The sequence below is a fragment of the Bowmanella sp. JS7-9 genome (genome assembly GCF_004329715.1).
Classification (GTDB): domain Bacteria; phylum Pseudomonadota; class Gammaproteobacteria; order Enterobacterales; family Alteromonadaceae; genus Pseudobowmanella; species Pseudobowmanella zhangzhouensis.
In genome coordinates, this window is the sequence record NZ_JXSY01000018.1 from 57,672 (window position 1) to 173,014 (window position 115,343).

Below are 115,343 nucleotides of genomic sequence, written 5' to 3' on the forward strand. Positions count from 1 at the left end.
TTCAGAAAAACGTTTGCCGCAGGATGGTCGCACTCAAGTCACTGTCAAAGGGCATACTGTCGACGTGCGTTTGTCGACCATGCCGATTCAGGGTGGCGAGTCGGTTGTTATGCGTCTGTTGGATCAGTCCGCCGGATTATTAACTCTCGAGCAAACCGGTATGCCACAGCATATGGTGGATCGTTACCGGATTCTGTTGCAGCGCCCGCACGGCATGATCCTGGTGACCGGGCCGACTGGCTCAGGTAAATCGACCACCTTGTATGCGTCCTTAGCCGAAATGAACAAGGCTAATGTGAAGATTATTACCGTGGAAGATCCGGTTGAGTACCGTCTGCCACGTATCAATCAGGTGCAGATTAACGACAAAATTGGTCTGCGCTTCTCTAATGTATTGCGCACCGCGCTGCGTCAGGATCCGGATGTGATCATGGTGGGTGAGATGCGGGATACAGAAACGGTCGAAATCGGCATGCGTGGTGCACTCACCGGTCATCTGGTTTTATCCACCTTGCACACCAACGATGCTATCAGCAGTGCGGTACGTTTATTGGATATGGGCGCACCGGGTTATCTGGTGGCCAGCTCATTGCGGGCAATTATCGCTCAGCGTCTGATTCGGCGTAACTGTGAGCAGTGTGCGACGGATTATCAGCCGTTACCGGAAGAGCGCTTCTGGCTGAGTAATATTGATCCTATGGCGGCGCAAATGCAGTTTAAACAGGGCCAGGGCTGTGATGCCTGTAACCTGACTGGTTACCGTGGTCGTGTTGGGGTATTTGAGTTACTGGAGATGACAGAGTCGATGATGGAGGCTTTGAAAAACAGTGACAACAACCGCTTTACCAACGAGGCCGAAAAAGCCCCTAACTACCGGCCATTAGCGCATATGGCGTTGGAATATGCCGCCCAGGGCATCACCAGTGTAGGCGAGGTTTTGCGACTCGTAGAAACGGTTGCCGATGTGCAATCGGTGAAATCGGCGCCAGCGATTCAGGCACCCGCGGAGGCGGCTTTGCATGCCCCGGCACCAGAAACATCGTCTAATCCTGAGGGACAAGCGTCTCAAAGTGGGCCGAACTGGGGGCTGGAATAAACTATGGCGGTCTTTACTTACAGTGCGCGCAGCCAAAGTGGTGAATTGACCACCGGGCAGCTGGATGCCACGGATAAGCAAAGTGCCGCCGAACAGTTGCGCCGGCGTTCGCTAATTCCAATTCGTATCGATGAGTCATTAGCGGTTCAGTCTGTAGGTTTAAATCCGTCATTGTTATTGGGGTTACGTCGGGTTTCACTTGATGAGCTGGCTATGTTTTCGCGCCAGATGTATTCGCTTATCCGCTCTGGCATTCCTATTTTGCGCGCCATCAGCGGCTTGGCCGATTCCACTCACAGCCGAAAGTTACGTGAAGTACTGCTGGATTTATCCGATCAACTGGAGCGTGGCCGAACCTTGTCCACCGCCATGAACCAGCATAGTGATGTGTTTAGCTCATTGTTTGTCAGTATCGTACACGTGGGCGAGAACACCGGCCGTTTGGATGCAGTGTTTTTACAACTGTCGGAATATCTGGAGCGCGAGCAGGAAACGCGCCGACAAATCAAAGCGGCGACCCGTTACCCCGTGATAGTAATCGGCTTTATCGTGGTTGCTATGTTTATTCTGAATATTTTCGTCGTGCCGCAGTTTAGTAATATGTTTGCTAAGTTCGGTGCGGAATTGCCGCTGATGACAAGGATCCTGATAGGTACCTCTAATTTTTTCGTCAATTATTGGTATGTACTGATTTTGGGCATAGGTTTAGCGATTTATTTGTTTTTACGACGGATTAATAGTGAGTCTGGGCGGGTCATCTGGGACAAACGCAAACTAAAATTCCCGATTATGGGCACCATCATTGAGCGCGCTACGCTGGCCCGTTTCGCCCGCAGTTTTGGCATGATGCTCAATGCCGGCGTACCCATGACCATCGCACTTAATCTGGTCGCCGAGGCCGTCGGTAACAAATACATTGCACAGCAATTGGTAGCCATGCGTCGTAACATAGAAAAAGGCGATAGTTTGCTGCGCGCATCCAATAATAGCGGTCTGTTTACTCCGTTAATCCTGCAAATGGTTGCGGTAGGGGAAGAAACTGGTCAGGTAGATACCCTGCTTACCGAAGTCGCGCAGTTTTATGAGCGCGAAGTAGATTATGATGTGAAAAATGTGACAGCCAAGATTGAACCGATTTTACTCGTGGTCGTGGCCGGTATGGTGTTAGTGCTGGCGTTGGGGATATTTACCCCAATGTGGGATATGGCTACAGCCATTAAAGGGTAATGGATGAGAAGTAGCGAAGCCTCTGAATTTAAATTACGCAACCAACTGATGAATCTGTTGGTGGTAGTGCTGGTTTTTGGTCTGATGGCCAGCGGCATTTGGTATTTTTATGATAATGAGCCGGATTATCAGCGCCAAACACTGCGCTTATATGCTTCTACCTATGCCAATAATGTCCAGCAGGCAAATGCGCTGTGGCAGGTAGAAGGTAAACCACCTCGTGTATTATTGGTGCAGTATGATAAAGACATGCGTGTTACTGACCGATTTCCGGTGGCGATGAATCATTTAGGCTGGCCATCCGCGGACGAGAGCAATGAAGGCTGTGAAAAGTTATGGCGAGGCCTGGTTGGTGAGCCGGCGCAGGTCGACTCATTCAGAGTTAAAGCCACCTATGTAGATGGATTGCAATCTGACAATGATAAACGACTGTCTGCATGTCGTTATCGATTATCCACTGGCCCGTATTTCGAATATTTTCCATTTACGGGTCGGTTAAAGACTGACAAATTATAAAACTGATAGATCCTCAGAGGGGAAATTATGAAGTCGCACAATCAACAGGGATTTACGCTGATCGAGATGGTTATTGTGGTCGCGCTATTAGGCATTTTGGCCGCAGTTGCGTTGCCGCGCATGTTGAATGTTACCGAACAGGCTGAGGATGCCACGGTAGAAGGCGTTATGGGTGGATTCGCTACCGGCGTTGGCTTGGTGCGTGCGCAATGGGAAGTGGATGGCCGCCCGGCACAGAATGTTGCCGCCGGGATTACAATGATCGAAATTGATGGGGTACAGGTCGGAGTCGACCAAAACACCGGCTATCCCACCGGGATTGCTCAGGGCAGTACTGAAGATACCGCGATGGATGCTGCAGATTGTCAGGCGATTTTCAGTCTGATTATGCAAAGTGCACCGACTATTTCTGCTAGTTGGGCAGACAAACCGTTTAATGATTATCGATATTTTACCCGGGTTAATCAGGGCGCCGCGTCCGGCGGTAATGATCTTTGTTATTACTATTTAACCCGCACCGTGAAAAATAATACCCAAGAGCCAGTAGACAATAGTGCAGGAAATGGTTTTTACTATGACCCAAGAATTGGTCAGGTATTTTTCTTTAGCAATAATTAATTAAAATCAACAAGATAGACTGATCAACAAATTTAAAAATCCAAGAGGTGGGAAAATGCAACAACAAAAAGGTTTTACCTTAATTGAATTAATTGTGGTAATCGTGATTTTAGGCATTCTTGCGGTTACTGCGGCACCGCGTTTTATTGATGTCCAATCAGATGCGCGCGCGTCTACTGTGCAGGCCTTAAAAGGTGCGATTCAAAGTGCGGGTCAGATGGTTTATGCCAAAGCTGCGCTGGCTAACCAGCAAAACGAAGCGCCAGGTAGCGTTACTATCAATGGTGCCTCGGTTTCAACTACCTATGGGTATTTGTCAGGTAATCAGGCTGCTTCAGCACTTGCTCCGGTTTTAGATGTGGCGGACTGGCAAGTGATTAACAACGGCGATGATAGCAATGTGACAACCAGTCAGATTGGTTTTGCACCGTTGAACACAACACCAGACTTTACAATCACTGCTGCAGATGGCGCTAGCTGCCATGTGCTCTACGCTGCTGCAGCAAATAGCAATTCGTCACCGACCTTTACAGTTGTGACTGGCGGCTGCTAAGGCCAAAGCATGAAAAAGAGCCCGTTTCATACGGGCTTTTTTGATTCAGACCTATGCAAAATGCACCTCATCATTCATTACGAAGCGCAGGGTTTACCCTGCTAGAGCTCGTGGTGGTGATGCTGATTGTGGGGATCTTAGCCATCGGCGCTGCCGCACGCTTTCAGGATAAAGATGGCTTTAGCGAAGTCGCGCTGCAAAAACGCATGCTGTCGGCATTGCGTGCCGTTCAGCAGCAGGCGATGCAAAATACCCTGAATAACCCCTGCTATTTGTTTGTGTTTGACAATACAAATGGTCAGTTCGGGCCGGCCAATCCTAATACCTGCAGTACTTCTGTAGACTTTACTCAGCCCGCTTATTTGCGTACTGAAGCCGGCGAATTGCAGGCCGAAGGGATTAGCCTGAGTGTCATCGACAATGGCAGTGGCAGCATTACCGCCGTGCGTTTCAATCAATTAGGTCAGCCGGTGCAGGCCGATGGCAATGCGCGAATTTGCAGCGCTTTTTGTACGGTTAATTTAACCGGTGAGTCTACCCAGCAGGTTTGTATCGAATCCGAGGGATTTGTGCATACGGGAGTGTGTGGTGGATAAGCAAGGCGGGATCTCACTGATTGAACTGATTATCGGCATGGTAGTGTTTGCTATCGCTATGGTGATCATTGTAAGTTTTCTCGCCCCGCAGGCACCGCGTAGTCTCGAACCCATTTATCAGATCCGTGCCACTGAACTGGCCAAATCTATGCTGAACGAAATTACCGCTAAGGCGTTTGACGAGCACTCCGACCGTATTGGCGGTAAAACCCGCTGTAGTCAGGGCGCCGGCCCGTCATGCTCTGCGCCCGCTGAGCTAGGACCCGATGCGGGAGAGTCGCGCGATCGTTTCGATGATGTGGATGATTATCATGGCCTGAGTGAATTGGCTGACTCACGGGATAATTCTTTGTCGGCCCTGTATCAGGGCTATGTTATTCAGGTTGCCGTGGTTTATGACGCGGATCTGGATGGCGTGGCGGACGCTGTTATCGGTGATAAAAAATTGATTGTGGTGAATGTGCAAACCCCCGGTGGCGATAACATCGAATTTGCCAGTTACCGGAGTAACTACTGATGCGTGGTCGCGGCTTTACCCTGATTGAGCTGATTGTGGTAATTGTGCTTCTTGGCATCGTGGGGCTGGCGTCGACCAGTTTGATTCGTTTCGGGGCGCTGATTTTCACCGACATCGCCAATCGCGATGAGATTTTATCCTCCAGCCGTTTTGTGATTGAGCGATTAAACCGGGAATTGCGTGAAGCGCTGCCCAATAGTGTGCGGGAAACCAATACCGGTGCTATTCAGTGTCTGGAATATATTCCTGTGGTAGCGAGCAGTTATTATTCAGCAATCCCGGAAACGGGGCGAAGTGGCAGCCAGGTGAAAGCGATTCCACCCGATGGGTATAGTTTCACCAATGGGCAATCGCTGGTGGTGTATCCATCGGTGAAAAATGCACAACTGGATGTTTATCAGGATAATGCCAATAAACGCCATCTGATTGACAGTTTTAGCCAAGGAGCTACAGGTGAACTGGCTACGTTTACACTAACCAGCAATACCACGTACGCCCAGTCATCACCGGCGCGTCGCTTGTATATCGTGAACCAGCCAGTTAGCTATTGTGTAATTGGTGGTAAATTATATCGTTACAGTCAGTACGGTTATTACGCGACACAGCAAACGATAGGTATGGGCGCCGGGGTGTTAATGGCTGACATTTTGACCAATGATCTCTCAGTAGCGCTGGAACAACCTTTCAGTGTGACCCAGGCAACATTGACGCGTAATGCCTATGTCACGCTGTATTTAAAATTTGGCATTAACGATGGTGAGTTGGTATTTAACAATGAGGTTCACGTCGCCAATGCGCCCTGATTTACCTACTCAACAAACGCAAGCAGGGAATATGCTGGTGATGGCCGTGTTTGTCATTCTGGTGATGACGATGTTGAGCCTCGCGATCGTGAATATTTTGTCGTCCGCATCACAAAGTGTTATCTATGAAGTGCTTGGTCTGCGAGCCCAACACGTTGCACGCAGTAGCCTGGAGACGCATCTGGCGCAGGTATTCAGAGCGGATGGTACATTGGATATTGCTGCCTGTGACGCACCGCTAAATCTGGACTTTTCTGCTTCCACGATAGTTAGTGTGCAAGGATGTGTTGCACAGTCCAGTTGTCGCTCTCAGGTCTATACCTCTGGTGATGGGGTAGTGACACATCTAATGTTTAATAGCGACGGGCAATGTACAAGTGGTAATACCGTTGCCAGTCGCAGTATTGCAGTTGATGCGGTGGAAAGGTGATGATGCGTTATTTCAGCCTGATTGTTGTGTTTTTTCTGGTGATGCCAGTCTGGGCGGCCACGCCGGTCACCTATTATCAGTTTGAACACAGTAACGCGATCGGCACCAATGAAGTGATTGATTCGTCATCGTTTAATTATCCCGGCAATGGATTAGGCCGGATTGGTACCGCCACAGACGAAAGTGGTGTGGCGTGTCGCGCGCTTGTCATTCCTGACAATAGCAGTAGTAGCGTTTCCACGGCGGCAGTCGATACTAAGCGCACGCCCAGTCAGTTGGGAACACGCGGGACTATTTCATTTTGGTACAAGGCGGATGATGCGTGGTACAGCACGAGTCCGCGCACGCTTTTTGATGCCAGCACTATTACCGGTGGTAATAGCAGAAACAAATATCGTGGCTTCTTCATGACGTTGACCTATGGGCAATTGGTGTTTTATGTCGATGACCATCAAGGGCGTTATTTATATGAAGTCAGTAATCAATATAATTTTACTGATCAGTGGGTATACATCACCGCGCAGTGGGATTTACCGAATAAAGATCTGAAAATTTATATTAATGGCGTCAACGTGAGTACCGTCCAGAACAGGGATACGGGTTATGAATCGCTGTTGGATACTTACCTGAATACCTTATATGTGGGTGACACAAGGGCAACCGCCTATGGTGGTAATATCCAGTCTCAACGTTCTGCCGCCGGGCGGTTTGATGAGTTTCGTGTCTATAACAAGCTGTTAAGCAGCACCGAAATCCAAACTGATTACGCTGCAAGACCAAGTTGCAGCAGCCCCGCTATTGACAAAATTTGGCATGATTTTGAACAAGAATCTTTGTCTGGCGCGGGGTCCATTCTGGACATCCTTGCACCAGCGCAGAATGCCGATCCACTCGGTACGACCCGTACAGTATTTCCTACTAATCAGGTGTCATGTCTGGCACTAGAAGTCCCCTATAACGACAATACTGCGGTATTAAGTGGCGCTGATTTGGCTGTGGGGCCGGGGGATATTGGTGGCCAAGGGACACTATCATTCTGGTATCGCAATAACGAGGTTTGGGCTAACGGCAAACAAACCATGTTGGTAGATGCCAGTACGTCGTCTGTTTATTTTCTGGTGTGGGTAGACGGCGACGGCAGGTTGCAATTGTATTACAAAGACGCATCCGGCCGCGTTATGCACCGACAAACCGTCGAGCAATATATTGTGACGGTAGGCACATGGGTGCATGTCGCGATCAGCTGGGATCTGATCGGGCTGACTTTCGATGTTACATTGCAGGGGGTTACCCGCAGCACCAGCAGTGTCACCACAAATTCGGCGTTAAGTACTGCAATGGACAGCACCGCCACGTTTCGTTTGGGTGATGAGCGTATCGGTTTAGTCTACAGCGGGCAGGGGTTTACTTCGGCAGACGGTTATTTTGACGAGGTGCGTGTCTATCCTTACATCCAGTCAAATAGTGCGATAAACACGGATATGCAGGCGGTCAATACCTGTCAGCGCACGACGCAATTTTTTGAATTCGAGCAAACCAGTTGGGTCGGTTCTGATGATGTACTGGACTCATCAGGCAACGACCTGCATGGTGATAATGTTTCCTCGCTGGTGTATCCAGCCTTCCCCGATGTACAAAAATCATGTCGTGCGATGACGGTGACCAATAACAATACCTTTGCGTCCAAGGCGGCCATAGATACGCAGGTAGATATGAACCTGGTAGGGGATAACGGCACGATATCGTTCTGGTACAGAGCGAATCAGAATTGGACCAGCGGGGTGGCACGCACGCTATTTGATGCCTCAACTTACAACTCCTCGGATGTACTTTATAACCGCTTTTTCTTTCTTGCCATCAACACCAATGGTGGGTTGCAAATGGCGATGGAAGATGCGGATGACTGGGATTTAATGGAGACGACGGTTCAGCAGAATTTTGCTGCCGGCGAATGGGTACACATCGCCGTTACCTGGGATGTGGATGCTCAGGATATCGATTTCTTTATTAATGGCATCGAAGTGGCGACCACCCGCTATGTTCAGGCGGATTTCGGTCCTAGCTTGGGCGATATGAATACTTTATATGTGGGTGATAGCCGCAGTGAGTACATACTTGCAGATAGTGCCCACAGTCATCAGTCCGCCGATGGCCAGATAGATAATCTGCGTATATATAGCTACGTGCAACAGGCGACCGACATCAATACAGATATGGCGGATAATGAACTATGCTCGGGCATAGCTGCATTCTACCAGTTTGAGCAGGACGCCTGGGCTGGCAATCTGACGGTATTGGATTCAGGGCCAGACAACCGCCACGGTGACCAGGTTGGCTCAATTTCACCTGAATACACGTCGCCGCAGAAGTCTTGTAAGGCCATGTATGTTCCAGCAAATACCGCTTCGCGCGATCGATATTTGTTAGATACTAACGTGTTGGGCAGTGCGATCGGGTCTCAAGGCTCGGTCACCTTCTGGTACAAGAGTAATGAAGCCTGGTTAGCCACAGGCAGAGACAAGACGCTGGTGGACGCTGCGGTTTATAACACCAATGACAGGTTCTTGTTGCAACTGACACAGTTAGGCCAGTTGCGTTTATCCATTTCGGATTCCAATCACAACACCCGTGTTTTGACGACAGTCAATGCCAATCCGCTGGTTGAGAACTCCTGGTCGCATATTGGCATGACATGGGATATGACCAACGGTGCATTCCAAATCGTGCAGGATGGCGTAGCCTTGGCTTTGACCGACAATGGCGTCGTGCTGGGGAATGCCTTACCTCAGTTAGGTGTGTTGGCGATTGGCGATAACTTCAACTCGTTCAGTTATGCCCCTAACTCCGCCGACGGTTACTTTGATGATGTGCGAATCTATTATTACGCCCAGACCGCGGCGCAGATGCAAAGTGATATGGATGACACCTCCCCGTGTGATTATGTTGACCACTATGAACTGGCATTTGCTTCCAGCGCATTAACCTGTGCTGCTCAGCCGATTAATCTTAAAGCCTGTATGGATCAGGACTGTAATGCTTTGTTTGATGGCAGTACTACCGTTGCGTTGAATAACAGTGCAGGCAGCTTATCTGCCACGACTGTTACCTTTTCCCAATCTGCTGACATCAATCTTCGCTCTACTCAAACAGGCGTGGTTACGCTGGGTAAGACGTCGGCCAGTCCCGAGGCTCCATTACAATGCAAGGTAGATGGAACGCTCGCAGCATGTGAGCTTACTTTCGCGGATGGTGGATTGACTGTTTCCTGGTTAAGCGCCACACCGACCGCGATTCCGGATCAGTTGTCACAGCAAAATATCGGTCAGAATATAGTGGTCAGCGCGCCAGTGGGCTGCGCGGCGGACTTATCCGGCCAGACGCTGGAACTGGCATTCGATTGTGCCAATCCCGCCAGTTGTAATGCCGACATGGGGTTGCTCAATGGTACGGTGCTAAGTGATCCATCCGCCTATGTGGCAACGCCGTGGACGTTCGATAATACCGGCCAGGTGATTATTCCCGCTGATGCGCTGCGTTATGATGACGCCGGACTTATTGCGCTTAACGTACGCAGTGCCGACCAAAGTGCGCAGGGCAGCAGTAATCAATTTGTGGCAATCCCACAACTAACCCTGATCGCGAGTCAGCCGGCATTGCCAACAGCCGGTGTTGACTATCCGTTAACGATTCAGGCGGTTGGCCAGTTAGGCAATATCACCCCCAACTACCAACCGGGTAGCTTACAGATGTTACTCACGAAGCAAGTGCCCGGCGATGGCGCGGGGCAAAATGGTTTGTTGGTGTTTACTAATCAATCAAGTGCTGTGACTACAGGGTTTACCACCCAAAACTCCGTAGCTACCAGCCCGGTTTCATTCAATACCGCTTTAGCGGACTTTAATGCCGGTGTCAGTCAGAATCTGGTGGCGGGCTACTCAGAGGTGGGCAACATCGCGCTTGCATTCAGTGATGCCAATTATTTTGGTGCAGAGGTGGCAGCGCGCGAAACCACGTTGCTGGGGCGCTATATTCCGGCCTATTTTTCCATCACGGACAATGATCCACAGTTAGCCCATGCCAGTGGAACATTTAGCTATATTGGCCAGCCACTTAGCTTTAGTGATGATCCCTTACTCACTTTCATTCCCCGCAATGCGCTGGGCGTTGAGACCCAAAATTACATTGGCAACCTGATGCGCTTAGCAACACCGGGTAGTTTGGCTGAGTCCGATATCCAATTCAGTGATAGCTCAGGTTACAGTGGCTTGACCAGTGTGGATGAAGGGGTGTGGCAACTAAGTAGCAGTGGTGATACCGCGATGCAGTTACAAGGGAGCTCCGTAACCTTCGTTAAGTCTGTCAGTGCTACGGCACCGTTTGATGCCAATATTAACCTGCTGTTTGCTGCCAGCATTCTCACTGATCAGGATGGCGTGTGTTATCAGATCAGCTATCCACAAGCCTGCCAGCCATATAGCATCAATAACATTGGTGGAACCCAGCTGTATTACGGTCAGTTGGTGTTGGAAAACGCTTACGGCCCGGAAAACGAAGACTTACCCATGTTGTTGCAAACCCGCTATCTGGATACAAACGGAAACTGGGTGCTCAATACGCTGGATAGTTACACCTATTACTCTGCCTCTAATCTGTCAGTGACGTACTCAGAGTTTGCCCCCAATCCTGGCTATGCTGGCAATGGTATTGTCAGTGGTGGCGAAGTAACGGATAACGCGCAGGCGATTATCTTCAGTGCACCGGGGGTAGGCGTCACCGGGCGGATGGAAGTGAAGATGTCGCAACCGGATTACCTGTTTATCGACCTCAATGGTGATGGACAAATTGACGCGCTGGATGCACCGGTGGCGTCGATTAACTTCGGTTTGTTCCGTGGCAACGATCGCATTATCCACTGGCGTGAAAACAACGGTAATTAAGTTGGTATTCGGTAACTATGGGCAAAAGCAGGGTTTTTTTCATTTGTCAGCCTTGCTTGCTTGCCCCACACAAGGGCGATTGGTAAAGTTAACCAGTTAAAATTTCCACCATCCAAAAACTGAGTCATTCATGCTATTCAAAAAGTTACGCGGAATGTTCTCCAACGATCTGTCGATCGACCTGGGAACCGCCAATACACTGATTTACGTAAAGGGACAGGGCATTGTTCTTAATGAGCCTTCTGTAGTTGCCATTCGCCAGGAACGCGCTGGTGGACCTAAGAGTGTGGCGGCTGTCGGTCATGCAGCTAAGCAGATGCTGGGACGTACACCGGGTAATATCAAAGCGATTCGTCCGATGAAGGATGGTGTGATTGCTGACTTTTACGTTACTGAAAAAATGCTGCAGCACTTTATTAAACAAGTGCATGACAATAATTTCCTGCGTCCGAGCCCTCGCGTGCTGGTCTGTGTGCCTTGTGGCTCTACTCAGGTAGAACGCCGTGCAATCCGTGAATCAGCATTGGGGGCGGGTGCCCGCGAAGTATACCTGATTGACGAACCTATGGCGGCTGCGATTGGTTCAGGCCTGCCAGTATCCGAAGCGACCGGTTCCATGGTGGTGGATATCGGTGGCGGTACCACCGAAGTGGCGATTATCTCGTTAAATGGTGTGGTGTATTCATCATCAGTACGTATCGGTGGTGACAAGTTTGATGAAGCCATCATTAACTACATCCGCCGTAACTTTGGCTCGCTGATTGGTGAAGCGACTGCAGAGCGCATTAAGCATGAAATTGGTGCAGCTTATCCGGGCGAGGAAGTGAAAGAAATCGAAGTGCGTGGCCGTAATCTGGCCGAGGGTGTACCACGCAGCTTTAAACTTAACAGCAATGAAATCCTTGAAGCATTGCAAGAGCCGTTAACGGGGATCGTTTCTGCCGTGATGGTGGCGTTGGAGCAATCACCACCAGAGCTGGCTTCCGATATTTCTGAACGCGGCATGGTGTTAACCGGTGGTGGCGCGTTACTGAAAGATCTGGATCGCTTACTGATGGAAGAAACCGGGATCCCGGTTGTTATCGCCGATGACCCGCTTACCTGTGTGGCGCGCGGAGGTGGTAAAGCACTTGAAATGATCGATATGCACGGTGGCGACTTGTTCAGCTACGAATAATCCTGAGCCGTAACGGGACACGCTGTGGATACCATTTTTACCCGAGGCCCCTCTTTGCAAAACCGCCTGCTACTGGCGGTTTCGCTGTCTCTGGCGCTGATGTTTTTTGACCATAAACTAGACAGTTTTAGCAGTGTGCGTACCTTGCTGGCGTCACTGGTTAGCCCGATTCAGTATATGGCCAATGTGCCGGGTCAGGTGTTGAGCTGGACCGCAGAGCGGATCACCCGACAGGACCAACTATTGGAAGAAAATGCGCGTTTGCGACGCCAGCATGTCCTGCTCAGTGAAGCGGTGCAGCGGGTGGAGATGCTGCAACAAGAAAACAATCAATTGCGCGCGTTACTGCAGTCACCGGTGCAAATCCCGGTGCGTAAGATGGTCGCTGAGCTGATGGCAGTGGATAACGATCCGTATAGTCACCAGATTGTGATTAACAAAGGCAGTATCGACGGTGTGTATGAGGGTCAGCCGGTGCTGGATGAAAGCGGCGTGGTCGGTCAAATCCTGCATGTGGGCACCACCAACAGCCGCGTATTGTTGATTGCGGATCTTACTCATGCGATTCCGGTACGGGTTGTACGTAATAACATTCGCTTAATTGTCAGTGGCAGTGGTCAGCTCAATACGCTTACCCTCAACCACGTCCCCCATTCGTCCGACATTCGCGTCGGTGATTTACTGGTCACTTCGGGGCTGGGTAATGTTTTCCCGCCAGGCTATCCGGTTGCTAAGGTTGCGGCCATCGGTCATGACGAAAGTCGCCCCTTTGCCAGTATCAGTGCTGAGCCGGTGGCAAAGCTCGACAGACTGAAGTACTTGCTGCTGGTTTGGCCGCAAAACAAGGATGAAGAGCAATGATGCGCGGCCGTCAGGTTATCTTTATCACGTTGCTTGTCGCGCTCATTCTGGAAATGATGCCAATGTCCAGCACGGTCAGTAGCTTTCGTCCCGATTGGGTATTACTGGTATTGTGTTACTGGACGTTGGCATTACCCACCCGCGTGAACGTGGGGATTGCGTGTTTATGTGGTGTGATTCTCGACGTGTTGTTAGGAACGGTAATGGGGGTACACGGTCTCGCGATGAGTCTGGTTGTCTTCGTTATGGCGTCCAACTATCAGCGTTTTCGCAATTATTCGGTATGGCAACAGGCGTTTATTGTCGGCGTGGTAAGTGCGCTGTATCAGTTAGTTGTGTTCTGGACGCAACATCTGTTGACCGATATTTATTTCCTCTACAGCTACCTGTGGCCGGTTGTGTTTAATATGGTGTTCTGGATTTGGGTGTTCCCTCTGATGCGCCGGATTCGCCGCCACTATCGGGTAAAATAGTATGCAGCAGCAAATTATTCTCGCCTCACAGTCTCCGCGTCGTGCTGAGATCCTCAACTGGCTGGGTATCGATTTTTTGCAGTATCCGGCGGATATTGATGAAACCCGTTTGGATGGTGAATCCGCTCAGGCCTATGTAACCCGTCTGGCCGAGCAAAAAGCCCAGGCTTGTGCATTGATGCATCCACAGTTGTGCGACAGCCGCGTGGTATTGGGCTCAGACACGACCGTTGCGGTCGATGAGCACATCTTCGAAAAGCCTGAAGATGAGGCCGATATGTGCCGCATGCTGAGCTTATTGAGTGGGCGCGTGCACCAGGTGTACAGCGGCATTGCGCTATACAACGCAGGCAAGATAGTCAGTGCCTGTGTCGCGACTGATGTACGTTTTCGGGTGATTAGCGACGCTGAAATGCATCATTATTGGCAAAGCGGTGAACCCTTGGGTAAAGCGGGTGGCTATGCCATTCAAGGCTTAGGGGGGCAATTTGTTGAGCATATCAGCGGCAGTTATACAGCTGTGATGGGCCTGCCATTGTTCGAAACTGCAGCCATGCTGCGTGGTGCCGGTATATTACTCCGTGGGGCAGACAAATGAGTGCTGAATTACTGATCAATGTCACACCATCCGAGTCGCGGGTGGCGTTGATTGAAAATGGTATCTTGCAGGAACTTCATATTGAACGTCACACCAAACGCGGTTTGGTTGGCAATATTTATGTGGGTAAGGTCAGCCGGGTGTTACCGGGTATGCAAGCCGCGTTTGTGGATATTGGTTTGGACCGTGCAGCGTTTCTGCATGCCTCAGATATCGTCCCGCACCATGAGGTGCAGGAAGAAGTGCCGGTTAGCCAGTTACCCAAGCAAGATATTAAAACGCTGGTCAGAGACGGACAGGAAGTGATCGTGCAGGTGGTCAAAGATCCCATCGGCACCAAAGGGGCGCGACTGACCACAGATATCACGATTCCCAGCCGTTATCTGGTGTTTATGCCATCCGTCAGTCATGTTGGTGTATCCCAACGTATTGAGGATGAACAGGAACGCGAGCGACTCAAAGCGCTGGTAGAACAGCTGGATCCTGGCGAGGGTGGCTTTATTTTACGCACGGCGGCAGAGGGTGTCGGCGAAGCGGAGCTGCATCAGGATGCGGAGTTTTTGCGTCGCCTGTGGAATAAGATTCAGTCACGTATTAAGAAGAAAAAGTCCCGCGTTTTATACGAAGATCTGACCCTCGCTCGCCGCGTGTTGCGTGACTTTGTCGGCACTAAACTGGATAGAATCCGGGTGGATGCCAAATTGGCCCTGTCTGAATTAAGACAATTCACCAGTGATTATGTGCCGGAACTGAATCCATTGCTTGAGCATTATCAGGGCGATCGACCCATCTTTGATTTGTATGATGTGGAAAATGAGGCCCAGCGCGCACTGGAACGGCGGGTAGATTTAAAGTCTGGCGGCTACCTGATCATTGATCAAACCGAAGCCATGACCACCATCGATATCAATACCGGCGCGTTTGTCGGCCACCGTAATCTGGAAGAAACCATCTTTAACACGAATTCCGAGGCTACCCAGGCGATCGCCAGACAGCTGAGGTTACGCAACCTGGGCGGCATCATCATCATCGATTTCATCGATATGCAGGATGAAAACCACAAGCGTCGCGTGCTGCACAGTCTCGAGCAGGCACTGCAAAAAGATCGCGCCAAAACCAGTATTCATGGCTTTACGTCGTTGGGTCTGGTGGAAGTGACCCGCAAAAGAACACGCGAAAGTTTGGAACATATCCTGTGTGGCGAGTGTCCAGTATGTAAGGGGCGGGGGTCTATCAAAACGGTGGAGACCGTCTGTTTCGAGATTATGCGTGAAATTGTGCGGGTTAACCGTGCCTATGATGCAGATAAATTTGTAGTTTATGCAGCACCCAATGTGGCTGATGCCCTGATTGGCGAAGAAAGCCATATGCTGGCTGAGCTGGAGGTTTTTGTGGGTAAGCAAATAAAAATCCAGCCAGAAGCAATGTACAGTCAGGATAAATTTGACGTGGTGATGATGTGAATAAGGCCGGGCGCATTTTTGCGTACCTGTTAAGAAAGCTATGGGTATTCAGCGCAGTTGTACTGGTGCTGTTCGCTTTGTTCATGTCTTTCTTACGTTATGGACTGCCCTACGCGGATAGCCAGCGGAGCCATATCGAGAATTGGTTATCTGCTCAGGTGGGTACCGATGTGCATATTGGCGGCATTGATGCTGGCTGGCAGGCAAATGGTCCTGCGTTAATCATTCGTAATCTGTCGCTGGCCACGCAACAACAGGGACCGGTAAAAGTCACCGTCGGGCGTACTTATATTGATATGGATTTTTGGGCTAGCTTGCGCAGTGCCCGATTCGTTTCAACACGCTTTAGTCTGCATGACATGCAGGTAGAATTGCTGACTGACAGACCATCCAGTGATGACAGCGAATTGAGCTATCCCAGTGCGTTACAGGATTTGTTTCTACAGCAACTGAAGAATTTTTCTGTTGTTAATGGTCAGGTTCAGCTGATTGGCAACAACCATTCCCGCACGATTTCTATCGGACAATTGAGCTGGCTGAATCAGGGGGAACGCCACCAGGGCGTGGGGCAGTTTAGTCTTGACCAGCTTTCTGACAGCAGCGCCAGTTTTATTTTGGATCTTCACGGACAGCCCGCCGATCTGAGCGGTACGTTGTTTGTCGATGGGCGCAATATAAACGTGGCTCCCTGGCTACAACAACTGGCACCCGATACTGTTGAGTTGGCCCAGTCAGATGTGAATCTGCAAGTGTGGGCAGAAGTACAACAGTCAAAAGTGCAAGACGTGCTGGTTAAATGGTTGCCGGGTGAAATCAGCTGGCAGGGACAAATGCAAAGCACCCTGGCAGTTGAAACTGGTGAATTTATCGCGAAGCGATTCGATACTGGTTGGTTGCTCAACTTAAGCAATCTGCAATATCACAGTGACAATTATGGGGCTGGTGTCATCCAGGCTACCGGGCGTATCGACACTCAGGGACGCGTCACACTGCATGCTAATGATATTGCGATTAAACCACTGATCCCCTTGTTAGGCCTGGCCGGTGCCAACGGAGAATTACTGACCCAACTGGACCCGAACGGCAACATTACCGAAATATCGCTGCAATTCGATGCTGAAGGTCCTGCCTTGTTCGCCAGTGTGGCCGATTTACAGGTTAACGAGTGGCATCCCATTCCCGGCGGCGAACAATTAACTGCGCAGATAGCCTGGCAACATGGCCTCGGTCATATCATTATCGAGGGTCAGCAGGGCCAGTTAAAGACACAACAATTATTCGGGCATGACCTCACCTATGAGCAGGTCTTGGCTGACCTTTGGTTGCAAAGGCAGGCCGATGGCTTGCGGATTCTTCCCTCGCAGCTTTCGGTTGATTCCTCACTGTTGCAACTGCATGCGCAGGCTTCGTGGCAACCCGATGGTTTACTGCAGATAAGTGCCGATCTACAGCCACACAATGTGCTCAATGCCCGTCAATTATTCCCCGGGCAATTGATGGGGCAGCATACGGTCGATTATCTGAACCGGGCGTTGGTGAGTGGCGACATCACCAGTAGCAAGTTGCTTTGGTTCGGACGCCCGTCAGACTATCCGTTTGCTCAGGGACAAGGCATTTTTCAGTCGTCGGTAGCGGTTAAAGACAGTGAGTTTTTGTTTGATGCTGATTGGCCAGCGTTAACTCAACTGGACATGAATTTACTGTTTGAAAATGCCGCTCTGCTGATGCGTGCCAATAAGGGCAATCTGATGCAGGTGGCGATGACCAGTCTGCAGGCTGACATTCCTGATTTAAGCAGTGATGGGGTGTTAACCATCGAAGCGGATACCCGTACCGATGCACGTAATGTAACCAGCTTGATGCAGGCTTCGCCGTTGGCGGACAGTGTTGGGGCGACGCTGACCCAGATTCAGCTGAGTGGCGATGTATCAACACGTTTGCACCTTACCATTCCCTTTGCCGACGACAGTGAGGTAGTGGCCAGTGGTGAAGTGAGTCTGGATAACACCCCTATTGGCCTGCAGCCACTGTCAGTAACCTTAACAGAGGCCGTGGGTTCTATTCGTTTTCGCAATGATGTGGTGCAAGCTACTGATCTGAAAGCGAATTTATTTGGTGAGCCGATTGTCATTGATTTAAAGACCTTCAGCGCAGCCGATGGCTATCATGCTGACGCATCAATTGACGCCAATTGGGACCTGACCCGCTTACTCACAAACCGTTATCCGGGTCTGGCAAGCCAACTTGGTGGCTCGGCCAGCGGTAAGGCCACCTTTAATCTGCTGATCCCTGATGAGGGGTTCAGCTACCAATTTTCATTGCTAGCAGATTTATCCTCGGCGACGTCAGCGATGCCGGCACCGTTTGATTTGGCAGATGCCAGCGCACAAAAGCTGGTTGCACGAGTAAACGGCGATCAACAGGCGTCACAACTCACACTGCAACTTGGTGAAGATGTCCATTTTGAAGGGGTATTACCTCATGCTGAGGCACGTTTATCCCGCGCGCATTTATCGATTGGTCGCAGCGATGTTGTCACGCTGGGTGCCGGATTCAGCATTTCTGCCAATTTGGCCAGTATGGATGTACAGGCCTGGTTTAACAGCTTATACCCGCTTATCGATCAGGCACCGCAAAGTGAAGGTGAGTCGTTTATTGGCGTACCCCAGCGAATATTTGTGAATGTCAGTGAATTGCAATTTGCGGGTCAGCGTCTGCATGACGTTGCTTCCACGGTAAAATGGCAGGAGCAGGCCTGGAACGTGGATGTTCGCGCTCGTGAAGCCATTGCTAATGTGCAGTTGTTCCACAACTGGCTGGAGCAGGGCTTAAAAATTAATGCCGACTATCTGAATCTGTCAGCGTGGGAAGGTGGCGAGCAGACACCCAGTAAAATTGATATCAGCAAAGTTCCGCCGATGCAGATTGTTTGTGAGCGCTGCATCTATGCGGACAATGATCTTGGCCAGATTCAACTGACACTGTCCCGCGCTGAGCAGGGAATGCGTATTGAGAAGCTGGATGTTCAACAGGCTAAAGCGCGACTGACAGCCAGTGGACGTTGGTTTTTGCGCGACGGAGAAGAGCAGACCGAGCTGGAAGGTCACTTTTATTCTAAAGATTTTGGTGCTTTCCTCGCTCAATATGAGGTCAACTCTGGTATTCGCGACTCGGATGCCAACATGAATTTTGCGTTGAACTGGCAGCAGGCGCCCCATGAGTTTAATTTTGCCAGTCTCAATGGCAGTGTGGATTGGAAACTGGGTGATGGCTATCTGGCAGAAGTAAGCGATCGTGGTGCCCGACTGTTTTCAATTCTGAGCCTGGAATCGCTGGTGCGCAAACTCAAGCTGGATTTCCGCGACGTATTTGCCAAGGGTTTCTTCTACGAAAAAATGACCGGTACCTTCCTGGCAAACAATGGTACCGTCTCCACGGACAATACGCGGGTGGATGGCGGCGCGGGTGAAATTAGTTTAACTGGCTATACCGATCTCAATGATCAGGCACTGAATTACCGTATTTCATTTCGACCAAAGGTGACGTCGAGCTTGCCTGTGATTGTGGCCTGGATGGTTAACCCGGCCACAGCAGTTGCCGCGCTGGCGATTAATCAGATGATTGACTCAGCCGAAGTTATCTCGTCCATAGACTACAGCCTGACAGGTAGTATTTCTGAGCCGGTGCTGACTGAGTTGAAGCGTGACAGCAAAAACATTCAAATCCCTGCTAAAGCGCAGCCCAAGCCGACGCAGCCTATTCCTGCCACTGACAGCGGAGTGAATCAGGATGGCTAACCTGATGGTATTGCAGATGACATCCTGCCCGGATGTGGAAAGCAATCTGGCCTTTGTAGAAAGCCAGTTGGCGGGATTGACAGTAACCGAGCCAACCATGGTGGTGTTGCCGGAATGCTTTGCCTGCTTTGGTGGTGGAGATAATGCCCAGGCCAATATCGCCGAAACGATTGGCAACGGCCCGGTTCAGCAGCGACTGGCGCAATTGGCCAAAACCTTTGGCGTCTGGATTGTGGCGGGCTCATTTCCAACCCGCAATTCCTTTGACCATCGCTTTAGCGCCAGCTGTCTGGTGTTTAATGATCAGGGTGAGCTGATCGCCGACTACCAAAAAATTCATTTATTTGATGTGCAGGTAGCCGACAATACTGGCCGCTATGCCGAGTCAGCCAGCACCCAGCCAGGCAATAAGATCGTCTGTTTTGATTCACCGTTTGGTCGGGTCGGTGTGGCCATTTGCTATGACCTGCGCTTTGCTGGTCTGTTTCAGGCGATGGGCGAGATTGATGTGCTGGTGTTACCCGCCGCATTTACTGCGGTGACCGGCCAGGCACATTGGCTGCCATTGCTTCGCGCCCGCGCCATTGAACTACAGTGTTATGTGGCAGCTGCCAACCAGACGGGTATTCATGCCAATGGCCGGCAAACCTATGGTCATTCCAGTGTTATTTCCCCATGGGGAGAGGTGTTGGTGGAATTGCCAGCGGCAACAGGTCTGGTCGGGACTAAAATAGATTACGCCTTGCTGGCAGATATCCGCCAACGGATGCCGGTTGGGCAACACAATTGTTTCAGGAGTACTTTCGTTGAACCACGTTGAACAGGCATTACTTGATGCCGCCGATATTAATCAACAACATCTGAGCGACGCACTGGGATTGATTTATCAGCATCAGACGGACTTCGCTGATTTGTATTTCCAGGCCAGTCAGCACGAAAGCTGGGTACTGGAAGACGGTATTATCAAAGAAGGTAGCTTTAACATTGAAAAAGGCGTCGGCGTGCGCGCAATAAGCGGTGAAAAGACCGGTTTTGCCTATTCTGACTCCCTTTCTGCCAGCGCACTGTTCGATGCCGCGAAAGCGGCACGTAATATTGCTGCCCTGGGGCAGCAGGGGCAGGTGCAGGTATTTGACCGTAAACCGCAGCCTAAAGCTCTATATGCCAGTGATAATCCGCTGCTTGGTCTGGGCGATGAAGCGAAGGTCGCGTTGCTGCGTTCGGTGGATAGCTATGTGCGTAGTCAGGCGCCGGAGGCTTCGCAGGTTATTGTGAGCTTATCAGGGGTATTTGAAGAGGTGCTGGTGTGCGCCACAGATGGTACATATGCTACCGATATTCGTCCTCTGGTTCGCCTTAACTGTACCCTGTTACTGGAGCAAAATGGTCGTCGCGAGCGGGGCAACTCTGGCATGGGTGGTCGCTATGCGTATAGCGAGTTTTATGAACTGGAAGATGGTGTGCCGCGCTTTCAGAAACTGGCTGACGAGGCGATTCATATGGCGCGGATTAACATGCAGGCAGTGGATGCCCCAGCAGGTGTTATGCCTGTCGTATTGGGGGCAGGCTGGCCTGGTGTGTTATTGCATGAAGCGGTGGGCCATGGCCTGGAGGGCGATTTCAATCGTAAAGGTGCGTCAAACTTCAGTGGTAAAATAGGCCAGCAGGTGGCCGCCAAAGGCGTCACCGTGGTTGATGACGGGACACTGGTAAATCGCCGCGGATCATTGAGTATCGATGATGAAGGCACCACGACTCAATACAATGTGCTGATAGAAGATGGCATCCTGAAAAACTATATGCAGGATAAACTCAATGCCCGTCTGATGGGGGTGAATCCTACCGGCAATGGCCGTCGTGAATCATTTGCCCATTTGCCTATGCCGCGTATGACCAACACCTATATGCTGGCCGGTAACTATGCGTCTGACGAGATAATCGCCAGTGTCAAAAAAGGCATTTATGCACCGAATTTCGGTGGTGGTCAGGTAGATATTACCTCTGGCAAGTTTGTCTTTAGCACGTCAGAAGCCTACCTGATCGAAAACGGTAAAATTACCACACCTGTTAAAGGTGCCACGTTAATTGGTAACGGTCCGCAGGTCATGAAGGGTATCTCCATGATCGGCAACGATTTGGCACTGGATCGCGGTGTGGGGGTGTGTGGCAAGGACGGACAGAGTGTGCCGGTGGGTGTGGGTCAACCGACCCTGAAAGTAGATGAACTGACCGTAGGGGGCACGGCGTAATTCCATGCATTCTCATGATATGCGCCGTTGGCAGCAGTCCCACGACTTTTTAAACGACAACCGCCAGGGTGAAACCCGCACCAAATGGGTTCTGTGGTTAACCCTGATCACTATGGTTGCCGAGATTATCGCCGGTACGGTGTATGGCTCCATGGCATTGCTGGCCGATGGTTGGCATATGGGTACCCATGTGGCGGCATTTATGATTACCTTGTACGCCTATCGGTTTGCCCGGCAACACAAAGATAATCCACATTATTCCTTTGGTACCGGCAAGGTGAATGTGCTGGCCGGTTTCGCCAGTGCGGTTGCCCTTGGAGTGGTGGCATTGGTGATGCTGGTGGAGTCGGTGATGCGCTTTTTCGATAGCCAACCGATTGGTTTTGATCAGGCGTTGCTTGTGGCGGTGATTGGGCTGCTGATTAATCTGGCCAGTGCCTTGATCCTCAAAGATCATCATCACCATCATGACCACGACCACGACCACGACCACGACCACGACCACGACCACGACCACGACCATTCGCATGCACATCATCACACTGGGGTGAAAGATCATAATTTGCATGCCGCCTACATGCATGTCCTCGCGGATGCGTTGACGTCGCTGCTGGCGATTGGCGCTTTGCTGGCGGGTAAATTCTATGGCCTCAACTGGCTGGATCCAGCCATGGGGATTGTGGGCGCGCTGATAATTGCCAAATGGGCGTTTGGACTGGTGAAAAATACCGCGCCCACGCTGCTGGATGCCAGCATTGATCAATCCACTTTAGCGCGCATTCGCGCGCAGATTGAAAATGACAGTGACAACCAGATTGCGGATTTGCATATCTGGCGGGTCAGCAGTGAACACTTTGCAGGTGTTGTGTCTATCGTGACCCACGAGCCTAAGCCGGTAGAACACTACCGGGCGTTGTTAGCCGAGGTACGGGAATTAGATCACATCACCATCGAAATTAACCGTTGTCATGACCATGCCTGCCGCACTTAAACGGCAGGCAATTCCAACGTCTGAATAGAGCGGGTGGTTTCGCCCTGTTGCAGGTTACGCAGCAAGATCCCTTTGTTGGCATCCAGCTCAAAAGGTAACGCCAGTTTAACGGTATGGCCGGAACCTGGCGCGACATCAATACTCTCACCTTGCAGATTATGCAGGTTTTCCAGCGTAAAATGATGATTGCCGTTGGGCGTCATCAGCTCAAGTGAATGGCCGATAGCAAAGCGATTCTTAACCTCAATGGTGAGCCACTGACCATCCTGTGCAATGACTTCTCCAACCAGTTGTTGCAACTCAGACACAGACGCGCCCTGATCATAGTTTTGGTACATATCATGGGTATGGCGGCGCAGGAAACCTTCTGTGTAACCGCGGTTGGCCAGCTTATCCAATTCAACCAGACAATCAGGATCAAATGCCCTGCCAGCCAAAGCGTCCTCAATGGCGCGGCGATAGACCTGCGCGGTGCGTGCGCAGTAATAGAAAGACTTAGTGCGACCCTCGATTTTTAACGAGTCCACGCCGATCTCAGCCAATTTCTGTACATGCTGAATGGCACGTAGATCCCGGCTATTCATAATATAGGTACCATGCTCGTCTTCGAAAGCGGACATAGGCTCGTCAGGTCGCATAGGGTCGATTAACTCAAACACCTCATCGGTGGGCTGACCGATTCCCAGTGTCGGTTGTTTATCGCAACAACTCACAATATTGCCGGTGGCAGCATCTTCGGAGGCGGGATTTACCCCATATTGCCAGCGACAGGCATTGGTACAGGCACCCTGATTAGGATCGCGTTTATTGATATAGCCGGACAACAAGCATCGCCCGGAATAGGCCATGCATAGTGCGCCATGGACAAACACTTCCAATTCCGTGTCCGGACATCGCTGGCGAATTTCCGCAATTTCATCCAGCCCCAATTCACGGGACAGAATCACGCGTTTAATTCCCTGACGGGCCCAAAATAGTACCGCCGCATAGTTAACCGCATTGGCTTGTACCGACAGGTGAACCGTCTGCTCGGGAAAACGCTCCCGCACCAGCATAATTAAGCCGGGATCAGACATGATCAGGGCGTCTGGCTTCATGCTGATAACCGGCTCAATATCACGTAAATAGGTGTTAATTTTGCTGTTATGCGGTGAGATATTGGAAACCACATAGAGCTTTTTATTGAGGGCATGAGCTTGCGCGATGCCCTCACCCAGACGCGCCAAATTAAACTCGTTGTTGCGTACCCGCAGTGAGTAGCGTGGTTGTCCGGCATAAACGGCATCGGCGCCATAGGCGAACGCGTAATGCATGTTTTTCAAGCTGCCTGCCGGCGAGAGTAATTCAGGTTTTTTCATAACGGCACCCGGGTCAAAAAAAGACGCGCGAGTATACAAAAGCGCTATGCAGGCAATCTTTGCGCTGGCGCAAAAAAGGGGCGATTACGCCCCTTTGTGATTTATTCCTGCGGAAAAAGCTCGCGCAGATACTGGAATAATTCCCGTGATGCTGTGGGTGGCTGATTCAGCTCCGCTTGTTTCTGTGCGTTACGCACATATTTGCGCAGGCGCTGACGATCAGCTTCGGGTTGCTCTGCTATCAGGGCATTAATGGCTACATCCTGATCACGCAAAATGCGCTCACGCCATTTCTCTAACTGATGGAAATGCCGATTGGCAATCTGGTGTTTATTTTCAATCTTGTTGATGGCTTCTTCGATAGGTGCCACGTCACGGTTACGCAACAACTTGCCAATATACTGAATCTGGCGACGATAGCTGTCTTTTTTACGATTAATGCGGCGCGCCAGTTCGATGGCTTCCAGCAATGCATCATCCAGCGGGATCTTGTCGCTATGCGCGCCCATGTTGACGATTTTCTCGCCTAGCGCCTGCAGTGCGAGGAATTCGCGCTTAATCTGCGATTTACTTTTTACATCATCATCAAAGTCGTCAAACGACTCGAAATCTTCTTGCATGATACCTGCCTCAATATTAACTGGCATATTGTAAGGCATATTCCTCGCCGTGTGTGTTTCATGTGCTAGATTTTCCTTTAAATAGTAAAGGAGAACAGCATGGCTCACCCTTATCTGCGTCGTCAGTTTGGCCGAATTCACCGTAGTCGCTTCGATGCATTACGTGAACTCAGGGCACCTCAGCCCTGTGATATCGAGCCAGACTGGAACGAAGACAACCGGCAATCTCTGGCGCAGTTTATCGGAGCGGTGAATAAGGGACAGCATGCCAGTTTGTGTCTGGTCTGCCAGGCTGAGCAGGCGTTATCTTTTACCTTGTCGGAAATTGCGGTGCATACCGAAAAAACCCTGATGCGGGTCTATACACCGCTGTGGTTGCGCCAATACCATAAACAACCCGATTCCAACCTGCAGCGATTATTGGCCGATGCGGAAGCCGGCCAGCAAATTCTGTATTTTGATGAGGCTGATGCGCTGTTTCAGGTCGATGGCAGTCTGCAGTGGCCGCGGGATTTTGCCAAAGCACGCTGTGGGTTAGTTTTTCGCTGCCAGTGGTTACCAAATCAGGCGTCGCAATTTGACGGCCTGATTCAGTGATCAGAATGAAGGTAAGCGTTTACTTACTTTGTGTTCGTAAACTAATGCTGTTTCCACATGCACGACATCGTCCAGCGCGGTGATGCCATTGAATACAAAGTCTCGTAGGTGCATGGTATCGCTCACTGTGACGTGGATCTGAAAGTCATTGGCGCCACCCATATGAAAGATCGCCAGTACTTCAGGTTGTTCTAACATGGCGTCCTGAAAGCGATCGAACACATCCCGGGATTGTTTTGCCATACGTACCGCAATCATCGCCTGAATATGTCCACCCAGGGCGGTGTAATCCACATGCAAACTGCACCCTTGCACAATATTATCCTGTTGCAGGCGACGCACACGCTCCAGACATGAAGATGGCGACAAGCCTACTTGCTCAGCTAATGCCTTGTTGGTCAGGCGAGCATCCGCATATAAGGCAGCCAGAATGGCGATGTCGGTGGGATCCAGTGAGCGATGACGGGGATCAGTGGGCATAAGTCAGTGTTCCAAGAATAGCTGGGCGTGATGCCCCGGTAACAGCCGGCAAATTGCCGGGGATCTGATTGACAAAGGCATAGGCCAACCAGGCAAAAGCGCATGCCTCGACGGCATTTGCCGGAATATTCAGCACATCAGTGCTATCGATATGCACCGCAGGCATTAATTCCCGCAGGGTATTGATAAGATGCGTATTGTAGGCACCACCCCCACAGACGAACAGATCATCCAGCGCCAACGATTGGCATGCGTCAGCGATGGAGCGGGCAGTGAAATGCAGTAATGTTGCCTGCACATCTGCAGCTGCATATTCATCTGATTTACCCAGATGTTGCTGCAACCAGTGGAGACTAAAATGGTCGATACCGGTACTTTTCGGTGCGCATTCTTGCAAAAAAGGGTGCTGCAGTAATGCGTTCAGCAGTGCCGGGATAACCCGCCCGCTGGCCGCCCATTCGCCGTTCTTGTCGTAGGCATGCCCAAGATGGAGTGCAATCCACTGATCCATCAGGGTATTACCCGGCCCTGTATCAAAACCTAATGTGTCTTGGTCGGTGAGTAGGGTGATATTGGCGATACCACCGATATTAAGAATGCCACGGCGTTTACCCGACCGGGCAAACACACTGGCATGAAAGGCAGGCACCAATGGCGCACCCTGGCCACCCAGTGCAATATCTTTATTGCGAAAATCACTGACGACATTAATACCTGTGGTAACCGCCAGTGTATTCGCATCACCCAGTTGCAGGCTGTATCCGAGCGGACCGCTTGGGGCATGGCGTATGGTTTGACCATGGGAGCCGATGGCATGAATCTGGTAATCAGGATGGCGTTGTATCAATTGGTTTGCCGCATCAGCGAACGCCAACGCGACCTCACGGCTGGCAGTAGCCATCTCATGCACTTCATTATTCATTGGAAAATTGAGTGCAAGCAGGGTGCGTTTCAGTGTGTCACTGTAGGGCACACATAAAAAATCACGCATAACAGGTTGGCTTGGTTGACTAAAATCGACCAGCGCGGCATCGATGCCATCCATACTGGTACCGGACATCAAGCCGATAAAGTAGCTCATTTAGTTCATGGCCAGCATGATGCGTTTACTGTTGTTCAACTGTTGCAGGTAGTCCTGTGCCAGTTGTTCAAATTTCGCCCGTTCAGCTTTGGCGATCGGATTTGCTTTTGGCAATTGGACGGTACGTGGGTTGCGGTGAACGCCGTCGACCAGAAATTCGTAGTGCAGATGCACACCCGCTGCCAGACCGGTTTTACCCACATAGCCTATCACTTGACCCTGTTTGACGGTTTCGCCGGTTCGTACTTTAGGACGCTTATTAAAGTGCAGATATTTGGTGGTATAGCGCTCACCGTGCTGAATAAACACAAAGTTACCATTATAGCGGTCATAGCCCGCCTTGATGACTTTACCATCACCGGCCGACATAACCGGCGTGCCTAAATCGGCGGCGTAATCGACACCGTTATGAGGTTTTACGCGTTTTTGTACCGGGTGAAAGCGATTTGGATTGAAGTTCGAACTGATATAGCGGAAGTTGACCGGCGCTCGCAGGAAGCTCTTGCGCATACTGCGACCTTCCGCTGTGTAGTAATTGCCATCCTCATAGCGAATGGCAGTGAAGGTTTCACCCTGGTTGGAGAACTCCGCAGCGAGAATGTCACCATAGCCGCTGAATTCACCATCAATATAATGGGTTTCATACATCACGCTGAAACTGTCGCCGCGGCGAATCTCCAGCGCAAAGTCGATATCCCAGCCAAAAATACTGGCCAGACTCATTATTTGATTGTCATTGAGTCCGGCTTTGCTGGCGGCGTGCCAGAAGCTGCTGTCAATTTCACCGGAAGCAAATTCAATGCGGGTTTCAACGTCGCGCTGGTCGATATTGGTCTTAAACTGCCCCTGTTCGTCGGGAATAATTTGCAAGGTTTCCAACGGCGAGTAAGCATATTGTAATCCGGCAAACTGGCCTTGCTCATTGATCTGCAGAGCAACTTCATCACCCGGCATCATACGCAACAGTTTTTCGGCCTGTTTACCACTTTGGGTGACGGCGTATACATCCTGCGGAGTCAGGCCGAAACGGTCAAATATTTTGGCCAGATTATCACCACGCTTGACCGTAACAGTTTGCCATTGTGGCTCTAGTTGTTCTAACTCCAGCGACTCTGACGGCAGGCGTGAAAAGTCTATTTCCAGTGGATAAAGGGTACCAATGGCAAGATCGCTGATGTGTTCATGACGACTGGCTTCCACCGAAGATGAGGGTAACAGCGTCACCAGCCCGAGTGTTGCGATAACGCTCAGGAGAGAAATTTTGTGCGCCTTTGGCAGGGGAGTGTAGAGCCTCTTTAACATCGTCGAACTTCCGACCTTAATACAACAGTCTGAGCGCAGAATATAACGAAAATTAAGCAGTTACCAGTGTTCACAAGGGGTAAACAGGTATGCGCGGACAAAATTGGTTATAAATGTCTGGTTAAAAATTGTACAGCCTGATACGCGTCTGTATATGGCGAAACGGTGTTTTTAAACAAGGCTTTACGTTAGAATGCCGCGGCAGTATTTGGAGACTAACGAAACATGACTGATTGGCAAACAGCGCTGGCAGAAATTAAGCGTGGCGCAGAAGATATCCTGCTGGAAGACGAGCTGGCAGAAAAACTGAAAAGTGGCAAACCGCTTAAAATCAAAGCCGGTTTTGATCCAACCGCGCCGGACCTGCATTTAGGGCATACGGTGCTTATCAATAAAATGCGCACGTTTCAGCAACTTGGCCATGAAGTGATTTTCCTGATCGGTGATTTCACCGGCATGATTGGCGATCCGACCGGTAAAAACGTTACCCGCAAGCCATTAACCCGCGAAGACGTATTGGCTAACGCCGAGACCTATAAAGAACAGGTATTTAAGATCCTCGATCCGGCGAAAACCACGATTCGTTTCAACTCTGAGTGGATGGAACAATTAGGGGCTGCAGGCATGATCAAGCTCGCAGCACGTCAGACTGTAGCGCGTATGCTGGAACGGGATGATTTCAAAAAGCGTTATAACGGCGGTCAGCCCATTGCGATTCATGAATTTTTATACCCTCTGGTGCAGGGCTGGGATTCCGTTGCGTTGGAAGCTGACGTTGAGTTAGGCGGTACCGATCAGCGTTTTAACCTGCTGATGGGTCGGGAACTGCAAAAAGAAGAAGGTCAGCGTCCTCAAACCGTGCTGATGATGCCGCTGCTCGAGGGCCTCGACGGTGTGCAGAAGATGTCTAAGTCACTCGGTAACTATATCGGCATCACCGACGCCCCTAATGAAATGTTCGGCAAAGTCATGTCGATTTCTGATGAACTGATGTGGCGCTATTTTGATTTATTGTCGTTCCGTCCGGTGGACGATATCGCCGTATTAAAGGCGGACGTAGCGGCGGGTAAAAACCCACGCGATGTGAAGATTGAACTGGCCAAAGAATTAATCGCCCGTTTCCATGACGAGAGCGCGGCTGAGGCTGCCCATCAGGACTTTATTCAGCGCTTTCAGAAAAACGCCATTCCGGATGATATGCCGGAGGTTACCCTAAGTGTTGGAGAAGGTTTGATGATTGCGAATCTGCTCAAAGAAGCCGATTTAGTCGCGACAACCTCTGAAGCCATGCGGATGATCAAGCAGGGCGCGGTAAAAATTGACGGCGAAAAAGTCGATGATGCCAAACTGATGCTCGACAGCGCAGGCACTGCGGTATTCCAGGTGGGCAAACGTAAATTTGCCAGAGTGACACTGGCCTAAAACTGAAAAGCCCGCTGTATGCGGGCTTTTTAATATCTCCAGGTGGCTTAAAGCCAGCGATCCTGAAAGCGCCCCCACTGATAGTATCCCCACAAACCCATTCGTTTAAACGGACTCAATGGGAAGCGTTTGAGTGTTGATTGGTAAAATGGCAGTGACGGTAGCGGCTCTTCACACACAGCCTGTGCCAGACGCCGGCCAGCCAGCTGGCTGAATGACACGCCAGAACCACAATATCCCATGGCGTAACCTACCCCTTGGGTGTGATCGAACCAGACTCGCGGGTAGTCGTCCAGCGATACGCTGATCCAACCGCTCCAGTAATCGGCAACTCGCACGTCCTGTAGCCCACAGAATTGATCTTTTAAGGCCTGCAATAATCGTTGTTTGAACACCCCGGAGGTCGCTCCCCGCCCGGTAATCGCGCCACGGCCACCAAATAAAATCCGATTATCCGGCAGCAAGCGGTAATAGTATTTCAGCGCGCGGGTGTCCATCGCCAGAAGGCCCGACTTAAAGCGGCACGCGGCTAATTGTGTCTCACTGAGTGGTTCGGTCACGATAACAGAAGACAGCACTGGAAAATGCCGCTGTTCTACCAAGGCATGGTTGTGTGTGCCGGTGTAAGCATTGGTCGCCAGAATGACTTTGTCGGCAGTAACACTCCCTGTGGGAGTATGCAGCTTATGTTGCTGACCTAGTTGTTGCCAGGCTTGTACCGGGCTGTGCGCATACAGAGCGGCACCACTTTGTTGTGCCGCATTGGCCAGCCCCATGCTCAATTTCAGCGGATTTAATCCAAAGCTGTATGGGAAATACAGCCCACCGGCGGATTTTTGTGTAGCCAGATAGTGAGTTTGCACGTCGTCGGGGGACAACAGTTCAGCGGGATCACTAAAACGACTATTCAGCAGGCGTGCCTGAGCTTCAAGGCTTTTTAACATAGATGGCTTGTGGGCGATCTTCAGGTAACCCCCACGTTGAAGGTCACACTCAATACCATACCGGGTAATGTGCTGTTCTGTGATCTCAATGCCAGCCTTGAACTCGGCATAAATCGCCTGAGCCTGGTCTTCCCCCCACTTAGCGATCATTTGTGCCAGCGATAGACGTCCTGTGCCTGGGAGCACGAAACCCGCATTGCGGCCACTGCACCCCCACGCAGGATTGACCGCGTCAAGTACACAAACATTGATGCCACGCTGGCGCAGCGCCAGTGCGCAGCTGAGGCCTGTCAGGCCGGCACCGATAATGGCAACGTCAGTATGGATATCCTGAGTGACTACCGGAAGCTGGGGTACTTGTAATTGACGCGTCCAATAACTTTGCACATAACCACTATCGGGGGACGGATGGCGCTGGCGCAGCGGATCGTAGAAGTCAGTCTGCTGCAAACGGGATCACCATCTCAGCCGCCACACAGTCACATCCGGATTCGCAAATAGGGCAGACATAGCCATCTTCGATAACATTTACCAGCCATCGACCCGGGTGGCGGGCTACCAATTCACCGCCACAAGCGCGGAAATATCCTACTGCGTTATTGCCGGGGCTTTCTTCCCATACATGGGCTAAGCCGGCTTTGGCACCCTGCTGTTTCGCTTGTTCAATAGAGCGTTTGAGTAATTCACCACCGACACCTGAACCCTGATATTCAGGATCGACCGCAATGACTTTGAAATAGCACATGTCATCGGCTGCAACCGGCCATTTATCGACACTACACCACTTGTCGAAAGGCCATTGCCCTGCGGCGAAGGTCAGGCGAAAGCCCACCATGCGTTCCTCATCCAGTGCGACAATACTGGCATTGATATGGTTTTTAACCGAGCGCTGTGCGTAGGTTTCGAGGGTGGCTAAATCAATGTAATTATCACCGTGGACACGGTTTGCAAGTTCCACGAAGCGAGCAAAATGCTCAGGCTGTAAAAATTCGTAATGGATTGTCATATTATTTTTTAGGGTACAGATTATATTTTTGCAGGTGGACATCGAGGGCATGCACCGATATGCGGCTCTCCCATACTGACATCCACAGGGAGTAGAGCAGAAACACCAGACTTAAGGCAAAGATCCAGCTACCCGCTACCTGGTATTCCAGATATATCGCCAGCATCGCCAATACGCATAAAAAGAAACTGGCCGCACCGGCTTCCTGCATGCGTTTGATCAATTGGATCCGCTTGCGCAGGTTACTGATTTGCAAGCTCACCGAGTCATCCGATTGGGTTGGATCAAAATTGCGAATGATACCTGCGAGAGTCAGAAACCGGTTGGTATAAGCCAGTAATAATAACGAGATGGCCGGAAACAGCATGGCAGGGGTAGTCAGAGTAATGCTCATTCCAGGGTATCCAAATATTCGCGCGCGAAGCGTTTAGCAGTGTCCGCATCGTCGAATAATACCTTATCGAAATCCCGTTCAATACCAGCTAATTGCATCATTTGGCGAATTTGTGCCTTGCCCAAAGCGGACCGCATACAATAGACGCTCAGCTTGCAATTACGTATCTGACATTGTCGGTATACATCGATCAGAATCTGCTGGCTGGTTTGGGTGGTAGCGTCAAAACTTTCGGCCAGACACACATAAGCCCAGGGGGCAGATTTCAGATCTTCAGCCAGCGCGGCCATATCATCGGCATATTTTTGTGCCAACGTGTCGTTTAACACACCACGAAAGGCCGCAACAATAATATCGTCCTCGAGGGTGAGTTGATATTGACCGAACTTATTACGTCCTTTTAAAACTCTCTGTGACACTAACTTACTTCTCGATAGGGAGTTTCGCTTCCTGCCAGCCTAACATATCACCATCCAGATGATAGAGTTGTTCAAAACCTTGTTCTTCTAGCCACTGCACTGCAACGGCAGCCCGGCGACCCGAGCGGCAATATACGACGAGGTTGTTGTCTTTGAAACCGTCCAGTGTTTGTTTAAAACTGGCTAACTGGTCGTAGGGCATATTCACCGCGCCGGGCACGTGTCCCTCGGCGAATTCTTCTGGCGTGCGAACGTCAAGCACCACTTTATTTGGTAAGTCGCTGAATTGTTGCTGACTGATATCAGTAGCTTGAGCAGTCACAAATGCACTGAATAACAGACCTGCAATGAGTGAAAGGGCACGCATGTTTCTCTCCAAAAAGGTAAAAAGCCAGCAAAAATGCCGGCTTTTTGTACGTTCAATATTGTGACACGAATTGTCGCTTTAAAAAACCCGGCTGAAAATACGACCACCGCGACGTTCGCTGCGGCGTTTGCGCATGCGGGTGTGCATTTCCATTCGTTTGCTGGCTAACCAGTCTTCGGTGCTGATTTCTACACCGCGGCGTGCCATTTCCTTTTCACGGAACTCACAAAATTCTTTATACGCCTCGATATTGGCACTTAAATCCTGCACCACCAGTTCGATCATAATGGCATCATCCAGATAGCCTAGTACCGGGATGTGGTCCGGTACCAGATCTTCTGGCTCACTGAAATAGGCCAATGAGGTCAGTACTTCCTGACGTTCTTCTTCTGGTAGTTTCCAGGTGTCGTCATCCAGCATTACCAGCAATGCTTCCAGACTGGCAACCCGACTGGTAACAAATTCCGGTACCCCATCGCTGCTCATTTCAGCAATGGCCTGTGCAGCCTTCTGTTTGATGGTCGCTTCCGGTAATTTAGCGGCATTGGCGATGGCGGTGGTCATTAAATGACGGAAATGTTCCAAATCGGCGTCGCTTAATTGGAAGGTGACTTCAATGCTCATTCGAGATTTTCCTTGCATTGTGGTTTAGCGTAAAGCACTAGCATAGCAGAGAAAAAGCGAACAAAAAAACCGCTTTATCGCGGCTTTTTAAACAAAAAATATTAAAGATCAACTGGTTAATAGCGGTATTGATCGTCTTTGAATGGACCCGCCTGCGCAACACCAATATAGCTGGCCTGCTGCTGGGTAAGATGGGTGATAACGCCGCCAAACCCACGTACCATATGGCGAGCCACCTCTTCATCCAAATGACGTGGCAATACTTCAACCCGTAAATGCGCAGGTTTATGGTCATCGGGTAGGTCGGCAAAGCGTTGCTGGTAAAGGTGGATCTGTGCCAATACCTGATTGGCAAAAGACCCATCCATAATGCGTGACGGGTGCCCTGTTGCGTTGCCCAGATTTACCAGACGCCCTTCTGATAACAACAGCAGGTGATCGGCTAAATCGTCACTGCGGTACACTTTGTGCACCTGATCCTTAATTTTTTCCCAGCGCCATTGTTTGCGCATGTAGGCGGTATCAATTTCATTATCGAAGTGGCCAATATTACATACCACAGCGCAGGCTTTGAGGTTTCGCAACATCGCCGCGTCACAGACATTGATATTACCGGTGGTGGTGACGACTAAATCTGTGTTGTGGAGTAATGCTAAGTTGAGATCGGCATCCTGACCTGAGTTATGGCCATGCAGATAGGGAGAGACCACTTCGAAACCGTCCATACAGGCCTGCATTGCGCAAATAGGATCGATTTCGCTGATACGCACAATCATACCTTCCTGACGTAACGATTGAGCCGAGCCTTTGCCTACATCGCCATAGCCAATAACCAGCGCCTTTTTACCTGCCAGCAAATGATCGGTAGCGCGTTTGATCGCATCGTTGAGACTGTGACGGCAGCCGTATTTATTGTCGTTTTTGGATTTGGTGACAGAGTCGTTGACGTTGATAGCGGGAACTTTGAGTTGGCCATTTTTGAGCATGTCTTCCAGACGGTGCACGCCGGTGGTGGTTTCTTCAGTGATACCGTGAACGTTGGCCAGAACCTGCGGATACTTATCATGCAGCATGGTGGTCAAATCACCCCCATCATCCAGTACCATATTGGCATCCCAGGGCGAACCGTCCTTCAGTATGGTTTGCTCCAGACACCAGTCATATTCCTGTTCGGTTTCCCCTTTCCAGGCATAAACCGGAACACCTGCCGCAGCCATGGCGGCTGCAGCATGATCCTGGGTAGAGAAGATATTACAAGACGACCAGCGTACCTCAGCCCCCAATGCAATCAGGGTCTCAATCAGCACACCGGTCTGAATGGTCATATGGATACAGCCAAGAATTTTGGCACCCTGCAATGGTTGACTAGCCCGATATTGCTCGCGAATTGCCATTAAAGCAGGCATTTCGCTTTCGGCGATGGTGAGTTCTTTGCGTCCCCATTCCGCCAGACCGATATCCGCTACTTTGTAATCACCACTTTGGGTTGTATCCAACATGCTACCATCCTCTTACTGGGCCTCCCCGAGCACTTCAGCGAGAATGGTTTGCTGAACATCAGCCGCCAGGCGAGGACCGAATTGTGAAACACATTCGGCAGCACTGCGGCTTGCCAGACGACCTGCAGTCGCCATATCCAGACCATTGGTGATGCCGTATAAGAACGCACCTGCGAATGTATCGCCGGCGCCGGTACTATCTACTGCTTTTACCGGATAAGGTGGGATATCGATCACTGATTCCCTGGTGATAATTTGTGCACCTTTACTGCCACGAGTCAAGACAAGGGTTGGACAAATTTTCAGCAAGTCTTCAATGCCTGCGTCAACGTCATCGTTTCCTGCCCAGTCAGCCACTTCATCCTGATTGCAGAACAGCAGGTCGACACCGTCTTCGCCAATGACATCAGCCAGATGGTCGCGGGCATATTTCACCACAGCAGGGTCAGAGAAGGTCATGGCTACTTTGATGCCAGCTTCGCGGGCAATTTTTTTGGCGACCAGGATGGCATCGACGGCTTCACGCTGGTAGACCAGATGACCTTCGATATACAGAATTTGAGCATTACGAATGACGTCTTCATGTAATTCATTTACCGAGAAGTCAATGGTGATGCCCAAGTAGGTACACATGGTGCGCTCAGCATCCTGTGACACCATAACAACACAGCGGCCGGTGGCACCTGGGGTATTTTGCTGATCGAGACGATGCATAACACCCGCGTCGGTTAAGTCTTTTAAGTAAAACTCACCTAACGCATCATCGCCTACTTTACAGCAATAGAATACCTTGCCGCCGAACTGAGCAGTGGTCACCATTGAGTTGGCTGCGGAGCCACCGCCTGCGCGCTTTTTCAGGCCAAACTGGTTATTCAGGCTGTCCAGCAGACGCTGCTGAACATCACATTCAAGAAGCGTCATCACGCCTTTCTCCACGCCCTGGGCGGCGAGAAATTCGTCTGTCACTTCGTATTCTTTATCAACTAGGGCATTGCCAAGGGCAATAACGTCGTACTTGCTCATATCCAGCAAATCTGATTACTACACACAAAGGCGCGGATTCTAGCAGAAAGTGCGCTAAAGTGCGGATTTTTTCTGTTTAATTGAACAAAAATAATCAGTTTTTTCTTAGGTCGCTACATAAAGCTTGCAGCCCGTCCAACAGGCGCGGCGTGAAGCGATGTAGTTTGTTTGCGTCCGCGGTGACTATAGAATGAGCGGATTGTGGGATAAGTGTTTGCCAGCGTTGCCAAAATTGCTGCGTCTGACTTTGGGTAGCGCCATCAGCGGCAATGATCTTTTGCGGCTGGCGCTGAATAATCGTCTCCACAGTCACAGAAGGATAATCGTTCAGGCTGTCAGCAAAAATGCTATCGGCATTGCAAATATTTAACAATTGTACCGGCCAGGCGTTATTGCTGGCGGTAATCAGCGGTTGTGACGACAGATAATAAAATACCTTTATTCTGGGTTTGCTGGCGTAATCGCGACGTAGCTCGGCAAGCCGTGCTTCCAATGCCAAAGCCAGTTGTTCCGCATCCGGCGCCTGCAGCAATGCGCCCAGTTGACGCAAATCTGTAGCAATCGCCTCGGGTGTGTCTGGAACGGATAAATAAAGGGTAAATCCAAGCTGTTGCAGACGTGCCAAATCCTGAGGTTTATTTCCACCCTGCCAACCGATGATCAGGTCGGGTTGTAACGCCGTTATCGCCTCAAAGTTTACCCCTTGGTAACTGGCCACTCGAGGTAAACCTTTCGCCGCTTCGGGATAATCGCTGTAGTCACTGACAGCTATCAGGTGGTCACCGGCACCAAGGGTATACACTAACTCGGTGGTATGAGGCGCCAAACTAATGATTCGGGTAGGTTGCGCGGTGGCGCTAAATGCAATCAGTAAAACCATAAGCCAGCGAATCATGATGTCATTCCTTTGATGAACAGCATGCCGACCAACGCACACAGCACCAGTAGAAGCAATGTGCTCAAACGCACAAATAACAGGCTTCGAGAAATATCGCCGGGATTAGGCAGTCGCCGACCGAAACGCGTCATGCGTACTTTCTGCTGCTGATAGATAACAGGGCCACCGAGCTGAACCCTCAACATTAGAGCGGCACTTTGCAGAAGATGATTACGATTAGTCAGTTGCAGGCCCTTTAACCAAATCCAGATGCCTTTAAACGGACTGCCAATCAGGGCAAAGATCCCGGTGGTCAGACGCAATGGCAGAAAAATCAGCACAGCGATGAGGCGCTCCAGCGGTCGGCCAAAATGCTGATACTGACGGACTTTGGGATTCCATTGATAATGGCACTCCAATACCCATCGATAAGCAAATGCTGAGACGCCGCCGAAAAACATAAATAGCAGTAGCGGTGTAATGTGCTGTTGCACGAGACGCAGTATCTGGCCCTCGATACAGGCTTTGCTCATGCCGGTTTCGCTCAGGCTATCCACATCACGCAATACAATGTTTTTGAGATACTGTCGTGCCAGTGATTTTTTGTTTTGCTGCAATGCTAACTGACAGCGTTTCGCGCTGCGCTCTACATCGCCGTAGGCCAGCGCGACAAATAGCAGTAGCAGATCAAAAAACAGTGGAAACTCTGACAGTGAGCGCACAATCGCGATGATAATCAGCCAAGGAATAATCATCACTGCAGGCGCCAGTAGTCCGGCAATTCGTTGTTGTGCGGCGGGATTATTGGCACGGCAAACTTTATCCGCCATTTTCCGCGCCAGAATTTGCATGAAAGAAAGCGGATGGGCCTTTCGCGGTATAGCGAGAACCCGCTCTAGCAGGATGACCAGACTGGCAATAAATAAATTGGTAAGCCAGGGTGAATCAAGTAAAGCGGGTGGGGTCATATCATCCTTTCGGGGCCAGTGCGGCAATCATGCCCATGACCAATTCTGCGGAATGTTTCGCTGCAATATCAATATATTGTGAGAATGACATACTCGAGGTTTTGCCGGCAATATCTGACAGAGAGCGGATTACCACAAAGGGTGTTTCCAGCATATGACAGGTTTGTGCAATGGCCGCACCTTCCATTTCCACCGCGCGCATCTCAGGGAACAGATCACGCAGGCGTGCCACGACATCATCGCTACCGATGAACGCATCCCCAGTGCAAATTAGACCACGTTTACTTTGAATATGTACCACATCGCGAGCGGCTTGCTCGGCGGCCTCGATCAAACGTTGATCACAGGCGAATTTGGCGGGCATACCGTATGTTTGGCCACGTTCATAGCCGAAATGGGTTAAATCTACATCGTGATGCTGAACGAAATCCGCTACGACTAAATCGCCGATGTTCAGGTCTTTATCAAAGCCACCGGCAGAACCGGTGTTAACTACGAAGTCCGGGGCATAGCGATCAATCAGGATAGTTGTCGCTACAGCCGCAGCAACTTTGCCGATACCGCACTTCACGACGACCACTTCAACGCCATGCAAGGTGCCGGCGTAAAATGTAAGGTGCGCATATTCGCTAACAGTTACATCCTGTAATGAGGCTTTAAGGAGCGCAACTTCCTGATCCATCGCTCCGAGAATACCAATTTTCATGTACAACTTATCTGAAAAAAATGTGCGCGAAGTTTACATTATTTTTCCTGATTTCGCGGACAAATCTGGGTAGGAATAAAACAGCCACCCGCAGGTGGCTAAAGATGGTGTAGGAAAACTAGGCGGCGACGGGGCGGCGTAATGGCGCTTTGTCGTTATTCAGGGTACCGCGTACCAAGGGTTCCTGCGGTTGTTGGAATCTCAGAGGAGCCAGTTTGGCATGAATACAGTCGCGAATTTCCTGCGGCTTGTAACTGGCTTTAGCTTTAATCCGAATGTGTGGGATACGAGCCGCGTCCAACGCGCCGCTGACATACCAGTCACGTTGCGCCTTATAACTGCGTTCCGCTTCGACGCTGACCAAATCGACGGCGACCACGGGGCTCATGGTGTCTTTTTGACACAATACAAAATCCAGTTGTTTAGTGGCGGCCTGCGCCATGGCACTGCGACTGACTTTTACTGAGGTATTCGGGCGAATACTGACGATGTCACTAAGTCGCACCCGGCAAATAATCCGATATTGATCGCCCACGGCCATATCCAGCATTTGCAGAAATTTTCGTTCTGCGGGCGTATACAAATTGGTTTTTTTACTAAATGGGAAGGTTAAACCCACATCGCTGAGTTTAATTGCCGCCGCCGCGACGACAATTAACAGAATCATCAGAATGATCGCCAGTTCCATACGCACCTCACGCAAGTCATAAAATTGACACCGAGTGTCATCTGACTAAGTGAAATGCAGGGGGCGTGCCATTTCTTTCAGAGGAAATGGCTATTTAATCAGAATGTCGACCTGGCTGCCGGCGGCATCGGCTGAAATCACCACCACTTTCTGCGCAAACTGCAGGACGGTGCGACCTTTTTGCAAAGATTCCTGCTCAGGCTCACCTAATGCGGATTTATAAAAGGTCACGGTATCAGCAGGGGACAGTGGCGCATGATAGCTCATACTGGCTGGTGTATCTGAATTGAAACTGTGGCAAACACTTGCCCGTTCATGCAAAGGGACGGCATGAAATTCGCCGGGGCATTGCTGGGCGTTGACTGCCACGCTAGCCATACCGGCAGTTAATGCGAAAATGATTGATTTGCTCATATCAATATTAATCCTGGGACTCTGGATCAAACTATAAGTAGCTGGCGTGCGCTTGGCAAATCCTGTATTGCCACTACGGGTATAGGAACAGGGCAATAGGTATATTGGCGCGACAAAAAAGCCGTGCAGTGCACGGCTGTTCTTGCTCAGTTCACACGCCGATGTAATCCAGGATACCCTCTGCAGCCTTGCGTCCTTCGAATACGGCGGTTACCACCAGATCCGAACCACGTACCATATCGCCGCCTGCGAATATTTTCGGGTTACTGGTCTGAAATGCGAACTTTCCGTGTTGCGGCGCACGTACACGGCCTTTTTCATCCAGAATGATGCCGAAATCTGCGAACCAACTGGCCGGACTGGGCTGAAAACCGAACGCGATGATGACAGCATCGGCTTCCAACACGTGTTCGGAGTCTGGTACGGCCTGAGGTGATCTGCGTCCGGCGGCGTCCGGTGCGCCCAGCTCAGTTTTTACGAATTGCACGCCGCATACCTTGCCATCTGCATCTACGGCAATATCCAGCGGCTGTAGGTTAAACATAAATTCGACACCTTCTTCGCGGGCATTTTGCACTTCGCGCCGAGAGCCGGGCATGTTCTCTTCATCGCGACGATAGGCACAAATCACCGATTCAGCGCCTTGTCGCACCGAGGTACGTACGCAATCCATTGCCGTATCCCCGCCTCCGAGCACAATAACCTTCTTACCCTGCATACTAATGTAATCAGCAGGATCTTTTTCCAGCGCCATCAAACGGTTGGTGTTGGCAATCAGGAATGGCAGTGCCTCGTAGACCCCGGGCGCGGACTCATTGGCAAAGCCACCTTGCATATATTTGTAGGTACCCATACCAAGGAATACCGCATCGTATTCATTCAGCAGTTCTGCGAATGCGATATCTTTACCAATCTCAGTGCCCAGAACAAATTCGATCCCCATGTCGGTGAAGATCTCACGGCGTAACTTGATAACCTCTTTTTCCAGCTTGAATGCCGGGATGCCAAAGGTAAGCAGTCCACCAATCTCTTCGTATTTATCAAACACCACGGGTTTAACGCCGTTACGCACCAGAATATCTGCGCAAGCCAGACCGGCGGGTCCCGCGCCAACGATGGCCACGCGCTTATCGGTCTTTACTACATTGCTCAGGTCTGGTCGCCAGCCTTGCGCAAAAGCCGTGTCGGTAATGAATTTTTCAATACTGCCTATGGTGACGGCCCCAAAGTCTTCATTCAGGGTGCAAGCGCCTTCACAGAGTCTGTCCTGTGGACAAACACGTCCGCAGACCTCGGGTAAGCTATTGGTTTTACTGGACAATTCTGCCGCTTCAAATAAGCGGCCTTCGTTGACCAGTTTCAACCACTGAGGAATATAGTTGTGCACCGGGCACTTCCACTCGCAGTAAGGATTGCCGCAGTCAAGACAGCGATCCGCCTGGCCCTGTGCCTGTGATTCACTCATTGCCTGATAAATTTCCGCGAATTGTTCTTTACGCACGTAAAGAGGTTTCTTCGGCGGGTCGATGCGTTCTACATCGACGAATTGATACACATTTTTCGCCATATCCGCTCCTACTGTGCCTGCACGCGCAACTCATCGGTTGAGCGACTAATGTGACCCAGCAGATTCTTAACATCACTGGTCTTCGGTTTGATTAAGCGGAACTTGCCTAAGTATGCGTTGAAATCTGTAAGTATCGCCAAGGCACGCTCGCTGCCTGTTTCTTCGTAATGCTGATTAATCAGTCCACGCAGATGCTCGGCCAGAATCGCTTTGTCGGTGAGTCCGGAGTACTCCACCAATTCAGGATTGATGCGACACTCCAGATCGTCATGTTCATCTAACAAATAAGCGAAGCCTCCTGTCATCCCGGCTGCAAAGTTGACCCCAATACTGCCGAGAATCGCAACGATCCCGCCGGTCATATATTCACAGGCGTTATCACCGGCACCTTCGATGACGGCAATGGCACCGGAATTGCGCACAGCAAAACGTTCACCGGCGCGACCAGCCGCAAACAGTTTTCCACCGGTTGCCCCGTATAAACAGGTGTTACCAATGATGGCGCTTTGATGAGCGATGTAACTGACATCGGCAGGCGGATGGATGACCAGCTTGCCGCCCGCCATACCTTTACCTACGTAATCGTTGGCATCTCCTTCAAGGCGCATCTCCAGCCCACCGGCATTCCACACACCGAAACTTTGTCCTGCCGTGCCGCTGAAACTCAGTTTTATGGGATGGTCTTCCATGCCCTTGTTACCATGTAACGACGCAATCAGTCCGGACAAACCTGCACCGACGGAACGATCAATGTTAGTGATCGGATAGCTGCCTGAAGCACCCTGTAAGTTCTCAACCGCAGTTTTGAAATCTGCCACCAGTTGCAGATTTAGCTCACCGGTGTCGTCAGGTGCGTTTGATGTTGTGCTGCAGAACAGGCGAGTGTGATCACCTTCGGTGGCCTTGGCCAGAATCGGACTGAGTTCCAGCTTTTGCTGTCGCACTGATACACCGTCCAGCACGCTGAGCAATTCTGTGCGACCGATCAGTTCTTCCAGTTTTCTGACCCCCAAACTGGCCATGATTTCGCGTACTTCTTCTGCAATAAAGCGGAAGTAGTTCATCACCATCTCTGGTAATCCGATAAAGTAGTTATCGCGTAAATTTTTATCCTGGGTTGCGACGCCGGTTGCACAATTGTTGAGATGACAGATACGTAAGTACTTACAACCTAATGCCACCATCGGACCGGTGCCAAAGCCAAAACTTTCTGCGCCGAGTATCGCCGCTTTGATTACATCAAGGCCGGTTTTTAGCCCACCATCGGTCTGCACGCGGACTTTGTGTCTGAGTCCATTGGCTACCAGTGCCTGTTGAGTTTCGGCCAGACCGAGTTCAAATGGACTGCCGGCGTACTTCACCGAGGTAATCGGGCTGGCACCCGTGCCGCCATCGTAACCAGAGATGGTAATCAGGTCGGCATAAGCTTTGGCAACGCCGCAGGCGATGGTGCCGACACCCGGTTCAGAAACCAGTTTGACGGAAATTAATGCTTTGGGATTGACCTGCTTGAGGTCAAATATCAGCTGTGCCAAGTCCTCGATAGAATAAATATCGTGATGGGGAGGGGGCGAAATCAGGGTAACGCCTGGCACTGAATATCTCAGTTCAGCGATATATTTATTGACCTTATCGCCGGGTAATTGACCTCCCTCGCCGGGCTTCGCTCCCTGTGCGACTTTGATCTGAATAACGCTGGCATTGATCAGATAGTGCGGCGTGACACCAAAACGACCGGATGCCACTTGCTTGATTTTGGAATTACGTTCAGTGTTAAACCGTGCCGGATCTTCGCCACCTTCGCCTGAGTTAGACTGGCCACCCAATCGATTCATAGCGATGGCCAGTGCCTCATGGGCTTCCGGGCTCAAAGCACCGATTGACATAGCGGCGGTATCGAAGCGCGGATAAAGCGCCTCGGCTGGCTCCACTTTGCTGATATCGATCGCAGCCTGCTGCGGTTTTAATGCTAGCAGGTCACGCAATGTGGCGACGCCACGCTGATTGACCAGGTCAGCAAAGACTTTGTAATCCTGATAATCGCCACTCATTACCGCTTTTTGCAACGATTGCACCACGTCTGGGTTATAGGCGTGATACTCGCCATCGTGCACGTACTTAAGTAAGCCACCATGGGAAATCGCTTTGCGTTTTAACCAGGCCACGCGGTTTAAATTGATTTGGTCTTGTTCAAAATCGTCAAAGTCGGCGCCCTGAATGCGACTGGGCACGCCCTCAAAACACACGTCCATCACATTACGATTGATACCAATGGCTTCAAACAGCTTGGAACACCGATAGCTGGCGACTGTGCTGATGCCCATCTTTGACATAATTTTATATAAGCCTTTGTTGATCCCCTTGCGGTAGTTGATCATGGCTTGTAGTGGTGAATTGTTTAATTGTCCACGTTCGACCATCTGTTCGATGGCCTCATAGGCGAGGAAAGGATAAACCGCCGTCGCGCCCAGACCAATCAGTACCGCGAAGTGATGAGGATCTCGCGCAGAAGCGGTTTCAATCACGATATTGGCATCACAGCGTAACGAGGTCTCGACTAAACGCTTCTGTACCGCCCCGACCGCCATTGCCGCTGGAATGGGCAATGTATCAGGACGAATATTGCGGTCTGACAGTACCACGAACACCGCTTTTTTATGGCGGACCACATGTTCTACTTCATTACAGACTCGCTTGAGCGCAGCTTTGAGCCCTTCACTGGCCGGGTAATTAATCGAGATGACTTCTGAATAGTAATGTTCGGGATCGAAATTACGCAGTTGTTTCAAGTCGGTATACATCAGAATAGGTGAGTCAAACCGTACTCTATCAGCATAGCCAGACGTTTCACTCAATACGTCTTTCTCGCGACCAATGCAGGTGGCGAGCGACATAACATGATTTTCCCTTAATGGATCGATTGGCGGGTTTGTCACCTGGGCAAATTGTTGGCGGAAATAATCATACAAGGTGCGGGGTTTACTGGATAACACTGCCATGGGTGTGTCGTCACCCATAGATCCCACCGCTTCCTGGCCATCATTCGCCAACACGCGGATGATTTGATCTAATTCTTCATAGCTGTAGTTAAACTGCTTGAAGTAGGTATTCATCATGTCGTCATCGAACAGACGTTTACCAATAGCAGGCGTTTCCATTTGTTCGACTGGAGTGAGGCGACGGATGTGTTTACCCAGCCATTCGCGGTACGGGTGGCGATTTTTTAATTCTTCATCGATTTCATAACTACGCCAGATTTTTCCGGACTCAATATCCACCGCGAGCATTTCACCCGGGCCGACACGTCCTTTTTCCAGGACATCCTGATGTCGATAGTCCCAAATGCCCACTTCAGAGGCCAGCGTAATCAGATTATCTTTGGTAATAACATAACGGGCAGGGCGTAAGCCATTGCGATCCAGATTACACGCGACATGTTGACCATTCGTCAGGACAATTCCCGCAGGCCCATCCCAAGGCTCCATATGCATGGAGTTAAACTCATAAAATGCCTTAAGATCGTCATCCATGGTTGGATTGTTTTGATACGCAGGCGGCACCAGTAATCGCATCGCGCGGAATAAATCCATGCCGCCAGCCAGGAACAGCTCAAGCATATTATCCAGTGAAGACGAGTCCGAACCATGCAGATTAACAAACGGTGCAGCGTCATACAGGTCTGGGATTAGTGGAGTGCGGTATTTATAGGTCCGCGCCTGAGCCCATTCACGGTTACCACGGATGGTGTTGATTTCACCGTTGTGCGCCAGGAATCTGAAGGGTTGTGCCAAGGGCCATTTCGGTAATGTATTGGTCGAAAAGCGCTGGTGGAAGATACAAATCGCCGATTGCATGCGCTCATCGGCAAGATCCAGATAGAACTTGGGCAGATCACCGGCAAGAACCAATCCTTTATATACGCTGACCAATGACGACAGCGCTGCAATATAAAAATCGTCATCTTCACTCAGCACCTTCTCAGCACGGCGACGAGCCATGAACAGCCTGCGTTCCATATCATGGGGGCGCCAGCCAGGTGGAGAGTTGACAAATACCTGTTCAATTTGCGGTTTGCAACTGGCGGCAAGTTCACCTAGCAGGGAATCATCTGTCGGAACCTGTCGCCAGCCGAGCACATCCAGCGTTTCTTTTTGTAATTCCTGTTCCAGCGCATGGCGGGCGGCCGCGGCTTTGTCTTTGTTCTGACTGAGGAATACCATACCAACAGCATAGTTTTGTGCCAGCTTCCAGTTTTGCTCGGCAGCAATGGCACGGAAAAAGCTGTCCGGCTTTTGCATTAACAGACCGCAACCGTCACCTGTTTTTCCATCCGCAGCGATGCCGCCGCGGTGTTGCATACGGTCTAGCCCGGTGATAGCAGTCTTTACCAAGTGGTGACTCGCTTCACCCTTTATATGCGCAATTAACCCAAATCCGCAGTTATCCCGAGAATCGTTTGGATGAAATAGAGTCATGTTGAAACACTCCTTCAACTAAGTGATGGGCGGAGCATCATCGAATGTTAGTTCCACTGTTGTTTAAATAGGTCTCACGACAAAATATTTGAATTGTTATGCACTCGACGTTGTGAGCCTTAGGAACATACAGAGGAACAAAATCAAAATCAATTATCCCAAAAGTGGATTTTTTGGCCTTTGTTCTTTTTTGCTTTGTTTTTTTATTTAAGTGATTGATTTAATTGTTTATATTAATGTTGTTAATGGTGTGTTAAATCATTTTTGTCTTGTCGCAAAACGAAATATTTATCCTAATTGCTATTGATTTCCGGCCAAGTTACGTTTACGTAAAGGTGCATAAATATGTTGGATTGCACGGTTGCAGTGGCGGGCTGTAAGTGTGTCAGGAAAATTTACAAATAGTTGAGGTTTATCAATTTCAGAGAATTAGGTTGATATACTGTAATACTTTTAACTTATTGTATTATAATGATTTTTGTTATTTTCTTTTTGGGTATTTACATGTTGGCATAGGGAATGCATTGTATTCTGCGAGGCGTACAAGAAGAGTTTAGTGGTGTATATCAGGTGACTGATGGTGCACGCTGTGGTTTATTCTACTGGAGTATTTTCCATGAAAAATTGGTTCATGGGCGCCGCCCTTTCTATGTTGTTATCTTCGACCGCAAATGCCGGTCTGGTTTATTTCGATATCTTTGCTGACCTTACCGATACCGATGCAGGTTGGAATTCTTCTGTTGTTGATCAAAACCAATTGGTATGTGGCAACTACACAGGCAGCTTAGATGGGTATATTGGTTGTTTCGGTGCAGATTTTGATGCGGAAACGCCAGCCTCGTTTGAAGCGGGTGACTCCAGCTATAACATTCAGGATATGACATCGTTCTTCCTCAGCCTGTTCTTAAATGATAACTACCTGTACTTCTCGGCAGGTGAACAAGGGATCATTACGTTAGACAGTAACTTCAATCTGATTTCTTTTAGCTTCAGTGCATTTACCCAATCTCAGGGCGATAGACTTAACATCACCTATGATGATGTTTCAGAGTTGCGTTTGGAGACCGTAAATGAAGAGCAAGGTGCTGGCGGTAATGTGACTATTACTCAGCGAGTTGATGCTGTACCAGAGCCGCAATCATTATTCATTTTAGCGCTTGGCTTACTGAGCGTATTCGGTTTACGCCGCAAGGCGTAAGGGGTGGGCGAAATAAAAAAGGTGCCTTCGGGCACCTTTTTTATTATCTGCGAGGGAGATATCAGGCCTGATAGCCGCCTTCGATACCTTTCACTGCAATCGCAACCGCGTCGTGTGCATGGAGAGACTCCAGATGGTTGACCCGCACATAAAAGTCCGCATAGCTAGCTTGAGCGGCAAGTGCGTTTTTAAGTTTACGCGCTGCGTCTTCACAGAACATCAGATTCTGGCCATTTAAACGAGCAAATTCCTGCTCATCTTCACGTTTTACTGCGGCTTGTACCGGTGTCTTTAAGGCATTTTCGATTACATCTACCAGAGCCTGTACCGGTAACTCTGTGACGGAATCATCCAATTTTACTTTTACATCGGCAATTGAACGCTGACTGTGTGGTGTGGCGACTATACCTTGTGTAGTGCCCAGCCAGGCATGAACCTGATCAAAATTAACCTGTTCCTGCTGACTAAAAGATTGCTCGAAACTTTGCTGGATCAATTGTCTGGCTAAGGCTGCAGAGCATGGACAGGTTGAGCTATAGGGCACATCGATTTGCATCTCGACCTGCATTTTTCCTTTGCTTAATACGCCATTGAGGACGATTGGGTAAGCTTTCCAGCCTTGCTTGCCACTTATCAGGGATTTGCGACGCATGTGGTAGTCGAAAGCAACGATTAACTGCGCACTGTCACTGAGGTCTTCGTGGCTGCTTACGAAATCATTGAGTAATTGCTGCAATGTCGCCAGAGTCAATTCACTGTGATTGGAGAGTTCATCCAGCAGCAAATATAGACGAGACATATGAATGCCTTTAGCTTCAGGCTTAATCAGGTTAACGAAAGCGCTAACTCGCGCGCTGACGGGCCGGCCGTTGCTTTCATCAGTGGCGAGCATTAACGGGATTTCAATATTGCTCATACCAACGCGATCCAGGGTGCTGGCAGTTAGTGCTGCACTTTGGTTGGCAACATCAGGCATGATTAAGGACATTATTTCTCCATTGGTAAACAACAATGACGAAGCAGAAACTCAGCTGTCACGCTGGCCGCAACTGTAAAACGGCGCTCGTTATAGCATAAATTGTGCTGCCCTGTCCGGTGAAAAAAACGAATATGACGTTCGCTTCGACCGACTTGCGTGAATAGTTGAGTATTTTACTTGGTTTTTAAATTCATACAAGCTTAGGTGCCGTCCATGCTAGGATGCGGGCATCGTTGTTGTGTAATGGAGTGAACCAATGTCTCCACATCAGCCCATGGACTCCTGGGCAATTCGATTTGCAAATTTTATTAACCGTATGGGTACGCTGAAAGTCAGCGTAATGTTCGTATTGTTGGCGTTGAGTTTCACTTTGCTAGGGTCTTACGTGCTGCGTTTGACGCTGACGGGTGAAGTTGAATTGATGGACTTTTTCAGTGCCATCGTTCTGACATTATTAAGCGCGCCGTTTGTGCTGTTTTTCTTCAGTGAACTGGTTAAGCAATTGGAACGTCAACGGGTCAATTTAGAAGAGTTGGTGGCACAACTGGAGCGTTTACGTGATGAAGACGTGCTGCTAAACCAGGAATTGCACAGCAATATTACCCAGCTCAATTACGAAATAGAACAACGTAAGCAGGTGCAAATCGAGCGGGAAACTCTGTACCAGGAGTTGGAGCAGGAAATCAAAGAACGCCGGGAAAAAGAGCAACAGGCACAACGTTTATCATCCTTGCTGCGTTCGATAATCGACTCCTCGCCAGATTTAATTTATTACCGCAACGAACAGGGCCAATTTGCTGGTTGTAACCGGGTTGCAGAGCAAATGACCGGTAAAACCGAAGCTGAATTACTTGGGCTAACTCCGGAAGAGGTGTACGACGAGGACGTCGCGATCCGCGTGGTGGCCAGTGATAACGAGGTATTAAAGAGTAATACCAGCATCACTGAAGAGTTGTGGCTTAAATTTGCCGATGGCAGTTTACGTTACTATGAGATGCGCAAAGTGCCGTTTTATGACAGTGAAGGTAACCGCCTTGGTTTGCTCGCGTTCGGGCGTGATATGACCAAACGTAAGGAAGCGGAAGACGCATTAGAACGTGCCAGTCGCGATAAAACCGCTTTTATCGCCACGATCAGCCATGAGTTACGTACACCGCTGAATGGGATTGTTGGCCTTAGCCGGATGTTGCGTGGCACTAAGCTCGATAGTGAGCAACAAAACTGGGTCAATACGATTTATACCAGTGCGGTAACGCTGGGTAATATATTCAACGACATCATCGATCTGGATAAGATCGGTCGCACACGTCTGGAGTTGGTGCAGGAAAGTATTGATATCCGGTTGTTCTTTAATGAACTCAGCAGCCTGGTCGGCTTATTGGCCGGTGATAAGAGCCTGACGTTTAATGCCAGTATTGATAAATCACTCCCAACCTATATCGAGACTGACCATACCCGCTTACGCCAAATACTGTGGAATCTGTTATACAACGCAGTGAAATTTACTGAGCGTGGCGGCGTCACCTTCCAGTTAACCGTCCAGGACGACAGTGCCGAACCTATGATGAAATTTGTCATCACTGACTCGGGGATTGGTATCCCTGAAGCAGAGTTAGATAACATTTTCGCTATGTATTATCAGGTCAAAGAAGATAAGAAGCGCTTTGCCACGGGTACCGGGATTGGTTTGGCGATTACCAAAAAAATGGTCGACCTGATGGGCGGTTCTATCCAGGTTAACAGTAAGCCGGGTAAGGGCAGTACATTTACTGTGTTGCTGCCGCTTAAGGCCATGGATGCGCCGAAGCCTCAGACTCTGGTCAAAGCGACCGGCTTGCATATTCTGCTGGTAGAAGACATCGAATTAAATGTGATGGTTGCCCGCGCATTGTTGGAGAAGCTGGGTCAGGTTGTCAGTGTGGCTATGACCGGGGGGGAAGCCATCGACATGGCACGTCAGCAGCATTTCGACCTGATTCTGTTGGATATTCAATTACCCGATATGACCGGCTTCGATGTGGCCAATACCTTGCTGCAAGAAGATCTGGTAATGGGAACGCCCATGGTGGCGCTCACCGCTAATGTAATTAAAACCCGTCAGGAATATCTGGATAATGGCATGGACGATGTTATCGCCAAGCCGATCAAAAAGAGCCGTGTGATTGAAATTATCAATCAGTATTGCAGCGCACCGGAAATACAGGATGTAGAAGATGAGAGTCAGCCGCAGGGCAATAGTATTGCCGGCGCACTGGACACGGAAAATCTGAGTCAATTGGTTGATACCATCGGGGCGCAGTTGTTATTAGATTCGGTCGAGGTATTTAAATCTAAAATGCCGCAGTATTTGCAGGTTTTACAGACCAGCCTGATGGCAAAAGACAAAAACCATGTGTGCGAAGAAGCGCATAAAATAAAGGGGGCCGCTGCATCTGTGGGCTTATTACATGTGCGTAAATATGCCAATCTGATTCAGCAAGGCGAACACCCCGCATGGTGGGAAAACGTGTATGACTGGGTCGATGAGTTGCAGGCCTCTTTGCAACACGATTTACCCCTATTGGAGAATTGGTTGCACACTCAGCTTGATGGGGAAGATTGAGTTCTTCTCCAGTGCCAAAGTGCGAGCACGGGAAGAAACAATAGCGGCAGGGTGCTGAGAAGCACCCAGTTCCATCCGAACCAACCAATCACAATACCGGCTGACAGTGAAGCCAGCGCCTGTAATGAGAAGATGGTCAGGTCATTGACGCCCTGTACCCGAAATTTTTCATTTTCCTGATAACTTTGCGGTAACCAGGTGGTACCCGCTACGTACATAAAATTCCAGCCAATCCCAAGTAACACCAAGGCACTCCAGTAATGGACATAGTCCTGATTAATCAGACCGATCACCACACAGGTTAGCAGGGCTGCAACGCCTGCCAGCATCAGTTTGCGGATCCCTAACTTGCGGATCAGCAGCGCGGTGAACAGGGAGGGCAGATACATGGCAATAATATGACTTTGAATCACCCACTTAGTGTCCTGCATCGAAAAATGATGATGCACATGCATGCTGATTGGCGTGGCGGTCATAATAAAACTCATCACCGCAAAGCTGATAGCTGCGCTGCTTAGTGCCAACAAAAATATAGGTTGCGTGACCAGCTGCGTGAGGGGACGTGGCGCTGAGTCCTGATGCAGGGATGGTGCGCCGACAGGCTGCAGACGACTAATCACGACCAATGCCACAAGCATATTAATAGCTAAAAAGACGAACGCGCCGCTGAATGACTCATTCAGGACCGACTTACCCCATACACCCAATTCTGGCCCAACGAATGCCGCGACCAATCCCGCCATGAGTAATACCGAGACGGCCTGACCACTTTGTTCAGGCGCGACAGACTCAATTGCCGCAAAGCGAAATTGTTGATTGGCCGCCAATGGAATGCCAAACAGCAAAATACTGAAACACAGCAGCCAGAATGATTGCTGCTCAATACTAAATGCCGCAAACAAACTACAAAGCAGGCCACACAGGGTAGTTAACAAGATGCCACGTTTGCGCCCAATTCTGCTCATTAGTTTCACCACGGGCAGGGTAAATAACGCCACACCGACAATCATGCAACTGATCGGCAATGTTGCGAGTGCCGGGGTGGGAGCGAGCGCAATACCAATAAAACCGCCGACAAACACGATCAGTGGGCCACTGGAACCAATCAACGCCTGCGCAATTAACAGAATAAATACATTGGGGTGAAGTAAACGCATTTAAGGCATCAGAAACAGCGTAGCAGTGCCGAGGAATGCAAAGATTCCCACGACATCGGTAATGGTGGTCAGAATAACAGAGCCAGCCAGTGCCGGGTCGATTTTCATACGTTTCATCATCAACGGCAGGAAAGCACCGGACAGGCCAGCGGCAATCATATTGATCATCATGGCGAAGGCAATAATTAAGCCGAGAGTGAAGTCTTGTTTCCATAAGGCTACTACCGAGGCAATCAATACTGCCCATAGCAACCCGTTCAAAAACCCGATAGCCAACTCCTTGAGTAGCAGGGCGCGCCCATTTGAGTCGTTTACGTGGCCCAATGCCATACCGCGAATAACCAGAGTCAGGGTCTGGTTGCCCGCAACGCCACCCATGCTTGGCACGATGGTATTTAAGATTGCCAGTACCGCCAGTGCGCTCAGGGTTTCTTCAAACAAATCACTGACTGCCGCCGCCATAAGTGCAGTGATAAGGTTCACGCCCAGCCAGATGGAACGACGTCGGGTCGATTTCATTACCGGGGCGAAGGTATCCTCTTCGTCATCCAAACCGGCCATGCTCATCATTGAGTGTTCGGCGTCTTCACGAATAATATCGACCACATCATCGATGGTGATCCGGCCTAACAAATGATTTTCTGCATCCACCACCGGCGCGGACAGCCAGTTATAACGTTCAAATAATTTTGCAACCTCGGTTTCCGGCATATCCACCGGAATGGCTTCGGCATTTTCATTCATTAACTCTTCCACTGTCATATCAGACGTGGCAGTTAACAGGCGGGTCACCGGTACGGAGCCAATCAGTTTGTCAAAACGGTTCACTACGTAGAAGGTATCGGTATCTTCCGGTACATCGCCTTTGAGGCGCAGATAACGCAGAATGACATCGACGGTGACTTCCGGCCGCAGGGTAATCGTATCGGTATTCATGACGAAACCGGCGGTTTCCTCGCCATAAGCCAGAGCACTTTCCGCACGAATCCGGTCCTGCTCATCCATGGATTTGAGCACTTCCTGCACCACGGCATCAGGCAGGCTGTGCAGCAGCTCTGCCAAATCGTCGGTATCCATGTCTTCGACGGCATCGGCCAGCTTCTCTGGCATCATGCGGCGAATGATGCCGTTACGCACATCTTCAGACAGTTCTTCAAGAACGTCGCCGTGGAATTCCGGATCGATCAGTTGCCACAACACCATCCGACTCTTGGACGGGGTCGACTCCAGCAGTAATGCAACATCACACGCAGGCATATGGTGCAGCATTTTACGCACATGCACATACATCCCACTGCTTAACGCGTTATTAATCGCTTGCAGTTGTTCAGGGCTGTATTGTTTTTCCAGAGTATCTGGCATGCGGAAGACGGCCAATGAGTGACAATTAAAAGAATAACAATAGTTTAGAGTAACTACGCACAGAGTTCAGCAGATATTTGTGCGTGCTATTTGCTTGCTCGATGTGGCGGATTAGTCGTTGATGTCGAGATCGGCGGACAAGGGGGAGTCAAGCAGATACGCCTGACCAAGCACTTTTTGTAGGGTACCGTCTTCACGATACTCGCGGATGGTGGCACTGAGTGTATTCAATGCCTTGGTGTGTTTTGCATGACAGGTGATTGCATCGTGAATAATCAAGGGTGAAAAACCTTTGGCATACGCAAAGTGTTGTGCAAGGCCAAGTCTCTCGTAGGCAAATAATACATCCGGATAAAACACAAACAGGTGATTGACCCGGTGATTTTGCAACATGGCGATGTTCTCTAATTCGCTCTGTACCTGATACATCCGGCCGGCCCTGTCTGCTAATTGACGCATCTCAGTACTCATGGGCGTACCGCGCACGATACTAATCGTATCCTCAGCACTGATATCTGCCAGAGACGTTACCAGCGGTAAATCGCGATCAGACAGCACGCGCACCAGCGCAATATTCAGCGGTGCAGACGTCAGCGTATTAGTCAGTTTCTGTCTTTCATCTGGTTGATCAAAGGTGTCGATGCCGGGCGCGTAACAGGCAAATTGTTTATTGATAAAGCCAACTTTCGCTCTTTTCATGGGCAGTATGACGAGCTCGTATTCCTTCTCCAGACCAGTTTCGTTAAGAGCCTGTTGAATAAGCGTTGCATAGGCTCCGTAGGGGCGGCCATGCAAGTCTTTCTCAAACAATCCACTGAGTTCCGCTGCAGCAATGATTTGTTTTTGAGAATCTGCGGCGCTGGCGCTAAATGCGAGTGTCGTTATCATGATTAGTTTCGCCAGAAACCTACCTGTCCGAATAACTTTGAGCATCATCGTGTTCACAAAATGGAATACATTGTTAATCAGTGTACTGCAATTTTTTATTCTGCAGAAAAGCACAGCATACAAACCCACAACAATTTGCTGCCTTGCTGAATGCTATGGTTGTTGACCTTGTGCTGTTTTCATAATGTTCAACATGGCATTGACCTGGCGTTGTGAGGCAAACAATACTTCACTGGGCTTTTCCCGTATGCCCATATTGTGTTGCAGATAGATGCTTCCCCAGGCAATCGACAGGGTTGGCATCCCAAAAGCCTGACGGAAATTGTCTCGTAAAGTGGGAAGTTCAGCCTCTGGAATCAGTATCCAAACCAAATCCAATTGGTCATCCTGAAAAACCAGTTCTATCAGACGCTTTTGGCCGGCGTATTCAAAACCCATGCAATTAATTTGCTGTTGGGAGTGCCTGGCCAGTGGTGCGGTGATGGGGTTGATATTTTGCACGGTCAGATAATCGCACTGATTAGTCAAATCACTCTGTATATCGGCTAATGGTGCCCCAAAGCGAAATACTTCAGGTTTATCAATATCCGATGCAAAGGACAACAATGAAACTATCGTCAGTAACATCGCCGTGATGGGTTTCCACATAAAATATCCATAATTTCGTTAACTCAACGCACCAAAGTGTATGGTGTTGGGTAGCCGAAATCTGTTAAAAAATGTGGAAAACTGTTCGCTTGTGTTATGCGTTGAGGAGTTATTCTACTTCGTTAAAACGCTTGGCAACTAACTCTTCAATCGCATCTAAGGCCTGCATTGCATCTGGCCCTTCGCCAATCACCTGAATTTCTTTGCCCATATGGCTTTCTAACATCATCAGGCCTAATACAGAATTAGCCGATGCATGGCGTTCACCATTGACGATGGTCACTTGTGCATCGAACTGGTTGGCTAATTTTGCCAATTGCGTGGCCGCGCGTGCATGCAGCCCCAGCTTGTTGCGGATTAATAAGGTTCTTTCAATTGTCATCCGACGGATGCCTTGAGTTTGGCCAACTCGCGGTGGCGAATTTGCAAGTCAGGGTGGACGGGGCGAATATTTGCCGCCAGCATTTCAGCCACATATACGGAACGATGCTGCCCGCCAGTACAACCGATGGCAACGGTCACATAGCTGCGATTATTGCGCTCCAGGTGCGGCAGCCAGGTAGTAATCAGGTTCTGAATCTGCCAGACAAATTTGGTCACCAGTGGCTGTGATCCAAGAAAGGACTGCACAGGCTCATCCAGTCCGGTTAATGGCTTTAGTTCAGGCTCCCAGTGGGGATTTGGCAGGAAGCGCGCATCAAACACATAATCGGCATCTTTGGGGATGCCATGTTTGAAGCCAAAACTTTCAAATACCATCACCAGGCGGGAGGATTTTTTACCCAGAATACGTTCGCGCACTAACTCTGCCAGCTGGTGGACAGACAGATCTGCCGTATCAATGTACAGATCGCAGCGCTCCGCAATGGGGGCAAGTAAATTAGATTCCGTAGCAATCGCTTCAATCAGTGAAATATTGTACTTAGATAACGGATGTAAACGGCGTGTCTCACTAAAGCGCCTTACCAGAATATCATCAGCGGCATCCAGATAAACGATGGTAACTTTCCAGTGGGTCGGCAAGTAGTTGAGGATTTCGTTCAATTCATCCGGATCTTTCGGCAGGTTACGTACATCGATACTGACCGCAACCTGATCGTACTCGTCGACCACGGCGTGGGTCAGGGTCGGCAGCAAATTAACCGGTAGGTTATCGACACAATAGTGGCCCAGGTCTTCCAATACCCGCAGTGCGATAGACTTCCCTGAGCCAGAACGACCACTAATAATGGTTAATTTCACAAAATCGCCTCGTACAGTTCCTGATTGGTTTGCGCGTTACGTATTTGTTTAATGGTGTTCTTTTCTGCCAGTTTCTGCGCCACCGTTGCGAGGGTTTGTAAATGCCCCTCTGTTTGTTCTGCGGGCACTAATATGGCAAAAAACACGTCAACCGGCTGATTATCGATAGCATCAAAGTTGATGCCGGGTTTGCAGGTCACTAAAACGGCGGTGATTTTTTGCAAGCCATCGATTCTGCCGTGAGGTATTGCAATACCCTGACCTATGCCCGTGCTTCCCATTCGTTCGCGGCCTAAAAGCGCGTCGAGGATCTGCGTTTCCGGAAAATTTTGGTTATGGAGATGAGCCAGTTGGCTGATGGATTCCAGTATTCTTTTTTTACTGGATCCCGGAGCTGCACATAAGGTGCAGTCCGGGCTTAATATGTCAGTTATTTGCATTCACGCACGACGTCAGTGACGGTTTAACTTTTCCTTATGTTTTATCACCTGACGGTCTAGTTTGTCTATCAAACTATCAATGGCGGCGTACATATCGCTGTGTTCTGAGGTTGCAAAGATTTCTCCACCGTTGACATGTAAGGTGGCTTCGGCTTTCTGGTTTAGTTTTTCGACGTTAAGAATGACGTAAACATTGTTGATATGGTCGAAGTGTCGCTCCAATTTTTCAAATTTCGTGTCGACGTAATTGCGAAGAGAGTCTGTGATTTCCACATGGTGACCAGAGAGGTTGATTTGCATATCGCCTATTCCTCATATTACTGAGCCTATAACAGGCTCTTACGTTGGTTGGATGGCGGAATCATTAAAGATTCGCGGTATTTGGCAATTGTACGCCGGGCGACCATGATCCCCTGATCGGCGAGCAATTGCGCAATCTTGCTATCGCTCAGCGGTTTGCTGGGCTTTTCTGCAGCTACCAGCTTCTTAATTAAAGCACGGATAGCTGTCGACGAGCATTCACCACCATTCTCCGTAGACACATGACTGGAGAAGAAATACTTCAACTCAAAAATCCCACGTGGTGTATGCATATACTTTTGCGTGGTGACCCGGGATATGGTGGATTCATGCATGTCTACCATTTCTGCGACATCATTTAACACCATTGGTTTCATTGCTTCCGGGCCATATTCAAAAAAACCTTGTTGTTGCTGCACGATACAGTTTGCCACTTTGAGCAGTGTTTCGTTGCGGCTTTGCAGGCTTTTAATAAACCATTTCGCTTCTTGCATGTGCGAGCGAATAAACTGGCTATCGCTGGCATTTTTGACGCTGCGTGACATTGCCGCGTACTGCTGATTGATATTCAGCTTGGGCAGGCTGTCTGGATTTAACTCCACCACCCAGCGGCCATTCTTTTTATTCACCGATACATCAGGAATAACGTATTCGGGTTCGGCAGTAATAATGCTGCTGCCTGGACGAGGGTTCAGGGTCTGAATCAAGCGCATGGCTTCGCGTAACTGATCTTCATTCAGCCGCGTTTTCCGCATTAGGGTGCGATAGTCTTTACTGGCCAGCAAGTCCATGTGCTCGGTGATTAACATCTTGGCCTCTGCCAGCCAGGGCGTCTCAGGGTCAAACTGACGTAATTGCACCATCAGGCACTCTGTTACATCACGGGCCGCAACACCGACCGGGTCAAACATTTGAATGCGTTTAAGCACGCACTCTACTTCGTCCAATTCAATTTCTTCTTCTTCCATGGCGAGACTGGCAAGAATATCTTCCGCACTGCACGTCAGGTAACCCGAGTCGTCAACGGAGTCAATAATCGCCACGGCGATGGCGGCATCCGTTTCACTGAAATGGGTCAACCGCATCTGCCACAATAAGTGATCCTGAATGGAATCGGTGGTTTCGCCCTGAAATACCTGTTCATCATCACTGGCTACTGCTGGTGCAGGCGCGGACGAGGCGCTGTAATACTCATCCCACGTTGAGTCGATAGGGAGCTCGTCCGGTAATTCGTTTTTTTCCAGTGCTTCACCGGTATCTAATTGGTCGCTACTGGTGAATTCTTCGTGTTCGTTGTTGCTTGCAACCTCACCGCCTTCTTCCATTTCGAGCAGGGGATTACTATCAAGCGCTTCCTGAATTTCTTGCTGTAAATCCAGTGTAGACAGTTGCAACAGGCGAATGGCCTGCTGAAGCTGTGGCGTCATGGTTAGCTGTTGACTGAATTTAAGCTGTAAAGAGGGCTTCATGTACTTCTTTTTATGTCCTGAAAATCATTGCGCTTTGCTGTTTGCCGAACCGGCATTCCTTATGTGATTACTATAGCCTGAATTGTTCGCCCAGGTATACATCACGCACTTGCTGATTACTCAATACTTCGTCGGGACTGCCCTGTGCAATGAGCTCCCCATGACTAACGATATAGGCGGTTTCACAAACATCAAGGGTTTCCCTGACGTTATGGTCGGTAATCAATACGCCAATACCGCGGTCGCGCAAGTGGTGAATAATCTTCTTAATATCACCTACCGAAATCGGGTCGACACCGGCAAATGGCTCGTCCAGCAAAATAAATTTAGGGTTTGCGGCCAGGGCACGGGCAATCTCAACACGGCGTCGCTCGCCACCTGACAAGCTCATCCCCATACTGTGACGAATGTGATTGATATTAAATTCATCCAGCAGGGCGTCGGCTTCTTCCTCTCGCTGCGCCTTGGTTAAATCTTTGCGGGTTTGCAAAATAGCCATCAAATTGTCCCACACACTGAGCTTGCGGAAAATCGATGACTCTTGCGGTAAATAACCAATGCCCAAGCGAGCACGATTATGCATCGGCGCGAGGGTTAAATCCTGCTCATCAATACTGATGTTGCCTTTGTCCAATGGCACTAATCCAACAATCATATAGAAAGTGGTGGTTTTTCCAGCGCCATTGGGGCCGAGTAATCCTACTATCTGTCCGGTAGACACAGACAGGCTGACGTCCCGCACAACCTGGCGGGATTTATAAGACTTGGCTAAGTGTTCCGCTTTAAGGGTTGCCATCGTTATTCTCTTGTTCTTTTGGCGTTGGTGCGGCTGGTTGGAAAATGGTGATGACACGTCCATCCTGATCGTCAGAACCGGCAGCATTCACCTGTTCACGTAACATATCAAAGGTAATTGAACTGCCCTTTACCATGCTGGAGTTTTGCTTTAGCTCAGCCTCGCCTTCCATGCTCAGTGTGCGGTTGACCACCATGTATCGAATCTCATTGGCTTGCGCTTTGACAATAGTGCCATCTTCCTTGGTTTGCTGATAAACCGCAGGCTTACCGCGGGCGATAAAGACTTCTTTGCCTGAACCTTCTTTTGCCTGTACTTCGACCTCATCGGCCTCGATCAGCAGTGAGCCCTGTGCGATACGCACATTACCCCAATACAGCAAAGATTTCTCGATGCCATCACCGCTGGTGAACTGAGAGCGCACTTTAATCGGCTGATTAAAATCGTGCTCTATGGCAATGGCAGATCCTGCAAACAGGTTGCTCAAACACAGACTAGTTGCGAATAGCAGGTTGGAAGGTCGTTTCAACATGTTGGCCTATCTCAAAGGTATTTTTTTCTAAATTTGCGCGGATGCCCTGACTCTCGATGATGTAATTGGCACCACTGATGACAACGGCTTGTTGTGAGACTATTTCCTTACTGTCCAGGTTCACTTCCATTGAACTCGTTTGAATTGTTTGCACCAGCCCCTTGTCGTCAGTGCTTTGGATCATTACGCCCTGATTCAGTGAGAGGCTGTCTTCACCATTTAAGATGCCTTCCAGAGCACTGATCTGCCAAGGATTTTTTCGACTGCTGGTATATACCACGTAGCGTGGTTGACTGAATTGGGTTTCTCGCTGATGGTCGAAATGTGCCATTTTCTGTGCGTAAACTTCGTGGCTAATGCTGCCGTCTTTACCAAATAACACACTGTGCATGGCAAATGCGTGATAATTAGGCTCATTTTCTGATGCCTGGCCTTGCTCGGTCTCTTCGTTTTGGGTATCGCCAAAGAAAATCTGACCACCCAGCCAAGCCAGCAGCGCAAATAAAAATAATATGCTTAATGTGATTCTGCTCATACGCTGGCGCTGTGGGTTTGTTGCAACACATTATGGACCATTAACAGCAGGTCGCATGCTTCACGAACGGCACCGAATCCACCTTGCGCCGACGTAACGTAATCGGCGTGGTTTTTTACCACTGGATGGCCATTGGGTACGCTTATGGATATGGCCGAAAGTGTGAACATACCCAGATCAGGCATGTCGTCTCCCATGCTGGCGGTTTGCGCCACAGAAACGCCGAGTGTTGCTTGCAGCGCAGACAAAGCGGTGCTCTTATCTTCACGGCCCTGCAGTATATGTTTGACGCCCAGCGCTTGCATGCGCTGCTCGACGATATTGGATTGACGGCCAGTAATAACAGCGACCTCAACACCCTGTTTCATGATGGCTTTAATGCCGTACCCATCTAACGTATGGAATGCTTTGAGTTCTTCACCGGCATTACCCATATAAATCCGGCCGTCGGAAAAAACACCGTCCACATCAAAAGCGATGAGTCGGATATTCTGTAATTTCTGCAGCAAAGCCGGCGCGATATTTGACAGATACGCCATCAGGCAATCCCCGCCTGCAGTAAATCGTGCATATTGAGCGCTCCGACTGGGGTATTAGATTCATCGACCACAATTAACCCACTGATTTTAAAGGTCTCCATCAGATTTAGTGCCTCTGCCGCCAGCATATCTGGGTGGGCAGTTTTACACTTACGAGTCATCACCTCACCAATAGGTGTCTGATACACGTCCACCCGGGCATCCAGCACCCGGCGCAAATCACCGTCGGTGAATATGCCGGCCAGTTTTCCTTGCTGATCAACAATCGCGGTCATGCCCAGTCCTTTGCTGGAGATCTCCATCAGAGCATCGATAATGGTTTTTTCGGCTGTAACACAGGGTAAGCGTTCACCCTTGTGCATGAGTTCTTCCAGACGTAAAAGTAATTTTTTACCCAGAGAGCCTCCGGGATGGGACAGCGCAAAGTCATCCTCACTAAATCCTCTGGCATCCAACAGAGCAACAGCCAGAGCGTCGCCCATAACAACCGTGGCAGTCGTGCTGGATGTCGGTGCCAGGCCCAATGAGCAGGCTTCTTGTTCCACCTTGATACATAGGTGCACGTCGGCATAGCGTGCTAACGATGATTCCGGGTTGCCCGACATCGCAATTAAAGGAATGCCTAAACGCTTGATTACCGGCAGTAAGGCCAGAAGTTCATTGGTTTCGCCGGAATTAGAAATGGCCAGCAGGATATCCTGTTTGCTGAGCATGCCCAAATCGCCATGACTGGCTTCACCCGGGTGCATAAAAAATGATGGGGTACCAGTACTGGCCAGCGTCGCTGCTATTTTGTTACCGATATGACCTGACTTGCCCATGCCGCACACGACAACCTTGCCCTCGCAGGCAAGAATGCGTTCACAAGCGATAGCAAAATTGTCATCGATATGTGTCACAAGATTGGCAATAGCTTGTTGTTCAATGTGCAACACGCGCAACGCTGAACTGATAAACGACGAAGTCATTGTCGGTGATATTCCTTTTCAACTGGCGGGTGAGTGCGATTTGGCCTGCATTGCGCCAGCCTGGTCCGTTCTCACCCTGAGCTTTGGCAAGAATAATACCAGTATTATCAGCTTTGCCATAACCCTTGCGTTAGTGAATTGTTTTTCACAGTAAAAATATCTTTTGGATGGATGTGAACTTACCGAGGTTGGTAAGCGTAGTTCTTCCTGCTCATGCATTGCACACAAATTAATTGTCACAGCAATGAACAATTTCTCACAACTTGTAACTAATAAGTTTTTCGTTTTTGACTTGAAAACTCATACAATGGCCTTAATTTAGCGGGCTTGGAATTAATCCGCGAGCGGCAAGGACTCTATCTGAACATGCAAAATCTGGTTGAAGTAGACAACCTGACGTTTCGTCGTGGCGAACGCATCATTTACGAAAACATCTCGATGCGGTTTGAACAGGGTAAAACGACGGCCATTATGGGCCCCAGTGGTATCGGTAAAACGACCTTGCTGAGATTGATTGGTGGTCAGTTAAAACCCGACAGTGGCGATATTCGTTTTCAGGATAAGTCGATCGTTAGCATGAATCGTTCGCAGCTTTATAAAGCGCGCCGTGATATGGGCATGCTGTTCCAAAGCGGCGCGTTGTTTACTGACATCAATGTATTCGACAACGTTGCTTATCCTTTGCGCGAACACACTAAGTTACCAGAGCATTTAATACGGCTTGTGGTGTTAGTGAAATTGCAGGCGGTGGGCCTAAGAGGCGCTGCCGGGCTAATGCCATCTGAACTGTCTGGCGGTATGGCACGTCGTGCGGCACTGGCCAGAGCGATTGCGCTGGATCCCAAGCTAATTATGTATGATGAGCCGTTTGCGGGGCAGGATCCCATCTCCATGGGGGTCTTGGTTAAATTGATTCGCGAACTGAATAACGCATTGAATCTGACTAGTATCGTGGTAACACACGATGTCGATGAAGTGATGCAAATTGCTGATTACGCTTACATTATTGCGGATAAAAAGGTTATCGGCGAGGGCACGCCCGAACAAATTCGCGCCAGCGACTCACCGCTGGTGCAACAGTTTTTGAATGGTGCCGCAGATGGTCCTGTGCCTTTCCACTATGCTGCGAAACCGCTGCAGGACGAATTATTACAGGGGTGTAAATGATGCAAAGCCTGGTTCATTTGGGGCGTAACGCGATAGACCGCATCAGTACGCTTGGGCGCGCAGCGCAATTAATATGGGGCGCCATTATCGCGGTTCCTCAACCGGTTAAAAACACCCCACTACTAATCCGTCAGATGTACGTAGTGGGTGTGCAGTCATTTTTGATTGTAGCGGTATCTGGCTTATTTATTGGCATGGTAATGGCGTTACAAAGCTATACGGTGCTGATTGATTATGGCGCGGAAGACAGCCTCGGCCCAATGGTCGCGCTTTCTCTGCTCCGTGAGTTGGGCCCGGTCGTGACCGCACTTTTGTTTGCCGGTCGCGCAGGCTCAGCGTTAACCGCTGAAATTGGCCTGATGAAGGCTACCGAGCAGCTTAGCAGCCTGGAGATGATGGCCATTGATCCACTCCGCCGTATCATTGCCCCGCGTTTTTGGGCTGGCGTGTTAACCATGCCGATGCTGGCGCTGATTTTTAGTGCAATTGGTATCCTTGGCGGCAAGTTTGTCGGTGTTGACTGGTTAGGTGTGGATCAGGGCAGTTACTGGTCAGTTATGCAGGCCTCAGTAGAATTTCATCAGGATGTGGTGAATGGTTTTATTAAAAGTTTGGTCTTTGCAGCGGTGGTGACCTGGATTGCGGTATTTAACGGTTATGACTGTGAGCCAACTTCAGAGGGTATCAGTGCCGCCACCACCAAAACGGTAGTGCACTCATCCTTGGCAGTATTGGGACTGGATTTTATTTTAACCGCACTTATGTTCGGACTTTAAGGGAGCGAATCGCAGATGTTATCGCGCAAAATTGAATTATTGGTGGGCCTGTTCGTGGCGGTGGCTATCGCAGCGGGTCTGATGTTGTCCTTGTATGTAGCTAATCAGGGCATTAGCGGTGATCAGGAAACCTATCAGCTGAAAGCGAAATTCGACAATATTGGCGGATTAAAAGTGCGTTCGGCAGTGAAAGTGGGCGGAGTAGTGATTGGCCGGGTGGCAGATATCAGTCTCGACAAAAAGAATTTTACGCCGGTTGTGACGCTGGATATTTCGACCAAGTATCAGGACTTCCCGGAAACCAGTTCCGTGGCGATTTTGACCTCGGGTTTGTTGGGTGAACAATATATTGGTTTGCAGCCAGGGTTTTCATTCGACGGTATTGGCACCCTTAAAGACGGTGATTTTGTCGAAGACACCAAGTCGGCACTGGTGCTGGAAGATTTGATCGGGCAGTTCTTGTTCAGCAAAAATAAAGATTAAGTGTGAGATAACGACACACAGGAATTAATACAGTTAAGGTAAATGTATGTTTAAAAAAGTAATTGGTGTTGTGTTACTGGTTGGTAGCGCGTTGTCGTTCAACGCCGCCGCGGTTGATCGCAGCAACCCCTACGATATGGTCAAAGAAGCGGGTGAGCGTACCTTTGCCCGTTTACATGATGAGCAGGCGTTGATCCAAAAGGATCCGAATCATCTGCGCGTGATCATGAACGAAGAACTGCTGCCTTATATCGATTACAAGTACGCTGCATTAAAAGTGCTGGGCCGTTATTTTGGTCAAACGCCACGAGAAAAAATTCCTGAGTACATGCAGGAATTCCGCGATTACCTGATTAACACCTATGCCACGGTATTGGCGCAATACGACAATCAAAAAGTCGTATTCCAGCCCGCGCAGGATGTAGAAGATGACTCCAATGTAACCGTACGGGCATTGATTCAGGAGCCGGGACGACCAGATATTAAAATTGCGTTTAAAGTGCGCAAAAACGACAAAACAGAAGAATGGGCAGCCTATGATATGGTTGCTGAAGGTACCAGTCTGTTGTCGGCAAAGCGCAGTGAACTGGAAGGGATTTTGGGTAAAGACGGCATTGATGCTGTGATTAAAATGTTGAAAGAGAAAAACGCAGAATCCATTACCCTGCCTGAGAAAAAACTTTAATGTCGTTAACGATCAATCTGAATAACAACCGCGCCGAATTAGTCGGCGCGCTGACCCACCAACAAGTGGCCAATGCCTGGCCTGATTTTGCTACCGTTGCCCAGCGCAGTAAAGACGCGCTGACTCTGGATTTATCCGGGGTCGACAATATTGATACCGCTGGCCTGGCCTGGCTGATTCATCTGGTCGGGGTTGCCCGTGCCAGCAATGTGGCACTGTACTTTAGCGCCATTCCGGAAAGACTCACCAGTCTGGCAAAAATCAGCAACGTTGAAGACCTTTTACAGGTACAATAATCAGCTGTTATTTTCAGCCATTACTTCCTTATGCAAATTGAAACAATAAAAACGCTGCTGAACGAAGCGCTTCCACTGGATGAACTCATTGTGACCGGCGACGGTTCACATTTTCAGGTTATTGCGGTTGGTGAATGTTTTGACGGTGTGAGCCGTGTGAAAAAACAGCAAATGGTTTACCAGCCTTTGAATAGTGTGATTGCAGATGGTAGTTTGCATGCACTTTCAATTAAAACCTTCACGCCGGATCAATGGCGTCGAGAGCGTTTGTTCAATCAGCCCGGGAGTTAATGGGTGGAAAAATTAGTTATTCAGGGTGGTACCTGCCTAAACGGTGATGTGCGTATTTCCGGTGCGAAAAATGCGGCATTGCCGTTGTTATTTGCCAGTTTATTGAGTCCGGAACCCTGCATTTTCCGCAATGTCCCGCGACTGCGCGATATTATAACTACCTCACGTCTGCTAAGTGAGTTAGGCGCAGAAGTTATTCAACTGGACCCTGAGAGTATTCAGATCCACGCAGGCACGCTTAGCAGTCGCACGGCGTCATACGAGTTGGTCAAAACCATGCGTGCGTCGATTCTGGTATTGGGGCCACTGTTGGCACGCTTCGGTGAGGCCGAGGTATCTCTGCCGGGTGGTTGTGCGATTGGCGCACGGCCGGTTGACTTACATATCAATGGTCTGCAGCAAATGGGCGCAGTCATCGATGTGGAAAATGGATATATCAAAGCGCGTTGCGATGGGCGTTTGCAAGGCACCCGGATCTTTATGGATACTGTGAGCGTCGGCGCAACAGAAAACCTGATGATGGCCGCAGCGTTAGCGGAGGGCGTCACTGAACTGGAAAATGCCGCCCGCGAACCCGAAATCGTTGATTTAGCTAACTGTCTGAATCAAATGGGCGCAGATATCCGCCATGCCGGCAGCGATAAAATCATTATCCATGGTGTTGAAAAGCTAAGTGGCTGTGATTATGCGGTGCTACCGGATCGCATCGAAACTGGCACCTTCCTGGTTGCGGCTGCCATGACAGGTGGCAAGGTACGTTGCACCAATGCCGCACCCGATACCATGGATGCGGTGTTGAGCAAATTACGTGAAGCCGGTGCTGAGGTAACTTGCGGTGATGACTGGATCGAACTGAACATGCAGGGCCGGGCATTACACAGCGTGAATATTAAAACTGCGCCACATCCGGGTTTTCCTACCGATATGCAGGCTCAGTTTGTTGCACTAAATTGCGTTGCCGAAGGCACAGGTGTTGTCACTGAGAACATCTTTGAAAATCGCTTCATGCATGTACCTGAGTTACAGCGCATGGGTGCAAAAATTGATCTGGAAAATAACAGTGCTGTGTGTCGCGGCTCGTCAAAGCTCAGTGGCGCTCAGGTGATGGCCACGGATCTACGCGCCTCTGCCAGCTTGGTGATAGCAGGTCTGGTGGCCAAAGGGGATACGGTGGTTGACCGCATTTATCACCTGGACCGTGGCTATGAGCAGATTGAAAATAAACTTAATGCGCTCGGAGCGTCAATTACCCGCGTTAACGGATAATCAAAAAAGCCAGCGTTTAGCTGGCTTTCATTTCTCCAAGAGTCACTGCCACACTCAGTGTTCGGTTAGCTCTTAATATCTGAAAAGTGATGACAGTGCCAGGCGCAGATTCCGCCACGATATCTAACACTTGGTAGATATTGGCGATGGGCTGATTATTAACCCGGGTTAATACATCCTGTGCCTGAATACCGGCTTGTGCCGCCGGGCCAAGTGGATCGACGTCAGTGACATAAATCCCTTCGATTTGAATTTTGCCTTCCTGATCCCGTGGCTCAACACCCGTGATACCAAGGAATCCGCGGATAACCCGGCCGTTGGCAATCAGTGAATCCATTACCTTTTTGGCCAGCTCGTAAGGAACCGCGAAATAAACGCCAGCGACGCTGCTGATCCTTCCCTGATTATCGCGGGTCTTAAACACTGCGTTATTGATGCCTACCAATATGCCGTTTGAGTCAATCAATGCACCGCCGGAATTGCCTTCATTCAACACCGCATCCATACGGATGTAGTCCACGTAGCGTGAACCAACCACGTTACTCATTCCGGCACGGCCACTGGCACTGACGATGCCTTGTGTGACGTTTTGCCCAAGATTTAACGGGTTACCAATAGCTAACACGACATCGCCAACCTGAATATCCGGATTGTCCGTTTGCGCAACAACCGGCAAATTTCCCTCTTCAACTTTTAATACCGCTAAATCAGTCGGCCGGTCGGCACCAACAACCTGAGCTTCCAGAACCCGTCCGTCATACAGACGTACCAAAATCCGCTCAGCGTCCTGAATAACGTGATAGCAGGTCACAATGTAGCCATCCTCGCGCATGATCACGCCAGAACCCAGTGAGTTACGGATTTCAGCTGCACCATAGCTAACAGGAGAGCTTTGAATACTTTTACTGAAAATATCGACCACAGCGGGGGCGGCGGACCGCACCGCATGATGAAAGCTGACCCGATCTGAGGCCGATTGACCAGTGCTGAACATACTCCATTGCTGACCATTACTCTGGCGTAACTGGGGTACCAAAAACAGCAACACACCTGACAGAATCAGGCCCATAAGAATGGATTTCAGCAGGAAGGAGACAAAGGTATTGGCTTTCACATCAGAGATTTATAAACAACAATGGGGCACAGAATAGCACCCCATATGTTCAGATGATAGCGCGGTTTACCCGACGGAAGTCGCGCTTAACGAATTACCAGGAAGACGGAACGCTCACCACGTTTGACGTTCAGGGTAAATACCCGATCTTCACTGCCGATTTGAGCGCGCATCTCGGCCAGGTTTTCCACCCGCTTGCGATTTACGCCAACAATCACATCGTCTTTTTCCAGGCCATACATCGCAGCTGGCGAGCGAGGTTCAACCTCACCGACGATCACACCTTTTTGCCCTTTGGGGGTTTCGCCATTACTTAGTGTCGCCCCCTGCAGTGCCGGGTGCATCTCAGTGGCCGCTACATTGGCTTGCACATAATCGCCCAAGGTTGCGGTTACGTGCATTTCTTTGCCTTCGCGCACCACGGTCAAATCTACTTTAGAACCTGCGCCGGCAGTAGCGACTTTGGCGCTGAGCTCATTGAAGGTGCTGATGCGTTTACCGTTAATGCCTACAATCACATCTCCGGCCACGATACCGGCTTTGTCTGCGGCTGAATCTGGCGTGACCTCGTTCACGAAGGCGCCTTGATTAATATCCACGTTCATCGCCTGAGCCAAATCACCCGTCAGGTTGCCGCCGCGAATACCCAGCAGGCCACGGCGTACCTCACCAAATTCAATAATCTGATCAACCAGTGACTTCATCATATTGGCGGGAATGGCGAAGCCGATGCCAATATTGCCCGGGCCTAAAATCGCGGTGTTGATCCCAACCAATTGGCCTTTCAGGTCCACCAGAGCACCACCTGAGTTACCGCGGTTAATCGCCGCGTCAGTTTGAATAAAATCTTCAAAACCTTCGATGTTCAAACCGCTGCGACCCAGCGCCGAAACAATCCCGGACGTGACGGTTTGCCCCAGACCAAATGGATTACCAATGGCAATGACAAAATCGCCGACGCGCAATTTGTCCGAGTTGGCGATTTTTAACGCCACCAGATTCTCTGCACTGATTTGCAACAGGGCAATATCACTTTTCTCGTCGGCGCCAAGCTTTTTCGCTTCGAACTCGCGGCCGTCAGTCAATTTTACGAGGATCTCGCTAGCGTTATCGACTACGTGGTTATTGGTGACCACATAGCCCTTCTCTGCATCAATGATGACGCCAGAGCCAAGCCCGCGGAAAGGTTTTTCCTGTACCTGCTCTTCCGGCATGTTTGGGCCAAAGAAATACTTGAACATCTCAGGTATACGCTGACGCTGCACTTGGGTGCCCTGCACAGAGATGCTGACAACGGCAGGTGAGGTCTTCTCCAGCATAGGTGCCAGAGTCGGGACCTTTTCGTCATCATTGCCGAAAAATGGGATGGCCGCGGTTGCGGACAGACTAATAGTAGAAATCAGTGCCACGCTGGACACGAAGGAAATTAATCGACTTTTCATTCCTGATCATTCTCCGCTTTGGTTTGTGCTATGCCCCTGAATATAGGGGCATTTTTAAAGTTTCAAACAGACAGGCTAATGACCAGAGTGAAGTTCTGAAAGTTCCCGCAGATTTACTCTGCTGCGTTTGATTGCTGTTTTTTTGAGCCGGTAAACAAACCTGAGCCTTGTCCGGAGTAATCCAATGGCTGGTCATCGCGAACGGCTTTCGTCCGTACATCCTTTTGTTGCTGAGAACGCAAATATGCGCTGGCCTGATCGCCAAAAAACGCCAGTTTCGGCTCATTGTCATCCTGTGCGGGTTCCGCCACACTGGACTCAAATGCATCTAACTGGTCGCGCAGGGCTTCACACTGATTTTGCACCGCTTCCAGCAGCAGACGGGACTCGCGCAGATGCTGCGCTGAGGCTAGCTGGAATTGCTCGCGAACACCGGCCTCATTGTCCGACGTCGCCGCGCCTTGGGCATAAAAATGTCGTGCCGCAAAAAAGCCAATAATGCCACCACCAATTAACAACAGTAGGCCAACGATGAAATCCATGAATTAATACCTCTTGTTCACTGTGCTTCTGCGCTAAATGTTACACGAAATTAGCGTCAGTCCTTTAGAAAATGTTTCGTCCCATAGTATCATTTTGCCAGAGGGCGAAGTGGACTGACGTGCACGTCGCATTTTTCAGATTATTCAACAGCATAATACGGCGCTATGACATCACATCTGTCCCCCTGGCAAAAATATCAGCAAGACCTTCAGCAGGATGGGTTTTCCCATGACCCAGCGCAGGAAAATGCAGTGATTCAACTGCAACGCTTGTATGAAGATCTGTTGGCGCAGCCGAAAGAGATCGGGGCAATGGCCAAACTGACCCGCTGGATATTACGTAATGATGCGCAACAGGAAGTAAAGGGCCTGTATTTTTGGGGCGGCGTCGGCCGGGGTAAGACCTATCTGGTCGATACTTTTTTTGCCAGTTTGCCCATCGAACATAAAATGCGCGTGCACTTTCACCGCTTTATGCACCGTGTGCATGCGGAGTTAAAAACCCTGGCGGGTCAGCAGGATCCGCTTAAAGTGGTGGCAAAGCGATTACAGCGCGAAGCCAGAATCATCTGTTTTGATGAGTTTTTTGTCAGTGATATCACCGATGCCATGATTCTGGGTACCTTATTTGAAGAACTGTTTAAAAATGGCATCGTGTTGGTTGCCACATCAAACATTGTGCCGGATGAGCTCTACCGTAATGGGTTGCAGCGTGCGCGATTCTTACCTGCTATCGATTTGATTAAACAACATTGTGAAGTGGTCAATGTGGACAGTGGCATCGACTATCGTTTGCGAACTCTCAAGCAGGCGGAGATATACCATAGCCCGCTGGATAAGGTCGCCAATGACAATTTGCATCGCTACTTTGAGCAACTGGCTCCGGAACCCGGAGAGCAGGGGCGCTTGATTCAGATAAACCAACGTGGCATTCCGACTATCCGTGATGCCGATGGGGTATTGATGCTGACATTTAAATCCCTGTGCGACAGTCCGCGCTCTCAGGCTGATTACATGGAGTTAAGCCGCATTTATCACAGCGTCCTGCTGGCCGATGTGCCACAAATGGGTGCCAATAATGATGATGCAACACGTCGCTTTATTGCCATGGTGGATGAATTTTACGAGCGCCGGGTAAAATTAATCATTTCTGCCGCCGTACCTATGACCGAGCTATATACCAAAGGACAGTTGTCGTTTGAATTCAAGCGCTGTCTGTCACGCCTGCAGGAAATGCAGTCCCACGATTATCTCGCCAGTCAGCATTTGCCGTAAATTTCACCAGGTAACACTTCAAATAGCCGCGAAACTCTGTATAATGCCGCCCCTGCCCAGTTACTGCTACAAAGGAAGGTAGCATAGTCAGCGGGTTCGAAGGGGCCAACATTGCTGGCTTGGTGTGGTTTGCTCTGGCAAATCAAATGTAAAGATTACTTATTATTTTGGGTAACGATAGATGAAAACTTTTGTTGCTAAACCAGAAACGGTACAACGTGACTGGTATGTGGTAGATGCCACTGATAAAACTCTGGGTCGTCTGGCGACTGAAATCGCTCGTCGTCTGCGCGGTAAACATAAAGCTGAGTACACTCCTCACGTTGACACCGGTGATTACATCGTTGTTATCAACGCTGAGAAAGTAACGGTTACCGGCAACAAGTCGAAAGACAAGATGTACTACCGTCACACTGGCTATCCTGGTGGTTTACGCGAAACTAACTTCGAAAAACTGCAGGCTCACAAGCCAGAGATGATCATTGAAAAAGCAGTTAAAGGCATGCTGCCTAAAGGCCCTCTGGGTCGCGCAATGTTCCGTAAGATGAAAGTCTACGCGGGTGCAGAGCACAAGCACGCTGCGCAACAACCACAAGTTTTGGACATTTAAGGGAGCATTGAGTAATGGCTGATAATCAATACTACGGTACCGGTCGTCGTAAAAGCTCGACTGCTCGTGTGTTCCTGCGTCCAGGCACTGGTAACATCGTAATTAACAAGCGTTCAATCGAAGAGTTCTTTGGTCGCGAAACTGCCCGCATGGTAGTTCGTCAACCGCTGGAACTGGTTGAAATGACTGAGAAGTTTGACCTGTACATCACCGTAGCCGGTGGTGGTATCAGTGGTCAGGCTGGCGCAATCCGTCACGGTATCACTCGTGCACTGATGGAGTTCGATGAAACTCTGCGTCCAGCTCTGCGTAAAGCAGGCTTTGTTACTCGCGATGCGCGTAAAGTTGAACGTAAGAAAGTGGGCTTGCACAAAGCACGTCGCCGTCCACAGTTCTCAAAACGTTAATTCGTTTACAGACGATGTCAAAAACCGGCTTTTACAGCCGGTTTTTTTTCGCGCTAATTCCTTGTTTATCGAATGATTTCCTTGTTTTTAGCAGGGCTTTTCTTTTATCATTTTCGGGTTTTATAAAAACCACAATAATCTAAACTTATTGTTTATTTTTAGCGCTACTCGCTAAAAAACGTTCCAAACCCTGGAGAAAAGTGGATGAGCAATACGCCCGTAGATAATGGTCGGCGTCGCTTTCTAACAGTCACGACCTCTGTCGTTGGTGCTGTGGGAGTCGTCGGTGCGGCTGTGCCTTTCGTTGCTTCCTGGAATCCCAGTATGCGTGCTAAAGCAGCTGGTGCAGATGTACAGGTAGATATCAGTAAAATTGAACCCGGTCAGCAGTTGACGGTGAAATGGCGCAGTAAGCCGGTGTGGATCGTCCGCCGTACCGCCGATATGTTAGCTGAATTAGGCAATCACGATGATCGCCTGCGCGATCCAAACTCTGACGAGCCGCAACAGCCTGAGTTTGCTAAAAATGCTTATCGCTCTTTGAAAGAAGAATATCTGGTACTGGTTGGTATCTGTACCCACCTGGGGTGTTCTCCTAAATTCCTGGCGGATGGTGAATTTGCCAAACAAGCGGAAGTGGTTGGCGTTAATAACGGCTTCTTCTGTCCGTGTCACGGGTCTAAGTTTGACCTGGCTGGTCGCGTGTTTAGCGGTGTGCCTGCACCATTAAACTTGCAGGTACCGCCATATCAATTCCTGGATGACAATACCATCCTGATTGGTTCAGCAGAGGAGAAAGCCTAATGTGGAAGAATCTGCTCGATTGGATTGAATATCGCATCCCGATGATGCGTGTGGCGAACATGCACGCCATTCAATATCCTGCGCCAAAAAATATGAACTTCTGGTACGTGTTTGGTTTCCTGGCCACCATCGTGCTGGTAAACCAAATCCTGACCGGTGTTTGGCTGACTATGAACTTTGTACCTACCGCTGAAGGCGCATTTGCCTCGGTAGAGTACATCATGCGTGAAGTGGAATACGGTAACGTGATTCGTTACATGCACAGTACCGGTGCGTCGGCGTTCTTTATCGTCGTATATATGCACATGTTCCGCGGCATGATTTATGGCTCTTATCAGAAACCACGTGAACTGCTGTGGTTGTTTGGTATGTTTATTTATCTGGCATTAATGGCTGAAGCCTTTATGGGTTACGTATTGCCATGGGGTCAGATGTCATACTGGGGTGCACAGGTAATCGTATCATTGTTCGGTGCGATCCCGGTGATCGGTGAAGACCTGACAGTGTGGATCCAGGGTGACTACGTTATCTCTGGCGCAACGCTGAACCGCTTCTTTGCATTGCATGTTATTGCGCTGCCACTGGTTATCGTGATTCTGGTATTCCTGCACATCGTTGCATTGCACGAAGTTGGCTCAAATAACCCGGATGGCGTTGAAGTTAAGCGTCCGAAAGGCAGCCTGAAAGAAGAAGAGAAAACCAAGTTCGAGATGCACGAGTACTACACCAAAAAGTACGACATCATCGACGACGTGGTGCCTTTCTTCCCGCACATCGTGCTGAAAGACCTAGTTGCATTCAGCGTATTCCTGTTTGGTTTCTGCTACATCATGTTCTTTGCACCAGAAATGGGTGGTAAGTTCCTGGAGCATCCAAACTTTGAAATCGCTAACCCGTTCAAAACCCCTGAGCATATTTTCCCTGTATGGTACTTCACGCCGTTCTACGCGATTTTGAAAGCCGTACCAGATAAGTTGCTTGGTGTAATCATGATGTTCTTCTCGATTATCCTGTTGTTCCTGTTGCCATGGATCGATCGTGGTAAGGTGAAATCATGGCGCTACCGTTGTGGTTTCCACAAAGTCAACCTGCTGGTCTTCGCTGGTGTGTTCATCTTCCTGGGTTACTTGGGTGGTACACCACAAGCGGAATGGAAAATTATCGCGTCACAGATTCTGACCGTGATGTACGTGATGTTCTTCGTATTGCTGTTCATCTACAGCAAGAATGAAAAGACCAAACCAGTACCAGCGAGGATTACAAAATGAAGAAGTTTTTAGCGGCTTTATTTGTTCTGGTACCTGGGCTGGCATTGTCAGCAGGTGGAGACGTGCATCTGGATAAGGCGCACTACGACCTGACTGACAAAGCGTCACTGCAAAACGGTGCCAAATTGTTTATGAACTACTGTCTGGGTTGTCACCAGCAGCAGTATCAGCGTTATCAGTCTACCTTCGAAGATCTGGGAATCCCGTTGGAACTGGGTCAGGAAAATCTGCAATTTACTGGTGACAAGGTGAGTTCATACATCACCAATAATATGAAACCGGCGAATGCAGAAAAGTGGTTCGGCGCGGCGATCCCAGATTTGACACTGGTAGCCCGTGTACGTGGTGCTGATTGGTTATATACCTATCTGCGCAGCTTCTATGCGGATCCTAAGCGTCCGATGGGCGTGAACAACCTGGTATTCAAAGACGTAGGTATGCCGCATGTGTTGCAGGAATTGCAGGGTCGTCCAGTTTTAGCGCACGAAGAAGCCATGGTTGATGGTGAGAAAGTTGAGCGTTATGCAGGTATTAAAGCCGAAGGCGGTTTGATGACTGCTGAGCAGTATGATGCAGCGGTATTGGATCTGGTTAACTATCTGGTTTACGTGGGTGAGCCGGGTCGTCTGGATTTGGAACACAAAGGTAAATTTGTATTGGGCTTTATCATCGTACTGTTTATCTTCGTGTACCTGCTGAAGAAAGAATACTGGCGCGAAGTACATTAATTCAGCACGAAAGTATGTATAATGCGAAAGGGGCAGTCATGCCCCTTTTTGTCGTTCATGTCGATACGATAAATTATTGAGATTGCTGTGATTTGCACTGTGCAAAGCAGAGTTCTACTGGAGGAAAGTAAATGGCTGTTGCCGCGAATAAACGTTCAATCATGACGTTGTTTTCAGACACGATTGATATCTATAGTCATCAGGCAAGAATCGTGCTGGCAGAGAAAGGTGTAGGTGTCGAGATCGTATTTGCTGATCCTAACAACCTGCCGGAAGATCTGTTGGATCTGAATCCCTACGGTACAGTGCCTACTCTGGTAGATCGCGAATTGGTGCTTTATGAATCACGCATCATTATGGAGTATCTGGACGAACGCTTCCCGCATCCACCGTTAATGCCGGTTTACCCGGTTAGCCGTGGTCAGAGCCGTCTGATGATGCACCGTATTGAGCAGGACTGGTATAGCCTGGCTCACCGCATCCTCAAAGGCGAGGGAGACGTTGAAGCTGCCCGTAATGAATTACGTGAAGCTATTCTGAGTCTTGCGCCATTGTTTGCCGATACCCCTTTCTTTATGAGTGAAGAATTCAGTCTGGTTGATTGCTACTTAGCACCATTGCTGTGGCGTTTACCGCAGTACGGTATTCAGTTAACTGGCGCAGGCAGCAAAGAAGTGACTGCCTACATGAAGCGTATCTTTGCGCGTAATTCATTTATTGCGTCGCTGACCGATCAGGAACGCGAAATTCATAATCCGCTGTGAATATGACGCCCAATCGCCCGTACCTGTTGCGGGCGTTTTATCAATGGATTGTGGACAATGAATTGACGCCCTATATCGTGGTTGATGCCACGCAGGATGGGGTTGAGGTGCCACAAGAACACGTGCGTGATGGTCAGATTGTGCTGAATATCGCACCGGGTGCCTGCAACAATCTGAGCCTGGATAATCATTATGTGTCGTTTGAGGCGCGCTTTGGTGGCGTCGCACGCCGACTCATGATGCCAGTTAATGCCATCATGGCGATATACGCCCGTGAAAATGGTGCAGGTACGATCTTCGCTGATGAGGAAGAGCCGGATGAGACTCCACCTCCGTCGCCCAAGCCTAAAGGCAAACCCAGCCTGAAGATTGTGAAATAAAAAAGCCGACTGTTGTCGGTTTTTTTATTTCTTGGAAAATGCCATCACCACTCGATTCGTTCTGCCCCTTACACTGGGATCCCACATTGGGATTGTCATTGGATCATCCAGATTTTGTAAGAAATCCCCTTCCTTGACTAACACAAAGCCCCACTGCTGCATGCGGTCTTTAATTAGCTGAGGATCGATTCGATGCAGTTCCTGCCCGCTGGTGTCAGGTGTGCCAGGTAACGCCGCATGGTCGGTTATGGCGATAATGCCATCATCTTTTAATGCACGACGTAAGGTTTGCATAAATCTGGCATCGTCGATTTTTTGCCAACCATTTTTGGCGTCTACGTGGTACAAGTCATGAAAACTGAGAAAAAACCAGATTCGGTCGTAATAGTCAGCAGGTAGATCCAGCGCATCAGTTTCCTGAGTAAGGACCCTGGCATTGGGCAGACGATTATCGGCAAAACGCTGATGAATCTTTTCCGGGCCGACATAATTAATGTATGCCTGATTATTCAGCGCATCGACCTTTCCCGCGTTACCCACAACATAAGCAGTCAGCTCGGTGTAATAGCCGCCACCGGCAAACATATCCAGCACTTTCATGCCCGGCTGCAAATCAAAAAAGCGTAATACCTGATCCGGCCGGCGCTTGGCATCCTGCTCAATATCTGCGGATGGTCTGGCCGCATGTTCCAGCGCAGCGCTTATTGGGTCGCTGGCCAGCGCGTTGGCACAGCAGATGAAGGTGGATAAAACTAGAGTAATCAGACGCATAGGTGCTCCTGTTGAGTTCATCCTAGTGTTGGCGTGATTAGCGTGCAGTACAAGTAAACAGGGACGAATGCGCTTAGGGATGCGACTAGCGTAATTGTTTACGCGGATTAATCTCTGGCTGTAATTGCCAGCTAAAGCGTTTTTGATAGCGCACACCAACCGGAGTTGATACCGACTCAAACAGATGAAATTGGTCAAACAGACAGCGAATATTCGGCTCAACTAACGGCGGCGCAGGTGGTTGCTTGCATTTACGCGCCAGCGTCAAATGCGGGGTATAACCATCGCGTGGTACATTAATGCGTGCTATCCCTCCGGCTTTTTGACTCAGCGCGACTAACTGCTGATGAGTGGGGCAATAATCATCGATACCTAACCAGAACACTTTGGGACGGGCAAAATAACCCACATGATTCAGATTCAGTGCAAATGGCGCGGGCAGTGATTGATTATTCAGGAAGCTCACCATGTCATCCACCTGACTGTGACTGGCTTCGCCTAAAAATGCCAGCGTAATATGGTAATTGCCCGCAGGCACAGCTGCGTCTAATGGCGGCAGATATTTTTGTCGCCATTGCTCGATAGCAAAGCGCGAGGCGGGACTGGGTTCCAAAGCGAAAAAGCAGCGCATAGTCATTCCTGAATATCTTCCGATTCTGCATTAAGTGCGTCTGATAAACGCGTGCAAAACTATAAATAAACCCCGGCTATGGGTAAGATCAGCCCAGTTTAACCAAAAAGTACCGTGCGCGTGTTACCAGTCGCAGAAATTTATCCTCAGTTACAACAGGCGTTGCAATCTGGCAATGTGATCCTTGCTGCGCCGCCGGGGGCGGGCAAGTCCACTTACCTGCCGTTGATGTTATTGCAAAATAACGTGTTCGCTGGCCAAAAGATACTGATGCTGCAGCCTCGCAGGCTGGCCGCTCGTAGTATCGCAGGTTACTTGGCCAGTCAGTTAGGCGAGTCACTAGGCAAGCGAATCGGCTATCGGGTTCGTGGTGAAACCAAAGTGAGCAAGGATACGCAACTGGAAATTGTGACCGAAGGGATCCTGACCCGCATGTTACAAAGTGATCCGGAACTAAGCGGCGTTGGCCTGGTAATTTTTGATGAGTTTCACGAGCGCAGTCTGCATGCGGATTTAGGCCTGGCCTTTACTTTAGAGGTGCAACAGGGCTTGCGCGATGACCTGAGAATTCTGGTGATGTCTGCCACCCTGGACGCACAGCAATTGCACAAGTTAATGCCCGACGCGGAAGTATTAAGCAGTGAGGGACGCAGTTATCCGGTCTATGAGTTGTATGTGAACGATAACTCGCAGCGGCCTGTTGCTGCCAAGATAGCTGATGTGGTTAATCGTGCATTGCAGGAACAAAGCGGCAATGTGCTGGCCTTTTTACCCGGTAGCGGTGAAATTCGTCAATGTGCCCAATTGCTGCAAGAGTGCGTGAGTGCGGATATTCAGATTATGCCATTGTATGCCGATCTGGACCGGGCCAGTCAGGACGGGGCCATTGCCCCGCCTGCGCCGGGTATGCGTAAGGTGGTGCTGGCCACCAATATCGCTGAGACCAGTTTGACCATTGATGGGATTCGGGTGGTGGTCGATAGTGGTTTGGAAAAGCAGGCCGCGTTTGATCCTGTCCGGCAAATGACGCGATTGTCTACGGTCAGAATCAGTCAGGCATCGGCCACGCAGCGAGCAGGCCGGGCCGGGCGTTTGTGTGAGGGGGTCTGTTATCGCATGTGGCCGCAAGAGCAGCAAAGTCGGCTGGTCAGTCACCATTTGCCGCAAATTGCCAGCAGTGATCTGGTTCAACCTGTGATGGAAGCGTTGGCGTGGGGGACACCGCTGATGCAATTGCCCTTGTTGGACAAGCCGCCCAAGCCATTACTGGACGTTGCGCATGCTCAGTTAGCCCTGCGCGGTGCGATGGACGATAACGATAAGCTCACGTCTTTGGGGCGCGAATTACACAAGCTGGGTACAGAGCCGGCCATTGGTGCCATGCTGTTGTTTGCCAAAACGTTTTCTAACGCACATTTAGCGCTGGCATGTGCGCTGGCGACTATTCTGGAAAACCCTGCCGCATTTCGTCGCGCCGGCGTGAGTGTGAGTCGCTGCCTGCAGCAATTGCGTCAGCAACCTAGTGGTATGGCCGGGCGTCAATATCAGCAGTGGCTGGCAAGGTTTCACCTCGATGCCGATTTGCATTGGCCAGAGCAGGATTGCGCCCTGTTATTAGCGGCGGCTAATCCCCAATGGGTCGCCAAAGGCCGCGGGTTCGGGCGCTTCGTTTTAGCCTGCGGTGCCGGCGCTAAACTGGATGAGCAGGACACTCTGGCTCATGAGAATTTGCTGGTGGTTGCGGGTTTGCTGGATACAGGTAAGGCGGATGTGCTGATTACTTTGGCCGAGCCGCTGGCGCTGGCATCATTACAACAACACATGCCCCATTTGATTACTGACGAAACTGTGTGTCAGTGGCAGGGCGAGCAGATTCGCAGCACCAGACAAACCCGGTTAGGCAAGATTGTCTTAAATGAGCAAGCGTTGAATCGCCCGGGTCCTGAGCAGTTGGCAGAACTGTGGCGAGAGCGTTTACACAGCCTGACAGCCGAGGCATTACCATTAGACGACAATGCACGGGGATTATTGCAACGCATGCGCCTATTTGCGAGCCTGGGTCTGGATGACACCTTCCCATCAATGGACGATGCCGTACTGATGGCACAGGCCGACCAATGGTTATTGCCTTATCTGCATGACAAAACCCAATGGCGTGATCTGGCTGGGTTAAATTGGACGGAGTTGCTGATGAGTCGACTCAGCTGGCAACAGCAAACTGCGTTTCAACAGGCGCTGCCGGATGCTTTCCCCATTCCCACCGGACGCAATGCAAAATTAGATTATCGAGCCAATGGGCAGGTGTATTTGAGTGTGCGAATGCAGGAAATGTATGGTCAGGCGACCAGCCCGGTATTAGCCAATGGGCGTATCGCTGTGATCGTAGAATTATTGTCACCAGCCGGCCGGCCCTTGCAAACCACTGCCGATTTAGCCGGATTCTGGCAAGGTAGTTACCGCGAGGTTCAAAAAGAGATGAAGGGACGATACCCTAAGCACTTCTGGCCAGATAACCCGGCAACCGCCCAGGCAACGGCAAAAACTAAGAAAAATATGTAATGGCAAAAAAAGCAGTAACTAAACCGACACCAACAACGACGCCACGCAGATTCTCACCTTGGCGCTGGTTTGTAGGGCATTTCGGCAAATTGTTCCTAGTGGCGCTGGTTATGGCGGCTGGCTACAGCCTGTATCTGGACGCGCAGATTAAAGCCAAATTTGACGGCAACCGCTGGCAGGTGCCGGCGCAGATCTATGCCAGACCGCTGGTACTCGAAGTCGGCAGTGATTTAACTCTGGCAGAGCTCACCGATGAGTTGCAGTTATTGTCCTACCGTAAAGTGGCCAATGTGCGCCAGACCGGGGAATACAGTGTGGTGGCGGGGCGGGTGCGCTTTATCCGCCGCGCGTTTGACTTTCCCTCTGGTCATGAGGATGCGATTGCCGTCGAAGTGAGTTTTAACGGCGATAAGGTCGCAAGTTTACGGAATTTCAGCACCCAGCAGACGCTGAGCAAAACGGCGTTAGAGCCTTGGCTTATCACCCGCCTGGTAAGTAAACAGCGCGAAGATCGAATGTTGGTGAGACTTGAAGATGTCCCCAAATCCCTGACTGATACCTTGCTTTTAGTCGAAGATCGCGACTTTTACGACCATTTCGGTATTGCGCCGTTATCTATTCTGCGAGCGCTGGTTGCCAATATCAAAGCCGGTGACAGTGTACAGGGCGGCAGTACCTTAACCCAGCAGCTGGTAAAGAATTTTTTCCTGACCCGTGATAAAAATCTGCTTCGAAAAATTAACGAGGCGTGGATGTCGTTATTGCTGGAACTGCGTTACAGCAAAGATGAAATCCTCGAGGCCTATCTGAACGAGATTTATCTGGGCCAAAATGGCAATAGCGCCGTGCATGGATTTGGGTTGGCCAGCCGCTATTATTTTGACCGGCCGCTGAATGAGTTAAATCAGGGTGAGATTGCTTTGCTGGTGGGGCTAGTCAAAGGGCCCAGTTATTACAATCCGCGTCGTTATGGGGAGCGAGCCCAGGAGCGACGCGATATGATTCTGCGCCTGCTATTGCAGGAAAATCGCATCACCACGGCAGAATACAAATCCCTGAGTAAGCAGCCAATCAAACTGGCCGATATGGGCAGGCTTCGCGGAGACAAACATCCCGCGTATATGGACAAAGTCCGGCGTGAGCTGGCAGATTCTGTGCCTGATATGCAGACCCTGGATGCAGGTGTCCGAGTGTTTGTGGCCATGGACCCGCTGGCACAGCGCCGCGCGGAAAGTGCACTGACCTCCCAACTTAGCACGTTGGAAAAGCAACGTAAGCTTAAGGATCTGCAAGGCGCCATGTTGGTCACTGATATCCGCAGTGGCGAACTGCGCGTCATTGTAGGTGATCGTGATGTGGATTTTGAAGGGTTTAACCGTGCCTTGGATGCCAAGCGTCAGGTCGGTTCAGAAATTAAACCGGCAGTGTATCTGACGGCGCTGGAAGACCCTGCGTCCTATACGCTGGCGACACCACTGGATGACAAGCCGATTCAGTTACGCAGTACCCACGGTAATCTGTGGAGCCCGAAAAACGCTGACAAACAATATCGCGGCCAGGTGCCCTTGTATGAGGCGCTGGTGCATTCGTTAAATGTGCCAACGGTTGGTCTGGGTATGCAGGTGGGGTTAGACAATGTGGCAGATATGCTATTTCGACTGGGAGTTGACGAGCCAGTCGAAGCTTATCCGGCAATGACGCTGGGTGCAGTCAACTTTTCGCCGCTGATGGTCAACCAAATGTTTCAGACGATTGCTAATGAGGGTCTGCATATTCCGCTGCATGCCTTGCTCGCAGTCACCGACAATGACAATCGCCTAATCTGGCAGCGGGATTTGCCTGCAGTGCAGCGCATTGACGCCAAGGCGGCCTATCTGATGAATTACGCGTTACACAAGGTCACCACGGAAGGTACCGCCAGGCAGCTCGGCTCAGCATTTCCCGATGTACACCTGGCAGGTAAAACCGGTACCACGGACGATTATCGCGATAGTTGGTTTAGTGGGTTTGACCGAACCAGTGTGGCCACTGTGTGGGTAGGCCGGGACGACAATCAGTCTACCGGCTTAACGGGGGCTTCCGGTGCCATGCAACTGTACGCCAGTTATCTGCATCAACAACATCCAAAATCCTTATTGCGCAGTATGCCGCAAGGGGTAACTATCACGGCCTTTGATCAGCATGGCGATATGCTGGCAGTTAACTGTCAGGCTAATCTGCGCCTGCCCGCCATTATCGATGAGCAGCGTCAGTTGCAAAATTGTCAGCCGGTTAAGCCCGCTACCGAAAAGAAATCCTGGTGGGAGAAGTTATTTGGCGGACGTTAAACCACCGGCAGTCCTGTTCAGTGCCTGTCTGCTGGGCGACGCAGTGCGATACGACGGCGGTGACAATCTGCAGGTTCATAACGCAATCCGGATTTGGCACCAGAATGATTGTATATATCGCCTCTGTCCGGAAGTCGCCGGAGGATTACCCATACCCCGTCCGGCGGCCGAAATTATCGGCGCGGGTGGCGATGCTGTATTGGATGGCAGTGCAAGGGTCGTAACGCTCGACGGCTCGGACGTTACACCGGCTTTTTTACTCGGTGCCCAGCGGACCCTGGCAGTTTGCCAGCAAAACAATATCAAAATCGCAGTGCTGACCGAGGGGAGTCCTTCCTGTGGCAGCCAACGTATTCATGCCGGTCGGTTCAGTGGCAGCAAAACTGCCGGACAGGGCGTGACGAGCGCGTTGCTGCGAACCAATGGCATTAAGGTGTTCAGTCAGCATCAATTAGATGAAGCACTGCTATGCTGGTCGTCTTTGTCAGATTGAATGCCGCTGCGTTCCAGACGTTGATCAATAAAGCTGCCAATATCCGGAGTGCTCGAACAGCGCACCATGCCGCCTAACAAACCCGTCAACAAAGATACCGCTTTATTCGCCGCTTTGTTGCAGTCCGTGTGAATGATCTTTGCCTGTAATGCTTTCTCCTGCGCAGTGCGGTCATCACCTCTTCGAACATCATGCATTGACGGCAAAGCTGCCTGCTGACGCAGTGATACAGCTTGTTCAGTCAGTTGTTGCAGAGCCCCCGCTTGTCGGTTGGCCAGTGCCCGCCCAATGGCATGCAGGTTGACAGCGTTTGTGTTATTGCTCACTGCGGTGACGTGTCTGTTTGCCTGAGCCTGATCATTATCTTTGCCTAACGGTGCCTGATCCGCTTGTTGTTCCGGGGTTGGACGCTGAACAGGTGCAGCAGCGGCATCAGGGGTATTTTGCGACACAATGGCAGGCTGAACAGGCGGGGGCGCATATTCTGCTGCGGGTTTGGAAAAATAAAGATGTGCTTGCACTGGTGATGGCCGAGCGACGGAACGTATGTCTCTGGTGGCAGGGGACTGTGATATCCAAATGCCGAGCACCACCAGATGGAGCAATAAGGACACGACAAGCGCAGACGAAAAATGAAATCTACCGGTGGACATCCCTGACTTGCCAATATTGATTATCGAATACTAGCGTTAAGACGTGGTTTGTGCGGGAAAGTTCGCTTAAACGTCTAGTGCCCCGTCCCAATCCGGGGGCAATAACTGTCCACGCATTCGGTAACAGTGACTCAAATGGTGGTTGATCACACTATCCTGAGGTTGACTGGCAACGGCCTGCTGGAAAGCGTGAATCGCTTCGTCCCAGCGCTGAGCAATACGATGCTCAATACCTTTTTCAATCAATGGCGCTATACTCAGCCTTTGTTTTCGGACATTTTCCGGCAAGTGACCGAGCAGTTCATAAATCTTCACCGGTCTTTGTTTACCTTTGACCCGCACCCAATCCAGCAGACGATAATCAATACTGTCACCCAATCCTGACGCTTCCAGCGTTTGCGCGCTGACGATGATGTCGGCATTGTATGTCGGCGTGAGCGCTTCCAAGCGCGAAGCGGTATTGACCACATCGCCCAATACGGTGCTGTCCATGCGATCTTTGGAACCCACAGTACCGAGAATCACCGGACCAAAATGCACGCCAATGCCGATATTGATGGGGGGATAATTGCAGTTGGCACGATGCTGATTGTACAGATTAAGTGCATCACGCATGGCCAGTGCGGCGCTGATAGCATCACGGCATTTATTCTCTGCGGTACCTTGTGGGTGATCGAATAACGCCATCACCGCATCGCCAATGAACTTATCAATAAAGCCGCCATATTCATGAATAGGCTGGTTGATTCGCTCGAAGTACGAATTGAGAAAATTGAGCAATTCCTGTGGCGACATTTGCTCTGACAGGCGGCTAAAACCGCGTACATCACAAAACAGGATGGCGACTTCGTCTTCGATGGCATTGCCTAATTCAATTTTTCCGCTTTGACCGCCACTTAAATGGGCAAAAAATTGATTGGGGACGAATTTTTCAAATGTTCGACTAACCTGTTGCGCTTCATCCAGCTGAGCAGAAATTTGTTGCATCATTTCTGCATCGGACTCGCTTTTGCTTGGTGTGTTGGCCGAATTATGCAAAACCTTGCGATAAAGCTCATCAAGGGAACGAACACGGCGGCTTAATCGCCAGATAATGATCGCAAATAATGCGACCAGGCCGAGCAGTAAAAAAATAAAAATGTCAGGCAAATTATTCAAATTCAGGTCACAAAAATAGCGGTTAAACAGCTCGGTTTAAGATGGCAGAAAGCGTTTTGGCTGCCAAGATTAACTTTTTAAATTATCCAAAATAATAAGGGCTTACGCTTTAATTAAAAAATCGAATTTGTAATTTTCGGTAGTCTTTGACTACTTTTTAGGACTCATAACCCGTTAATTTTGTTGATTAAACACTAAAGTCCGAAATTTGTTAACACATGAATACAAATCCATTTATTAGTATATGCGCTACTAATAAGGAGATTCGGGTGGAGCAGTATTTAAGAGAGTTACTCATTGTTCCCGAAGCAAAAGTAACCGAACTAACATCACTCGCGACGGCGTTAACAACACTGACCCAAAAAGGTCAGGGAAATGGTCAAGGTGTTCGTGTTGATCACCTGGCTAAGCAGTTGTGTACCTCCGAAAGAAATCTGCGTCGTAAATGCGCCAAGATGTTCGGCCTCAGTCCCAGCGAGTTACTGATGAAGGTTCGTATTGAACAAGCCAAGCATTTATTGAACAAAGGCCATAGCATTGGAGACGTGGCCTATCATGTTGGCTTTACAACCCACAGCCACTTCTCGAATGTCTTTAAGCGCTATGTCGGTAAAGCGCCCAGCGCGTTTCGTAACAATAAGGCGCAGCGTTAAAGCTGCGCCATAACCTTATCTGCTGTTTCCAGCGTCATATCAAGCAATGCGTCGCTGTGGCAAGCAGACACAAAGCCAGCTTCATAAGAAGCTGGGGCCAGATAAACCCCATTGCTTAACATACCGTGGTAGAAGCGATTAAATTGCTCCGTATTGCAGTTAATCGCCTGCTGGTAATTTGTCACCGTCTCTACATCAGTAAAGAAGAAACCGAACATGCTACCGGCTTTGTTTGTGGTCAGTGGAATGCCATGACGTTTGGCGATATCCCGCAGCCCCTGAGTCAACACGTCGGTACAATGATTAAGGCGCTCATATAATCCGTCCTGTTGGATGGCTGTCAGCGCGGCAAGGCCAGCGGCCATTGCGACCGGATTACCCGATAAGGTGCCCGCCTGATAAACCGGCCCCAGCGGTGCCAGACACTGCATAATTTCGCGCTTACCGCCAAATGCACCAACTGGCATGCCACCACCGATAACTTTACCTAAACAGGTCAGGTCAGGACGAATATTGTAGTGGGCCTGAGCGCCACCCAACGCGACGCGAAAACCGGTCATGACCTCATCAAAGATCAACACGGCGCCGTATTGGTCGCATACGTCCCGTAAGCCTTCCAGGAATCCCGGAACGGGCGGAATACAGTTCATATTGCCTGCGACCGGTTCAACGATAATAGCCGCGATTTCATCACCAGATTCAGCAAAGACCCGACGTACCTCGTCGATATTGTTATATTCCAGTGTAATGGTGTGCTTGGCGTAATCAGCCGGCACGCCCGGAGAACTGGGGACACCAAAGGTCAGTGCGCCGCTGCCGGCTTTGACCAGCAAGCCATCGGCGTGACCATGATAGCAGCCCTCAAACTTAATAAACTTGTCACGCTGGGTGTACCCGCGGGCCAGACGAATTGCGCTCATGGTGGCCTCGGTTCCCGAGTTTACCATGCGTAACATTTCCATTGATGGCACCAGCGTGCTGACCAGTTCGGCCATGGTAATTTCGATTTCTGTCGGTGCTCCGTAACTCAAACCATTTTCTGCGGCTTTGATTACTGCCTCACGGATAGCCGCATGGTTGTGACCCAACACCATAGGTCCCCAGGACAGCACATAGTCAATATATTGTTTGCCTTCGCTGTCATACAAAAACGCCCCATCGGCGCGTTGGATAAACGGCGGAGTACCACCGACAGCTTTGAATGCGCGAACCGGTGAGTTTACGCCACCAGGAATATGGATCTGGGCGCGTTTAAATAAATCATTTGAAGAGGTCATTGTTGGCCTTTAGTTGTGAACCACTGCACGTCACAGTCATATTTTGCCACCAGGTCTTCGACGCCAAGCGTCAGTGCAAACAGCGCCATACGCACCAGTACACCATTATCTGCCTGACGGAAAATTGCGAGGTTCGGGTTAAGGTTCAGGTCATTATCCAGTTCATTGGCATCGGCACGGCTATCTCGTGGTAGCGGGTGCATAATGACGGTGTTGGATTTGAAGTGTTGTGTGTAGATTTGCTGGTTCAGTCGGAATTTTCCCCGGTACTGATCGGCTTCCGCTTTGCTGGCAAAGCGTTCTTCCTGCACGCGGGTCTGATAGCAAATATCGGCATCCAGACTACCGGTGAGCTGGTCGGTAATTGTCACCCGATGCCCGGCTTTATCCAGTTCTGCCATGACTTTATCCGGCATCGCCAGTGCCTGCGGAGAGATCAGGGTCAGTCGGATATTTTTATACAAACACAGCAATTTTGACAAGGAATGCACGGTACGACCGTATTTAAGGTCGCCAATCATGGCGATATGCATGCCATCGATGCTCTTACCATGGTCGGCCAGCTCCTTCTGAATGGTGTACAAGTCCAGTAGCGCCTGAGTCGGGTGTTCATTCGGGCCATCGCCGCCGTTAATCACGGGAACGCGGCTACCCTGAGCAAATTCAGCCACAGAGCCGGCGTCCGGATGGCGCATGGCAACGATATCGGAATAACTGGAAAGCACCCGGGCGGTGTCATACAGGGACTCGCCCTTGGACAATGCGGAGGTCGCCATACCGGCTGTTTCGCGCACTTCTCCACCAAGAAGGTTAAACGCCGTGCCAAAGCTTACCCGGGTACGGGTACTGGCCTCAAAAAACAAATTTCCTAAAATTGCGCCATCCAGCACCTTGGTGCGCTTTTGACGATGAGCGTAGGGGGCCATCCGATTGGCAACGGCAAAAACCTGCCGAATAGTATCCAGATCAAATTGATCCACTGAGAGAATATGTTGCCCGCGAAAAGAGTTCATATATTCAAAATCCGGCCAGTTTTAAGCAGGCGCGATTCTATCACGCCGGAAATAAATGTGAATGTACGTCAGCGTCAGACGCTGGATCAGATAAATTTCACCACCGCCAATGACACCACCGCCAGCAAGACTAAAACAGGTAGTTCATTGATAATTCTGAAGAACCTGGCGCTGTGGCAGTGGGGGTTATGGATGAGCTTTTTCATCAGGCTAAATAACCAGCCGTGATAAATATACAAGGCTGTCACCAGCGCCAGTTTCACATGCAACCAGTGGGCAGCACGAAACCAGTCTGCGCCGTAACTGACAATCAGTGCGACGCCAAACACCAGGGTCAGAAGCGCAAACGGGGTGACGAACCAAAAAAGTCGTCTTTCCATGATTTGCAATTGTGCATGCACATTGGGATCCCTCGACTCTGCATGGTAGACAAACAGGCGGGGCAGATAAAAAATGCCGGCAAACCAGGCCACCATAAAAAAGATATGTAAGGCCTTAAGCCAAAGAATAGACGTCACGACTAATATTCCTGTTTATGTAAATGCCCGCGTAGTGTACTCCAGGTGACAACGCCAATCAGTTGATTCTGATCCTGTTGATACACATAAACCGCGCCATTTCTGCTGGCCTGCAAAATATCGTAAACCTCTGACAAGGTAGCCTGAGCGCTGACCCCTTGCATCGTTGTGTAACTGACCGGTCGGCTGTCTTCGCCACTGAGGCTGATATCCCATTGTGCAAGCTGAAACTCTGGCCCATCTTCTCCGGCAATACGCAGCACCACCAGTTTCTGCGGCGCGTGTTCCATAAATTGCATGATTTGTTGTTGATTGCTATCTGCAAAAATCTGGATATCTGCTTGCATTACCGCGATTACCCCGGTTTTTTGCAGATGTTCGCGCACTGGCGTGGTCTGATACGGCAGTTGTTGAAACTGTAACTGGCGAATAAACACCGAACTGTTATTTAAAAACTGTGTGGAGGTCACATAGGCCGGCACAATCACCAGCATGGCAGGCAGAATGACATTGGGATTAAAAGATAATTCCATTACCGCAGATAATGCCGCCAATGGAGCGTGTAACACTGCAGTAAACATACCTGCCATGCCAAGCAGGCCAAAGCTGCCAGTAAACTGATCGGCGTCTTCCAGCAATAAATTCAAGGGCAGTAAAAATAATGCCCCGCCGATTACGCCGAGGCCGAATATGGGGCCGATTACCCCGCCAGGTATACCAAGGCCGATCGCAATAATAGTGAGTAGTAACTTACCAAATAGCAGGGCGATAAGCAGGGTAACATTGTGTGGGTTGTCGATGACCACATCAATAGCCGTCAGGCCTGAGCCCATGGCTTCAGGCAGCACAAAGCCAATGCAACCCGTGATAAATCCAGCCAGTAATAAGCGGGTCGCCATATTAAAACGGCTGAAGAATTCGATTGTCTTCATTAGCTGATGATTAAACAGGGCGGCTAATCCGCCCATACCCACACCAAAAAATATCAGCAATAAGTACATCCAGGGTTCTAACGCCACCCAGCGCAGGAACGCCATCTCATGCACCTCACCAAATACCAGCGTGGTTAACAGTGAACCCACTGCGGCGGCCAGCATTACGGGTATAAAAACGTGGATTTTGTATTCACGCAGCACGACTTCCATAACAAAAATCACGGCGGCAAAGGGGGTGTTAAAGGTGGCGGAAATGCCTGCAGCGACACCACATCCAGCCAAAATACGTATGCTGTTAAACGGCAGTTTTAGTCTATCACCGACAAAACTGCTGCCGGCCGCGCCTAAGTGCACAGCCGGCCCCTCTCGTCCGACTGAAAATCCGCAGGCCAACGCCAGCATGCCGCCGAAAAATTGGTTAATCGTTGTGCGCAGCGGCATCAGACCATAGAAGGTTTTCACCCGGTGAATAACGAACGGAATGCCGAGCCGGTAATGGCGAAAACCTGTCAGCCATGCAACGAATAAAATAAGCATGGCCGCCAGTGACGGCAGCAGAAAACGATGGCGCGGGTCGAGCAAACTAAAATTATCTGGTACCGTCAGGATCAGTAATTGAATCCCTTCCACACACAGGCGCAGCAGGGTGATCAATAGCGCAGCGATAACACCCGCGACAATACCGAGCAGGCACAGTTGTACAGAAGTGCGCGGATGCGCCAGTTCGTATCGCAGTTTGTCCAATTGCATGGCAATGGCATAATAAGCGGAAATGATAGGTAAGCTTATCACAAGTTATTGTATTTAATGGCTTTTAAAATTTGAGGTAGAGCATTTGTCGGAATATTTGCAGCAATTCAAGGATAAGTGGGGACTGGCGACGTTCTATCTGCGCGTGATTAGCCTGTTTGCCATCGCTGTCGCTGCCGGATTTGGTCTGGGTTACGGGGTTACAGATTTGGTTTCAGCCAAACTCGAGACCCAGCAAAACAGCCTGAATCAGCTGAATCAGGAGAATAATCAGTTACAGCGCCGTCTGAATATTATTGGCGTGGAATTAGAAATCGAAAAGCGCGCTAACCAACAGGCGCAGCGAGACTTGCAAAATGCGATTGAGGAATCTCAGCAAATCCGTCAGGAATTGTCGTTTTACCAAAAAGTCATGGCGCCTGAACTGAATGAAGATGGCTTTGTTATCGACAGTCTGGATATTGAGTCGATGTCCACCCCTGGTCGTTACCATATGGCCATGGTTCTGATGCAACAAGAACGTCGAAAAACCTTCGTAAAAGGCAGTATCAAACTGTATCTCAAAGGCAGTCAGAATGGTCAGGCGGTGACGCTAGGCATGGATCAACTGGGATTGGATGCAATGAATTTTGAGTTCCGCTATTTTGAAGTGCTTAAAGCGGACTTCCAGTTACCTGACGGCTTTACCCCGGATCGTTTTGAAGTGCAGGCCAGATTAACCAGCAAGGGCAGTAAACAGGCCAGTTATGAGCGCACTTTTAACTGGCGTTTGACCAGTATGGATGTCATCAGCGGGTAATTGCGGTTTTACCGAGAGGATTTCTTGACCAAATTACTCGGGTATTAGATAATTCGCGACCCCTGAATGGGGTCGATTTGTACCGGAGACATTATGACTGTTGAAATGGCCATGCCAATTGAGTTTACTGATGCAGCTGCACGCAAAGTGCTGGCGTTGATTGATGAAGAGGAAAATCCGAATCTGAAATTACGCGTATTTGTGACAGGCGGTGGTTGTTCAGGTTTCCAGTACGGTTTTACCTTCGACGAAAAGGTTAACGAAGGCGATATGACCATCGAAAAGCAGGGCGTGACGCTGGTGGTTGACCCGATGAGTCTGCAATACCTGGTGGGTGGTGAAGTTGACTATACCGAAGGACTGGAAGGTAGCCGTTTTAAGGTAAATAACCCCAATGCGACGACAACCTGTGGCTGTGGCTCGTCATTCAGTATTTAACTTAAGCCTAAAATCTGCTCTACTCTGAGTATTCTCGCAGTGCACGGTGAACCATAGGTTAGGTTCACCCCAAGGATACTCATATGCCTAATGGCAAACTAACCCTGAAAACGGTTGCTGACGCTCTGGGCGTTTCAGTTGCCACTATCTCTAATGCCTTCAATCGTCCCGATCAACTCTCGGCCAAACGCCGTGAAGAAATATTGCAGGCATGCAGCGATATGGGTTACTACGGCCCTAACAAAGCTGCCAGTTCGCTGCGCAAAGGTCATTTTAATATCATCGCGCTGGTGCTGCCTGACAGCCTTGAGTATATGGTGACCGACCCGGTTGCCAGTCAGTTTATCAAAGGTGTCGCCGAGGGATTAAAAGAGACCCAAACTAACCTGCTGTTGTTTTCGGGGAGCAGTGACTCAGTGCATGAGGTAGTTGACTTTGTTGACGGCTTTATTTGCTACGGCGGCCCTCGCAACGCCAAATTGCGCGATCAATTAGCCAAGCTGGACAAAAAAGTGGTCACCGTTGACTTCGATATCCAGGGCAAGCCATCGGTAAATATCGATAACCAGCGTGCCGCGTTTGAGGTGGCGCAAAATGTGTTGAAACAAGGGGTGAAAAATCCTGCCATTCTTGGTTTGCGTTTGATTGACTCTAAATTCACCTGTCGTGTGTACGACAGTGAATTACTGGATGCGAACACTTCGATTGCCCACCGTCGTCTTGACGGTTACATGCAGGCGCTGCAGGAAAATCATATCGCTATCGGTAATGATCGTATCTGGCATATTCCGGAGAGTAACCAACATTATGCTGCTATCGCAGCCAGGGAAGCATTGTCGACCAACCCGCGCCCTGATGTGTTGTTGTGTATGAGTGATATCATCGCGCTATCGGCAATGCGTGAAGCGTTACAAATGGGTCTGCGTATTCCCGAAGATGTAAAAGTTGTCGGCTTTGATGGCATCGAAGAGACCCGCCGTTTTCACCCAACACTTACCACAGTGCATCAATATAGTGATGAAAAAGGCCGCCGTGCTGCCAAATTATTTTTAAGTGGCGACACAGCAAGCCTGAATCTGAATTATGAGATCATTCAGGGTGAAAGCAGCTAAACACCCAGCCAGTCGGCCAGAATAATTTCCTGCGTATCGCCATCTTCCGTTACAGCTATGCTGGCGCTAAGTCTGTTGGTGGCATCGATATGTAATTTTGCCGAAGACGTCGCGCTTTGCCAGCTTAGTGTCAGGCAGCCACCCTCAGCCACGGCGCTGAATTCGCCATTAAAGCATGTCAGTCGATTACGTAACTCAATCAGCTGGCATAAGGCTTTAACCACCGGCTTTTGTAACGCCGCGCGCACTTTTTCACGATCCAGATACGGCCGGTTAATATCCCGTCCTACATTGCTGCGTGACAGCAGATCCATATCATTGGGAATCGCTAACAGACCGGCATAGTAAACCTGAGGGATCCCCGGACTAAAAAATTGAATCGCACGTGCGATCAGGTAGGCCAGATCATCCTGCCCTAAAGCATCGTAGTAGGTACAATTTACCTGATAGAGATCCACATTGCTGGCCGCTGCGCCGGTCGCCTGACGGCTCTGGTGCGCGCTGTTGCTATGAATAGTCTCTACCAATTGATCAATTTGTGCGGGCGTCAGTAAACCAGCCTTATCGCCATCTGGGCCGGCATCAATAATGCCAATGCCATCATGGGTATCCAGCACGCTGATACAATTATGCGGCGCAATTGCCAGCCATTTACCCAGCGCGGTGAAGTCGTGACTAAACAGGCTATGTAAGACCAGCGGTGGCAGCGCGAAGTCGTAAACCAGATCACAGCGTTTAGCGATATCGACCTGGGTTTGATAATGACTGTGTATCTCAACCAAACATTGCATGCCGAGCTGTTTCGCACGCTCTGACAGGGTGGCAATAAATTCAAAGGTTTCTTCCTGCATAAAGCAGCGCGTGCCGGCTTTTTTAATCGCATAGCCCGCCGCATCCAGACGGATAAGATCGATATTGTTGTCGGCAAATGTGCGTAAAATGCCGTCCAGATAGGCCTGACCGGCGTCAGAATGCACATCGATATCAATCTGGTTGCTGGTAAAGGTGGTCCAAAACGGCACCGTTTGGCCATCTTTTAACTGAATATCGGTAAAACACGGTGTCGGTCTCGGCCGGTAAATTTTGTTAATGAGCGCTTCATCATGGGCGGCAAACACTTTATCGCGAGTCAGGAACAACGACCAATAAGGCGAAGCTTGCCCATTTGCCAGTACATCCTGAAATTGCGGAGATTTTGCCGACATATGATTCACAATCAGATCCGCCATAATGTCAAAGCGTTCGCCGATACGCCTTACATCCTGCCAGTTACCCAGTCGCCCATCGACCTGAGTGTGATCAATCGGATCGAAGCCGGCGTCTTCGCCGTCGATGGGATGGTAAAATGGCAGCAGGTGCACGCCGCTGAATAAGTCTTTCAGCTCTTGCTGGAGTAATTCGCCAAGCATGCTCAGGTCGCCGCCGCTGAGACGATCTACATAGGTAATAAGTTGTACCTGATTTTTTACCGACATGCGGCTCACTCCAAGATTGAATCTTAAACGATTAAGATATATGTTTACCTAGAATTAACATTTAATCAAGTGCTAACCTCTGCAGCGATACAAAAATGTCATCCGTATGCGGACATGCCAAAAGCGTCAGGAGCGAATTATGAGTGATGCTAACCGTCACAACACAGTTAAGTACATGACCTATTTAATGTTTTTTGCATTTGCGATGACGACAGACGCGGTTGGCGTGATTATTCCACAAGTCGTTAAAGAGTTTGATTTGAGCCTCACCCAGGCTGGTGCGTTCCATTATGTCACTATGGTCACCATCGCTGTGGGCGGGATAGGTTTGGGCTCGTTGGCCGACACATGGGGGCGTAAGCCTGTCATTTTAGTTGGCCTGGGCTTGTTCGCTGTGGCCTGTTACGGTTTTATGCTGAGTCAGTATTTCTGGATGTTCCTGTGCCTGCTGGCCATGATGGGCCTGGCAATTGGTTTGTTTAAAACAGGGGCATTGGCGCTAATCGGTGATATAAGTCAGGACAGTCATGCCCACACCCGGACCATGAACGCGGTCGAAGGCTTCTTCGGTGTCGGCGCTATTGTTGGTCCGGCGGTGGTCACATATCTGGTTGCCACCGGTGCACACTGGTCGCAGCTGTATTTGTTGGCCGGTGCGTTGTGTAGTGTGTTACTGATTGTGGCGTGGCGTGTACGCTACCCCGAGTACGTACGCCACGAACAAAACGCAGCCAGTTTTAAAAGCACTATCAGGTTGGTCAACAATCCCTACGCACTGGGTTTCTCTATGGCCATCGCCCTGTATGTCGCCATCGAAGTTGCAATTTTTGTGTGGATGCCGACCTTGCTGGCTGATTATGTGGGCCAGTTTGAATGGCTCGCCACCTACGCATTAACGATTTTCTTTGTGCTGCGCACCGCCGGACGCTTTATGGCTGTGTGGATCCTGGCGCGTTTTTGCTGGACTGCAGTAATCTGTGTGTTCACCGGACTCATATTCTTGTGTTACCTCGGCGCTATGGTATTTGGCACAGAGGCTGCAATCTTTTTGTTGCCCCTTAGCGGACTGTTTATGTCGATGATTTATCCGACTCTCAATTCCAAAGGAATTAGTTGTTTTGCCCGTCAGCAGCACGGCTCGGTGGCTGGATTGATATTATTCTTTACCGCAGTTTCAGCTGCGCTGGCGCCGTTACTCATGGGTCTGATTGGCGACGCCTTTGGGCATGTTCGTTATGGCTTTATTCTGGCTACGATATTATCCGCCTGCCTGTTTGCCGGTATGTTGTATAACTGGCTGAAGCAACCCGCTCGAGATCGCCTGGCTCAACTGCAGGCATCATAGCGTTCATTTCGAAATATTTTTAATGTCATGTAAAAAATTTGTTATTTACCACTTGCATTCTTAATCGATTAAGTTAATTATTCTTGCACAACAATTACACAGTTAACTATTTTCCGTTCCAGTGGAGATTGCTCATGAAGAAACGTTTTACTTATTCAGCAACGGCCAGTGCAGTGGCATTACTGTTTGCCTTACCTATTACCTCCGTAGCGCAGGAAGCTCAGACTGAAGAAGAGGCGAAATCTTCAGGAGTAGATTTCGAAAGAGTATTAGTGACTGGTAGCTTCAAGCGTAACCGTACTGTCATGCAATCCAGTGTATCTGTTAGTGCGCTGAATGAAGACGACATCAAAGTTACGGCACCGCGCAGTACTGCCGAAATATTCCGTTCGTTGCCCGGCGTACGTTCAGAGTCAACCGGTGGCGAGGGTAATGCGAATATTGCGATTCGTGGCTTACCAGTTGCCTCGGGTGGCGCGAAATTTTTAACCTTGCAGGAAGATGGTTTACCGATTTTACAGTTTGGCGATATTGCCTTTGGTAACGCAGATATCTTTTTACGTGCAGATGCGACCGTTAGCCGGGTCGATGTGGTGCGTGGCGGCTCGGCCAGTACCGCCGCCAGTAATTCTCCTGGTGGGGTTATTAACCTGATCAGTAAAACCGGCGAAGAAAACGGTGGATCCGTCGCGGCAACGGTTGGCCTGGATTACGATACGTTCCGCACTGACTTTGAGTACGGCGGCGAACTGGGTAAGGATATGCGATTCCATGTGGGCGGATTTTTACATCAGGGAGCCGGCCCCCGGGATCCGGGTTATAAAGGTAACAACGGTGGGCAGATTAAAGCCAACGTGACCAAAGAGTTTGATAGTGGTTATGTGCGGGCCTATTTCAAATATCTTGATGATCGCTCCGTGAGTTATATGCCGATGCCAATGTACGCCAATGGCGATTCGGTAGCCGGTTACAATGCTAAACAGGACACGCTGCAGTCGGCCTATCTGTTGTCAACGTTGCGCTTAAACGGCGAAAACCAGATTTCCCGTGGCGATATTCGCGACGGTATGCATCCTCAGGTCAGCAGTATCGGATTTGAGGCGGCATTTGATCTGACCGATGGTTGGGATGTGCAAAACCGCTTCCGCTTCTCCGACGTGAGTGGCCGCTTCAATACCCCATTCCCTGCTGAGATTGCGTCCGGTAATAGCGTTGCTCAAAGCATTGGTGGTGACGGTGCGCAGTTGGTCTACGCCAATGGCCCTGATGCCGGCAGTAGCTTTAATGGCACAGGTAACGTCATCCGTATGCACACATTTGATGTGGAAATGGAAGATTTCGGTTCATTGGTGAATGATCTGCGCTTGTCCAAATCATTTGAAAAGGTCGATGTCACGGTGGGTTATTATCTGGCATCGCAGGCTATCCGTATGTCCTGGTTGTGGAATAGTTACGTTAGCGAATTAAAAGGCGACAACGCGGCATTGCTGAATGTGGTCGGTGCTGATGGCACTGAGTATTCGGAAAACGGGCTGTATGCCTATGGCGTGCCTTACTGGGGTAACTGCTGCCAGCGAAACTATGACACCGAATATGATATTGCCGCCCCATATGTGGAATTGTCTACCCAGCTCGGCGATGTCAATGTGGATTTGAGCGTGCGCCATGATAGTGGCGATGCGTCCGGTTTCTACAGTGGTGCAGCACAAAGTGCCGTGGATATGAATCGCGATGGCGTTATCTCTGTTGCCGAGCAAAGTGTGTCAGGTCTCGACCTCGCGAATCCTTCGCTGGTCAATTATGACTGGAGCTATACCTCTTATTCACTGGGTGCAAACTATCAGTTAGAAAAAGACACGGCGTTATTTGCCCGCCTCAGCCGCGGTGGTCGCGCCAATGCTGATCGTTTGTTGTTTGGTAAAGTGCGTGCTGATGGTACGGTCGCCAAAGAAGACGCGGTAGACATGGTGGATCAGTTAGAGGCTGGGGTGAAATGGCGTCGGGATAATCTGTCGTTATTCGCCACCTTGTTCCATGCCAAAACCGAAGAGCAAAACTTTGAGGCGACCAGCCAAAAATTCTTTGATCGCCAATATAAAGCCACAGGTTTAGAGCTGGAATCCTCATATACGGCAGATAATTTTGACCTGCGTGGCAGCGTAACCTGGACAGACGCCAGTATCAGCAAAGATGCGCTTAGCCCTGATTTGGAAGGCAACACACCTCGTCGTCAGGCTGATTTTATCTACTCTTTAATCGGTCGCTACTACCTGGGTGAAGGCCAAGTCGGCTTGAGCCTGGTGGGAACCACAGATTCTTACGCGCAGGATAATAACGACCTGAAGTTTGACGGTTACACCCAAGTAAATGCATTTGCCGTTTATAACTTATCGCCGGCGATGACGGTCAGCCTTAACGTGAACAATCTGTTCGATACGGTAGGACTGACGGAGGCGGAAGAAGGCTCGGCATCGGCATCTGACATTATTCGCGCCAGAACCATTAATGGTCGCACCTCATCATTGACAGTGACTTACAAATTCTGAGGCTACAATAAGTGATACAGGCCTCCTGATGGGGGCCTTTTTTTGGAGTGTGATTGATGGCATTGATGAGCTTTGGTGAAGCATTGATAGACTTTCTGCCAGCGGATAAACCGGGAGAATTCAAAGCTTGTGCTGGTGGTGCGCCCGCTAACGTGGCGGTGGCGCTGGCGTGCCTGGGGCATAACAGTTTTTTTGTAGGGGGTATGTCCGCTGATGCTATGGGCGATTTTCTGCGCCATGAAATGGCCAGTCGTGGGGTGAATCTGGATTATATCGCACTAATCAACCATGCCCCCACGTCTTTGGTACTAGTCACATTAGATAGCCATGGCGAGCGAAGTTTTCAGTTTTATCGCGAAGGTGGTGCGGATGCTTTATTTAGCGGTGAACACTTACGTATCGAGGCGTTTAAATATGCATCTATCTTCCATTTTTGCTCAAACACCCTGACCCATCTATCCCTCAACGAGGCCACATGGCAGGCGTTAGAACTCGCTCACAAACATCATCTAATCGTCAGTTTTGATGTGAATCTGCGTTTGTCATTGTGGAGCGAACAACAGCGCACACATTTGTTTGCTCGTGTAATGGAGTGTGTGGCGCGTAGCCATATTATAAAGCTGGCCAGCGAAGAATGTGCATATCTTGCCGGGCAAGCAGGCTGTACCGAGGCACAGTGGATTGCGCAGTGTTTGACCAACGATTGTACTGAATTGGTAGTGGTGACTGACGGAGGTAAGCCAGTGAATGCCTATACCCGACACGGGCAATTGTGTGTCACACCGCCTGAAGTTACCCCTGTGGATACTACGGGTGCCGGGGATGCGTTCATCGCCGGGTTACTCGCTAACCTGGATACCTGCCTGTTACAGGGAGATGGCTTTGCACACTGGTTAGGTGAAGAGACGTTGCAACAGGCGTTGGTGCAGGCCTGTGCCAATGGCGCGAAGGCTTGTCAGATAAAAGGCGCGTTTGAAGCCATGCCTGCCGGCTAGTCGTGAGCCCATACATTTGTTAATCTGCTCGTGTCTATTTTCAAGGCGAGCATATGCAATTACGCTGGGTACAGAATGTTGTCGTGAGTGTCGCGGTATGGCTCGCAGTGCCCACCGTGGTGGCTCAGCAACTGATTTTCGATGGTGCTGCAGAGCGGGAAAATCATCAGGCGCAGTTTGTTCAGGCGATGTTGACAGAGGCCTATTCTGAACTGGGCATTACCCTCAACTTTCAGTCCGCACCGATTGGCCGAAGTTTTGTCGAAGCCAACGCAGGGCGTATAGATGGTCTGCGAGCCCGCGTTGAACAATCCGGTCAACAATTCCCTAATTTGCTGAAAGTCGATGTGCCATTGCTGGAGATTGATGTGATGATTGTCGCAGATCGCCGGGATTGTGGTTTGTGCGAGTTATCTTCCCTGAATTCTTTGGCCACAGTGCAGGGTATGTTAGCTGCAGATAAATTTTTGCTACAGCAGAGCAAAAAATTTCAGCGAGTAGATGTGGCGAACACCGACCAGGCAATGGCCATGTTAGATGCGGACCGTATTGACGGCGTATTGGTCACCGAAGCGATGCTGGAAAATGTCAGCTTGTTACGCAACCCCCATTATATTGTTTATCCGGTGGCAACCATAAGTGCCTATCACTGGCTAAACAAAAAACACGCTGACCTGTTGCCAAAAATTCAGCGTCAGTTAGAAACTATGGATTCGGTGGGACGTATTGCCGAACTGGCTGGACAGTTTGGGATTGACCGTCAAAAACAGCCCCTGGCTGACTCTATCACCCAGCAGGTAAGTGCAGTGTCTTCCGCATGGCTGGAATACTCCGATTCTGAGTCAGCGACCTATTGGCGATTGATGCGTCATGCGTTTGGTAAGCTGAAAATAGAAATTACAAATTGGAAACGGGCTAAAAAACAATTTTTTGCCGGCCAATTTGATGTACTGGTCGGTGCTTACGCGTCGGAAGTCAAACCCGGCACCATTCTCTCTGCCAGCCATATCGACTATGAAGAGCCGGTACTGGCCATTGGAAAGAATACCGCTTTACTGAAAAGTCAGATCGCGGGAGATATTTCCGCCCGAGCCTGCCAAATGCTCGGCTACGACTTTCAGCCATGGTTACCGGCGACCATTGAGATGTATGAAGTGACGGATCTGGACGACTGTTATCGCATGCTTAGTAGCGATCGGGTCGATATGATCATTGATTATCGCTATGGCATGGATGATCGTCAGGACACTCCCTTGCAAGCCATCGAAGTGCGCGAGCGCCTGCCTATATTTTTAATATTTCACGATGATCCGCGCGGGCGTTATCTGCGCCGTCAATTTGATAACAGCTTCCGCAACCTGGTTATATCAGGCCAGGCGGTATCTTTTTATCCATCGGTCGATGCATTTAACACTGCCCAGTTACTAGGAAAGGATTAACCAGATGATAACGTTATACGGCTCTACCACATCACCTTATGTCCGTCGTTTACGCATGTTTCTGAGCGATCACGGCCACACCTTTGTAAATATGCAAATATTCGACGGACCGGATCGTGCCGAGCTGGCGCGGCGCAATCCCACGATGAAAATCCCCATGCTGGAAGATGATGGCCAAATGCTGTTTGATTCCCGGGTGATATACCGCTATCTGGCACAAAAATTTGCTCAACCGGCACTTAGTTGGGATCAGGAAAACCTGTTAACCCTGATTGATGCCGCCAATGACTCACTGGTGCAGTTAATGATTTTGAAGCGCTCTGAGGTGGATATTGACGAGCCGCGTTTGTATTTCCGCATCCAGCGTGAGCGGGTGGCGAACGTACTGGCTGAACTAAACAAACAGGCAGAGCAGGGCGCGTTCAGGCAATGGGGCTATCCGGCAATCAGCCTGTATTGTATGCTGGACTGGACCCGCTTTCGTGCGCTGTTCGATATTAGCCCCTATCCAGCATTAATGGCGTTTCTTGAGCGCGAAAGTCAGCGCCCGGAGGCCCATGCGACTGACCCTCGCCAGGTGTAAGTAAACAAAAGTTTGCTTTTTTGTTAATAAAATTCGACCAATGATCTTTATTAACAAATAAAATTCGGTATATATCGGTGCATAGCCAAATAAAAGGAGGCGCTATGCACTCGTCATCATTTGAACAAGCCAAGATTTTATCACCCAAACGTCACACCACATCGGCGACCTCTTTACCAGAGCTGGCCAGCGAGCAACTCAATCATTTTGGAATTAGTCCAGAGTCAGATTACGGCAAGGCGTTGTACAGTGCTGCGCTGCATTTGTATCAGACCCAAAGCGACGTGCAGCGTTTATGGGATATTACCGGTGCAACCCTGAATGGTTTGGATCGCGAAGATAAAATCGCCTACTTCAATGCGAAAAAGTTTTTGTCTTTCCAGTTGGCCAAGGTACTCGATACTTTGCAAAACCCATTCAGGGCAGTTCATCAGAGCCTGAGCCATCAAAGCGGTGGCCACCTGGCCAATAACCACTATCCGTTATTCGACAATGTCACCGCACTTTTTTCTGCCACCCCGGTGATTGTGCGCACTGCCACCTATGTATACGCCTGCACCGAATGGATTGATGATGCATTTCAGGGTAAAGAATTTACTCACCAGATTTATTCACGTTTATTGAATCCCACGGCTATCTCTCTGGCCAATGCCATTGTCGATTTGGAAGCTGGCCCTTACGCAGCCGAATATCTGGCCTGGAACTTTAACTCAGGCATGGCGGCAATTGACGCAATGTTGTCTAACGTACTGAATCACGGTGACGTGTTAATCGTGTCGCGTAATGTGTATGGCGGTGTCTTCCAATTGCTGCAGGACTTTTTTGCCAAGCGCAACAAACTGGCCGTAACGCTGGAATGGTTCGATGGCTATAGTCGCGAGGAATTTGCCACCTTTATGGCTCAGGTTAAAGGCCGTCATCGTGACAAGCTCAACGATGGTGCCAAATTGCATGTGTATATCGAATCGCCATGTAATCCACACGGTTATGTATTGGATGTACCGGGAATTTGTGCCGAAGCACACAGTGGTGACCATCTGGTGATGCTGGATGCCACTTTGGCCACACCAGTACTGCAGCAATCCCTGCAGCGAGCGAACAAGGCCGAGCGACCAGATTATGTTGCACACAGCTATACCAAAGACATCTGTGGTAGTGGTGCGGCGACCGCTGGTGTCGTCATCGGTGAAATGTACCGCATGTTCCAGCCAAAAGGCGCCTGTATGAATGGTTACGACTGGAGCAAAACCATGTTTTGGGATGTGTACTATATCAAGGGCGCATTCCTCGACTCAGAGAAAGCATTTGATGTACTGATTGGTATGAAAACCCTTGAGTCACGCATGATGAACAAGGTAATCAACACCCGGGTATTTACAGAATTCCTCGCTGCCCATCCGGATTTTAATGTGAATTCTCATGCGTTAGAGAATCACCCAAATGCGGCATTGCGCAAGAGTCAGATGCGCCATGGCTGGCCCTGTGCGCTGTTTACCGTGGATATGGAAGGCGCTGGTTTAGAGCGTGATACCTTCGTACGCTTCTTCGATGCTCTGGAGCCGGGTTTCAGCCATCAGGTCTCTATCGGCCAGAACAACACAATCATTTTGTGTCCGGCACTGACCTCGCACTCAGAAATGAATCGCGAAGAGCAGCAGGAGGCCGGGATTTATCTGACTACCATGCGCATCGCCATGGGCACCGAGAACGTGAAACAAATGATTGCCCACCTGATTAGCAGTGCGCGAATGCATATCGATCCGGTACGCCCAGGCTTCAGCGCGAAGTTCCCCTCGGCCGACGAGATTGATGAATTGTATGCTCGTATCGCCGCTGAAGTGTGTGGGCAACATTATGGTGCGGTCGTGAGTATGCAGACCCTGCTCGGACAGGGTGACATGCAGCAGGCAAGTTAATCATAAGCCACCTTCGGGTGGCTTTTTTTCTGGCTTTTCCTTGACAATCCGGGGCCAGGGTTCAACATGCAGCCATTGATTTTAAAAGCAGTGAAATATGAACGTTGAACAGCAAATCGCTGAATTAAGTCAGCGCATCGATGATGTGATTCAGTTGGCGCTCAAAGGTGGTGCGACTCAGGCTGAGGCCAGCATCAGTAAAGTGCAGGGCATTTCGGTTGGCACCCGCTTGCGTGAGGTGGAGACGCTGGAGTACACCAATGATGGTGCGCTGGGTATTACCGTCTATTGTGGTAAACGTAAAGGCAGCGCCTCGACAGCTGACCTTAGTCAGCAGGCGTTACAGCAAACCGTCGAAAAAGCGATTCAGATCGCCCGTTATACCAGTGAAGATGAGTGCGCCGGGCTGGCAGATGCCGAGATGCTGGAGCGTAAACCGCTGGACTTAGGGCTGTATTTTGCCGATCCGTTAGACCCGGGGCGTGCCATTGAGCTGGCCATTGAAGCCGAGAGTGCTGCACTGGATGCTGACTCACGTATCATCAATTCCGATGGCGCGTCCTACAGCGGAAATCAGGGCGTGCGGGTGTATGGTAACAGCAATCAATTTATTGCGGGTTATCCCAGTAGCCGCTACAGCCTCAGCTGTGTGGTGATCGGTCAGGACGGCGAGGAGATGCAACGTGATTACAGCTACGATGTATCCCGTGACCCATCTAAACTGGCCGCGGCGGCGCAGATTGGTCGTGAAGCGGCCGAGTTCACTGTCGCTCACCTGAATCCACGTAAAGTGCCAACCGGTAAATATCCTGTGTTGTTTCACAGCAGTGTGGCGGCGGGTATTTTCGGCCACATGGTATCGGCGATTTCTGGCGGCAGCCTGTATCGCAAATCCACGTTTTTGCTGGATCATCTGGGTAAGCAAATTCTGCCTGACTGGTGTCAGGTCAATGAGCGTCCGCATATTGTCGGCGCGCTCGCCAGTTCACCTTATGATGCGGAAGGGGTGCAAACCCGTGACATGGACATTATCAAGGATGGTGTGCTGCAGCATTATTTGCTGACCAGCTATTCAGGGCGCAAACTGGGCATGCAAACTAACGGGCATGCGGGTGGCATCCATAACTGGCAGATTGGTTCTACGGGCGAAGATTACCAGGCACTGCTGAAAAAATTGGGTACAGGCCTGGTCGTGACTGAACTGATGGGGCAGGGCGTCAATATCGTTAATGGTGATTATTCCCGTGGTGCAGCCGGTTTCTGGGTCGAGAACGGTGTGATCCAATATCCGGTAGCAGAAATTACCATTGCAGGTAATTTGCGCGATATGTTGCTAAACATGCAGGGAATTGGCACCGATCTGGATATCCGCAGCAGCATCGTGACTGGCTCGGTGTTGATTGAGAGCATGCAGGTCGCGGGACATTAAGCGCGGGGTCGCAGAAACAAAAAAGTCGGCAAATGCCGACTTTTTTATTGTGTAGGGTAGGTATTTTTATCAGGCGTCGACTTCGCCGGTGAAACGATAGCCTTCACCGTGGATAGTGTCGATCAGCTCTTCTGCGCCAGGCACAGATTCAAAATGCTTACGAATACGGCGAATGGTAACGTCCACGGTACGGTCGTTAGGACGTAATTCACGGCCGGTCATTTCCATAATAAGTTGTTCACGGCTCAGAATTTTGCCCGGATTACGCAGGAACAGGTGCATCGCACGGAATTCACTGCGTGGCAAACGGAACTCTTTGCCCGCTGGTGAGATCAGGCTGCGGCTGTCGCCATCCAGTACCCAGCCATTAAATTTAACTTTGTTGGGTAAGTCCTGATCATCGTTGCCACTCATAGTGCGAGACAACAGGTTACGTGCACGAATCGTTAATTCACGCGGATTGAATGGCTTAGTCAGGTAGTCATCACCACCAATTTCCAGCGCCAGAATGCGATCTACGTCATTGTCGCGGCCAGTCAGGAAAATCAGACCGACGTTTTTACGGTTACGAACTTCGCGGGCCAGCAACAGGCCATTTTTACCTGGCAGGTTAATATCCATAATAACCAGGTTGATATTGTTGTTGTTGAACAGATCGTGCATCTGCTCGCCGTTTTCCGCTTCCAGCACCTGATACCCTTCTGCTTCGAACAGGTTTTTCAGTGTGGTGCGGGTAACGATTTCATCTTCTACGATGAGAACAATCGGAGTCTGCATTCTTTTCCTACCCTTAGTGCATGATTGCTAACGAGTTTATCAGAAATTGCTTAAGTGTGATCGCTAAAATGCGATTAGCCTGCACTCAGTCGGTTATGTTCTATGCGGCTGACCGGAAAAGTAATCACGAACTCACTGCCCGGCTGGCCATCTTGTACCAATTGAATAGTGCCGCCCAAAATCTGGGTCACCAGATTGTAGACCAGGTGTAAGCCCATGCCTGTTCTGCCGTTACCTCGCTTGGTGGTAACGAACGGGTCGAAAATACGTTTGCCCAGATGTTCAGGAATGCCAATGCCGTCGTCCCGATACAAGATGCTGATTGCATGCTGTGATTCGGTCACCACAATAAATATATGTCCGTTGTCACTATGGGCGAAGGCATGCTCCAAAGAGTTGGTCAGCAGGTTATACAGAATTTGATTGAGTGGCCCCGCTTTGGATTCAATCTGTAACTTGTCATCACACTCGATATATACGTCGTGATGGGTGTTCTTAAGCCGCGGACGCAGCGTGATTAACAGCTCTTCAATGAGTTTTCGCAGCGGAAACATGCGGGTATTTTCATCGGTTTGGTTAACCGCAACCTGCTTAAAGCCACTGATCAATTCTGCACTGCGATCCAGATTATGCCGGATGGTTTGCAGGCAGTTTTGTGAGTCCTGTAAGAATCGTTCCATATTGCGGGCGCGCAATTGCTTGGTATTGAAGTCGTCGTCCAGACGGGACAATTTTTCATCCAACAGATTACAGGCGCTAAGACAGTTGCTGATGGGCACATTTACTTCCTGGGCGACGCCGGCGACCATGTCACCCAGTGACGCGAGCTTTTCTTTCTCGACTAACTGGCGTTGGAATTGATGCAGTTGTTCGAGGGTTTTGATCAGCTCTTCATTAGAGTCTTTTAACGCCTGAGTACGCTTGGCGACTTTTTCTTCCAGGCTGCTGGTCAGACGTTTGTGCTCCTGTTCGGTGTTGAGCTCTGTCTGACGGCGTTCCTCTAAGCGGACGAGTAAACGATTAAACGCCTCGGCCAGCAGGATGGTTTCTTTAAAATCACCTGATGCGGCGCGTTGCTGAGTATCTTTGTTCAGTGACATATCGGTCGCAAACTGCGTGATGTCCTGAATCGGCCGTAGAAAGCGCCCCTGTAATCGCATTACAAATGCCAGCGACAGTGCGACGATAATCACGAATACCAACATGGCAGGTAGCAAGAACTCACTAATGAGGCCAAGGGTATTTTGTTCCCGTGAGATCAGATAGACATAACCCAAACGCCCGTTTTCCTCGATTGGAGCAATAAACTCCAGGCCACTTAGGTTGCCATTGTGAGGTCGCACTTTGTTGCCTTCGCGGATAATCCACTCAACCGCGCCGGTGCTGGGACGATTGTACGTGGCGAAAATCGCGAGGTTTTTATCGTAATCGAAGCTGTAGATGTGTACGTGATCAACATAACCAAATCGTTCCAGTTGGTTTAGCACATCCACCATGCCGCTTTTGTTATCAGCGATAATATAACTGCCCGAGACCTGAGCCAGCACCTGAGTCAGAGATGCCGCATCCTGCTGATTATTTTGCTTACTGATATTGACGTAACGCACCATCATCAGGCCGGACATGGCCACTAACGCCAGCACACTTAGGCCAACCACCAGTAAAATGACGGCAGATTTTATGGAGGTTGCGTTTGATGGCGACGTCATAGTGATGTGGTGGATGCTCCGTTTGTACCCGTTAAAAGTGGCGTAAGATACGCGTTATATAGTTGATTAAACGCTGGATTTTAATAATGCGCAAAAAAGAATTGTGGACATTGTATCAACAGACTTGCTTTGTAGTGAGTAAAAAAACAACGCTTAGTGATGATTTTTGCATCATCACGGCGTGTAACCCCTATTCTGCAAATTTGTCGCCCGAGCTGGACGCAGCAAGGAATACGAAATTGGTGCAACGACTCCAACAGTTACACTTAGATTATCAGCCGCTTATTGGTTGTAGTGAGGATTTGGCGCACCAGGAGGCATCTTTCGCCATTCAATGCAGCGTAGCGCAAGGCAAAACGTTGAGTTGTGAGTTTGCACAAAACGCATTTTATGCGGTTCTGGATGGGCAATTATGGTTGCAGCCAGCACTGCTGGACGAGCCGGCCCCGGTTCATCTGGGGCCGTTTATACAGCGGATTATTTCTGACAGTGATACAGCTTGAAACGTGTGGTGTGTGCCATCACAAGTGGTGCTGCCAGATGTTTTTCCATTATGGGCGGGTAATCTAAAAACGCATTGGCGACCAGTGTCAGGCTGCCATTGACGCCCAAATGTGCGTTGGCGTCACGCAAAAACTGCTCGGTAATACTGTAATCTGTGTGAGTGCCGGTATGAAACGGCGGGTTGGTATAGATTGCAGCGAACTTGCGCGTAATGTCTTTTAAGCCATCGGATGCCAGTACATCGGCCGTAACACCGTTGATTTCTGCGGTACGGCCGGCGCAATGGACTGCAATCGCAGAGACATCACTCATGGTCAGTTGGATTGCCGGATTCTTCTTAGCCAAATATACGCCGATAATGCCCGCACCGCAGGCGAAATCCAGCACCGGCGCGGTTGGGATGGGCTTAAGATTTTCCAGCAACAATTTGGTGCCGTCATCCAGCGATTTATGGCTGAAAATGCCAGGTAAAGAATAAATGCGCAGATTGTGCTCTGCGATATTCACCTCAAATTCCTTGGCCCATTGATCAAGGTTAAAGGGTTTTACCTCGGCACTGAGCACCATATTAAACAAACTACAGTGGCGTGCCGCGTCCAGTTTTACTGCTTTGTGACCATAATCGGCTAACAATTTGGGGGCACTTTTCACCCCGCTGTTGTTTTCACCAACCAGCATCAGGCAGCCGCCGGGTTTAAGATGGCAAGCCAGATTAGCCAATAACATTGCTGCATGCTCTTTGGCTTTTGGCATATATAACACAATGCCGTCGTAGCGCTTTTCGCTAGCCAGCGCGACCGCAAACTCATGATTATTCTGAGTTTTGAGTTGTGAATAGATCTGCCAGTTTTGGTGAAAACCGTCGATATCGCCGTCTAGTTCGCTAAATACCTGCGCGTCTTCGGCATTAGCCAGCAGCCATTGACCCTGTTCAAACAGATGCGCATTGCGGACAAGTAATTGACTGGGGTTAGATAGCATTAGCTGACTCGCTTAAATATAAGATCCCATACGCCGTGACCTAAGCGATGACCGCGCTGTTCAAATTTGGTTAACGGACGAAAGTCCGGACGTGGCACGTAATCGCCGCTTGCTGAGGTATTTTCAAACCCTTCGGCCTGCTGCATCACTTCCAGCATATGCTCTGCATAATTTTCCCAGTCAGTAGCCATATGAAAAACACCGCCGATGGCTAACTTGCTGCGTAATTTTTGGACAAATTCAGGCTGAACGATACGGCGTTTATGGTGACGTTTTTTGTGCCACGGATCGGGGAAATACAATTGCACTCTGGCGAGGCTTTCATCGGCGATACAATCGGCCAGTACTTCCACGGCATCATGCTCGAATAATCTCAGGTTTGTCAGACCAGCTTCCGCCGCATCGGCCAAACATGAGCCAACACCGGGACGGTGTACTTCGATCCCGATAAAATCGTGATCAGTCTCGTTAGCCGCCATTTCAACCAATGACTTGCCCATACCAAAACCAATTTCCAAAACCCGCGGTGCCTGCCGACCGAAAACCTGATCCAGATCCAGCAGTTGTTTACTGTGGTTTAAGCCCATTTGCGGCCAATATTTTTCAATAGCAGCGGCCTGGCCCTTGGTCAGACGTCCTTCGCGTTTCACAAAACTACGAATTTTTCGTAAACGTTTGTCTTGCTCGGTTTGGATTGTTTCTTGGTTTTCGGTCATGGTTATGCCCTTGTTTTTCAGGGTTGCGGAGTATATCAGGCCTGCTCCAGAAGGGTAGCCACAAGCTCGGGTTTTTGCAGCGGGAACATATGCTCAGCGTCTTCTACCTTAATTAAGTTTGCGCCACACAGGGCTGCACTTTGCGCTAAACGTTGCAGTGGAGCAATGCGATCCTGCTCAGCACCAATGAGCGTGGTTTTGAATGGTGCAGTAGCCAGTTGTGCACAAAAATCCTCGCGTTCAGTGGTAGCACGGGTCTGTGCAAGCAACACGCTGCCGCCTAAATCGCTTTCCATATCCCTGACCATTTGGCGGGTGAAGTCAGCGTTTGCGCCACTGGCGCTGATAAACTGCGCCAATCGGCTGTCTGCCATCGGCGTGAAGCGCCCGTTTTGCAAATGACGAATAAATTGTTTGCGCTGCGCCACCTCCTGATCGGGCAAGCCGGCAGGATCGTAGCCGAGTAAAATCAGATGCTCCACATCGTCCGGATTGGCCAACGCATAGCGGGCAGCGATGTAACCGCCCATGGAAAACCCGATCAGGGTCACCGGCCCATTGTCACAGGCATATGAGGTTAATGCGTCCATTTCCTCCAGATTGTTTGCCCATTGCAGCGGCACATAGCGACGATCCTGAATGTGCATCTGTTTCCACATTCGAAACCACAAACGCTCGTCACATAAGGTGCCTGGCAGAAACACCCAACTGGAATTTTGACTCATGTTATTTTTAACCTTGCTGACGTTTGCGGGTATGATAGCGCGCCTTATGATTTTTGTTCAGGTGGTTGTTTGCTAAACACGTTCGCATCGCGCATCTTGGCCTGGTTTGATATCCATGGCCGCAAGCATTTGCCCTGGCAGCAAGACAAGACACCTTACAAGGTGTGGGTGTCTGAAATTATGCTGCAACAGACACAGGTCACCACAGTTATTCCTTATTTCCAGCGTTTTATGCAGCGTTTTCCGGATGTGCAGGCGTTGGCCGCGGCACCTCAGGATGAAGTGTTACACCACTGGACCGGCCTCGGCTATTACGCCCGCGCTCGCAATCTGCACAAAGCTGCACAAATGATTGTCGCTGAATATCAGGGGCAATTCCCCCGCGAGAAAGAACAGGTAATGGCGTTGCCTGGCATTGGGCGCTCTACGGCAGGGGCGGTTCTATCCCTTGCCTGTCAGCAACATCACGCAATTTTGGATGGCAATGTAAAACGTGTGTTAGCCAGACACGCAGGAATTGATGGCTGGCCGGGAGAGAAAAAGGTCGAGAGTCGTCTGTGGGAGTTGGCCGAGCAATTGACTCCGGCACATAGAACCGCAGATTACACCCAAGCCATGATGGATATGGGTGCCACCCTATGTACCCGCAGTAAGCCCAACTGTAGCGATTGTCCGCTGTCTGCGGATTGCGTGGCGTTCAAAACCGGCCGACAAGCCGATTTACCCACTAAAAAGCCAAAGAAAACCCTGCCCGTGCGTCAGACAATCATGCTAATCCCTAAAGTGGGCAGTCAGCTGTTGATGCAACAGCGCCCGCCGGTTGGTCTGTGGGGCGGGTTATGGGGCTTTGCAGAAATTGCCTCGGTAGAACAACTGCCAGAATGGTTACGTTGTCAACGGCTTGAGACTGGTAAGCAGATTTGGTTAGAACCATTTCGCCATACGTTTAGTCATTTTCATCTGGATATTCAGCCGCTGGTGATTGAACTTCAACATATTTCACAGGTAATTGAAGTACAGGACGCCAACAGCCTTTGGTATGATTGGCGCAATCCATCAGCCATTGGTTTGGCTGCACCCACGACCATGATTGTTAAAGACCTGCAGAGCATGTCAGGGCAATAACCTTAGGAAAAGATAAATGAGCAGAACCGTATTTTGTCAGTATCTGAAAAAAGATGCGCCAGGCCTGGACTTCCAGCTGTATCCGGGCGAATTGGGTAAGCGTATTTTTGACAACATCAGTAAAGAAGCCTGGGCGTTGTGGCAGAAAAAGCAAACCATGCTGATCAATGAGAAAAAACTCAACATGATGAATATGGAGCATCGTCAGTTGCTGGAAACCGAAATGCAGGCGTTTTTGTTCGAAGGTAAAGACGTTGAAATTGAGGGATACACCCCTCCTTCTGCGTAATTTGGGTGATTTTTGCAGCAAGTTGATTAAACCCTGAGCGGTTGAAAAAAATCTGCAAAAAACTGGTTGACTTAAGCACGCAGAATCCGTTTAATACGCACCCACAGCGAGGTGAGGCGCAAGCCAACAAGCCAAGCATGCCCAGATAGCTCAGTCGGTAGAGCAGGGGATTGAAAATCCCCGTGTCGGTGGTTCGATTCCGCCTCTGGGCACCACTTATTACGAAGCCCTGTCAGCAATGACGGGGCTTTTTCGTTTTTGCTTGCTGATATTTTCTTGGCGTAATCTCACGCTGTTTTATCGGTGGTTCGATTGCACTTCACTTCCATGTGAAGTGCCGCAAGCGGCCAGCTGACGCTGTCCCAATTTGTTGCAGACAAATTGATAGCGCCTGTGGGCACCACTTATTACGAAGCCCTGTCAGCATTGAAGCCTAGTGAGGCTGAGGTACTTCGTTCGGTGATACAAGTTTACCTTTGCGATGAGCCATTCAATTCTTTGTTTTTTTTATGTCTCATTATGTTTTGATAGGTGTCTACCCAGTAAATATTTTCATTCGTGGCCAGATAAGCAAGTAGTTGCTGATGTGCTTCACTACTCACTGACAAATGATCGCCGCCCACGCCATGAAATAAAATATTGATTAATCGGGTGCCTGCTGGAGGACTCTTTACGTAATTTATGAGTTCTTCACCACTGACGTTACTTGGCGTGTAGAGAATTGCATGTCCTTCAGCGACACCTTCTCCTTTTACGGCCAGAAAGCGTTCGGCCAAGAAACTGTAATAGTCACCATCTGTCACCTGAGTATCCCCACAAGGAATGGTGTAAGTGCGCAGGTTTTTACCATCAATAGTATTAAGCATTAAATTAGCGATATCTATTTCCAGCAATATACGTTTGATGCTGTATTTATCTAAGTCTTTATGTGGTTCAACCCATTCTCTGTTCGGCAGAGAACCACGACAAGGGTGATATAAACTGTGATTGCCGAGTTCATGACCTTGCTGTGCGAGTAATTTCCATTCTGAAAGCCGACGTTGAAATGGCTCTGAGGCAGGGTATACATAAAATGACGCTTTGAACCCATACATTGTGAGCTGAGGTACTGCCTTGTCTAATTGGCTGTCCAGCGCGTCATCATAGCTAAGGCTTATGGCAAATTGTTTGTTTCCGGGCCAAGTCGTTGCGTCCTGTGAATCTGAACCGTTCGCTTTACCGGTTAGAAGAATTAATAAAAGTACTAAAAAGACATGCTGGATGTTCATGATTGTGCACGCTAGTCCTGAGAGAAGCCTCTGCGTGACCTGAGCAGAGGCTGTTGAGTGACGCGAAACGTTATATCAATGCTTATGCACGCTGTAATAGTTTGGCCATCGCGCTGTTAAATACTTTCATCCACTTGGGGCAAAGCTGGCCTTCGCAGATTTTATTGATTTCTATAACGGCCTGTTTTTTCGAGATGGGGCGGTTGGCATCATGATTGCGCGGGTGGGTCATGGCATCGAAGGTATCGACAATTGCCAGCAACTTAGCGCCTTCGCAAATATCTTTTTCTTTCAGCCCCATGGGGTAGCCCGTGCCATCGAGGCGTTCGTGGTGCTGCATCACGATTCTGCGTGCTTCATTCCACTCGCTTAAGTGTTCCAGTAATTTGGCGCTCTTGAACACATGGGAGCGTAACAGATTAAATTCCAGTTGCTCTAAGGGTTCGATTTTATACAGCAACTCTAATGGCATAAACGCCATACCGAAGTCATGCACATAACAAGCGACAGCGAGTTGCGTTTCATCCACCGGCGATTTGGCCAGGCGATTGAGTAATAAGGCTAATTTCGCCACCCGGTCACAACGGCCTTCCCAATAGCGAGAACGTTGCTCAACGGGCACCATGATTTCGCGGAAAAAGCGCAGATCGCTTTCCTGTTGCGGGGTAAGTGGTTTGGTAAAACCCAGTTCGTTAAAAAACACAGTTGGCGAGCCGGTATTGTCGACCACGGGGGCCGAAACTGGCGTTTGTGCTTTTACAGGTGCGGAGTTATCCGGTTGTACTGGGTCTACGCTGGGTTCTGTGGAATCAGACGGTTCGGCCATTTCGGCCTGAAAATCCAGTTTGGGATTGAGCAATAACACGCAGTCATGCAGCAGTTTTTCGTGCTGGTCACTGTTATTGGGCTTTATCTTGGTAATTTGCCGCTCAACCAGTCCAAGCAATTCTTCATCGTAACTGGTGTTACCCTCGCGGATGCAGTTTTCCACAAAGTTCTTCACCCTGTCGAGACTGAGCAGTACCAGATCGCTCATGGTATGGCTGTAGCGAATTTCGCCTTTACGCAACAAATCCAATAAGTCTTCTACCCGCTGCAGTATTGGCAGCATAGGGGTAAAGTTGACCAGCCCCAGATCACCCTTAATGGTATGCACAGAGCGAAATAACGAGCGTAGTAATTCGGTATCGTCAGGGGTAGCTTCCAGCTCCATCAGATATTGTTCACTGGCTTCATATAACTCGTTAATTTCTTCCAGAAGGTCTGCCAGAACATCAGCATCGGTGTCGTCGTGTTGAAATACTTTAAGCATAGTGTGAGTGTTTGCTTCTCTGGTTCACATTTGACCTACACAGCATAGTCCACTGATCAGACATGCTGAACAATAAAAATCGGTATACTCCCTCGGTTTTTAATCTGCCGAGATAGCTGTGATCGCTCTAATCCGAATTCCTGTTTTAGGTCTGTGTTTTATTATCGTCAATATCATATTTCTGCTGGCGTGCATTGTGCGTCCATTTCATCGCAATAATGTGCAACTGGGCAGCCGTTTGTATTCGTCGCTGTCTGTCATCCTCGGCCTCAAATTAGATATCCGGGTGCCAGAATCGGTGCGCAGTGGCGGCCCATTCGTTTATATCGGCAATCACCAGAATACATTCGATATTTTTACTATTTGTGGCGCCACACAGGCTGGCACAGTGTCGGTGGGTAAAAAAAGTCTGGTGTGGATCCCTATCTTCGGGTGGGTTTACTGGTTAAGCGGCAACATTCTTATCGATCGCACGAACACCAATCGTGCCAGTAACACCCTGAAACTGGCTGCGCGTAAAATCCGTGAGCGCCGTCTGTCGGTATGGATATTCCCGGAGGGCACCCGCTCCAATGGTAAGGGATTATTGCCGTTTAAAACCGGTGCGTTCCGCCTGGCCAAGCTGACCAATGAACCTGTTGTGATGATTTGCGCCAGCAGTTTGCATAACAAAGTGAAGTGGAACCGCTGGAATAATGGCACGTTGATTATTGAAATGAGCGAGCCGGTGGTAATGGACGAGTCACTAGATTTAAAAGGCTGGACAAAGTATTTCCATCAGCAAATGTCGGAAAATATTCAGCGCATTGATGCAGAAGTCGCGCAGTTGGACAAAGCAGGATAAACTTCCGCTAATTTTGCTGGAGTAGTGCCAAATATGTCTGAATTAGAAGAATGGTTAGCCTTTAACCGTGAAACCGTTGACGCCCTGTTAGCCGATGGTAGTGATCCGGATGCCGTTTACAGCATCGAATATCACTTTGCCAGTAACAACTTTGATAAGCTGGAAAAGGCGGCAGTTGATGCGTTTAAAGCTGGCTTTGAAGTAGGTGATGCGGAAGAGATGATTCTGGACGATGGCGGTACGCTGTTCTGTTTTGATGCGGTTGCCGAAAGGGATCTTAATGTTGAGCAGTTAGATGCGGATACCAAAACCCTGATGACTATCGCCGACAAACATAACGTTTATTACGACGGCTGGGGCACTCACTTTATTGAGTCTTAATTGTCACGTTCCGGTGCTGTCCGGTGATGTCGGATAGCACTTTGTTCACCTTTTCTATATCCACCACATTTTCCCGAAAAGCCAGATACACAGGCAGCTCATAGCCCTGGTCGATATCCATTGTCACCCACTGACCAGCTTTGGCATTGGCAATCACAAACTGACCAACTTCTGAGTTAGTAACAAAGCCATCTATTCTGCCCAGCATCAGCATTTCCAGCAGTTGCTCATTACTGGTAAATCGCAAGGAAACTGCTGCTTGCAATGCATGTTTATCGATCATGCTTGGCGTCAACGCCATTCCACGCAGGTGCCCTACCGTCTGTATTGGGCCAGTTTCGCCACTTCGTCGGAACATGGCATAGCGAGTCACATGCAGTGGAATGTTGGTATAGCTAAGATGCAGTCGCCTTTGTGGTTGGTCGGCAAGTGCGAAAAAACAGTCATACAGCTTGCCTGGGATAATTTTGTTCAGTCGTGCCCATGGTAAGTTATCAACAGACACCTGCCATTCAAAATGTGCCGCTAGTTGATCGATCAAGATTAGGTCGCTGCCTGTGAATTGGCGCTTGTTAAAGTCGAAAGTTGCAAAAGGTGGGTAATGGGTCGTTGCGCAATGCAGATTTTTTGCTGCGACTGGCATGGAGATGACCACAAGCATTGCAATACATACTGACTGAACGATTTGCTTAATCATGCTTGCAAAATCCCTGTCGCAACGTGGCCCTCAGGCACACTATGAAATTATGGATAAATTATACGCAATCGATGGGTGACAAACAGTTTAATCTGAACAGATTTTCAACGAATCTCTTGTCAGAATATGTAAAATTGAGGTTAAAAATAGCCGGGTCTTAATAATAACCCGGCAATTTGATTATTGGCGGGTTGATTTTAATTCATCGAGACTGCGTTGCAGCGCATCGAGCTTCTCCGATAAATCCCGCAGGTTGGGCTCACCGTGATCATGTCGCTCTTTGGCATTTTCCTGCTCCATCACGCCAACCACGATACCGATGACCATATTCAGGAAGGCAAACGCTGTGAAAAAGATAAAGGTCAGGTAGAAAATCCAGCTAAGTGGATAGACTTCCATGGTTTCGTACATGACATCTGTCCAGTCCTCGAAGGTCATCACCCGAAACAGCGTCAGTAACGAGATAGTGATGTCACCCCATAAATCAGGATTGATGTCCTCAAACAGGGTCGCA

General features: G+C 49.7%; 113 protein-coding genes and 1 tRNA gene (2 of these 114 cut by a window edge). 58 read left to right on the forward strand and 56 right to left on the reverse strand.

Annotation, left to right across the window (positions count from 1 at the left end; translation table 11 throughout):
• From TK45_RS09725 to dmeF, 19 genes are all read left to right on the forward strand, one after another.
• Window positions 1–1,096, forward strand: the 3' portion of a protein-coding gene (locus tag TK45_RS09725; RefSeq protein WP_131258460.1) for a GspE/PulE family protein. It extends 731 nt beyond the left edge of the window; only the last 1,096 of its 1,827 coding nucleotides appear in the window; its start codon lies off the left edge, out of view; it ends in the stop codon at window positions 1,094–1,096.
• 3 nt (window positions 1,097–1,099) lie between these two features.
• Complete coding sequence (locus TK45_RS09730) at window positions 1,100–2,323, forward strand: type II secretion system F family protein (protein ID WP_131258461.1); 1,224 nt, start codon at window positions 1,100–1,102, stop codon at window positions 2,321–2,323.
• Window positions 2,324–2,326: 3 nt separating this feature from the next.
• A complete protein-coding gene (locus TK45_RS09735; protein WP_131258462.1) occupies window positions 2,327–2,839 on the forward strand; it encodes a hypothetical protein in 513 nt (170 codons plus the stop codon).
• Window positions 2,840–2,866: 27 nt separating this feature from the next.
• Window positions 2,867–3,457: a type II secretion system protein gene (locus TK45_RS09740; RefSeq protein ID WP_131258463.1), complete on the forward strand. Its 591-nt coding sequence runs from the start codon at window positions 2,867–2,869 to the stop codon at window positions 3,455–3,457.
• A 55-nt stretch (window positions 3,458–3,512) separates the two neighbouring features.
• Complete coding sequence (locus TK45_RS09745) at window positions 3,513–4,010, forward strand: type II secretion system protein (protein ID WP_131258464.1); 498 nt, start codon at window positions 3,513–3,515, stop codon at window positions 4,008–4,010.
• Between the two features lie 53 nt (window positions 4,011–4,063).
• Window positions 4,064–4,606 carry a type II secretion system protein gene (locus TK45_RS09750; RefSeq protein ID WP_131258465.1) on the forward strand — a complete coding sequence of 181 codons (543 nt, stop codon included), beginning with the start codon at window positions 4,064–4,066 and terminating at the stop codon, window positions 4,604–4,606.
• Window positions 4,599–5,123, forward strand: a complete 525-nt coding sequence (locus tag TK45_RS09755) for a prepilin-type N-terminal cleavage/methylation domain-containing protein (RefSeq protein WP_254426586.1) — start codon at window positions 4,599–4,601, stop codon at window positions 5,121–5,123. The genes TK45_RS09750 and TK45_RS09755 overlap by 8 nt, the downstream gene beginning before the upstream one ends.
• Window positions 5,123–5,926, forward strand: a complete 804-nt coding sequence (locus TK45_RS09760; protein ID WP_131258466.1) for a PilW family protein — start codon at window positions 5,123–5,125, stop codon at window positions 5,924–5,926. Before TK45_RS09755 ends, TK45_RS09760 begins: the two co-directional genes overlap by 1 nt.
• On the forward strand, window positions 5,916–6,356 hold the full coding sequence (locus tag TK45_RS09765; RefSeq protein WP_131258467.1) for a hypothetical protein: 441 nt from the start codon (window positions 5,916–5,918) through the stop codon (window positions 6,354–6,356). Before TK45_RS09760 ends, TK45_RS09765 begins: the two co-directional genes overlap by 11 nt.
• Window positions 6,356–11,293 carry a DUF6701 domain-containing protein gene (locus TK45_RS09770; RefSeq protein WP_131258468.1) on the forward strand — a complete coding sequence of 1,646 codons (4,938 nt, stop codon included), beginning with the start codon at window positions 6,356–6,358 and terminating at the stop codon, window positions 11,291–11,293. Before TK45_RS09765 ends, TK45_RS09770 begins: the two co-directional genes overlap by 1 nt.
• Window positions 11,294–11,423: 130 nt before the next feature.
• Complete coding sequence (locus tag TK45_RS09775; protein WP_131258469.1) at window positions 11,424–12,470, forward strand: rod shape-determining protein; 1,047 nt, start codon at window positions 11,424–11,426, stop codon at window positions 12,468–12,470.
• Between the two features lie 24 nt (window positions 12,471–12,494).
• On the forward strand, window positions 12,495–13,331 hold the full coding sequence (mreC, locus tag TK45_RS09780) for a rod shape-determining protein MreC (protein ID WP_131258470.1): 837 nt from the start codon (window positions 12,495–12,497) through the stop codon (window positions 13,329–13,331).
• The gene (gene mreD / locus TK45_RS09785; RefSeq protein ID WP_131258471.1) at window positions 13,328–13,804 is read left to right on the forward strand and encodes a rod shape-determining protein MreD; all 477 of its coding nucleotides are present in this window, start codon (window positions 13,328–13,330) and stop codon (window positions 13,802–13,804) included. The genes mreC and mreD overlap by 4 nt, the downstream gene beginning before the upstream one ends.
• Window position 13,805: 1 nt before the next feature.
• Window positions 13,806–14,402, forward strand: coding sequence for a nucleoside triphosphate pyrophosphatase (locus TK45_RS09790; protein ID WP_131258472.1), 597 nt, complete (start codon window positions 13,806–13,808; stop codon window positions 14,400–14,402).
• Window positions 14,399–15,865 (forward strand): ribonuclease G, encoded by a 1,467-nt coding sequence (gene rng, locus TK45_RS09795; RefSeq protein ID WP_131258473.1) that lies wholly within the window; start codon window positions 14,399–14,401, stop codon window positions 15,863–15,865. Before TK45_RS09790 ends, rng begins: the two co-directional genes overlap by 4 nt.
• The gene (locus tag TK45_RS09800; RefSeq protein WP_131258474.1) at window positions 15,862–19,662 is read left to right on the forward strand and encodes a YhdP family protein; all 3,801 of its coding nucleotides are present in this window, start codon (window positions 15,862–15,864) and stop codon (window positions 19,660–19,662) included. Before rng ends, TK45_RS09800 begins: the two co-directional genes overlap by 4 nt.
• Window positions 19,655–20,482 carry a carbon-nitrogen hydrolase family protein gene (locus tag TK45_RS09805; protein WP_131258475.1) on the forward strand — a complete coding sequence of 276 codons (828 nt, stop codon included), beginning with the start codon at window positions 19,655–19,657 and terminating at the stop codon, window positions 20,480–20,482. Before TK45_RS09800 ends, TK45_RS09805 begins: the two co-directional genes overlap by 8 nt.
• Window positions 20,469–21,911 carry a metalloprotease TldD gene (gene tldD / locus TK45_RS09810; protein ID WP_131258476.1) on the forward strand — a complete coding sequence of 481 codons (1,443 nt, stop codon included), beginning with the start codon at window positions 20,469–20,471 and terminating at the stop codon, window positions 21,909–21,911. The genes TK45_RS09805 and tldD overlap by 14 nt, the downstream gene beginning before the upstream one ends.
• 4 nt (window positions 21,912–21,915) lie before the next feature.
• Complete coding sequence (gene dmeF, locus TK45_RS09815; RefSeq protein WP_131258477.1) at window positions 21,916–22,902, forward strand: CDF family Co(II)/Ni(II) efflux transporter DmeF; 987 nt, start codon at window positions 21,916–21,918, stop codon at window positions 22,900–22,902.
• Here dmeF and yegQ read toward each other — a convergent pair.
• Window positions 22,899–24,260 (reverse strand): tRNA 5-hydroxyuridine modification protein YegQ, encoded by a 1,362-nt coding sequence (gene yegQ / locus TK45_RS09820; protein WP_131258478.1) that lies wholly within the window; start codon window positions 24,258–24,260, stop codon window positions 22,899–22,901. The two genes, dmeF and yegQ, sit on opposite strands and share 4 nt — an antisense overlap.
• Window positions 24,261–24,361: 101 nt before the next feature.
• A complete protein-coding gene (yjgA, locus tag TK45_RS09825; RefSeq protein WP_131258479.1) occupies window positions 24,362–24,907 on the reverse strand; it encodes a ribosome biogenesis factor YjgA in 546 nt (181 codons plus the stop codon).
• Between the two features lie 72 nt (window positions 24,908–24,979).
• On the opposite strand from yjgA, the gene TK45_RS09830 reads away from it, so the two are divergent.
• Window positions 24,980–25,477, forward strand: a complete 498-nt coding sequence (locus TK45_RS09830; RefSeq protein ID WP_131258480.1) for a hypothetical protein — start codon at window positions 24,980–24,982, stop codon at window positions 25,475–25,477.
• On the opposite strand, the gene TK45_RS09835 is transcribed toward TK45_RS09830, so the two are convergent.
• Genes TK45_RS09835 through TK45_RS09845 form a run of 3 tightly spaced genes read right to left on the reverse strand, consistent with a single transcriptional unit; the run spans window position 25,478 to window position 28,340 of the window.
• On the reverse strand, window positions 25,478–25,957 hold the full coding sequence (locus TK45_RS09835; protein ID WP_131258481.1) for an Lrp/AsnC family transcriptional regulator: 480 nt from the start codon (window positions 25,955–25,957) through the stop codon (window positions 25,478–25,480).
• Window positions 25,947–27,038, reverse strand: coding sequence for an anhydro-N-acetylmuramic acid kinase (locus tag TK45_RS09840; RefSeq protein WP_131258482.1), 1,092 nt, complete (start codon window positions 27,036–27,038; stop codon window positions 25,947–25,949). The genes TK45_RS09835 and TK45_RS09840 overlap by 11 nt, the downstream gene beginning before the upstream one ends.
• Entirely contained in the window at window positions 27,039–28,340 is a 1,302-nt protein-coding gene (locus TK45_RS09845) for a peptidoglycan DD-metalloendopeptidase family protein (protein ID WP_131258483.1), read from the reverse strand.
• A gap of 225 nt (window positions 28,341–28,565) precedes the next feature.
• Here TK45_RS09845 and tyrS point away from each other — a divergent pair, with 225 nt between their 5' ends.
• Window positions 28,566–29,762 carry a tyrosine--tRNA ligase gene (tyrS, locus tag TK45_RS09850; RefSeq protein ID WP_131258484.1) on the forward strand — a complete coding sequence of 399 codons (1,197 nt, stop codon included), beginning with the start codon at window positions 28,566–28,568 and terminating at the stop codon, window positions 29,760–29,762.
• Between the two features lie 47 nt (window positions 29,763–29,809).
• Here the strand turns inward: tyrS and TK45_RS09855 are convergent, their stop codons facing one another.
• From TK45_RS09855 to gltB, 15 genes are all read right to left on the reverse strand, one after another.
• A complete protein-coding gene (locus TK45_RS09855) occupies window positions 29,810–31,156 on the reverse strand; it encodes an FAD-binding oxidoreductase (protein WP_131258485.1) in 1,347 nt (448 codons plus the stop codon).
• On the reverse strand, window positions 31,143–31,712 hold the full coding sequence (locus tag TK45_RS09860; RefSeq protein ID WP_131258486.1) for a GNAT family N-acetyltransferase: 570 nt from the start codon (window positions 31,710–31,712) through the stop codon (window positions 31,143–31,145). Before TK45_RS09860 ends, TK45_RS09855 begins: the two co-directional genes overlap by 14 nt.
• Window position 31,713: 1 nt before the next feature.
• Window positions 31,714–32,106, reverse strand: coding sequence for a DUF2721 domain-containing protein (locus TK45_RS09865; protein WP_131258487.1), 393 nt, complete (start codon window positions 32,104–32,106; stop codon window positions 31,714–31,716).
• Complete coding sequence (locus TK45_RS09870) at window positions 32,103–32,525, reverse strand: hypothetical protein (RefSeq protein ID WP_131258488.1); 423 nt, start codon at window positions 32,523–32,525, stop codon at window positions 32,103–32,105. Before TK45_RS09870 ends, TK45_RS09865 begins: the two co-directional genes overlap by 4 nt.
• A 4-nt stretch (window positions 32,526–32,529) precedes the next feature.
• On the reverse strand, window positions 32,530–32,892 hold the full coding sequence (locus TK45_RS09875; protein ID WP_131258489.1) for a rhodanese-like domain-containing protein: 363 nt from the start codon (window positions 32,890–32,892) through the stop codon (window positions 32,530–32,532).
• A 78-nt stretch (window positions 32,893–32,970) separates the two neighbouring features.
• Complete coding sequence (locus TK45_RS09880; protein WP_131258490.1) at window positions 32,971–33,516, reverse strand: YkvA family protein; 546 nt, start codon at window positions 33,514–33,516, stop codon at window positions 32,971–32,973.
• A 116-nt stretch (window positions 33,517–33,632) separates the two neighbouring features.
• A complete protein-coding gene (gene ahcY / locus TK45_RS09885; protein ID WP_131258491.1) occupies window positions 33,633–35,015 on the reverse strand; it encodes an adenosylhomocysteinase in 1,383 nt (460 codons plus the stop codon).
• 12 nt (window positions 35,016–35,027) lie between these two features.
• Entirely contained in the window at window positions 35,028–36,038 is a 1,011-nt protein-coding gene (locus TK45_RS09890; protein ID WP_131258492.1) for an adenosine kinase, read from the reverse strand.
• A gap of 94 nt (window positions 36,039–36,132) precedes the next feature.
• Window positions 36,133–36,933: a cobalamin-binding protein gene (locus TK45_RS09895; protein ID WP_131258493.1), complete on the reverse strand. Its 801-nt coding sequence runs from the start codon at window positions 36,931–36,933 to the stop codon at window positions 36,133–36,135.
• Window positions 36,930–37,883: a cobalamin biosynthesis protein gene (locus TK45_RS09900; RefSeq protein ID WP_131258494.1), complete on the reverse strand. Its 954-nt coding sequence runs from the start codon at window positions 37,881–37,883 to the stop codon at window positions 36,930–36,932. The genes TK45_RS09895 and TK45_RS09900 overlap by 4 nt, the downstream gene beginning before the upstream one ends.
• A gap of 1 nt (window position 37,884) precedes the next feature.
• A complete protein-coding gene (locus TK45_RS09905) occupies window positions 37,885–38,589 on the reverse strand; it encodes a 5'-methylthioadenosine/adenosylhomocysteine nucleosidase (RefSeq protein WP_131258495.1) in 705 nt (234 codons plus the stop codon).
• 118 nt (window positions 38,590–38,707) lie between these two features.
• A complete protein-coding gene (locus tag TK45_RS09910) occupies window positions 38,708–39,277 on the reverse strand; it encodes a DUF2726 domain-containing protein (protein WP_131258496.1) in 570 nt (189 codons plus the stop codon).
• A 90-nt stretch (window positions 39,278–39,367) separates the two neighbouring features.
• Complete coding sequence (locus tag TK45_RS09915) at window positions 39,368–39,691, reverse strand: hypothetical protein (RefSeq protein WP_131258497.1); 324 nt, start codon at window positions 39,689–39,691, stop codon at window positions 39,368–39,370.
• Between the two features lie 151 nt (window positions 39,692–39,842).
• A complete protein-coding gene (locus TK45_RS09920) occupies window positions 39,843–41,258 on the reverse strand; it encodes an FAD-dependent oxidoreductase (protein ID WP_131258498.1) in 1,416 nt (471 codons plus the stop codon).
• Between the two features lie 8 nt (window positions 41,259–41,266).
• Window positions 41,267–45,733 (reverse strand): glutamate synthase large subunit, encoded by a 4,467-nt coding sequence (gltB, locus tag TK45_RS09925; RefSeq protein ID WP_131258499.1) that lies wholly within the window; start codon window positions 45,731–45,733, stop codon window positions 41,267–41,269.
• Between the two features lie 616 nt (window positions 45,734–46,349).
• Between gltB and TK45_RS09930 the strand changes: the two genes are divergently transcribed.
• A complete protein-coding gene (locus TK45_RS09930; RefSeq protein WP_165490753.1) occupies window positions 46,350–46,931 on the forward strand; it encodes a PEP-CTERM sorting domain-containing protein in 582 nt (193 codons plus the stop codon).
• Between the two features lie 61 nt (window positions 46,932–46,992).
• Here TK45_RS09930 and folE2 read toward each other — a convergent pair whose 3' ends face one another.
• Window positions 46,993–47,919: a GTP cyclohydrolase FolE2 gene (gene folE2, locus TK45_RS09935; protein WP_131258501.1), complete on the reverse strand. Its 927-nt coding sequence runs from the start codon at window positions 47,917–47,919 to the stop codon at window positions 46,993–46,995.
• A 247-nt stretch (window positions 47,920–48,166) separates the two neighbouring features.
• Here folE2 and arcB point away from each other — a divergent pair, with 247 nt between their 5' ends.
• Window positions 48,167–50,512, forward strand: coding sequence for an aerobic respiration two-component sensor histidine kinase ArcB (gene arcB, locus TK45_RS09940; RefSeq protein WP_131258502.1), 2,346 nt, complete (start codon window positions 48,167–48,169; stop codon window positions 50,510–50,512).
• On the opposite strand, the gene TK45_RS09945 is transcribed toward arcB, so the two are convergent.
• From TK45_RS09945 to TK45_RS10010, 14 genes are all read right to left on the reverse strand, one after another.
• Complete coding sequence (locus TK45_RS09945) at window positions 50,491–51,669, reverse strand: MFS transporter (RefSeq protein WP_131258503.1); 1,179 nt, start codon at window positions 51,667–51,669, stop codon at window positions 50,491–50,493. The genes arcB and TK45_RS09945 overlap by 22 nt on opposite strands.
• Window positions 51,670–53,031 (reverse strand): magnesium transporter, encoded by a 1,362-nt coding sequence (mgtE, locus tag TK45_RS09950; protein WP_131258504.1) that lies wholly within the window; start codon window positions 53,029–53,031, stop codon window positions 51,670–51,672.
• A gap of 111 nt (window positions 53,032–53,142) precedes the next feature.
• Window positions 53,143–53,919, reverse strand: a complete 777-nt coding sequence (locus TK45_RS09955; protein ID WP_131258505.1) for a hypothetical protein — start codon at window positions 53,917–53,919, stop codon at window positions 53,143–53,145.
• Window positions 53,920–54,072: 153 nt separating this feature from the next.
• A complete protein-coding gene (locus tag TK45_RS09960) occupies window positions 54,073–54,567 on the reverse strand; it encodes a hypothetical protein (protein ID WP_131258506.1) in 495 nt (164 codons plus the stop codon).
• A gap of 109 nt (window positions 54,568–54,676) precedes the next feature.
• Window positions 54,677–54,949, reverse strand: coding sequence for an HPr family phosphocarrier protein (locus TK45_RS09965; protein WP_131258507.1), 273 nt, complete (start codon window positions 54,947–54,949; stop codon window positions 54,677–54,679).
• Window positions 54,946–55,809, reverse strand: a complete 864-nt coding sequence (gene rapZ / locus TK45_RS09970; protein ID WP_131258508.1) for an RNase adapter RapZ — start codon at window positions 55,807–55,809, stop codon at window positions 54,946–54,948. The genes TK45_RS09965 and rapZ overlap by 4 nt, the downstream gene beginning before the upstream one ends.
• Entirely contained in the window at window positions 55,806–56,249 is a 444-nt protein-coding gene (ptsN, locus tag TK45_RS09975; RefSeq protein ID WP_131258509.1) for a PTS IIA-like nitrogen regulatory protein PtsN, read from the reverse strand. The genes rapZ and ptsN overlap by 4 nt, the downstream gene beginning before the upstream one ends.
• A gap of 12 nt (window positions 56,250–56,261) precedes the next feature.
• On the reverse strand, window positions 56,262–56,549 hold the full coding sequence (gene hpf / locus TK45_RS09980; RefSeq protein WP_131258510.1) for a ribosome hibernation promoting factor: 288 nt from the start codon (window positions 56,547–56,549) through the stop codon (window positions 56,262–56,264).
• A 26-nt stretch (window positions 56,550–56,575) separates the two neighbouring features.
• Entirely contained in the window at window positions 56,576–58,018 is a 1,443-nt protein-coding gene (locus tag TK45_RS09985; RefSeq protein WP_131258511.1) for an RNA polymerase factor sigma-54, read from the reverse strand.
• A gap of 70 nt (window positions 58,019–58,088) precedes the next feature.
• The gene (lptB, locus tag TK45_RS09990) at window positions 58,089–58,814 is read right to left on the reverse strand and encodes an LPS export ABC transporter ATP-binding protein (RefSeq protein ID WP_131258512.1); all 726 of its coding nucleotides are present in this window, start codon (window positions 58,812–58,814) and stop codon (window positions 58,089–58,091) included.
• Window positions 58,801–59,346, reverse strand: coding sequence for a lipopolysaccharide transport periplasmic protein LptA (gene lptA / locus TK45_RS09995; protein WP_131258513.1), 546 nt, complete (start codon window positions 59,344–59,346; stop codon window positions 58,801–58,803). Before lptA ends, lptB begins: the two co-directional genes overlap by 14 nt.
• Entirely contained in the window at window positions 59,309–59,881 is a 573-nt protein-coding gene (lptC, locus tag TK45_RS10000) for an LPS export ABC transporter periplasmic protein LptC (RefSeq protein ID WP_131258514.1), read from the reverse strand. Before lptC ends, lptA begins: the two co-directional genes overlap by 38 nt.
• Window positions 59,878–60,420: a 3-deoxy-manno-octulosonate-8-phosphatase KdsC gene (kdsC, locus tag TK45_RS10005; protein WP_131258515.1), complete on the reverse strand. Its 543-nt coding sequence runs from the start codon at window positions 60,418–60,420 to the stop codon at window positions 59,878–59,880. Before kdsC ends, lptC begins: the two co-directional genes overlap by 4 nt.
• Window positions 60,420–61,388 (reverse strand): KpsF/GutQ family sugar-phosphate isomerase, encoded by a 969-nt coding sequence (locus TK45_RS10010; protein ID WP_131258516.1) that lies wholly within the window; start codon window positions 61,386–61,388, stop codon window positions 60,420–60,422. Before TK45_RS10010 ends, kdsC begins: the two co-directional genes overlap by 1 nt.
• 366 nt (window positions 61,389–61,754) lie before the next feature.
• Here TK45_RS10010 and TK45_RS10015 point away from each other — a divergent pair, with 366 nt between their 5' ends.
• The 7 genes from TK45_RS10015 to murA are packed head-to-tail and all read left to right on the forward strand — an operon-like array spanning window position 61,755 to window position 66,352.
• The gene (locus TK45_RS10015) at window positions 61,755–62,555 is read left to right on the forward strand and encodes an ATP-binding cassette domain-containing protein (RefSeq protein ID WP_131258517.1); all 801 of its coding nucleotides are present in this window, start codon (window positions 61,755–61,757) and stop codon (window positions 62,553–62,555) included.
• Complete coding sequence (mlaE, locus tag TK45_RS10020; RefSeq protein ID WP_131258875.1) at window positions 62,555–63,331, forward strand: lipid asymmetry maintenance ABC transporter permease subunit MlaE; 777 nt, start codon at window positions 62,555–62,557, stop codon at window positions 63,329–63,331. Before TK45_RS10015 ends, mlaE begins: the two co-directional genes overlap by 1 nt.
• 15 nt (window positions 63,332–63,346) lie before the next feature.
• On the forward strand, window positions 63,347–63,814 hold the full coding sequence (gene mlaD / locus TK45_RS10025) for an outer membrane lipid asymmetry maintenance protein MlaD (protein ID WP_131258518.1): 468 nt from the start codon (window positions 63,347–63,349) through the stop codon (window positions 63,812–63,814).
• 46 nt (window positions 63,815–63,860) lie between these two features.
• Entirely contained in the window at window positions 63,861–64,499 is a 639-nt protein-coding gene (locus TK45_RS10030; protein WP_131258519.1) for an ABC transporter substrate-binding protein, read from the forward strand.
• Window positions 64,499–64,795 (forward strand): lipid asymmetry maintenance protein MlaB, encoded by a 297-nt coding sequence (locus TK45_RS10035; RefSeq protein ID WP_131258520.1) that lies wholly within the window; start codon window positions 64,499–64,501, stop codon window positions 64,793–64,795. The genes TK45_RS10030 and TK45_RS10035 overlap by 1 nt, the downstream gene beginning before the upstream one ends.
• Before the next feature lie 30 nt (window positions 64,796–64,825).
• Window positions 64,826–65,086 carry a BolA family protein gene (locus tag TK45_RS10040; RefSeq protein ID WP_131258521.1) on the forward strand — a complete coding sequence of 87 codons (261 nt, stop codon included), beginning with the start codon at window positions 64,826–64,828 and terminating at the stop codon, window positions 65,084–65,086.
• 3 nt (window positions 65,087–65,089) lie between these two features.
• A complete protein-coding gene (murA, locus tag TK45_RS10045) occupies window positions 65,090–66,352 on the forward strand; it encodes a UDP-N-acetylglucosamine 1-carboxyvinyltransferase (RefSeq protein WP_131258522.1) in 1,263 nt (420 codons plus the stop codon).
• 16 nt (window positions 66,353–66,368) lie between these two features.
• On the opposite strand, the gene TK45_RS10050 is transcribed toward murA, so the two are convergent.
• From TK45_RS10050 to TK45_RS10060, 3 genes are all read right to left on the reverse strand, one after another.
• On the reverse strand, window positions 66,369–67,466 hold the full coding sequence (locus TK45_RS10050) for a trypsin-like peptidase domain-containing protein (protein WP_254426587.1): 1,098 nt from the start codon (window positions 67,464–67,466) through the stop codon (window positions 66,369–66,371).
• Window positions 67,467–67,552: 86 nt separating this feature from the next.
• Window positions 67,553–68,908, reverse strand: coding sequence for a Do family serine endopeptidase (locus TK45_RS10055; protein WP_131258523.1), 1,356 nt, complete (start codon window positions 68,906–68,908; stop codon window positions 67,553–67,555).
• Window positions 68,909–69,021: 113 nt separating this feature from the next.
• Window positions 69,022–69,450 carry a ZapG family protein gene (locus TK45_RS10060; RefSeq protein WP_131258524.1) on the reverse strand — a complete coding sequence of 143 codons (429 nt, stop codon included), beginning with the start codon at window positions 69,448–69,450 and terminating at the stop codon, window positions 69,022–69,024.
• Window positions 69,451–69,615: 165 nt separating this feature from the next.
• Here TK45_RS10060 and zapE point away from each other — a divergent pair, with 165 nt between their 5' ends.
• The 8 genes from zapE to TK45_RS10100 all read left to right on the forward strand — a co-directional run bounded on the left by zapE (window position 69,616) and on the right by TK45_RS10100 (window position 75,686).
• On the forward strand, window positions 69,616–70,725 hold the full coding sequence (gene zapE, locus TK45_RS10065; protein ID WP_131258525.1) for a cell division protein ZapE: 1,110 nt from the start codon (window positions 69,616–69,618) through the stop codon (window positions 70,723–70,725).
• Window positions 70,726–70,906: 181 nt separating this feature from the next.
• Complete coding sequence (gene rplM, locus TK45_RS10070; protein ID WP_131258526.1) at window positions 70,907–71,335, forward strand: 50S ribosomal protein L13; 429 nt, start codon at window positions 70,907–70,909, stop codon at window positions 71,333–71,335.
• A 14-nt stretch (window positions 71,336–71,349) separates the two neighbouring features.
• On the forward strand, window positions 71,350–71,742 hold the full coding sequence (gene rpsI, locus TK45_RS10075) for a 30S ribosomal protein S9 (RefSeq protein ID WP_131258527.1): 393 nt from the start codon (window positions 71,350–71,352) through the stop codon (window positions 71,740–71,742).
• A 204-nt stretch (window positions 71,743–71,946) separates the two neighbouring features.
• On the forward strand, window positions 71,947–72,546 hold the full coding sequence (petA, locus tag TK45_RS10080; protein ID WP_131258528.1) for a ubiquinol-cytochrome c reductase iron-sulfur subunit: 600 nt from the start codon (window positions 71,947–71,949) through the stop codon (window positions 72,544–72,546).
• Window positions 72,546–73,814, forward strand: coding sequence for a cytochrome b N-terminal domain-containing protein (locus TK45_RS10085; RefSeq protein ID WP_131258529.1), 1,269 nt, complete (start codon window positions 72,546–72,548; stop codon window positions 73,812–73,814). The genes petA and TK45_RS10085 overlap by 1 nt, the downstream gene beginning before the upstream one ends.
• Window positions 73,811–74,542, forward strand: a complete 732-nt coding sequence (locus TK45_RS10090; RefSeq protein WP_131258530.1) for a cytochrome c1 — start codon at window positions 73,811–73,813, stop codon at window positions 74,540–74,542. The genes TK45_RS10085 and TK45_RS10090 overlap by 4 nt, the downstream gene beginning before the upstream one ends.
• 131 nt (window positions 74,543–74,673) lie before the next feature.
• Window positions 74,674–75,306, forward strand: a complete 633-nt coding sequence (sspA, locus tag TK45_RS10095) for a stringent starvation protein SspA (RefSeq protein ID WP_131258531.1) — start codon at window positions 74,674–74,676, stop codon at window positions 75,304–75,306.
• A gap of 2 nt (window positions 75,307–75,308) precedes the next feature.
• Window positions 75,309–75,686 (forward strand): ClpXP protease specificity-enhancing factor, encoded by a 378-nt coding sequence (locus TK45_RS10100; protein ID WP_131258532.1) that lies wholly within the window; start codon window positions 75,309–75,311, stop codon window positions 75,684–75,686.
• 24 nt (window positions 75,687–75,710) lie between these two features.
• Here the strand turns inward: TK45_RS10100 and TK45_RS10105 are convergent, their stop codons facing one another.
• Complete coding sequence (locus tag TK45_RS10105) at window positions 75,711–76,457, reverse strand: class I SAM-dependent methyltransferase (RefSeq protein ID WP_165490754.1); 747 nt, start codon at window positions 76,455–76,457, stop codon at window positions 75,711–75,713.
• Window positions 76,458–76,542: 85 nt separating this feature from the next.
• Window positions 76,543–77,088, reverse strand: coding sequence for an RNA 2',3'-cyclic phosphodiesterase (gene thpR, locus TK45_RS10110; protein ID WP_165490755.1), 546 nt, complete (start codon window positions 77,086–77,088; stop codon window positions 76,543–76,545).
• Between the two features lie 120 nt (window positions 77,089–77,208).
• Here thpR and hrpB point away from each other — a divergent pair, with 120 nt between their 5' ends.
• The 3 genes from hrpB to TK45_RS10125 are packed head-to-tail and all read left to right on the forward strand — an operon-like array spanning window position 77,209 to window position 82,467.
• Complete coding sequence (gene hrpB / locus TK45_RS10115; RefSeq protein WP_165490756.1) at window positions 77,209–79,647, forward strand: ATP-dependent helicase HrpB; 2,439 nt, start codon at window positions 77,209–77,211, stop codon at window positions 79,645–79,647.
• The gene (mrcB, locus tag TK45_RS10120) at window positions 79,647–81,974 is read left to right on the forward strand and encodes a penicillin-binding protein 1B (RefSeq protein WP_131258536.1); all 2,328 of its coding nucleotides are present in this window, start codon (window positions 79,647–79,649) and stop codon (window positions 81,972–81,974) included. Before hrpB ends, mrcB begins: the two co-directional genes overlap by 1 nt.
• On the forward strand, window positions 81,961–82,467 hold the full coding sequence (locus TK45_RS10125; RefSeq protein ID WP_254426588.1) for a DUF523 domain-containing protein: 507 nt from the start codon (window positions 81,961–81,963) through the stop codon (window positions 82,465–82,467). The genes mrcB and TK45_RS10125 overlap by 14 nt, the downstream gene beginning before the upstream one ends.
• Here the strand turns inward: TK45_RS10125 and TK45_RS10130 are convergent.
• Both TK45_RS10130 and TK45_RS10135 read right to left on the reverse strand, forming a co-directional pair.
• Window positions 82,422–82,988, reverse strand: coding sequence for a hypothetical protein (locus TK45_RS10130; RefSeq protein ID WP_131258538.1), 567 nt, complete (start codon window positions 82,986–82,988; stop codon window positions 82,422–82,424). The two genes, TK45_RS10125 and TK45_RS10130, sit on opposite strands and share 46 nt — an antisense overlap.
• A gap of 198 nt (window positions 82,989–83,186) precedes the next feature.
• On the reverse strand, window positions 83,187–84,110 hold the full coding sequence (locus TK45_RS10135; RefSeq protein WP_254426589.1) for an adenylate/guanylate cyclase domain-containing protein: 924 nt from the start codon (window positions 84,108–84,110) through the stop codon (window positions 83,187–83,189).
• 437 nt (window positions 84,111–84,547) lie between these two features.
• Between TK45_RS10135 and TK45_RS10140 the strand changes: the two genes are divergently transcribed.
• Window positions 84,548–84,931 carry an AraC family transcriptional regulator gene (locus tag TK45_RS10140; protein WP_165490757.1) on the forward strand — a complete coding sequence of 128 codons (384 nt, stop codon included), beginning with the start codon at window positions 84,548–84,550 and terminating at the stop codon, window positions 84,929–84,931.
• Here TK45_RS10140 and hemL read toward each other — a convergent pair.
• From hemL to TK45_RS10160, 4 genes are all read right to left on the reverse strand, one after another.
• The gene (gene hemL / locus TK45_RS10145) at window positions 84,928–86,208 is read right to left on the reverse strand and encodes a glutamate-1-semialdehyde 2,1-aminomutase (protein ID WP_131258541.1); all 1,281 of its coding nucleotides are present in this window, start codon (window positions 86,206–86,208) and stop codon (window positions 84,928–84,930) included. The two genes, TK45_RS10140 and hemL, sit on opposite strands and share 4 nt — an antisense overlap.
• Window positions 86,205–87,221 (reverse strand): aspartate carbamoyltransferase, encoded by a 1,017-nt coding sequence (locus TK45_RS10150; protein ID WP_131258542.1) that lies wholly within the window; start codon window positions 87,219–87,221, stop codon window positions 86,205–86,207. Before TK45_RS10150 ends, hemL begins: the two co-directional genes overlap by 4 nt.
• Window positions 87,222–87,307: 86 nt before the next feature.
• Complete coding sequence (locus TK45_RS10155; RefSeq protein WP_131258543.1) at window positions 87,308–87,739, reverse strand: CopD family protein; 432 nt, start codon at window positions 87,737–87,739, stop codon at window positions 87,308–87,310.
• Between the two features lie 2 nt (window positions 87,740–87,741).
• Window positions 87,742–89,424, reverse strand: coding sequence for a chloride channel protein (locus tag TK45_RS10160; RefSeq protein WP_131258544.1), 1,683 nt, complete (start codon window positions 89,422–89,424; stop codon window positions 87,742–87,744).
• Between the two features lie 85 nt (window positions 89,425–89,509).
• Here TK45_RS10160 and TK45_RS10165 point away from each other — a divergent pair, with 85 nt between their 5' ends.
• The 3 genes from TK45_RS10165 to TK45_RS10175 all read left to right on the forward strand — a co-directional run bounded on the left by TK45_RS10165 (window position 89,510) and on the right by TK45_RS10175 (window position 91,773).
• Complete coding sequence (locus TK45_RS10165; RefSeq protein ID WP_131258545.1) at window positions 89,510–90,223, forward strand: DUF6776 family protein; 714 nt, start codon at window positions 89,510–89,512, stop codon at window positions 90,221–90,223.
• Between the two features lie 93 nt (window positions 90,224–90,316).
• Entirely contained in the window at window positions 90,317–90,661 is a 345-nt protein-coding gene (gene erpA, locus TK45_RS10170; RefSeq protein ID WP_131258546.1) for an iron-sulfur cluster insertion protein ErpA, read from the forward strand.
• Window positions 90,662–90,744: 83 nt separating this feature from the next.
• On the forward strand, window positions 90,745–91,773 hold the full coding sequence (locus TK45_RS10175; protein ID WP_131258547.1) for a LacI family DNA-binding transcriptional regulator: 1,029 nt from the start codon (window positions 90,745–90,747) through the stop codon (window positions 91,771–91,773).
• On the opposite strand, the gene gtfA is transcribed toward TK45_RS10175, so the two are convergent.
• The gene (gene gtfA, locus TK45_RS10180; protein ID WP_131258548.1) at window positions 91,770–93,248 is read right to left on the reverse strand and encodes a sucrose phosphorylase; all 1,479 of its coding nucleotides are present in this window, start codon (window positions 93,246–93,248) and stop codon (window positions 91,770–91,772) included. The genes TK45_RS10175 and gtfA overlap by 4 nt on opposite strands.
• Window positions 93,249–93,387: 139 nt before the next feature.
• On the opposite strand from gtfA, the gene TK45_RS10185 reads away from it, so the two are divergent.
• The 7 genes from TK45_RS10185 to pmbA all read left to right on the forward strand — a co-directional run bounded on the left by TK45_RS10185 (window position 93,388) and on the right by pmbA (window position 103,501).
• The gene (locus TK45_RS10185) at window positions 93,388–94,593 is read left to right on the forward strand and encodes a sugar MFS transporter (protein ID WP_131258549.1); all 1,206 of its coding nucleotides are present in this window, start codon (window positions 93,388–93,390) and stop codon (window positions 94,591–94,593) included.
• A 134-nt stretch (window positions 94,594–94,727) separates the two neighbouring features.
• Window positions 94,728–97,139: a TonB-dependent receptor domain-containing protein gene (locus TK45_RS10190; RefSeq protein ID WP_131258550.1), complete on the forward strand. Its 2,412-nt coding sequence runs from the start codon at window positions 94,728–94,730 to the stop codon at window positions 97,137–97,139.
• A 56-nt stretch (window positions 97,140–97,195) separates the two neighbouring features.
• Window positions 97,196–98,134, forward strand: a complete 939-nt coding sequence (locus TK45_RS10195) for a carbohydrate kinase (RefSeq protein ID WP_131258551.1) — start codon at window positions 97,196–97,198, stop codon at window positions 98,132–98,134.
• 53 nt (window positions 98,135–98,187) lie between these two features.
• Window positions 98,188–99,573, forward strand: a complete 1,386-nt coding sequence (locus TK45_RS10200; RefSeq protein WP_131258552.1) for a transporter substrate-binding domain-containing protein — start codon at window positions 98,188–98,190, stop codon at window positions 99,571–99,573.
• 4 nt (window positions 99,574–99,577) lie between these two features.
• Complete coding sequence (locus TK45_RS10205) at window positions 99,578–100,156, forward strand: glutathione S-transferase family protein (protein ID WP_131258553.1); 579 nt, start codon at window positions 99,578–99,580, stop codon at window positions 100,154–100,156.
• A gap of 104 nt (window positions 100,157–100,260) precedes the next feature.
• Complete coding sequence (locus TK45_RS10210; protein WP_131258554.1) at window positions 100,261–102,072, forward strand: PLP-dependent aspartate aminotransferase family protein; 1,812 nt, start codon at window positions 100,261–100,263, stop codon at window positions 102,070–102,072.
• A 97-nt stretch (window positions 102,073–102,169) separates the two neighbouring features.
• Window positions 102,170–103,501, forward strand: a complete 1,332-nt coding sequence (gene pmbA / locus TK45_RS10215) for a metalloprotease PmbA (protein WP_131258555.1) — start codon at window positions 102,170–102,172, stop codon at window positions 103,499–103,501.
• Window positions 103,502–103,570: 69 nt separating this feature from the next.
• Here pmbA and arcA read toward each other — a convergent pair whose 3' ends face one another.
• A complete protein-coding gene (gene arcA, locus TK45_RS10220) occupies window positions 103,571–104,278 on the reverse strand; it encodes a two-component system response regulator ArcA (RefSeq protein WP_131258556.1) in 708 nt (235 codons plus the stop codon).
• A gap of 74 nt (window positions 104,279–104,352) precedes the next feature.
• A complete protein-coding gene (locus tag TK45_RS10225) occupies window positions 104,353–105,987 on the reverse strand; it encodes an ATP-binding protein (RefSeq protein WP_131258557.1) in 1,635 nt (544 codons plus the stop codon).
• 86 nt (window positions 105,988–106,073) lie between these two features.
• Between TK45_RS10225 and TK45_RS10230 the strand changes: the two genes are divergently transcribed.
• Window positions 106,074–106,490 (forward strand): DUF3293 domain-containing protein, encoded by a 417-nt coding sequence (locus tag TK45_RS10230; RefSeq protein ID WP_131258558.1) that lies wholly within the window; start codon window positions 106,074–106,076, stop codon window positions 106,488–106,490.
• Here the strand turns inward: TK45_RS10230 and TK45_RS10235 are convergent.
• From TK45_RS10235 to TK45_RS10245, 3 genes are read right to left on the reverse strand one after another with little or no spacing between them, the layout of a single operon-like run.
• Window positions 106,465–107,472, reverse strand: coding sequence for a methyltransferase (locus TK45_RS10235; protein WP_131258559.1), 1,008 nt, complete (start codon window positions 107,470–107,472; stop codon window positions 106,465–106,467). The genes TK45_RS10230 and TK45_RS10235 overlap by 26 nt on opposite strands.
• A complete protein-coding gene (trmB, locus tag TK45_RS10240) occupies window positions 107,472–108,188 on the reverse strand; it encodes a tRNA (guanosine(46)-N7)-methyltransferase TrmB (protein WP_131258560.1) in 717 nt (238 codons plus the stop codon). The genes TK45_RS10235 and trmB overlap by 1 nt, the downstream gene beginning before the upstream one ends.
• 35 nt (window positions 108,189–108,223) lie before the next feature.
• Complete coding sequence (locus tag TK45_RS10245) at window positions 108,224–108,913, reverse strand: alpha/beta fold hydrolase (protein WP_131258561.1); 690 nt, start codon at window positions 108,911–108,913, stop codon at window positions 108,224–108,226.
• Between the two features lie 69 nt (window positions 108,914–108,982).
• On the opposite strand from TK45_RS10245, the gene mutY reads away from it, so the two are divergent.
• The 3 genes from mutY (at window position 108,983) to TK45_RS10260 (ending at window position 110,542) form a co-directional block, all read left to right on the forward strand.
• Window positions 108,983–110,038, forward strand: coding sequence for an A/G-specific adenine glycosylase (gene mutY, locus TK45_RS10250; RefSeq protein ID WP_131258562.1), 1,056 nt, complete (start codon window positions 108,983–108,985; stop codon window positions 110,036–110,038).
• A gap of 16 nt (window positions 110,039–110,054) precedes the next feature.
• Window positions 110,055–110,327 carry an oxidative damage protection protein gene (locus TK45_RS10255; protein ID WP_131258563.1) on the forward strand — a complete coding sequence of 91 codons (273 nt, stop codon included), beginning with the start codon at window positions 110,055–110,057 and terminating at the stop codon, window positions 110,325–110,327.
• 139 nt (window positions 110,328–110,466) lie between these two features.
• A tRNA-Phe gene (locus TK45_RS10260) sits at window positions 110,467–110,542 on the forward strand.
• Between the two features lie 255 nt (window positions 110,543–110,797).
• Here TK45_RS10260 and TK45_RS10265 read toward each other — a convergent pair.
• Complete coding sequence (locus tag TK45_RS10265) at window positions 110,798–111,595, reverse strand: polysaccharide deacetylase family protein (RefSeq protein WP_131258564.1); 798 nt, start codon at window positions 111,593–111,595, stop codon at window positions 110,798–110,800.
• 82 nt (window positions 111,596–111,677) lie between these two features.
• Entirely contained in the window at window positions 111,678–112,907 is a 1,230-nt protein-coding gene (locus TK45_RS10270; protein WP_131258565.1) for an HD domain-containing phosphohydrolase, read from the reverse strand.
• 118 nt (window positions 112,908–113,025) lie between these two features.
• Between TK45_RS10270 and TK45_RS10275 the strand changes: the two genes are divergently transcribed.
• A complete protein-coding gene (locus TK45_RS10275) occupies window positions 113,026–113,751 on the forward strand; it encodes a 1-acylglycerol-3-phosphate O-acyltransferase (RefSeq protein ID WP_131258566.1) in 726 nt (241 codons plus the stop codon).
• Window positions 113,752–113,784: 33 nt separating this feature from the next.
• Complete coding sequence (rraB, locus tag TK45_RS10280; protein WP_131258567.1) at window positions 113,785–114,132, forward strand: ribonuclease E inhibitor RraB; 348 nt, start codon at window positions 113,785–113,787, stop codon at window positions 114,130–114,132.
• Here rraB and TK45_RS10285 read toward each other — a convergent pair.
• Both TK45_RS10285 and TK45_RS10290 read right to left on the reverse strand, forming a co-directional pair.
• The gene (locus TK45_RS10285) at window positions 114,119–114,829 is read right to left on the reverse strand and encodes an ABC transporter substrate-binding protein (RefSeq protein WP_131258568.1); all 711 of its coding nucleotides are present in this window, start codon (window positions 114,827–114,829) and stop codon (window positions 114,119–114,121) included. The two genes, rraB and TK45_RS10285, sit on opposite strands and share 14 nt — an antisense overlap.
• A gap of 180 nt (window positions 114,830–115,009) precedes the next feature.
• Window positions 115,010–115,343: the end of an ion transporter gene (locus TK45_RS10290; protein ID WP_131258569.1), read on the reverse strand. The gene runs 467 nt beyond the window's last position; only the last 334 of its 801 coding nucleotides appear in the window; its start codon lies beyond the right edge, outside the window; it ends in the stop codon at window positions 115,010–115,012.

Coding starts and splice junctions, on each gene's coding strand:
- TK45_RS09760 (WP_131258466.1), top strand. CDS start 5,123: ATGCGTGGTCGCGGCTTTACCCTGATTGAGCTGATTGTGGTAATTGTG.
- TK45_RS10270 (WP_131258565.1), bottom strand. CDS start 112,907: ATGCTTAAAGTATTTCAACACGACGACACCGATGCTGATGTTCTGGCA.
- TK45_RS09965 (WP_131258507.1), bottom strand. CDS start 54,949: ATGACAATTGAAAGAACCTTATTAATCCGCAACAAGCTGGGGCTGCAT.
- rraB (WP_131258567.1), top strand. CDS start 113,785: ATGTCTGAATTAGAAGAATGGTTAGCCTTTAACCGTGAAACCGTTGAC.
- kdsC (WP_131258515.1), bottom strand. CDS start 60,420: ATGGCGTATCTGTCAAATATCGCGCCGGCTTTGCTGCAGAAATTACAG.
- TK45_RS10040 (WP_131258521.1), top strand. CDS start 64,826: ATGCAAATTGAAACAATAAAAACGCTGCTGAACGAAGCGCTTCCACTG.
- TK45_RS10010 (WP_131258516.1), bottom strand. CDS start 61,388: ATGACTTCGTCGTTTATCAGTTCAGCGTTGCGCGTGTTGCACATTGAA.
- TK45_RS10060 (WP_131258524.1), bottom strand. CDS start 69,450: ATGGATTTCATCGTTGGCCTACTGTTGTTAATTGGTGGTGGCATTATT.
- dmeF (WP_131258477.1), top strand. CDS start 21,916: ATGCATTCTCATGATATGCGCCGTTGGCAGCAGTCCCACGACTTTTTA.
- TK45_RS09985 (WP_131258511.1), bottom strand. CDS start 58,018: ATGAAGCCCTCTTTACAGCTTAAATTCAGTCAACAGCTAACCATGACG.
- ahcY (WP_131258491.1), bottom strand. CDS start 35,015: ATGTTGGATACAACCCAAAGTGGTGATTACAAAGTAGCGGATATCGGT.
- lptA (WP_131258513.1), bottom strand. CDS start 59,346: ATGTTGAAACGACCTTCCAACCTGCTATTCGCAACTAGTCTGTGTTTG.
- trmB (WP_131258560.1), bottom strand. CDS start 108,188: ATGACCGAAAACCAAGAAACAATCCAAACCGAGCAAGACAAACGTTTA.
- TK45_RS09845 (WP_131258483.1), bottom strand. CDS start 28,340: ATGTTAAAGAGGCTCTACACTCCCCTGCCAAAGGCGCACAAAATTTCT.
- TK45_RS09895 (WP_131258493.1), bottom strand. CDS start 36,933: ATGATTCGCTGGCTTATGGTTTTACTGATTGCATTTAGCGCCACCGCG.
- TK45_RS10230 (WP_131258558.1), top strand. CDS start 106,074: ATGCGCAAAAAAGAATTGTGGACATTGTATCAACAGACTTGCTTTGTA.
- TK45_RS09775 (WP_131258469.1), top strand. CDS start 11,424: ATGCTATTCAAAAAGTTACGCGGAATGTTCTCCAACGATCTGTCGATC.
- hpf (WP_131258510.1), bottom strand. CDS start 56,549: ATGCAAATCAACCTCTCTGGTCACCATGTGGAAATCACAGACTCTCTT.
- mlaD (WP_131258518.1), top strand. CDS start 63,347: ATGTTATCGCGCAAAATTGAATTATTGGTGGGCCTGTTCGTGGCGGTG.
- TK45_RS09955 (WP_131258505.1), bottom strand. CDS start 53,919: ATGATAACGACACTCGCATTTAGCGCCAGCGCCGCAGATTCTCAAAAA.
- TK45_RS10105 (WP_165490754.1), bottom strand. CDS start 76,457: ATGCGTCTGATTACTCTAGTTTTATCCACCTTCATCTGCTGTGCCAAC.
- gltB (WP_131258499.1), bottom strand. CDS start 45,733: ATGACTCTATTTCATCCAAACGATTCTCGGGATAACTGCGGATTTGGG.
- TK45_RS10200 (WP_131258552.1), top strand. CDS start 98,188: ATGCAATTACGCTGGGTACAGAATGTTGTCGTGAGTGTCGCGGTATGG.
- erpA (WP_131258546.1), top strand. CDS start 90,317: ATGACTGTTGAAATGGCCATGCCAATTGAGTTTACTGATGCAGCTGCA.
- TK45_RS10190 (WP_131258550.1), top strand. CDS start 94,728: ATGAAGAAACGTTTTACTTATTCAGCAACGGCCAGTGCAGTGGCATTA.
- TK45_RS10175 (WP_131258547.1), top strand. CDS start 90,745: ATGCCTAATGGCAAACTAACCCTGAAAACGGTTGCTGACGCTCTGGGC.
- mreD (WP_131258471.1), top strand. CDS start 13,328: ATGATGCGCGGCCGTCAGGTTATCTTTATCACGTTGCTTGTCGCGCTC.
- TK45_RS09910 (WP_131258496.1), bottom strand. CDS start 39,277: ATGGAACTGGCGATCATTCTGATGATTCTGTTAATTGTCGTCGCGGCG.
- yegQ (WP_131258478.1), bottom strand. CDS start 24,260: ATGAAAAAACCTGAATTACTCTCGCCGGCAGGCAGCTTGAAAAACATG.
- TK45_RS09860 (WP_131258486.1), bottom strand. CDS start 31,712: ATGACAATCCATTACGAATTTTTACAGCCTGAGCATTTTGCTCGCTTC.
- mgtE (WP_131258504.1), bottom strand. CDS start 53,031: ATGCCAGATACTCTGGAAAAACAATACAGCCCTGAACAACTGCAAGCG.
- pmbA (WP_131258555.1), top strand. CDS start 102,170: ATGAACGTTGAACAGCAAATCGCTGAATTAAGTCAGCGCATCGATGAT.
- TK45_RS10225 (WP_131258557.1), bottom strand. CDS start 105,987: ATGACGTCGCCATCAAACGCAACCTCCATAAAATCTGCCGTCATTTTA.
- TK45_RS10285 (WP_131258568.1), bottom strand. CDS start 114,829: ATGATTAAGCAAATCGTTCAGTCAGTATGTATTGCAATGCTTGTGGTC.
- gtfA (WP_131258548.1), bottom strand. CDS start 93,248: ATGTCGGTAAAAAATCAGGTACAACTTATTACCTATGTAGATCGTCTC.
- TK45_RS09835 (WP_131258481.1), bottom strand. CDS start 25,957: ATGCCCACTGATCCCCGTCATCGCTCACTGGATCCCACCGACATCGCC.
- ptsN (WP_131258509.1), bottom strand. CDS start 56,249: ATGCAAATAACTGACATATTAAGCCCGGACTGCACCTTATGTGCAGCT.
- TK45_RS10090 (WP_131258530.1), top strand. CDS start 73,811: ATGAAGAAGTTTTTAGCGGCTTTATTTGTTCTGGTACCTGGGCTGGCA.
- TK45_RS10255 (WP_131258563.1), top strand. CDS start 110,055: ATGAGCAGAACCGTATTTTGTCAGTATCTGAAAAAAGATGCGCCAGGC.
- arcB (WP_131258502.1), top strand. CDS start 48,167: ATGTCTCCACATCAGCCCATGGACTCCTGGGCAATTCGATTTGCAAAT.
- folE2 (WP_131258501.1), bottom strand. CDS start 47,919: ATGTCCTTAATCATGCCTGATGTTGCCAACCAAAGTGCAGCACTAACT.
- TK45_RS10235 (WP_131258559.1), bottom strand. CDS start 107,472: ATGCTATCTAACCCCAGTCAATTACTTGTCCGCAATGCGCATCTGTTT.
- TK45_RS09770 (WP_131258468.1), top strand. CDS start 6,356: ATGATGCGTTATTTCAGCCTGATTGTTGTGTTTTTTCTGGTGATGCCA.
- TK45_RS09945 (WP_131258503.1), bottom strand. CDS start 51,669: ATGCGTTTACTTCACCCCAATGTATTTATTCTGTTAATTGCGCAGGCG.
- TK45_RS09735 (WP_131258462.1), top strand. CDS start 2,327: ATGAGAAGTAGCGAAGCCTCTGAATTTAAATTACGCAACCAACTGATG.
- TK45_RS09730 (WP_131258461.1), top strand. CDS start 1,100: ATGGCGGTCTTTACTTACAGTGCGCGCAGCCAAAGTGGTGAATTGACC.
- TK45_RS09750 (WP_131258465.1), top strand. CDS start 4,064: ATGCAAAATGCACCTCATCATTCATTACGAAGCGCAGGGTTTACCCTG.
- arcA (WP_131258556.1), bottom strand. CDS start 104,278: ATGCAGACTCCGATTGTTCTCATCGTAGAAGATGAAATCGTTACCCGC.
- TK45_RS10195 (WP_131258551.1), top strand. CDS start 97,196: ATGGCATTGATGAGCTTTGGTGAAGCATTGATAGACTTTCTGCCAGCG.
- rplM (WP_131258526.1), top strand. CDS start 70,907: ATGAAAACTTTTGTTGCTAAACCAGAAACGGTACAACGTGACTGGTAT.
- mrcB (WP_131258536.1), top strand. CDS start 79,647: ATGGCAAAAAAAGCAGTAACTAAACCGACACCAACAACGACGCCACGC.
- TK45_RS10135 (WP_254426589.1), bottom strand. CDS start 84,110: ATGATGCAACAAATTTCTGCTCAGCTGGATGAAGCGCAACAGGTTAGT.
- mlaE (WP_131258875.1), top strand. CDS start 62,555: ATGCAAAGCCTGGTTCATTTGGGGCGTAACGCGATAGACCGCATCAGT.
- lptB (WP_131258512.1), bottom strand. CDS start 58,814: ATGGCAACCCTTAAAGCGGAACACTTAGCCAAGTCTTATAAATCCCGC.
- thpR (WP_165490755.1), bottom strand. CDS start 77,088: ATGCGCTGCTTTTTCGCTTTGGAACCCAGTCCCGCCTCGCGCTTTGCT.
- TK45_RS09805 (WP_131258475.1), top strand. CDS start 19,655: ATGGCTAACCTGATGGTATTGCAGATGACATCCTGCCCGGATGTGGAA.
- TK45_RS09890 (WP_131258492.1), bottom strand. CDS start 36,038: ATGAGCAAGTACGACGTTATTGCCCTTGGCAATGCCCTAGTTGATAAA.
- TK45_RS10150 (WP_131258542.1), bottom strand. CDS start 87,221: ATGAACTCTTTTCGCGGGCAACATATTCTCTCAGTGGATCAATTTGAT.
- TK45_RS10100 (WP_131258532.1), top strand. CDS start 75,309: ATGACGCCCAATCGCCCGTACCTGTTGCGGGCGTTTTATCAATGGATT.
- TK45_RS09905 (WP_131258495.1), bottom strand. CDS start 38,589: ATGAAAATTGGTATTCTCGGAGCGATGGATCAGGAAGTTGCGCTCCTT.
- TK45_RS09875 (WP_131258489.1), bottom strand. CDS start 32,892: ATGCGTGCCCTTTCACTCATTGCAGGTCTGTTATTCAGTGCATTTGTG.
- TK45_RS09920 (WP_131258498.1), bottom strand. CDS start 41,258: ATGGCGAAAAATGTGTATCAATTCGTCGATGTAGAACGCATCGACCCG.
- TK45_RS10085 (WP_131258529.1), top strand. CDS start 72,546: ATGTGGAAGAATCTGCTCGATTGGATTGAATATCGCATCCCGATGATG.
- TK45_RS09880 (WP_131258490.1), bottom strand. CDS start 33,516: ATGAGCATTGAAGTCACCTTCCAATTAAGCGACGCCGATTTGGAACAT.
- TK45_RS09900 (WP_131258494.1), bottom strand. CDS start 37,883: ATGACCCCACCCGCTTTACTTGATTCACCCTGGCTTACCAATTTATTT.
- TK45_RS10265 (WP_131258564.1), bottom strand. CDS start 111,595: ATGAACATCCAGCATGTCTTTTTAGTACTTTTATTAATTCTTCTAACC.
- TK45_RS09960 (WP_131258506.1), bottom strand. CDS start 54,567: ATGTGGAAACCCATCACGGCGATGTTACTGACGATAGTTTCATTGTTG.
- TK45_RS09915 (WP_131258497.1), bottom strand. CDS start 39,691: ATGAGCAAATCAATCATTTTCGCATTAACTGCCGGTATGGCTAGCGTG.
- lptC (WP_131258514.1), bottom strand. CDS start 59,881: ATGAGCAGAATCACATTAAGCATATTATTTTTATTTGCGCTGCTGGCT.
- TK45_RS10015 (WP_131258517.1), top strand. CDS start 61,755: ATGCAAAATCTGGTTGAAGTAGACAACCTGACGTTTCGTCGTGGCGAA.
- TK45_RS10160 (WP_131258544.1), bottom strand. CDS start 89,424: ATGCAATTGGACAAACTGCGATACGAACTGGCGCATCCGCGCACTTCT.
- TK45_RS10245 (WP_131258561.1), bottom strand. CDS start 108,913: ATGAGTCAAAATTCCAGTTGGGTGTTTCTGCCAGGCACCTTATGTGAC.
- TK45_RS09840 (WP_131258482.1), bottom strand. CDS start 27,038: ATGAGCTACTTTATCGGCTTGATGTCCGGTACCAGTATGGATGGCATC.
- rpsI (WP_131258527.1), top strand. CDS start 71,350: ATGGCTGATAATCAATACTACGGTACCGGTCGTCGTAAAAGCTCGACT.
- petA (WP_131258528.1), top strand. CDS start 71,947: ATGAGCAATACGCCCGTAGATAATGGTCGGCGTCGCTTTCTAACAGTC.
- TK45_RS09790 (WP_131258472.1), top strand. CDS start 13,806: ATGCAGCAGCAAATTATTCTCGCCTCACAGTCTCCGCGTCGTGCTGAG.
- TK45_RS10030 (WP_131258519.1), top strand. CDS start 63,861: ATGTTTAAAAAAGTAATTGGTGTTGTGTTACTGGTTGGTAGCGCGTTG.
- rng (WP_131258473.1), top strand. CDS start 14,399: ATGAGTGCTGAATTACTGATCAATGTCACACCATCCGAGTCGCGGGTG.
- zapE (WP_131258525.1), top strand. CDS start 69,616: ATGACATCACATCTGTCCCCCTGGCAAAAATATCAGCAAGACCTTCAG.
- tyrS (WP_131258484.1), top strand. CDS start 28,566: ATGACTGATTGGCAAACAGCGCTGGCAGAAATTAAGCGTGGCGCAGAA.
- TK45_RS09745 (WP_131258464.1), top strand. CDS start 3,513: ATGCAACAACAAAAAGGTTTTACCTTAATTGAATTAATTGTGGTAATC.
- TK45_RS10210 (WP_131258554.1), top strand. CDS start 100,261: ATGCACTCGTCATCATTTGAACAAGCCAAGATTTTATCACCCAAACGT.
- TK45_RS09930 (WP_165490753.1), top strand. CDS start 46,350: ATGAAAAATTGGTTCATGGGCGCCGCCCTTTCTATGTTGTTATCTTCG.
- sspA (WP_131258531.1), top strand. CDS start 74,674: ATGGCTGTTGCCGCGAATAAACGTTCAATCATGACGTTGTTTTCAGAC.
- TK45_RS10055 (WP_131258523.1), bottom strand. CDS start 68,908: ATGAAAAGTCGATTAATTTCCTTCGTGTCCAGCGTGGCACTGATTTCT.
- TK45_RS09830 (WP_131258480.1), top strand. CDS start 24,980: ATGGCTCACCCTTATCTGCGTCGTCAGTTTGGCCGAATTCACCGTAGT.
- TK45_RS10185 (WP_131258549.1), top strand. CDS start 93,388: ATGAGTGATGCTAACCGTCACAACACAGTTAAGTACATGACCTATTTA.
- TK45_RS09765 (WP_131258467.1), top strand. CDS start 5,916: ATGCGCCCTGATTTACCTACTCAACAAACGCAAGCAGGGAATATGCTG.
- TK45_RS10205 (WP_131258553.1), top strand. CDS start 99,578: ATGATAACGTTATACGGCTCTACCACATCACCTTATGTCCGTCGTTTA.
- TK45_RS09865 (WP_131258487.1), bottom strand. CDS start 32,106: ATGAGCATTACTCTGACTACCCCTGCCATGCTGTTTCCGGCCATCTCG.
- yjgA (WP_131258479.1), bottom strand. CDS start 24,907: ATGCCAGTTAATATTGAGGCAGGTATCATGCAAGAAGATTTCGAGTCG.
- TK45_RS09740 (WP_131258463.1), top strand. CDS start 2,867: ATGAAGTCGCACAATCAACAGGGATTTACGCTGATCGAGATGGTTATT.
- TK45_RS10035 (WP_131258520.1), top strand. CDS start 64,499: ATGTCGTTAACGATCAATCTGAATAACAACCGCGCCGAATTAGTCGGC.
- hemL (WP_131258541.1), bottom strand. CDS start 86,208: ATGACCTCTTCAAATGATTTATTTAAACGCGCCCAGATCCATATTCCT.